Here is a 112,464-nt window from a genome sequence, read left to right as displayed (position 1 = left end):
CGTTGCGGTCAAGACCGGCGCAAACCCAACGACCATCGGTCATCGCTAGGGCAGCGGGGCCGTCCCACGGCTCCATCACCGAGTTGCAATAGGAATACATGTCGCGCCATGCTTCGGGCAGCTCAACCGCCTGCTTGGACCATGATTCAGGTACCAGCATGGTTTTCGCCATCGGAGCGTTGCGGCCCGCGCGGACCAGAACCTCGAACACCGCGTCCAAGGCCGCAGAGTCAGACGACCCCGCAGCGACGATTGGTTTGATGTCTTCGGCCATGTCGCCGAATGTACCCGACGCCATGCGGATTTCGTGCGACTTCATCCAGTTCAGGTTGCCCTTAAGGGTGTTGATCTCGCCGTTATGGGCCAACATGCGGAAGGGCTGCGCCAGCCACCACTGCGGGAAGGTGTTGGTAGAATAACGCTGGTGATAGATCGCAAAGGCGGATTCGAACCGGTCATCCATCAGATCGGGATAGAAGTTGGCCACGTCCTGGGCCAGCATCATGCCTTTGTAGATGATCGACCGGCAGGACATCGACGCGATATAAAGCGTTGGCACTTGCGCGGCGAGCGCGGCCTTTTCGATCCGGCGGCGGATCACATACAATTCGCGCTCGAATGTTTCCTCATCCACGCCTTTGGCGTTCGAGATCAGGATTTGTTCAATCTCGGGGCGGGTGGCGTTCGCCTTTTCACCCAGCACAGAGATATCAACCGGCACGTGGCGCCAGCCATAGATGTAGTACCCCATGCGCAGCACTTCGGTTTCAACGATGGTCCGGCAGGTTTCTTGCGCGGCAAAGTTGGTGCGCGGCAGGAACACCTGACCCACGGCGATCAGTTCCCCCTCGCGCGGGCTGTGACCTGTGCGCCGCACCTGATCATAGAAAAAGTTGACCGGAATTTGTACGTGAATGCCCGCGCCATCGCCGGTTTTACCGTCGGCATCAACAGCACCACGGTGCCAGATCGCCTTGAGCGCTTTGATGCCCGACAAAACCACATCGCGGCTGCACGAACCGTCAATGTTCACCACAAGGCCAACACCACAGGAAGAATGCTCTTCTTCCTCGGAATATAGACCGTTCTCGGCCATATACGCGCGTTTCGCTTCTTCGCGGGCCACCCAGGCGTCATCATACTTGGTCATTGGGCTTCTCCTTCATCGGGCGCAAACAGCGCAAAAGTTTGTTTTCTAGTCAGTTTCTGATGATCACCAGCAAGGGCATATCCCTGCGGACACTCATCAGTGAAATATTCTATGGCCAAGGCGGCACCGCCTGCGTTTTCAAACAGGCCAGCGGCCAGATTGCGCGAATTATCGTGGATCAACCCGTACCAAAGCGTCGATCCGCATTCCTCGCAAAAGGCGCGCTGCGCCCAATCCGAGGATTTGAAGACTTTGACAGGGCCGTTTATGGCAATGCTGTCCTGATCCGCGCGGATGTTCACAAAAACCGAAGACGTATGTTGCTGACACATGGTGCAATGACAGGCTCGCAAAATGGGGTCAGACGCGGTCGCTGTGACCGTGACTGCACCGCACATGCAGCGGCCTGACAATTCCAGTGGTGTCTTAACTTCGTTCAATCTTTGCTTCCCAGTCTGGTGGCTATTGGCCGCTTATTCGGCAGCGATGGCAGTTGACGCGCCTATTTTTTCAAGGATCGCCTGTGCGCAATCGCGCCCGTCCTTGATCGCCCAAACAACCAACGACGCGCCGCGCACGATGTCACCCACGGCATAGACGCCATCAAGGTCGGTCGCACCCGTGATGTAATCGGCCTTGATCGTGCCCCAGCGGTTCACGGGCAATTCTGGTGTGTTCCACAGGGTTGGCAGATCTTCGGGCTCAAAACCAAGCGCCATGATGACCAGATCGGCCTCTTCGACGTAGTCAGCCCCTTCGATCACTTCGGGTGCCTGACGGCCCGAGACATCCGGCGCGCCAAGACGCATCTTTTGCACCATAACACCTGTGACCGGATCGCCGACAAACCCTTTGGGCGCGGACAGCCATTCGAATACTACGCCTTCTTCCTCGGCGTTTTGTACTTCGCGCTGGCTGCCGGGCATGTTGGCGCGGTCGCGGCGGTACAGACATTTGACCGATGTGGCACCCTGACGGATCGACGTCCGCACACAGTCCATCGCGGTATCGCCACCGCCGATGACAACGACCTTTTTGCCATGGGCGTTCAGACGGCCGGATTCAAATTCCGCGACCGTGTCACCAAAGCTTTTGCGGTTGCTGACGGTCAGGAAATCAATCGCACGCTCAAGACCAACACCACCCACGCCGGGGGCCTGAATCTCGCGGGTTTTGTACACACCAGTCGCGATGATCACCGCGTCATGCTTGGCCCGAATATCGGCAAAGCTGATGTCGACACCCACATCGCAGTTCAGCTCAAACTTGACCCCACCTTGGGCAAGCTGGTCATTGCGGCGCATCACCACGTCTTTTTCCAGTTTGAAACCGGGGATGCCGTAGGTCAGCAAACCACCCGCGCGGTCATAGCGGTCATAGATGGTGACCTGCACGCCCTGACGGCGCAATACGTCCGCAGCGGCCAGACCACCGGGGCCAGCACCGATGATACCAACGGATTCGGCACGCTCAGCATGCGGCTTGATCGGCTGAACCCAGCCGTTTTCCCACGCGGTATCGGTAATGTATTTTTCGACCGACCCAATTGTCACAGTGCCATGGCCGGATTGTTCAATCACGCAATTGCCTTCGCACAGGCGATCCTGCGGACAGATACGGCCGCAAATCTCGGGGAATGTATTGGTCGCTTGCGACACTTCATACGCTTCCTTCAGGCGGCCTTCGGCGGTCAAGCGCAACCAATCGGGGATGTTATTGTGCAACGGGCAGTGGGTCTGACAATAGGGAACACCACATTGGCTGCAGCGGCTGGACTGCTCTTTTGCTTTCTCATCCGCGTATTCCGCATAAATCTCATTGAAATCTTCACGGCGCAGATTCGGGAGCCGTTTTTCAGGCATGTCCCTTGAAACCGATATAAACTTGAGCATTGGCTGCTTTGCCATGATTGAAAACTCCGCCAGAAAAACTGTGTTAACTTCCCTTACACAGGTGCAGAAAGATAATAAAGGCAGCATTGCTGACCTTTATACAAATATTTTCAGGGCGCAGAAATGAATGTTGCTGTTATTATCGAATATTAGGTCCGATCCGGAATAAATATTGCACTTTGCATTCTTTACGGTGGGTTTATACCTCGCGTTAACCTCAAAACCCGCAGGCCCAGATTAATGACCTTGTTTCAAATTTTACTCGTCGCGATCATCCAAGGCCTGACGGAATTCCTGCCGGTATCCTCATCCGGCCACCTTATCCTGCTGCCCTTTGTAACAGGTGGCCCCGATCAAGGGCTGGCTATTGATGTTGCCGTTCATGTGGGCACCTTGCTGGCTGTTATCTTGTATTTCCGGGCCGAGGTCGCCGAGGCTACCATTGGCATTGGCCGCCTGCTGCGCGGCAAGATCGATACGCCGGGCGCGCGCACCGCGCTTTTGCTGATTATCGCGACACTCCCGGTTTTGGCGGTTGGGCTGCTTTTCAAACTGCTGGGCATCGATGAAATGCTGCGGTCTGTCGCCGTGATCGGCTGGACCATGCTGATCTTTGGCATTGTTCTGTATTGGGCCGACAAAACCGGCGGCACATCACGCAGCGCCGCCAGCTGGCGTATGAAGGATGCGATCTGGATGGGCCTTGCCCAAGCGGTGGCGCTGATCCCCGGCACGTCCCGTTCAGGCATCACCATTACGGCAGCGCGCAAGCTGGGCTATGACCGGACAAGTGCTGCAACCCTGTCGATGCTCATGTCGATCCCGACGATCCTGGCCTCCGGCGCATTGCTATCGCTTGACGTGATCGGAGAGGCGGACTGGCAATTGGCCAAAGACGCATCAATCGCTGCGGCATTCGCCTTTGTCGCCGCAATGTTGGCGCTGGTGCTTATGATGCGTCTGCTGCGCAGCGTCAGCTTTACACCTTACGTGATCTACCGCGTCATCTTGGGCATCGCGCTATTGGCCTACGCCTATTCGTAAACGCAAAAAGGCCCCGCCGGTTTGGCAGGGCCTTTTGCAATAAAACGAGGCTGATTAGCTGCGCAAATCCTTGGCCGAAGCCATGATGTCGTCATACTGACCAGATGGGCGGAAGCGCCACAGATAATCCGGCAGAACCGAGGACATCGACACCGGCGCAATGCCAAGCGTATCAAAACCCTTGGCACCCTCTGCAACCACATTATCGTTGCCCAGGTTTTTGACCTGATCACGGGTGACCACGCCATTTTTGACCAAGCCCAAGGTGACGGACTGCAGAATATCAAAGGCAAACGCCATAATCTTGGCTGCAAACATCGGCACAGCCAATACCAAGCGACGGCGATGCACGACGTCCAACATCCGCTTCATCAAGGCGCGAAAGCTTTCCACATCCGGGCCGCCAAGCTCGTAAACGCCTGCCGGCGCATCGCCGACCACGGCCATCTCGGCCGCGTGGGCGACATCATCCACATACACCGGCTGGAACAACGTATCCGCCCCGATCACTGGCACAACCGGGCTAAGCCGCGTCATGCCCGCAAACCGGTTAAAGAATTCATCCTCAGGCCCGAACACGATCGAGGGGCGCAAAATGACGGCATTCGGCACGTGCTTTAACACAGCCGCCTCGCCCATCGCCTTGGTCTGCGCATATTCGCTGGCCGATTCACTATCCGCACCGATGGCCGAGATATGGACCATCCGGCTGATGCCTTCAGCCGCAGCAATCCGGGCAATCCGCTCAGCCCCATCCGACTGAATAGCCTCGAACGTGCTTTTGCCAGTTTCCGCCAGAATACCCACGCAATTCACAACAGCATCTGCGCCCTGCATCGCGGCCCGCACAGACGCGTCATCGCGGATGTTGCAGAAAACCGGTTCAACCTGACCGACGGCACCATAAGGGCGCACAAAAATCGCCTCGTTCGGGCGGCGCACCGCAACACGAACACGCCATCCTGCTTTGGCCATACGGCGCACAATGTAGCGCCCCACAAACCCCGAGCCGCCATAGATCGTCACCAGCTTTGACATGATGATGCTCCTGTCCAGAAAATCTGATCGATAGATACAGTTTTGCCAGTTTGGGAACAAGCTTCAAATCAGACCAGTTTGATCCAACTGGCTAAGACGCCGCTGCGTCGTTTGCGCGGCATGGCAACAAGATGAAAGAATGTCGGCGAATCCAATTGACACCCCCGCCGCGCACTATTAGAGCAGCCCTCACAACCCCCCTGTGCCCAGGTGGCGGAATGGTAGACGCGCTAGCTTCAGGTGCTAGTACTGGCAACGGTGTGGAGGTTCGAGTCCTCTTCTGGGCACCATTTTATCTATGAAAATCATTACGATTCAATTAGATAGAGGCTTGTTAATCCGGCTGGCCCCATTGATAGCCCCATCAAACTGGTTTGGTGTCCTCAAGCATTGAATCTATTGGAATCGGGTCTCGCTGCTTAACTCATTTGTACATGCGTTAGTGTTGGCGTATTCATCCTAGAGTTCAGTTATACCCAATTGGGAGAGCTTTAGCTCAGCTAAACGTAAGGAACGTAAGGAACGTAAGGAACGTAAGGAACGTAAGGAACGTAAGGAACGTAAGGAACGTAAGGAATTACAGAGCCGATTTTGAGAGAAGTTCAATGTTTACAAAAGATTTTCAGCTCAAGTACCTCCAAGAAGTTGGCCTACAAGCAACGGACCGCAATGGCATTCGAGAGGCATATGAAACCGCGCACCGGATCCGAGAGTTCGAGATTGAGTTGTACTGGAAAAGGACTGCCTACGTCTGGGCTATGCAGGCCGCACTGATAGGTATCGCGATGTTCCTACGTACTGGCGGCGAGACTACGGTAACTATTAGTTATTTCAGCTTGGCCTCCAGCACTACGCCAACAACTTCGTCTCTAATTTCAATCCTACTCGTCTCAACCCTAGCTTTTGTAGTTGCTGGCCTGTGGTTATTGCTGATTGAAGGTGCAAAGTTCTGGCACGATAACTGGGAGAGACACGTTGATATTCTAGGAGAGAAATTGGGAGAGAATCTTTACCAAGTATACCCAGTAATCAATCGGGGACAGGTTTCATTTAATGGCGAGGTTGATGCCCCATTCAGCGTAACCAAAATCAACAATTATGTCGTTTGTGCATTTATCTGGTTTTGGGTCTTCAATCTGGTCTGGGCACTTTGGGATCTCTCGGTGATCTGCGCGAGTTCGGGAGGAACTCAACTTATGCTAGTGTTTTTGGGATGGGCCCTACTTTATGTACTCGTTGCCTTCCTCTTTTGTATTCAGTTCAAACATTCCAAAGCATATACTGGCTTTCGAATGAGTAACTTGGGAAATCCAATTCAAGGGCTTCCTAGGGGAAAAACAGATCATGCTCTATATAGCCGTAGGAAATCCAATTCTTAGGATCCATTACACCCTCGGCCCACTCTGACCCCTCAGGTCAGTCTGCCCTGCCCCCAATAACTCTCTCATTCGGGACAAGGGTTCGCGGGCTGAACTGGCTGTCTGGATTTTTCAGGGGAGCAGGTCAGCTTCATGAGCAGTTTAATCTATTGTTGACCCTCAAGACTCTAAGCTGACTAGGCTTTCGCAGCCGGATAGTCCTCAACGCTCGCAATCAGGTAGGCCCCGCCGAGTTCAATCAACTTGCTACGTGCAGCGAGTGAATAAGCACTATCTGGCATTGTCATTGCAGTTATTGCACCTGCCTGGGTCGGCACCGGCAAGAGGTCAGCTGCAGGAGGCACTGCATTGGCGGCCTCAACAGTCTGCATCAGTGTTTCATACTGAATCTGAACATCCCTCATCACTTTGAGCCGAGCCCCAGTAAGAGGTGGAAGATCTAGTCCGTAAGATTTTATTGACCGCTCCACTCGCAAGCGGTTGGTGCCCACACAAATATTACTTGGTTCAATTTTCCCTACTGAACCAACTTTGATCAGTCGCATATCCGCCGCACTTATTGGGTCCAACAACATTGGTTGTTCAAGCCCGATATCCCGCTGCTCCCAGCAAGCGACAGCGCTCCCTTCACATAGTGGAAACCAACTCCCCTTACCGACGGTTTTGTCCGTTTGCTCGTCTTTGCTCAGGCGGTTAGACCTGCCTGCGGAGTACCGGAAGTTCTCCCATGAAAATGCTAGCCAGGGGTAGCCATCATCAGGTGCGGTATCTTTGCTCCGCTTTGCTTCTGATTTTGGCCGAAAGTGATCAACGTCGAAAAATGATTGTGGATCAGGGCTCTCAGAATACCAGCATTTTCCGTACGACATTTTCGCCAGATATCGTTTGAATCCACTCCAAACGTGAGACTTTTTCTTGATGAATGCCACACGTTCCTCCGGTGGAAGCGCCTCAAGAGCTAGTTGGGCTCTTTCTGCAACTTTCAACACCTTCTCTGGGATTAGAGTGGGATCACGTCGAACGAAAATCAATGTTTAGGCCCCGATTTCGCTGACAGCTGCTTTATCAGATCAACCATCGCTTGGTGCCGCTTTTCGATGGCTTCAGGGGTCAGGGGAGGACGGTCTGCATAACGCACATCCTGCCATGCCTTGAGAAATTCGTGGTAAAGGGGTTCACGGCTTTCATTCATAAAGCCCAGACGGTTAAGTGTGTCATTGATCGCGATAAGCTGCTTTTCCTGAGCCTCCGATCTCTCTTCAATTCTGGCAAGCGCATTTCGATCGTCTATCTGTCTTTGCGTTGCCAAGTCCAAAGTTGTCGGCAGGCCGAATATCTCTGTGAGCGTCGCTGTAAAGCCCATTCCACGCGGATCGGCATACGGCTCAGCGACCTGAATTCCTTCTTCGCCGCCATTCTGCATCACGCGCACCTCCTTCTTTGTGAGGGACGCAATCGTTAGCGGATTGTGCGACGTCATGATGATCTGACAGCGATCTTTGTCGGCAGCGACTTCGGTCCACTCCTTTATCAGTTCCAGATAGCTAAGTTGCCATGCAGGATTGAGGTGAGTGTCGGGTTCGTCCAGCAAGAACAGCGCCTCCTTACCCCGCGACACGCGGATCAGTCCGAGGACCATCAGCAGTTGACGTTCACCATCCGACAGGTCACTGAAGCTGACATCACCGCTAACGTTGTCAACACGCGTGACCCAGACAAGCATTTCACGAAACAGGTCGGAAATGTCGGCAGCTTCGAGGGCTGCGAACATTTCCCGATCGGTATCATAGTTCGACGCGAATTTCTGCAAAGCGGGCATGTCGCGAATAAAACACGCCAGCTGCGACTCGTTCCTAGGTTTGTCACGGTAGTCATCAATAACTTTTCCGGTAAGCGCCATAGGATGAAACGAAGACGCCAACAGAACACGAGCGCAATCGCCCGCGGGCCCCCTTGCACCCCAAAGGTCAAGCGGCTCTGAAACAACTTCAGAGCTTCGATGCTCTTCAATGAACGTTCGCTTCATCTTTCCGCTCGCGAACACTTCGTCGAGACGCAAGCGCTTCCATCTGCTCAAATCAAACCACGAAGGCTGCTTAAAGTGCGCCAATGCCGAGTGAAAGCCGGTGATCCCCAACTTCTCTCTCAGCAGGTGCGATGACTCTGACTTGCCGCCGGGTTTCGCGAAGTGTGACAGCAAGGCGAACACGCCGTGCACCGGGCGGCAATAGAACATGCGGCGGGCGGTTCGGGCGGCGTCATAGTCGCCGTCGTCTTTGTTGATGACGTTGTAATATCGGGCCTGATGGTCATCGAACAGCTTTTCCAGCCGACGGCCCGTGCCGGAATAGTAGCCGAAGATCAGATCAGGAAAGAGAGCGGCCTTGTCGGCCTGAAACCGGCTCATCGGCATCGGATCGCCGTCAACTATCACCTTGGTTGACCCATCGCGGTTACTGATCCGCACGTTGCGTCCACGGATGACGTATTCAATCTCAAAGGAGAACCGCAGCTTGCCGATCGATCTGCTGGATGGCTGATCAACATGACGGAAAATCTCGGTAATCGCTTCGATCAGGTTCGATTTGCCCGCGCCGTTCTGCCCGATGATGACCGTCGTCAGACATCCTTCATCGAAATCAGCCTCGACTTCTTTCAGGTTTCGAAACCCGTCAATGTATACTCGGTCAATCCGCATCAGAGCGCTTCCAGCTTTTCGTCATCGTCCCGAATGTGCTTGTGCTCAATCTCCCAGGCAAGTTGCTTGTAGAAGTCTGCAACCGGCAGATCAGAGGCTTTGAACAAATCCTGCGCCGTTCCGACGCTTCCTTTCTTGAGGAGCCCTGCAAGATAAGGTTGGCCCATCACATCATCATCTTGGCGGCTCTTAGTCATTGCCTGCCCCCCTCGTGTTTCTATAATTGTAACAGGGCCTACAGATACATTCACTTGAACTGGCGGCAGTTGAATTTCGACAACCTCCGAGACCGCGACGGATCGTTGACCACGGGTTTTCTTTGGTGCAGTGGCCCGCTCGGCTTGAATACGCTCCAGCAACACGCTTGCAGGTTCGTCGTTCGGGTCTTGCGGCACGAGTTCGCCGCGGAAGGCTTTGGCGAGAATGGCGGCGTCGAGTTTGGGGAGGAGTTTGCTCGCTGCCCCGTGATCGGCGGCCATGCGGTCCAGCCAATTGAAGGCAGACTGGATCCGGCGAACGATTTCGACTTGTTCATCGATTGGCGGCAGAGGAACCCGCGTGGTTAGAATATCATTGCCACTAATGTGCGGAAGGTCTGAACCGGTCGCATGGCTCTCAATCTGTGAAATGAATCCCTGACCATTGAAAACATAGAACATAAAGAGAGGGTGGAGCCATGCAGTAGGTCTAGGGTTTGCAACGCGCTGAACTAACAGCGAGCCCGCATCTTCTTCCTGGACAATTGCAATTTTCAGGCCCGTCGATATCAAGGGACGATCCATTGCGATCACGACATCGCCCGTTTCGAGGCGGTAGTCAGCATAGGACGATACGTGTTCTGGAGAAAGGCGTCTTTCATCGAACCAGTCGATCCGACCTGGTGCTACGTTCGCGCCGCGAACGAGCCGAGCCCCCGTTGATGAAAACCACTGACTTTTGAAAGCATAACCTACGCGAAGATCAGCAACATCAGCCACACAGCATGAGATCCACGAATTCGGCAGATCGGCGGCACCCCCAGTCTCAAGCGGTGGAGCAGCGCGCAGACGTGAACCGCGCTTAGACTTTTCGTAAGTTGCGCGTCGTTCGGCAAGTTGTCGCAACCCTTGCTTTAGCCAATCGTCCGAACCAAGCGGTTGTCGCCAATCAACTGTTAGGCCGCCGGACAGCGCCATTGCGATGATGCGCTGTTTGTGGCGGGCGATGAGGGTGGGGATGCGGCCAAGGTCGGTGCGGGCGCGGGCAGTGCGGGCGGTCAACCCATCCACCTTTGCCACTATTCTTTTTTGTTCGGGGAGCGGTGGGAGAGAAATTGTAAATTCCGATATCTCCCGGTAATTCACCCGCGGACGATCACCCTTATCGAGCATCGCCGCGAAATCTAAAAACTCTGGGGTCATAATCCGCCGCCGAACAAATTCTCCCTCAGTTGCATCAGTCGGCTGCAATACCAGAATTTCGGCAGAAGCAATGCCATCGAACTCGGCGAGAGTGACTTTGTTCAGATACGGACGTAGCCGACTATATAGCACGTCGCCTTTGCCAAATTTGGCAACCGAACTTTTGACGTCCGAACCCTTTCCGACTTTCAAAATCTTAGACGTATTCGGCTCAATATTCTCCAACCCAATGAATGGAGCATCCGGCACCAAAGCGGGTGATACCTTCTCTCCGCGTAGGGAAGCAATTTCGCCTAGCGTGGTTTCGGCCCAGCCATTTGGTAGCTCTTTCATTCGCTACCTCCATCGGCGGCAATCCGGGTCTGCTGCCAGTCATGATAGCTCTGCTTTGACCCCTGTACCTTCCATTCCGTCCGACCATTGCTGTTCCGGTCCAGCACGACGGCCGCTGCGGCAGAGGGACTGCTGAATGCGTGGGGCTTGGCGAAGACCAATAGATTTTCAGTGGATGGCACCAATACGCCCTGCTCGATCAGCTTTTTCTTCAGCCCGCCATAGCTTTGCTGGACATGGCCTGTGTTGATCAGCGCCTGAGATCCCTCAAGCACGATGAACTCGCCCTCTTCCTCAACCGCCTGGGCCTGAACGCCGGTCTTGTGGCGCATCTCGAATTTCACCTCACCCGAGGTGCGCTGTTCCACCGGTGTGCTAACCAAGGTTGCGGCGCGCGGCTGGGGCTTCAGCAAATCCAGCCCGATCACCGGCAACATGATTTTCAGATTGGCGAGGAACTGTTCCATATTGGCCTGATCGGCCTCGGGCAGTCGACGACGCTGGCTGGCAGGGTTGTTGCCATTGTCCAAAGCCACGCGCTTGGCCTGTGTCGCAAGTTCGATCAGCCGAGCCTCAAGGTATTCGACATGGCCTTTCGACAGGTCATCATCGCTGGTCGTGACGGCAATGGCGATCTCCCAGAAATCACGCTGCACGGCGCTTTGCTTGATCCGCTCCTGGACACTGTTCGCCGACCCAATATAGGCACGGGTGCCGCCCTCCTGATCCGGGTCGGGCCCCGAAAGAAGGTAGATGCCAGTGCGATCCAGTTCCTTACGCGACGTGAGCGCGCCAAAGGTGGACGTGGTCGCGACAAAGATCAGGCCGGTCCAGCCATGGATCGTCGCCTTGCGCAGGCCGTTCGGCGTGCCGTCGACGAGGAAAAGCTGAATCGTGCGGCCAAAGGTTTCGGCAGTTGTCATTCTTCGGCCTCGATCACTTCGGCTAGCTCGTCGGCGACAGCTTCGATTTCTTCCAATGCGGCGCGCAGGTGGCCCAAAATGGCCGCGGCGATATCATCGGGTTCGGTCAGACCTTCTTCGACGACTTCGACATCGTCACGCAGCCACGTGATATCGAGGTTGTCGTTGCGTTTGGCTATCTCCGCCCGCGTAAACTTGCGGAAGCGCCCTGTTTCACCCTCATCCTTACGTTTGGCGTGGCCCAGCGGATCGTCACCGAAAGCTTCAATGAAGGGCTCAAAATCGACCGTGGTTAGCGTTCGGGTTTTGCCGAAGTTCGGCATCTGAGCGCGCATATCATAGAACCAGACGGCTTTTGTGGCACCGACCCGTTCCTCTGATTTCTTGGTCAGGAAGATTACGTTGGTTTTCACGCCCTGGGCATAGAAGATGCCAGTAGGCAGTCGCAGGACGGTGTGCAGATCGCAAAGGTCCATCAGCCAGTTGCGCAACTCGCGACCCATGTTGTCTTCGAACAGTGTGTTGTCTGGCACGACAATCGCTGCCCTGCCGCCGTCTTTTAGCCCACGCACCACATGTTCGACAAAGGGCAATGGTCCTTTTGCGGCGCTTGCAGTGGTAACGAGATCGCTCCGCGAGACGCGCTCGGGGAACTTGTTGAAGGGTGGATTGGTTAAGATCAGATCTGCGGGGTCGAACCTCTCGGCATCCGAAGTCAGCGCATCGATGCACTCAATCGGCTGGTCAATACCATGAAGTAGCAGATTCATTGTGTTCAGGCGGTGAGTGCCGGTGATCAGCTCCGCGCCTTGATACTTGCTGTTGCGCTGGGCGAAGGCGACGTCTTTTGAGACCTTGGTGAGATCATCAGTTTCGCGCATGATGGCCCGATGTGCAGCGATCAAGAACCCGCCTGTTCCAGCAGCCGGGTCTTGAATCACCTCGCCGACTTTGGGTTTGGTCAGTGTGATAATGGTTTCGATCAGCGGTCGAGGGGTGAAGTATTGGCCTGCTTTTGATTTCCGTTCAGAAGTCGTGCGCTCCAGCAGACCTTCGTAAAGATCGCCTAAGCCATCTTCCTCGGCCGCGTACCAATCGACGTTGTCGATCGTAGTTATCAACGTGGTTAGGGCAGTAGCCTTGGTAAGCGAGGTCTTTGCGTCCGTGAAGACCTGCTTGACGAGGGGGAAATTGAATTCGTCTGATGTTCCGAGTTCCAGCAGCATTGCGCGGTAGCGGATCAGCCGCTGTTCACCCTCAAGCCGTTTGAGTTCGCCCCAGCGAAGATTGCTTGGCAAACGCTCTTCAAGCTTGACGCCATCTCGCTTGACCTCTTCCAGCATCTTCAGAAGCAGGAGATAGGTCAGTTCTGTGACGTATTCGTAGTAACTTACGCCGCCGCCTTGCAGGCTCTTGCTCGCGTTCCAAAGTTTCTGAACGGTTTCCCGTGCTCGTGTCCCGTTCATTAGCTTGCGTCTTTCCAAATGTTGTCGTTAAGGTCTCGTACGACCTGTGCCAATTCGCCATTAAACACACGGTCGATCCGCGACCAACCCCCTAGAGAGGCGAATGGTTCAGCATCAAAGGCGTCGCGGTCTACGACGGTTTCTATTTCAAGTTGTCGCCCTATCCGGTCGATCCATTTTCGCTGAACTTCCGTCCAAGGTCGTTTGCGCAATATAGCATCCACGGCATGCCGAACGCGGTTCGCATAGGGGACCAGCGGGTCACCCAATGCGGCCTGCCGGATGTAGCCGATGATTGAAGCTGCAATTTCCTCATTCCGGGCATCGGCCCAGGCGCGTTTGATCTTCGTGTCTGTGAACCCGGCGGCGTCGAGTTCTAGGCGAAGTTTCCGCAGCTCTTCGCGAGTCAATTCCTGTGGTCGCTGAACGACGATCTTGAGTGCGGCAATAGTGTTGAGGTTAGAGCGGACGAAACTTGCAAACGCATCGAGGAAATCCTCTGGCTTGTCGGCCGAACCATAACCTCGTGAGACGCTTGTAACTTCATCGGGATGCTCGGAAATCGGTATATAGCGGGGCGTACCATCCTCCGAGGTCCAATCCAAAATTGGACCGAGAGTGGACCGTTCTGCTGCCCATTGCCCGAGGGCACTTCCGTCGCCTTCGATAAATCTTTGAAGACTTGCCTCAGGCGTTTCGCCCGCTGCTCTTTCAAACTTTGCGCGCGCCTCCGGGGTCAGACGCCGCAACCTCCTGCGCAAGCGTACAATGATCTGCTCACGAACACGGTCCTTGTGCTCGGCATCGCCCCTTTGGCTGAGTTCCTCAAAGAGTTTGGTCAGGGTGAAACTCGGGTCCGCCGCAACTGGCCGCATATCCGTCAGGTTCTGCAGGTGGGCGTAAAGGTCAACCGCGTCAAATATGCGGAAGGTTTCCTTTTCGATTTCGGGGCAAAGGCGAGTGGCACGGCCGAGCATCTGCTCATAAAGTATGCGGCTGTTCACTCGACGCATGAAAACCAGGTTATTGATCCGCGGAACGTCTATCCCAGTGGTGAGAAGGTCTACGGTGACGGCGACCCTAGGCTGAGGATCATTCCGAAAGGAACGTATCAATTTCCCGACCTTATCAACTTTGCCGGTGATTTTTTGAACAATCGCATCCGGTAAGGGGCCGAAGGCCTTACGAAAGGCCAACCGCAACTCGTTGACGAGGATGTCCGCATGCGCATCCGACACCGCAAATACGAGCGTTTTGTCGGGCAGGCTCGGGTCTATGAATTTGGTCAATTCCTCCGCGATGGCACGGTTGAACGGGACCGTGATGACGCCTTTGTTGAACTGTTCAACTTCAAAATCGATATCGTCCGGCAATGTTGCTGGTTGAACTGCGCCACTGGTCGGGTGGATGAAGTCGACCTGATCATCGCGAGAAAAGTGGATGCCGCCCTCTGACAGCATCGTGCCTATCCGTACAGGTGGATCATGATCGACCAAGAACCCGTCGATCACGGCTTCTCTGTAGGAATACGTAAAGACGGGTAGTCCGAAAATTTCAGTGGTGTGCAGTGCCGGTGTGGCGGTGAGGCCTATTTTGACCGCATCAAAATATTCAAGGACGCGGCGGTATTTTGAGACATAGTCGTCTTGGCTGCGAAACGTGATGTCCCCATCGGACATTTCGCGATCAAGCAGGTAGCCACGATGACATTCGTCTACGACGATCAAGTCATATTGATCGACGTTCGGTACTTTAGCCTCATCCGACGCGTACAAGACACGGCGAACAAGGCCCTGGATCGTGCAAATATGAATGCGGGTTTCGTCATCGGGTACAGCGTCCTGAAGACCCTTCAATCCAAATATATCGGCAAATGCCTTGCCGTTGACGACCTTGGTGGTGGAAAATTCATTTTCGGTCTGCTCACCAAGAGCGCTACGGTCGACGACAAAACATACACGTCTGAAGCGTTTGGCTGCGATCAAGCGGTATAGCATTGCGATGGCTAGCTTCGTCTTGCCGGTCCCAGTCGCCATAGCGACCAGCATAGCGCGCTGATTTTCTACAAGCCCTGCTTCAACAGCTTCAATGGCTTGGCGCTGATAAGGGCGCAATGGAAAACCAAAATCGAATGACTGTGCGGCCAGATCGCGATACGCGGCCTTTTTGTCCACGGAGAGACGTTCTAGCAACCCACGCGGTGAAGGCCACCCCGCTAACACTTCAGCAGGATTGTTGTTGTCACGCAGGTCACGACGCCAGATGCCAGATAAGGTTTCGACCTGCTTCAGGTAGGGGCGTCCATTTGTTGAAAAGGCAAACGGCGCTTTGAATTCGGCCCAAGGTGCCCCATCAGCAAGCTCCGCTTCAATCATCTTGATGCCACCAGAATAACGCTCGGCCTGCCTCAGAACTTCCATCACATTCCGGTTCTGGCGCTTTGCCTCGACTGTTCCGACGAGAACCATTCCGCAAAACAGGGCATAGTCAGTTGGGCCAGTTGCAGTCGGCCATTCACTAATCGCTCTGTTCCGACCCTTCATTGGGCGACTGCCCGCTGCGAACCGGAGTGTCTTGGTGTCGACCTCCCAACCGGCATCGCGCAACTGCTGATCGATCAGCACACGTGTATCAGCTTCGTCCAGATTGATTTGGTTCGCCGCGTCACGCGCAAGTTCACTGACCACTGCCATTGAGGGCGCATCCGTCGCTGTTGCTAGCTGCTGCACCGATTGCAATTGTCTAGCCAGTTCATGTCGGTCGTTTTCCGCCTCTTCTGCAAGCCGCTCCCACGTCTCGCGGTCTGAGCGCTCTCTTTCAGCACGTTCAGCCGCACTCTGCCTTTCACTTTCAGCGCGCTCGGCGACTTCCCTCTGCATGTCAGCTTCAGTGAGAGAAGTCGCTAATTCTGCTTTAAGCCGGTCAAGCTCTGCCAAAAGCGTTTCAGTCACATCTCTGGGGTTACATGGCGGCATGAATGGACCGAATTTCTGTCCAGCATCATGGAAGGTTCGGGAATACCAGATGGCTAGTTGTCGACCAAGCTTCAACCCACTCAAGGCGCTGGAGAAGTCATCGGAATTCTGATGCGCAGCATGATTTCCAGAAATGCGGAGAGCATGAAAAAGATCGCCCACTTCCTTTGGCAGGTTGCACTCATACCTGAGGTGCCGAAGTATCTCAGCCAGACTATCCGTTGATCCAATAGTGAGACCGAAACGACTTGCTGTTAATTGGGCGGTCAATTCTGAAAACTGTCGAAGCTTGATGTTGCAGGTGTTTGGGTCTTCAGAAAAATAGCGTTCAGCCAGAACACCCAATCGGTACAATTGTGGCTCTGATGACTCCAGAAATGAAAAATTCGACGAACTAGCTACCAAAATTCGCCCTCACCTAAAGAATTGAAGTGTGAAATTATAAACTCTAATGGTGTATCCCCTACACCCTTTTCCCCAAACCTTCGCTAAAAACGCGGTTTAATATTCAAGAATAACCGCAATCGATTGCCTTCACTTTGTACATTGTGCGTGAAGTAAATCACAGACAGAAGCGCTTCGCCACCTCCAGTTGATCTCGAAATCTTCAGCAGCCCGGCAGATCACTTCCCAACAGCCCGCAACTGCGGCTTCAGCACTCCACCACAGCGGTAACCCTGCCCCGAATTGGCTAGTAAATCCGATAGGTATAGCGCAGATTGGGGGTGCGGACATCAGGAATACCGGCTTTCACGCGTTTCCGTTCCAAAAACTGTTATAGGTCGACAACCGGATGCCCGAGGGCTTTGCTAAAACCTCCCATAGGGCGCATGGCTGAGTTAGCATTAGTAAGAATCACGCGGCCATTTGAGGTTGCCACTGGATATGTCTCATAAACCATTGGCAACACCAGCCGTCAGAGCCCCCCATATTTTTTTAAGAACTCTCTCAAAACTGCCATACGCCGGGCATCCGCCTCTTCTATTTGCCTACGCCGCGCAAAATACGTATGCCAGCGCATCCACTTTGGTTTTGACAGTATGGGCAAGGTGACGTCATCTGAAGCGCGGCCCAGACGCTTCCGCAAACGTCTGGTCCGAAGAACGGCTCGGTCGCTCAAGCCCAACCGCTCCGAACGATAATGCAACCCCATACATTTGCGACAATAGACCGGATATAAGATTGCGCAACGTCGTGCGCACAGTGGGCATAGAAACCAAGCTCGCGTGCCACCGAGCCGCTGGGGTGTTCTTTCTATCTGAACTACTTCGCCGCAAAAGTGAACCATGCCCTCTATGTCTTTGGGCATGTGCTTGATGTGTGTTGTTTTAGATTGCTCACAAATCATGTGGCTAACTTTTAGCCTCTTCTTGTTGCAACTCAAAAATCCGGCGTGCGATAGGGGGCCATGTTGCCAGGTCCATAGTGGCACGATCTATGTCGTAGCTACCCTGCCCTAAACGGTAATGCCCAAGCAAAGCGTTCGGCAAGTCTTTGTGATTACGCAGTACTGAGACGTCAAACCCAATATGCTTAAAGTAATTGAATAGATTGTCTACATCGTCGGCCATATCCAACATGATGCCCAAAATGATGCTCTTTTGCGCCTCAGTGGTTAATGGTGCAAAAGTAGTTTGCTGCTCTGATGGAATCCGTTCGGTTTTTTCGAGTTTCATTTTTATGTCTCCAAGTTTGTGTTTGTGGAAATCTGTTTGCAGGAGGATTGACCATGATCCTCAGACCCAAGAAGCCTTCGCCATGCATCGAGAGAAACGATGTTCCAGCTATCAGCCTGATGTTGGCATTCGCTGGTGATGCCGGACACAGTTTCAGCTTCCATGGCACCTAAGTGTTTTTGCCGGTGCTCTGCTACATCCGCTACAGCGAGGTCGTCACACTTTAAAATTGTAGCGGAAGTAGCGGAAGTAGCAGGGCTAGAAGCCTGCTTCTCAATTTCATCAAGCGCCGCGTAGGGATCAAAAAGTATCATTGAGATGCTACAATTCGATAGGCCAATTGACGCGATTGACCGTCTACAACTGCGCCAGGCTCCAAAGGTACCAACCACCCATGATTGGCTAAAATACCCATTAACTTCTTGACCGTTGCAGTTTCCCTGAGCGAGTTTGGTCCCATCATTACAACATCACGCGGAACTATAGTCTTTGGGTCACGACTCTGACCGAGTGCGATGGTTTGCCAGCGATCCAAAACCCAACGCCGTAGCTGTTCTGCCTTCTCAATTTCGCGTGAGATCGTTGCAGACTCTGTAAGCCGCTTGGCCTCAAGCAAGTAGAACTGGGCCAATGCAATAGCGTCAGTCATTACGGTTGGCTCTATCAGCCGCGCGTTTAGGTCGCCCCAAAGCGTCAGAACCCCCGCGATACGGGCAGCTTGCTCAGGCGATTTTGATGCAAAAGACTTTACTTGTTCAAGCTCTCCTCCGGGGGCCTGAGCTTTTTCAGTTACTTGATAGTACTCAAACAAAAGGGCTTTTGCATCCGAAGACAGGCCCAGCGCGCGGGGTTCAAGTTCCTGCGGGTTAGTCTCATGCGTTGGCAAGGGATGCGTCAAAATTTCATTTAGACGCTTAGACGCTGCTACAATTGCTACATTCGCTACATTGGCTTCGTTGCTGCCTGTCTGGCTCAAGCGAGTGCCAATCGCGCTGGGCGGCTCCGTGATCAGGAAGCGGGCCAAGAAGCCCTGACCCGTTGCCACTGGGTCAGATAGCAATGGGCGGGCAGCAACGGGCTGTACCATCAGGTGGGCTGCTAACCGTCTGCCGTAAAACGTAGTAGCGCCATCGCCAGCGCGAACGCGATCCAGCGCTTCGCCGCCCCAAAGACCAGAAAGACCAGCCACAGTTTTCAATCGGTTGTCGCTATTCATGGCATGACCGCCCAAGAACCCGCCCCCCTCGTCCGAGAACAGACCAAGGCTCGGTCTGCCCGTCTGGAATAACTTGACGAGCCCTTCCAAAGTCGGTTCTGAGGTTGTGAGCTTTGGAGATTGCGGAACTGGCGGAGCCGCGCCAAGGCTATGCAGATCTGCCTCTGCAGCGCGTGCCTTTAGCAAATTGCCACCGGCTGCTTCTTTCATCATCCGATCACGCTTAGCAGACCATAATTTATTACGTGTTTCCCATTCCACCATTTCGTCACGGAACTCAGCGGCACGTCTCTTCTCAATTTCTCGAAGACCCGCCAACACGAGCTTGTCGCATGCACTTTTACGTTCACCTGACTGCGCCACCGTAAGGCAGAACAGTGATATTGGGGAGTGACCCGAAAGGGTCTCAACGTCGGCGTGAGGCTGAACTGCAAGCGATGCAATAGAAAGGGCGGACTGAGCCGCAATGGCGGCTGGTGCCTGTGTAAGGGTCTGTACAGCCTCAACTATGGCCCGGAGGGCTCCTAGAGCGTAAACGGGGTAAGCATCGCCGCGCGGTATGTCGCGGACCAAGGGCTGCGGACCTTCTTCGATATAGGGTATGATTTGGAAAGCTTTCATAGCGATACCTCGCCTTGCAAAACGTCGTTCCAATCAAAGCCGTTTGGTGCGGGCATCAAAGAAACCTTCCAGCCTCGCTGCGTAGCATTATGAGCAAGGACGGTGCCTGCTGCACGCCCAGCGGCATCACCATCGGTAGCGATAATTAATGCGCGCGGCTGGCTAGGCAGTATCAAACCTTTTAAGCCACTGGTTGATAGAGCAGCCCATACGGTATGAGGACCGGTCAGCAGGCCGCTAAGAAGGCTCAGGCCCGTTTCAATACCTTCGCAGACGACAAGCGGGCCGTCCGCCTCAGATAGGTGAACGGCACCGCCGGCGCAGGGCCCCAACATCATCTTTGCTGACTTTTCCAAACGATGACCGTTCTTTGTAAAGAAAGTCCGGTGCACACCGCCTGTAGGATGCACATCTGCAATCAATGCGGCGCAATAGCGACCGCTTGGCCCGTGATAGGTGTCAGGTAACCAGCGCAAACTATCAGGAAGTGCGCATGTGATGCCGCGCGCCTTCAAGTATGCCGCACCTTTGGTTCCCTGAATTGGCTGCCCGTGCCCCCAAAGAGACCGTGCTCGCGCTTTCAGTTTAGCAGCTTGTGCAACACGGAAATAATCAGAGGCTGCCATGGCCATTTGATCAAACTCAACTGTGCCAGACTTAAGCCCAGCTCCGGTCAAAATGTCCGTAAACGCGCAATCATTCTTTTTGCAGTGGAGAAGAAGCTTGCCACCCTCCGCCGTTATTGTCAGAGCATTTTGATCTTTGCGACGTGTGCTTTGGCAGACTGGGCATGGTGCAACGCCATAGCTGCGATACCAAGCGCCGCCGAGGTTCTTAGTTAGTACTGCGGGGTCAATTGCCTGGGACATTACACGACCTCCGCATGCAGCAGGGCTGACTGAAGAAGCGTTTGGCTCGATTGCAAGTTCATGAGATTGCTCGAGGAGTTACTAGGGAAGGCGCTAGTCGCCCATCTGCCAGTGATAATTGATATCAGGTTCATCTTTTGCATTCCTTTCAAGGATTGAAAGGCCGTGGCAAATACGCTATTTACTTGGTGTCTTAATTCCAATGTTAAAATAAGCCTCTGCCCATGCCTTATGGGTGGAGGTTTTCTTTAGGCGGACTTGCGGCTCTCCAGCCAATTCGCGATTGCGCTTTCTGGCCAGGCAACAGCTTTCTTTGTGAGGCGTACAGGGCGAGGAAATTCACGGCGGTTCATAAGATTGTAAATTGTGCTGCGACTTAGACCAGTCATCGCTTCTACAGCAGGACGGCGTAGGTATTTTTCAGGCATTTAAAACTCCATGGCATTGGGTGGAACACTTCCTGAAATGTGCCAGAGTCATGGATGGAGATCTGCAACAACAAATTGCCATTTTAGAGTTATTTAAAATTGCAGATTGGAACCCACATGAGCTTGGTTGACCCCTGCCGACAACGTCATGCCGGTGATCAAGCCAATCAGGGCCGGGGGCGTATCACTTCATAAGTTCGCAGCGGAATTGAACGCGCGGAGGATCAAAAACTGCACGGGGGGCAGATGGTATGCAGCAACCGTGTGGAATATTTTGGCGACAGAAAATAGAGTTGAGTTGCAGGTAGGCCATGCGCCTGAGAGCCTTCTCTGCTGCATCAGTAACAGTTGAGGCAGATGCGTTTCCCACAACCTTCCCATCCACGCCAGGTCGCTTCCAGCTCCCGAGCACCCAGGTGAAGCTGTGCGCGTCGATCAGTCTTGCTGCCTTGGAACTGGGCACCAGCGGATGCCGAGAACAGTCAAGCTGCATAAGCTGCAGTATCAATGGTGCGGTTACGCCATTGTCAGCGGCCACAAGCAAAGCCAGATCAACGATCTGCTACCGTGGAATTACGACAAATAGGTGAGGGCGGCGCACCGCTTACGCTAGAGGATGTTCGAAAAGATCGGGATGAGTGGCGCAAGCAAGCCCAAAGGTAATCCCCCCTAAAATTAGTGGTGTTCAAAAGTAGAATTTTCTCGGCAAGATATCTGAGGAGATTTACGATGAAGAACGGACGATTTAGTGACGCACAGATCATGGCTGTCTTGAAGCAGGCGGAGGGCGGCGTGCCGGTCTCTGAGCTATGTCGGGAGCATGGCATGTTTTATAAATGGCGGGCCAAGTTTGGCGGTATGGACGCATCTTTGGTTGCAGAGATGAAGGACATGGCCGAGCAGAACCGTCGCCTAAAAAAGATGTATGCCGAGATGAGTATGCAGAATGAGCTGTTGAAGGAGGCCTTGGGAAAAAAGTCTTAAGGCCGTCTCAGAGGCGAGAGATGGCCATGAAGGTGGTGGCATTGCATGGCGTCAGTGTCGCGCTGGCCTGCCGCACATTTCAGATCAGCGAGACCTGCTATCGGTACAGTCCCATCTTGAGCGATGAGAACGAAGAGATCGCTGATTGGTTGGAACGTTTGACGGCCAACAAACGCAACTGGGGCTTTGGCCTTTGCTTTCTGTATCTGCGCAACGTGCAGGGCTATGGCTGGAACCACAAACGCGTCTACCGCATTTACTGTGAACTGGAGCTGAACCTGCGGATCAAACCCAAGAAACGGTTGAAGCGGGACAAGCCGGAGCCGCTGGCCGTACCTGACAGGCCTAATGAGACTTGGTCGATGGACTTTATGGCGGATCAACTCGCGGATGGCCGGTCGATCAGGACGTTGAACGTACTTGATGACTTCAACCGCGAGGGTTTGTGCATCGAGGTAGACTTCTCACTGCCCGCTGAACGCGTCGTGCGGAGCCTAAACCAGATCATTGAATGGCGTGAAAAACCCAATGCCATTCGTATTGATAATGGCCCCGAATATGTCAGTGGAAAGCTCATGGAATGGGCTGAAAAACAAGGTGTTAGGTTGGAATATATCCAACCCGGAAAGCCCCAACAAAATGCCTATATCGAGCGCTATAACCGCACGGTTCGAGGCGAATGGCTCAGCCAATACATCTTTGAAACTATCGAGTAGGCACAAGACCAGGCGACTGAATGGCTCTGGACTTACAACAACGAGCGACCCAACATGGGTATCGGCGGCATCACCCCCGCCATGAAACTGAAAACAGCCGCGTGAATTCTACGGCTGAGCCCCATTAAAAATGGGGGGATTACCCAAACACTGGCTCTAGCACCGCCTTCCAAAGAGGACAAAGGACGCGTCCTAGGTTTCCTGTGGAAGAGGTAAACCACACACTCTGATCAATCATCCTTGGAAAAATCTATTCGCCCAAAATCTCTGCGAGAAATTGCATCATTGTGGTATTCGGCCATCGAAAAAGATTTTAAAACTGAGCGTGTATCTAGATCCACCAGGTCAGGAATGTTGCTTTCAGTCACAGAGCATTCCAACGCAAAATCAAAGGTTTTTATTCCACGGATGTTTGCCGCCGTTATTTCAACCGTTACTGAGAACGGGCTTTCTTTATGAGGATCAAACGTGCCGACTCCATCAAATGACCATGTACGCCCATGCCTAAAGTCAGAGCATTGAAACTGGATTTCCTCGCTCTGATGATCAGGTTTTTGTATGAAGGCAACTTCATGTCGATCCCTTTGAGGTCGGAGACTTTTTTGAAGGTCAAAATGAGGTGAATTTAATCTGTGTGGGTCAGGCTGTGGCGCAAAAGGTGGGAAAACCCCACTTATCACAAGTTTATCATAAATTGATCCACCTGAAGACTTAATAGAAATTATCAGCTCCTCAGCTTGCACGTTCCCTAAATTTTTAACTTCAAGATAGAATGGAAATTGGGCGTACAGGTTTTCCACTGCTTTGTGTAATCTAGCCACATACGTTGGAATGGTAATCCTGATATACTTAGTATGTTTGCCACTATATTGATCATCATAGTTGGGGAGCCCAATATTATACGCATTTCTAGCTTGCTCCTGTCTAGGACTACGGCTCACTAACTGATGAGTCAGTGCACGTTTTTCATCGTCATCAAGAGGCGTCACACGGTAGGCGTTGAATGGACTTTCGACACCGAAAGACAACGACACATCCATCTTGGGTTCATTATCTTCTAGCTCTCTCACTCTTTGCGTAAGCCGAGTTACATCTTTATCTTTGGGGTGTGGTTCAGGATCAAGAAGCCAGCCTTTGGGTAACTTCCGACAGGATAGACCATGACTTGACGCTAAAAATATTGGATTGGTATCCTCACTTAGTAGTGTTTTTCTTTCGTTTGGAATCCCAACCGCATGAAGAATTTGAGCAACCACTTTATGGTCGCCTTCTTGAGGGTCGAGGTCATCTAAAGCGGTCCAATCTATACGACTGCATCGAGCAATACATATTGATACTTGAGGAGAACCTTCGATTATAACCTCAGGGATACCACTTTCGGCAGCAGGTGCGATTATTCTGTTGAACTCGCGCGCTCGCTTACCCAGCCTGCCATCTCTCTTTCGTTTATCAATCTCTGTATTAATTTGTGGCACAACCATCACAAGTATGCGCCCCATGTTGTCGAGATCTGACCATGGAAGTTTTTCAAGCGGTTTGCACTCAAGTGCAACCATGCTGTCGATAAAAATTATCGTGGAATAATCATTGTGATCAAATACTTCTGCCATGTCTAAATATGCGGTAGCTCTAATCCATGCTCACTAAGAGCAACCTGTATAAATTTGCTCAAAACATCAGGCTCCATCCATGTCTTTTCTAGCAGTTGTTCAACCCATGAGAGGATTTTCTCATGGCTGTCACATCGGCTCAGTTCTATATCGTACTCGTGGATTTGATCGCCATCCGGACCAATATTCACACTTATGACAATGTATCCTTTGTCGATAAAAACGGCCTTGTCCATGCGCTCTCTATGCAGTCTTGCCAGTTCTCTAATCTCATCGAGATTGCCTTCACTCATGTCATTCTCTCAACTTATGATTGCTTTGTAATGTTATATAAGACAAGCGATGCGCCGCCGTCACCTTCCTTGTGATCGCCTGATCTGAGATTCAGCCCTAATGGATGGATTATCAGGGAGTTTCTCCATGGAGCGCTCAACGGAGTTTCTCAGTAACATTGATATGATTGTGGGGCCACGCGGTCACCGCCGGTGGCCGGATGCGGTGAAGGCGCAAATTGTGGCCGAGACGCTGGCGGAGGGTGCCTCGGTGGGCGCAGTTGCGCGGCGGTATGACATGCGGGCCAATCATTTGTCGGAATGGCGGCGCATGGCGCGTGAGGGCAAGCTGGTTCTGCCCGCTGTTCCTGAGGGGCCAAGCTTTGCAGCATTGGTTGTGCGCGACGATGTTGAGACGGCACCTGAACCTGCACCACCGCCATTGGATCTGATCTGTGGCAGCGTCCATGTGCGATTGGTCGCAAACACATCAGCAACGCGCATTGCCGAGATTGTCCGTGCCTTGAATGCGCCCTCATGATGTTCCCTTCGAACCGAGTGCGGATCGTTGTGGCCACCAAGCCTGTCGACTTCCAAAAAGGTCATGACGGGCTGGCAGCGCTGGTTAAGAACGAGTTGCGCAAGGATCCCTTCACTGGGATTGTATTTGTGTTCCGCTCGAAACGCGCAGATCGGCTGAAGCTGCTGTATTGGGACGGCACCGGGTTGGTCATGGCTTATAAGCGGCTCGAAGAACACACCTTCATTTGGCCTGCCATCAAGGATGGCCTGATGGCCCTAAACCACGCCCAGTTTGAAGCGCTGTTCTCGGGATTGGACTGGCGCAAAGTAAGGGCTTTGTCAGTGCGTCCGCCGACTGCGGCAGAGTGAATCAGGCCGTCTTTTGCAGGGGTGCTGAGGTGCAGGAAATGGTAGTCATTCCCCATGTCAAAACCTGCCGATCTCCCTAATGATATTGAGGCCCTCAAGGCGCTGCTTGCCGCCTCAGAGGACCGCAATCTGCGCAAACAGGATCGTATCGATCAGTTGGAGAAACTGGTTGCTGACTTCAAGCGGGCCCTGTTTGGCGCTCGGTCCGAGAAGGCCGATCCCGAGCAGTTTGAGCTGGCGCTGGAAGACATCGAAACGGCGATGGCGGCGGTCCACGCTGAAGATGACGCGGTGGATCCACCTGCATCGCGCCCGACAAATCCGCGCAATACCAACCGTGGCTTACTCCCCAAACATTTACTGCGTATTGAAGAAGTGATTACGCCCGATAGCATGACCTGCGGCTGCGGTGCTGAACGCCATATGATTGGTGAGGATACGTCTGAACGATTGGACATCGTCCCCGCCCAGTTCCGTGTGATCGTTACCCGCCGACAGCCGGAATACACTGTTGCGACGGGGCGCGTCGCGAACTGATCAGTGTGGTAGTAAGGAAAATCTAGGCTACTGCGCGAAGGACCTCAGAACTTGAAGTCCCTCCCATCAAGCCAACGCCTAAATTCGGCAGCATCATCCGATGCGATATCTGGTAGTTTTGGGAGTGGATGACCATTTCGAACCGCATTTTCCAATGCGTTTGGATCAATGTTGTGACTGGCGGCGATGGCTTCAATCAAATCTCTTGTCTTCCCATAAAGTTTGCCACTCTCTCGCATCTCTTGTGCCTGAACTTTAAAGTCCCTCACTGCCATGCCAAGTTTTGAGTACATATGTCTAGCGATAGCAATGTCTGGAAACGCTTCAGCGATAGGTCGCCCGCGCTTTTTTTTGGCAGGAACGAGTTTCCCCTCAATTAGAAGTGCAAGCTCTTGCCTGACACCGGAGGGTAATGGTTGATTACTCCGCAGCAGAGCAAGCAAATCAGTTTTGTCGCCTACAGCGGCTTTCCAAACGGCTCTCTTTGAAATCTCTTCTTGCCATAATTTGTAAAGAGGCGTCATTTTAAAGCACCGCCGGATACCATATCACTGAGCAATCCCAACACCATCATTTGTGTAAGTTGAAAGAAACTCAGCCCAGCGCTGCATGATGATCCTGCGTTGATCTAGATAGTCCGTTCGGCGATACGCGCGCTCCACGCTGCCGCCAACCTTGTGGCCGATAGCCATTTCAGCAATTTCGTAGGGGGTGTCGGTCATTTCTTCTATCCAATCCCTGAAGCTGGAGCGAAAGCCATGGGGCCGTGCCGTCATGCCTCGCCGCTCCATAAGTCGCGACATTGTCGCATCTGATATGACGCCCTTTCGGATGCTCGGAAAAAGAAAGCCGTCTCGTCGATTGGTACGCGCTAACAAGGCTAGCGCCTCCTTTGACAGAGGAACTCTGAAGTCAACGGTTGCGCCTTTGCGGCCCTTTATCAAATCAGCGGGGATAGTCCAAATATCGCCAGCAATTTCATCTTCATGCATGAAGCGTAGAGACTTAGACCGAACCCCGGTTAGCATTAGCAACTTCAGTGCTAAATGCGTGCTCGTGCCCTCATTCAAGCTGGCGTAAAACTCTGGAACGTCCCGCCACATCATTGCGGGGATATTTTTCGCTACGTGCCGCTGCTTGCCCAGAAGGGCACGCGCCTTTTCGACTGCCTGAAGGTCCACATCCAAGCCCAGCGCGGCAGCATGCTTCAAACATATTCCAAGACGATTGATAGCCTTCCTAGCGGTATCAGCTTTTTCTTGCCAGATTGGCGCTAGAGTATCTCGAATATCTAACTGCCCTATCTCCGATACTTGCATCTTGCCTAAGCGGGGCAACACATGCAGCTCAAGTGGCGAAAACCAACGCCCCGCTATGCCATCGCCCTTCAGTTCAGCCTTGCGGCTTTCAAAGGCGTCAAGGGCAACGTCGCGTAGAAGGTGCAATTGCCGCTCTTTAGCCCGCCTTTCCGCTTCACGCTCTTTGATTGGATCCAGACCAGATCGCACAACTTCCCGCCATTTTCGGGCGTCATCGCGTGCGCGTTTTAGAGTGACTTCTGGATAGGGACCAAGTCCCATTTCCCGCCGTCGGCCAAACAATTTGAAATAGAGGAGCCACTTGCCCGCGGAAGCACTTCGTTTGTGAAGCCAAAGATTGTCACCATCACCATATTTTCCCGCAGGGAGGCCGGGCAACCTTGCTGCTATAATCTTATTAGACTCTCGCATTTTTCGTTAACTCCCCCTTTCAGCCCCATCGCCAGCCCCATCGATGATATTGTATACTGGGGCATATAAGGGCACAAGCAGGAAGAATAACTAGAATATAACATATTGATTAATTACAATTATGGAACGAGACGGAACATCATGGATCGACCGTTCAATGCCTCTTCTGGGCACCATTTTATCTTACAATCCAATGATAGCCGTCAGCATTCTTTAGGAAGCTTCGGACGCGTACAGCGGATCGACACCGTTCTCATTTATCCAAGCACGGCATCTACCGTATTGAGCGACGTTCTAACGCGCCATTCCACCCCAGACGAACAATCAGAAACCGGTTTCCCCTATGGCTTTTGAAGCAACCGCTTTGCCACACTGGGCAGGATTCCACCTTCCCGGAGATAGCGGAGCTCCTCTGCGGTATCCACGCGGCATTGAGCGTTAAACACCATGCGCACGGCCCCATCCGGATTGATAACAGAGACCGAAACCTGCTGCATTGGGCCTAGCGTGTCGCATCCTGCCTCGATGGTAAAACGGTCTTCGGTTAAGAGGCCGAGCGATTTTCGACCCTCCCCTTCCGAGAACTGCAACGGCAGCACCCCCATCCGGACAAGGTTCGATCGGTGTATCCGCTCAAAGCTTTCTGCAATCACCACACGAACGCCAAGAAGCCGGGTGCCTTTGGCCGCCCAATCCCGTGCAGAGCCTGCACCGTAAAGCTCACCCGCGATGACCACGACCTGTTCGTCGCGCGCCGCATAGGCTTGCGCGGCATCGAATACCGTGGTTTCGCAGCCCTCTGGCATCACCAGCGTACGGGGGCCGATGCCATCGACCATCTCGTTCCGTATCCGCAAATTCGCGAATGTCCCGCGCGCCATCACATCGTGATTGCCCCGCCGGCCGCCGTAGTTGTTAAAGCTCCCTTGCTCTACTGATCGGTCCAAAAGATACGCCGCGGCTTCGCTGTCGCTGGCGATGGTCCCAACCGGAGAGATATGGTCGGTTGTCACCGCATCCCCGAGGATCAGCAGCGGGCGGGCACCCTCCAGGATCTTGCCCGTCCCCGCGAAATGCGCAGGTAGATCAAAGAACGGCGGGCGCTGAATATAGGTGCTTTCGTCCAACCAGCCAAAGGTGTCACCGCCGACGACATCCAGTGCTTCCCAGTTGTCATCGCCCCGTGTCACATCACTATAGGACGCGGTGAAACCCTCCTGTACGACCACTGTGCGAAGTAGGTTGTCGATCTCTTCGGCGGAGGGCCAAAGATCGGCAAGGCTGACCGGTTTCCCATTGGGGTCGATGCCGACAACGGATAGATCGGTTCGCATCGTCCCTGCGATGGCATAGGCGACAACCAGCGGCGGCGAGGCAAGGAAATTAGCCTTTACCAACGGATGGATACGCGCCTCGAAATTGCGGTTCCCGGACAGGACGGCCGATACGCATAAATCGCCATCGGTCACCGCCTTTGCCACGTCCACATCGATTTCGCCCGAGTTGCCGACGCAAGTAGTGCAGCCGAAGGCCGTCAGGTTGAACCCAAGTGCGGAAAGCTCAGCATCAAGGCCAGCGGCGCGAAGGTAATGCATCACAGCGCGCGAACCCGGCGCGAGCGAGGATTTGATCCGGGGGTTTACCGTCAGCCCGCGTTGCCGCGCACTCCGCGCCAACAAACCGGCAGCAATCATCGCCTCGGGATTTGAGGTATTGGTGCAGGAGGTGATCGCAGCGATGACAATGTCGCCGTCTGAAACGCCGATTTCCGTCCTGACTTTGCGGCCAATGGCCTCGTCCACGACGGCCGGGATCGCATCAATATCCCGACCCTGTTCCGGGCGTGAGGGACCAGAGACAGTGCGCCGAACAGTGGACAGATCAAAATCCATCACATCGTCAAAGCGGGGACGCGCCAAGGGATCAAACCACAGACCGGTGCGGTGGCAATAGTCTTCTACCGCTGTGACCCGGCCGCTATCCCGCCCGGTGAGGCGCAGATAGTCGATGGTTGATTGATCGATGGGGAATAGCGCGGAGGTGGACCCGAATTCAGGGCTCATGTTCGCAATCGTCGCGCGGTCCGCCACAGAAAGCGCAGCAACCCCGGGGCCAAAGAACTCAACGATGCTGCCCACCACACCAAAACGCCTGAGCGCGGCAGTCAGTGTCAGGGCAAGATCCGTGGCAAGCACACCCGGTGGCAGCGTTCCCGTCAGGTGCACCCCGATCACCGGCGGGACCAACATGGAAATCGCCTCGCCCAGCATGACCGCTTCGGCCTCGATACCGCCGACACCCCAGCCCAGTACGCCAATGCCGTTGACCATTGTGGTATGACTGTCGGTGCCGATCACGGTGTCGGGAAATCGCCACCGCACACCATCTATATCGCGCGAGGATACAACGTCGGCGAGGTGTTCGATGTTAATCTGATGGATAATCCCGCGTCCCGGCGGAATCACTGTCAGGTTATCCATCTTCTTTTGCGCCCATTTCAAAAAGGCAAAACGTTCCTCGTTCTCGGCGAATTCTCGTGCTTGATTGCGCAGCAGCGCATCCGTTCCACGCGAATGGTGGGCCATGATGGAATGGTCGATGATCAGATCGGCGGGCACCTGCGGGTTCAGCGTGCCGGGGTCTATGCCCTGCTCTCGGGCCTTGTCGCGCAGCATTGCCATGTCGATCAACGCAGGCATGCCGGCGCTGTCCTGCATGATAACCCGCGACGGATGAAAGTTTATTTCGACGCCGTGGGCGTTACCGCAAGCGAGCCTTTCAAGCTGGTCTTGGGTGATGCTTTCGCCATTCTCGTGACGGGCAAGGTTTTCAAAGAGAAGCTTGATGCTAAGGGGCATATCGCCCAGCGACGGGAAAAGCGTTACGGCCTTTGGTAAATCGATGAACCGTGTACCTGCTGTTTCGGAGATCAGATCAAAGCTGTTCATTCTCATCCCTTGGGGTCCTGCTTGAACGGTAAAACGGGGCGATCCGCGCAGATCAAATCAAAATACAACCCGCGCGGATCGGAGTGAAATTCAGGGTTCTTTACCAAGAAAATCAATAAATCGCCCCGGACGCGAGGTCCGGAGCAATCTGTTACTTCTTCTTACGTGAGAGGAAGATATCTTTGTATTGCGAATTGAACTCAAATTCGTTGTTCAGATACTCCACCGTGTCCTCGGCAGAGAGGAACTGCGGCGTGATCTGGACCTTGGCGTATTCAGTTGCCAGCTCGTCACTTTCACCAAGTTCCGCCAGCGCCGCTTGCAGCGTCTCGACGACATTCGCGGGCGCTTCTGGTGGCAACGCTACCCAGAACAAGCGGTCAGGCATCGCAACGTCGATCCCTTGTTCTTGGAAAGTCGCCACATCCGGCAAGCCGCTGAACCGCTGCCCGGCAGGGGTGCCAAGCGCGCGCATATCACCGCTTTCAAGATAGCTTTGCACCGCGCCGACTTGCACTTCGGACACATCGACGTGCTGGCCAAGGATGCTCACGATCTTCTCGCCGATCCCGCCAACATCAACGTTATGCATCTCGACGCCTGCCGCCTCTTCAAACGCAGCGGCGTGGACATGGGTTTGGCTCCCAAAGTTGATACCGTTTTTGACCGTGCCTGGGTTGGCCTTTGCGGCTGCGACCAGTTCTTCCATATTTTGGTAGGGTGAACTGCCCGAGGTCACCCAGATCGACCCTTCGGACAGGCCGACAGAGCCAAGCACCGTCAAGTCGTCAAAGGCAAAGTCGATGGCACCGGTCAGCATGCTTCCCAACACGCCGGAGTGGTGGAACAGCATGGTGTAGCCATCCGGATCGGCCTGATAAACCTTGGTCGTGGCAATGCTGCCAGACGCACCTGCCACGTTCACCGGCACGACTGTGCTGCCCAGAACCCGCTCAAGCTGGCCTGCAAAAAGACGGCCCACAAGGTCGCTGTCACCGCCGGGGTTGTAAGGGATCACAAGCTGGATCGGCTCGGACGGGTATTCTTGCGCTGTCGCCGATCCGGCGGCAACAAGGCCAAGTGCCGGAATGGCCGCTGCGGCGAGTATCTTTAGTGTCTTCAGTTTCATGGTTCTCTCCTCCTGTTAATTTGGTTCAGTCAGCTTTGGACAGCCGGACGAAATCGTGTGTAGAGCGCGCTAAACAAAGGCAGCGCGATAAAGATCATCGACAGCACCAGAAAGGTGCCGCTGATCGGACGTGCCAGAAATTCGGTGTAGTCGCCCTTGGATGCGGTCAGGGCGCGGTAGAAGTTAGTTTCGACGATAGGCCCAAGGATGAACCCCAGAACCGCCGGTTGCAGCGGGAACCCAAAGGTCCGCAGGGCAAAACCCAGCCCGCCGAACATCACCATCGACCACACATCAAACGCCCGGTTATTAAGCCCGAAGGCACCAACAAAGCACATCACCACAACAAGCGGCATCAGCACGTTCTTGGGGGTTCGCACAATGCGGATGAACACCGGCATCAGCGCAAACATGAAGGCGGCCATGGCGACCGAGGCGACAATAAGCGAGGTGAAGATGCCGTATACCAACTCTCCCTGCGTCAGAAAAAGCAGTGGACCGGGCTGGACATTGTTCATGATGAACGCACCCAGCAGGATCGAGGCCACGGTGTCACCCGGGATACCCAAGGCCAGCAATGGTACCAGCGCGCCGCCAATGCAGGCGTTATTCGCGCTTTCCGATGCCACGACCCCATCAACGATACCGGTGCCGTATTGATCGCCCCGGCGCGACGTCTTCTTGGCGGCAAGATAACCGGTAAGGCTGGCGGTGCTGACACCAATCCCGGGCAGAATACCGATGCCGGTGCCAACTGTGGCGGCGACGAAAAAGGTGCGGATGTTCCCGACCACGTCAGCAAGCTTGAGCCCGACCTCCTTGATCGCCTTGCCCTGCTTGCGCAGGGTGGCGCGCGCCGGTCCGTTGCCCGCGTCGTGTAGCAGTTCCGAGATTGCAAATAGCCCCACCAGGAACGGCACCATGGCAAAGCCGCTTTGGAGGTCCACCTGCCCGGCGGTCAGGCGTTCGATCCCGCCGACGGGGCTCATCCCCACCATGGCCAAGGCAATCCCGATTACGCCACTGATGAACCCCTTGACCATCGACCCGGCACTGAGACTGGCAATCAGGGACAGCGCAAAGAACGAGACGGCGAAATATTCGAACGGTGTAAACCGCAGTGCGAAACGGGCAAGCATCGGCGCAAAGACGGCCAGCACAATGATGCCAAACACGGTCCCAAGAAACGAGAACAACACCGCCGCGCTCAGGGCCTTTTTCGCCTCGCCCTTCATCGCCATCGGATAGCCGTCAAACAGGGTCGCGACCGAACCGGGTGTACCGGGCAGGTTCATCAGGATCGCTGGTATCAGCCCGCCCGAAATGCCGCCAATGAAAAGCCCGCATAATAGCGACAGTCCGTGCAAGGCTGGCATGGTGAAGGTCAGCGGCAAGCACAGGATCAGGCCCATCGATGCCGTCAGACCGGGCACAGACCCAAAGACGATGCCCAAAGCAACCCCGCCAAAAACCAGAAGGATACAGTAAATATCGAGTGCGGCTGAAGCGCCCTGAAGGAATACGTCAAACATTACATGCTCCTCACAGGATGCCTTGGGGCAGCGGCATAGACAGCCAGTGCCAGAACATCAGATAGACAGCCACGGGAAAGGCTATGGCGATGATCACTGTGCGGATGGGTTTGAAAGCCCCCGCGTCATAGGTAAGGATGTAGCACTGCACAAAGATGTAGATCACCGAGGTCAGCACAAATCCGAGCCATTCGAACACAGCGGCCGCCGCGATGATAAGAGCCGCCGTAGCGATCAGACGGCCCGGATAGGCGAACCGCCGTTTGTGCAGCAATTCATCGTCATCGGTGCCGCCCGCAATTGCAGCCAGACCTTTGAGCGGCACGAAGGTCATGATCAGCAACACGACGCTTAGCCCGCCCAAGATCAAGGCGACCAGTCGCGGCGCAAGGCTCATATCAAGACCGGCAACCACGGTCTCTCCGGGACCGGGTAAACTCGTATACATCGCAATCGCGAAAAGCAGGATGACTGCACCGCTGATCCCGTCGGTCATTTTCTTTGTCATTTCAGGCTCCTCCCAAAAGCACTGCCAAACGTCTACGCATGTCCTGTCTCACCGGCATCATACAGCCGCCGTCGTCCCTAACATCTTGTAAATCGGTCTGAAAAGTATTGGTTCATCTCATGCCACCCGATAGCTTTCCGTCGCTGTCCCGAACAACGCCTGCGCTGTCTCCCGCGCGATGGAACAGGCCACGCGCCGCAGGCTTTCCTCGGTTGCTCCGCCATAGTGGGGCGTCGCGATAAACGTCGGTAAGGACAGCAGCGGGTGTGTAGGCGCCGGTGGTTCCTGTTCGAAAACATCCATCCCCGCCGCACCTATCTGACCAGTTTCAAGGGCTGTGGCCAGCGCCACCTCGTCCACGATTCCACCTCGCGACGTGTTTACCAAAATCAAGCCGGGCTTGGCCTGCCCCAGCACCGCCTCAGAGATCAGGCCGGTGGTTTCAGGCGTGCGCGGCAGGTTGATGCTCACGAAATCACAGGCTGCGAAAAGATCGCCCAGCGTGTCCGCGCGAACGACATCGTCCCTTTCCTGCCAGAACTCGGCGGGAATTTTCGGGTCGTAGGCGACGACCTCCATCTCGAATGCGTTGCGCAAGATATCTGCGGTCATTCGCGCGATCCGGCCATAGCCGACAAAGCCCACGCGGTTCCGGAAAAGTTCACGACAGCCCTTGCCCTTGCGCCCCTCTGCCCAGCCATCATTGCGGACAAGGTGATCTGCATAGACCACCCGACGGGCCGCCGACAGCATCAGGGTGACCGATAGTTCAGCAACCGATTGGGAATTCTCGAACGGCGTGTTGAGAACCACAATCCCGCGCTCGCGGGCGGCAGCTACATCAACAGAATCGACCCCGGCCCCGTGTCGCCCAATAACCTTAAGCCGTTTGGCGGCGCGGATATCTTCGCCCGGCAAATCCATACCGCGCAGGATCACCGCGTCCGCCTCTTCGCGCCAGTTGTCCATCCGTGCGTTGTCCCACGTGACCACGTCCAGCCGCGCGTCGGCCTTCAGAAACGCGACCGCATCGTCATGGATGGGCGAGCGTAGGAACACTGTTTTGCGCGCGTCATTCATGGGCAGCATCGATGATCTCGCAGCCCGCTTTGGCCAACGCAGCATCAACCCAGCTTCGGTCGAGGGTCCCATCATTGGCCGCGGCCACCTTGGCCTGATCCTTTTCGGACAAGGCCTGACCGGCGGCCAGCACGGCCTCGGCGTCCGCGCGCGGAACGATCACAACGCCATCGTTATCGGCAAGGACAACATCGCCCGGGCTGACCACGCATCCCTCGAACGAGATCGGAACGTTGATCTGCCCCGGTCCCTGCTTCATCGGGCCACCCGGACGGGTACCCGTGGCATAGACCGGCAAATCAAGATGATCGAGGGAGTCCAGATCGCGGATCGGTCCGTCAAAGACAATCGCGGCGACCTTTTTAAACTTGGCATAGCTGAACATGACCTCGCCCATAAGAGCCTGAGTCTGGGCACCACCATTAGAGACAATGATTACATCGCCCTCTTGCGCCATATTAAGCGCCTTGTGAATGGCGAGGTTGTCGCCCGCGCTTACTTGCACCGTCAGTGCCACGCCAGATACGGGACCGGCAAGACGGGGGCCTTGTAGGCGCGTGCTTGCCGGCAAGGAATTCAAACGGTTCATAACGTCCGCGACGTTCGCCGATGGCAGTTCGCCCAAGGCTTTGACGACCTCAGGGGTGGGAAGCTTGCGTTTATTGAACACGCGGAAGCCGACGCTCATCGTGAATTCCTCCAGTTTATTATGCCCGGTCTTTTCGACGCGGGTGCCGATGTTGAAAGAAACATTGCAAAAGGCTTTAATAATTACAATTTCATAATTATCATGAATTGATAACTTGGAGGCATCATTGGATTTTCGTGATCTCGTTTACTTTCGAACCATTGCCGAGCTGGGGCATATGGGTCAGGCAGCCGAACGGCTATTTCTAACCCAACCCGCCCTGACCAAGGCAATGCAACGGCTTGAAGAATCTATCGAGGGAAAGATTTTCCTTCGGGAGGGGCGTGGCATCGCGTTAACCGAGCTCGGGCGCGTTCTGCTTGAGAGAAGCAAAGTAATCGAGCAGATGATGAACGCCACCCACGGCGAGTTGCGCGGTTTTGCACGGGGGGAAGCGGGCCATATCCGTTTTGGATGCGCCCCGACACTGGCCAAATATTACCTGCCCGAGATCATGCGCCAGCTGCTGGACCAAAGCCCCGGCGTGACAATCGACCTTGAAACGAATGTCAGCGGCCCCCTGCTCAAGGCGCTGCGGGAACACCGACTGGACGCTGTGCTGACCCATGTTACGGGTCCGATCGACGGGTTTCACGTGACCCCGGTGATGGATGACGAGGTTGCAATCGTCGCCAGTTGGTCACATCCCCTCGCGGCCCGCGAGGTGCAGGTGCCGGACCTCACACATTACAACTGGGTCCTGCCAACGAAATCAGCCATTTTGCCTTGGCTACAGGACCTGTTTCAACGGCACGGCTGCCCAGCCCCAAAAGCCCAGGTAAAGGCGACATCGATTCTGTATCTCCCCTCACTTATCGGGGGCACGCAGCTGCTAAGCCTTCTGTCCACAAAGAACCTAAAGGACGATGTCACGGGGCAGCATCTTACCGAAATCAACGTCGCAGGTGAGCGGCTTCGCAGGTCCTTCGCGTTTGTCTGTCGTGACCCTGCAAGTCTCTCTCCGGCCACGCGGTTGCTGTTCGACATCATCCGCGATTCCACAGCTCCACGTGTGGACGGGTTGGATCAGATTAACTTGTGAACTGTATCTCTAGTCGGAATTTATAGTTTCTTTTCGCCAGTTGTTTTGGGGCCTTTGAAAAGCGTCTTGCCCGTTTGACCGCCGCGATGGCGGCGGCGTCTAGTTCTGGCTGGCCAGAGCTGCGGGCCAGACCTACGTTCAACAGCGCGCCATCGTGCCCCACCGATACCACCACAGTAACGACCCCGGTTTCGCCGCCACGGGGGCGCCGCTTTGCACGGTCGATTTTGGCGCGAATGGACGCGCCCCATGCCGCGACCAAAGACTGCTTTTCAGACTTTGACAGGTTCGAATGGGCCGAGGTCTGGCGGTTTCCTGCATTGGATGTGCCGCCCGTCCCCGCCGCAGTCGCCGCTTTGGACGGTGTCGAGGTCGCCTGCGCCGGCTGCTTTTTGACAGGTGCCGGCTTGGCAGGCTTCTTGACCGGCGGCTTGGGCCTTTGCGGGGGCTTTATCTCGGACAGGGGATGAACAGGGGGGTCGGGCGGCGGCGGCGCGGCTTGAACAACGGGCACGTCATCCAGCGCGCTTGGGTTTTGCAGCATCTGCGGCAGTGCGATTGGCGTGGCGACAGTCGCCTCCAAAACCGGCGCAACGGGGTCAGCCAAAACGGGTTCGGGCGGTGTCAGTTCAACGCTTACCTCGGCGACCTCCGGGGGCGTTTCCCATGCTGTGATCAGATCACCATAGCTTTCGGGGGCGGCGACCATCGTCATCAACCCGCTCCCCCCAGCACCCGCCGACGCTGCAGCCCCATCGCTGGGTTTCGCCCAAAAGGCGGCGACGTGCAGGCCGACAGCAATCAGCAGAAAAATGGCACCGTTGATGAACACACGTATCATGGCTGGGCCGTTTCAACGCGTGTCGTCAAAAAGACATTGGTGATCTCGCGCGCGGCAAGTGTCTTTAGCAAGGTGGGGATCAGCAGGGCATCTGCCCCCCCGTCGGCCCGGATGGTAAGGGGTGGGCGGGCATCTGATCCGGTGCAGATGACATCGGCACAAAGATCGATATACGCCAGCTCAAGCGCGTCAATCGCTGCGGCCTCGCCAATGGCGTCGCGAAAGGCAATATCGCCCGTGGCGTTGATATAAAGCGTTAAGGCGCTGTCATCAGGCGCGTCAGAGGACGCAGTGGGGGGGATAACCTCGAACGGGTCAGGCGGGGCGATTTGCGCGGTCATCAAAAAGAAGATGAGCAACAGAAAAACCACGTTAATCATCGGAATAACGTTTTCTTCACGCGGCTTACGCTGGCTATGCTCGCTGAAATCCATGGGTTAATCCACCACCACAACCTGCGTGAAACCTGCATCCCCCAGATCGCCAAGAATTTGCACCATGGTTTGTAGCTTTGCACCGCTCTTGGGGCGCAAAATGATTGTGTCGGAGGGTTTCGAGGTGAGCTCGCTTAGCTGAGCAGGCAGCGCCTCTCGCGCGACTGTATTGCCGTTTAACATCAGCCCATCCGCCGTGATATCGATCAACCGTGGCGGGCCTTCGTAGGCAGATCCGGAAGACCCACCCGCAAGGCTCAGCGGGAATTGCATATCCATGCCAAAGCGCGAGGCCAGCATAAAAAAGACCAGCAACAGGAAAACCACGTCAATCATGGGGGTCAGCGATGGGGTGCGACGCTTGCGTGCTTCAGCAATTTGCATGGGTTCACTCTGCCGCCAGCCCGGTTGACGCCTGCGATATTTCCTGTGCGCGCGTGGTTTGGAAAATGCGCGTTCCGATGTCTTCCATCTCAAGCCGCAGCCGGTCCGTGATGCTTTCAAACCACGTCAATGCGACGGACGCCGGAATGGCGACAGCCATGCCCGCCGCTGTGGTCAGCAATGCCTCCCAAATGCCACCGGCCAACATCGACGGGTCGGCCCGCGCGCCAGCCTCTTGCAGCGCTTGAAATGCGGAAATCATACCCAAAACGGTGCCCAGCAACCCCAGCAGCGGGGCAATGTTCGCGATCAATTCCAACGGGCGCAACCCCGCACGGGCACGGGCCAGACACAGTTTTGCGACCCGAAGTGTTTCGTCTTGCGCTGTTTCACGGTCAAATTCAGGGTTGGAAGACGCTTGAAATGCGGTGCGGGCAAATCGGGCGCGAATGGTTCGGCGGTTACGAAGGTCAGCCAATACAATGTCTGAATTGCCATCTTGCCATGTGGTAATTGCCCCCTCGACCCGGCGGCCACCTGTCCACGCACCCAGCCAGATAAGATCCCAAATCTTCCAAAAAATAAGGGCGACCGTTATTACTGACAAAGCGGCGATAGCCCAAATCGAAGGGCCGCCAGCCTTTAAGAACGCAATCGCGGATAGAGTAGCATCGGATAATGGCGCGAAATCCAACATCAGTAAGCATCCTTAACTTGATGGCTGGCTGATGTGGCTTGCCTCTACCTGTGGTTTATAATCTTGATTGTTTTTGTCAAGTAACTCACGGCGCGCTGGCAAAAACCCTCTCAGACGCGCGCCAACATACGTTTCCGCGACTCGCACAAAAAAACCGGGCCCATAAGGCCCGGCTTGGTCGCGGTTGCGATATTAATCAGAATTCGCGGCTGAGTGTCAGGGAAATAACCCGTCCCTGACCTTTGGTGCAGCCGTAGCTGTCATAGCAAAGGCCCTCGTAATCCTTGTCGAACAGGTTGTTCACATCAAGGTTCACCGTCATTTCCGGCATCTCGTAGCTTAGGCTCAGGTCAGCCAGCGCATATCCGTCGGTTTTGCGACCATTGCTTTGGGTTGCATAGAACGAGGACACATAGCGCACCCCTGCCCCGACCGTCAGACCTTGCACAAAACTGGCCGCGTCATAATCGAACCACAGGGCAAGCTGATGGGGCGGTGCCATCGAATTATGGTTACCGATCAGCGCGGTGTTCGAGGATTTGCTAACCTTCGAGTCCAGATAGGCATAGCTAAACACGCCTTCTACGGCTTCGTTCAGGCGCCCGCGTGCCTCAAGCTCAAGGCCGCGCGAACGTACCTCGCCGGTTTGGGTAAAGCTGGACCATGTCGTGTCTCTTGTATCGTATTCCTTCACATTGGTCTTGCTTAGGTCGAACACAGCCGCGCTTAGCATCAGATCGGCAGACGGTTGATAGCGCAGGCCCGCCTCCCACTGGGTGCTCTCGGAGGGGTCAAGCACATCACCGGCAAGCGTGTTACCAACGTTCTGGGTGAACCCTTCGGTATAGCTCAGGTACGGGGTCAGACCGTTGGCAAATTCATGGGTGACTCCGATCATGCCTGTTGTCGCCTCGTTCTTTTGACTGCTTTGGGTCGAGGCGACCAGATCGTCGATGGTGGTATCAAACCGGCTGTGGCGCAGACCCATGGTGATCTTGGTGCCCGTGCCCAGATCCAGATGATCTTGCAGGTAGAAACCTGTTTCGCCGTACTCCGTGCTTTTTCTGGAACCAAGGGCGGGGTCAGCAACTGCGAAATCCAGATTTGGATCGCTGTAGGGCACCGTGTACATCGTGTAATCAAGGTACTGTGTCACATCATAGCGCGATGTTTGGTGATCCAAACCAACGGTCAGCGTGTTCTTGGCAGCACCAAAGGACGTCGTCCATTTCAGGTGGTTGTCGATACCAAAGGTTTCCGCATCTTCATCATTCGAGAATGCGTAATAGCTTAGCCCGCTCGCGGACGCCGAAGAATAGTCCAACTGCGCATAGTCGGTCGTTTGATGCGCATAGCGGAAGCTTTGGTTAAAGGTCAGGTTCGGTGCAAAGCTGTGCGTGAACTCCCAGCCAATCGTCTCTTGCTCTGTATCAAAGTGGTTATAGGCCGACTGCTTGAGGTTATAGCCCTCGGGCAACGTGCCCCATGCGCTGTCAACGTCTTCGCCGTTCACCGGTGAAAAGATCAGCGGTGTCAGCGAATCCTTTTGGATGTGGCCCAGAATCGTCAGCGATGTGTTGTCAGTCGGTGCCCATGTCAGGCCCCCAGCAAGGAAACTGCGGTCGTCGGCAGAGCGATCAACCTCGGTTTCACCGTCCCGTACCAGCCCCGTGATGCGCGCGGCGACTGTGCCTTCCTCATTGATCACGTTCGACCAGTCGAAACCGACCAAGGCCGACCCGTTGCTGTCAAAGCCGATTTTACCCTTGGCCAGTCGCCCAAACACCGGACGTTTGGTGACTAGGTTCACCATACCGCCCGCATCGTTCGAACCATAGAGCACGCCCGCTGGACCGCGCAGAACGTCAACACGTTCGATCATGTAAGGGTCAGTCGTAAAGCCGGAAAAGTTCAGCACTTTTTGCGGAAGCCCGTCGCGGTACAGCGAAGAAGACCCCATATCAAAGCCACGGATGGCGAATTGGTCGAACCGGTTGTCCATACCCCATGTCGACGGCAACACACCGGGGACATAGGCAATACTGTCTTCGACCTGACGCGGCGCGCGGGATGCAAGCTCTGTCGAGGTCACGACCGAAATGGATTGCGGCACTTCGGCAAGAGGCACACCGGATTTCACGCCGGTTTCGGTCGCAAGCGCGAGGTAGCCGTCGATTTCGCCCGAATAGGCAAGTTCGTTTTCAACAACAATTGGCAGCAGGTCGATGACATCTTCTTGCGCGTGGGCAGGAAATGTGGCGGCCAAACTGACCAGTGCGGTTTGGCACAGCAGTTTGGGTCTCGTTGGCAAACGCAACGATTGACGGATATCAAAATAGGTCATGTAGCTCCCCAGGAAATGGCGCGAAAACGCACCCGGATGACGAGCAAAGAGGCTCGGGTCTCACCTGGGTCTGTCCTGGGATTTGGGCAAAATACCGCGAAGTTTGCCGCTGTCAATCGCTAGAGGGTGCCTTTGGCGAATTACCTTGGTTCCCGCCGTGGTTGCCGACCGCCTTGGCCAATCGGGGCATCAACCGCCCGGCGACCCACGAAATAGACAGCGGGGTTTGAAAACTCATCGCACCGATTTCCTCGGCATCGGCCCAGACGGATCGGACGTTCTTGGACAACGCGCTTGCGCGGTAGGCAGGCAACCCTTCGATCAGCGCGCGCCCAGCCTCGTCAGACAGCCACAGGGCGACGTCTTTCTCAAAAAGATCAAGGCGTTCAAGGCTGACCGAGAAATTGCCAGACCCGGCTGCAAGGCCGTCGTATTCGGCCGGTATTTTCATCCCAAGTGCGGCCATCAACCGGTTAGAACCGTCACCTGAGCTATACCCGATCAGCTCGGTCCCGGAAACATATGCAACAGCGACTTCGGTGCCGGACAGCTGGGGATAAGCTGCGGCAAGATCGGCCAGTTCCTGTTCAACCTTGGCGGTTACGGCATCCCCTTGATCCTGTCGGCCCGTGGCCTGCGCGATAAGCTGCATTTCCGCCTGCCAAGGGGCGGTCCATGCCTCGTAGCCCAGTGGCGGGCCAACCACGGGCGCGATCTGTGACAGCCGGTCATAGGTTCGCTGGTCAAGGGGCGCAAAGGTCGCGACGATCAAATCGGGCTTTTGCTGCCAGACCCACTCAAGATCAATCTCGAACCCCCGCTGGACATCCGGCTTTGCGCCCAACGCCGCGCGTGCGTCTTCTGCCCAGCTCCACGTGGCATAGGAGCGCGCGCCGAACCATTCGTGAACACCCACCGGCGCGATGCCGAGCGCATATAGAAAGTCCTGCTCGTGATAGCCAACCGATACAATGCGTTGCGGCGTGTCTTGGATGCGGGTTTCGCCAAAACCGTGCGTGATGATTATTGGCTCGGCGCTTAGCCTGACAGGCGCAAACAGAAATGAAGCACAGCATATAAGGGCGGCAAGACGCATCAGACTCTCCAACAGGTCGGGCCTGGCGTCTGGCTTGGCGGTTTTGTCAGTGCTCTCGCAATCCCTGCCGGGTGTCAAGATGGCTGTGCGACCTCTTGCAGCGCCTTGCGAATATGAATACCCGTTAAGGGCAAGCGTCATGCCAGCCGGAACCAACGGGAATGTCATGTCACGCGCATCTTTCGCCATTAGCCTTGTTTTGCTGTGTTTGGTTTTATGCCTAAGCGCAGCACTGTCTTTGCGGTTCGGTGCCGCCCCGGTGACACTGGACGCGTTGTTCAACGACACAATTGGCCTGCTGGAAAGCCGCGCGTTTAGAACGGTGTGCGCGATATGTGTCGGGGCAGCATTGGCCATTTCAGGATTAATGCTTCAGGCGTTAACGGGCAATCCGCTGGCCGATCCGGGGATCACGGGGATCAACGCAGGGGCCGCGCTGGCGGCCATCGCCTTGGCCTATTTTACCCCCTTCAACAGCGGCATGGCTATTCTGTTGGCCGCAAGCGTCGGTGCGGGTCTTGCCGGGTATACGTTGTGGCATCTGGCGGGAACTGACCCCGTGGCAGGGGTCGGCGGCATTGCCTTGCGCTTGCCCCTTGCCGGTCTTGCCATTGAAACCTTGTGCCTTGCGCTCGCCTCAACCCTCATCTTGGCCGATGCGGAAATGCAGGCGCGGTATTTACGTTGGATTTCCGGCGCTATTCCCGCAGTTGCCCGAACTGAGATTGCCCCTTTGGCGGTGATCTCTGTTTTGTTGGTCGCAGGGTATTTCACCTGTGAACGGCTTGAGCTGCTAAGCCTTGGGGCAGAGCAAAGCGATAGCCTTGGGCGCAATCCCAACCGCACCGTCGCGCTGGTGTTGGCCTGCGTTACCATGCTCAGCGGCGCAAGCGTCGCGATTGCCGGACCGCTTGCGTTTCTGGGTCTGCTCGTTCCCTTTGTCGCCCGCAGCTTGGCGGCTGGATCGTTGCGGCGGGCCTATCTGCTTGCGTTACCGCTTGGCGGTTCCGCCCTCGTGCTAGCCGACACAATCGGCCGTCTGATTGCCCGCCCCGGAGAGGTCCATGCCGGTATTATCGCTGCTCTTTTAGGGGGGCCTGCGCTGATTATGGTATTGCGCCGCGTCCTGCGCCCAACACGGTGGCGCGCGGAATGAAACCCGTGATTACCCTGTTGCTTGCGTTGGCCTGGCTTGTGTTCCTTGCCCTATCGGGCGGGCGTGACTGGCTGTCGCCAGCCGAGGTCTGGCGCGGGCTTTGGGACGCCGATGATTTCATTATCCAAGTGCTGCGCCTGCCGCGCACTGCGCTGGCTGTTGCCGCCGGTCTGGCGCTTGGTCTTGCAGGGGCCCTGATGCAGGGGCTGACCCGCAATCCCTTGGCCACACCTGATGTGATCGGTCTGGTGCAGGGCGCCAGCCTTGGCCACATCGTGGCGCTTGGGCTTGGTGCATCCGTCTTTCTGGGGGAAACCGTGGGCACGGCCCTAGCCCTGTTTGCCGTGATCACCTTGGCCCGACAACAGGGACCAATCGCATTTGTTCTTTATGGCATTGGCGTCGGCGCGACGGCGTCCGCCGCGACGACGGTGATCCTCTTGCGCGCGCCAGATGCGACGATCAGCCAGATGATGTTGTGGCTGTCCGGCTCGCTTGCCCGTGCCGATTTGGCAACCGCCAGCATGCTGCTTGGCGGCGTTGGCTGCGCCATGTTTGTGGTGCTGTGGCGCGCGCGCGATCTGCGTACGCTTTGGCTAGGTGACGACGTGATGACGGGGCTTGGCGTCAACTTGACCCTATTGCGTTTCACCGTGCTTGGGCTCGTCACCTTGCTGACAGCAGCGGCCACTTTGGCGGTAGGGCCGATCGGGTTTCTGGCCTTTACCGCCGCCCCCCTTGCCCGCGCGGTCACGGGGGCCGAACCACCCGCGCTGTTCCCCGCTGCCTTGATGGGGGCCTGCCTGCTAACAGCGGCTGATCTGGCCGCGCGTTTAATCGCGCCGCTTGTCACACTGCCGACGGGCTTGATCATGACCCTGATCGGCGCGCCCTATCTTATCTTTTTCCTATGGTCAGAGAAGCGAAAGACCGCGTGATGAAACAGCCCCTTTTTGACATCCATGACTTGACCGTAAGCTTAGGCCATCAGACGATTTACTCCCAGTTCAGCGCAAGCCTTCCTGACGTGGGGATCACGGGTATCATCGGCCCCAACGGCTGCGGAAAATCAACTCTATTACGCTGCCTTGGTGGTTTGAAAATACCCGACAATGGCTGCGTCAAACTACGGGGGGCGGATATTGCTCAGATGCCCTCAATCGCGCGGGCGCGTCAAATCGCGTTCTTGCCGCAAGAGCCGCCAATGCTGGCCGATATGACCGTTGAGGGATTGGTCGCCAAGGGCCGTACACCGTGGCGAAAGGCCTTTCTGCCGCCTTCGCGCGCCGACCGTGATGCGGTTACGCAGGCACTTGAGGCCACGCAGCTGAGCGCATTGCGTCAGCGGCGGCTGACAGCCCTTTCAGGGGGGCAGCGACAGCGGGCGTGGATTGCCATGGCGCTGGCCCAGCAAACCGACGTCATCCTGCTGGATGAACCGACGTCCTACCTAGACCTGCCGCACCAAATCCGGTTGATGCAGCTGCTTCGGCATCTTGTGGATCAACAGGGGCAGTCCCGCCGCGTCGTGGTTGTGTTGCACGATCTGACCATTGCCGCGCGGTTCTGCGACACGCTTGTGGGCCTGTCCGAGGGTAAGTTGGTCTGCGCCGGAACACCCGCCGAAGCCTTAACCCCTCAAACGGTCATGCAGCTTTATGGCCTGCGCGCGCAGGTGCGGCCCGATCCGGTTTTCGCACGCCCAATTGTGTATCCCGAGGAATAAAGGACAGCGATTTTTCACCGCCCTGTTCGGCTATTCAGGCTTGGTATGCTCAATCAGGAAACGCGCAATGCCCGGCACAAGCGCCTCATGAAGCGGTAAACTTGGATCTGTATATGTGGCAACGAGGTTTCCAGCGACCGCCGCCTTCAGCATATGTGTACCGCCGGCAAGGTCTATGTACTGCGCCTGCGGCAGCGCGCCTTGAAGCAGACCGGCGTCACGGGCGTTTACCTGAATATCTTCATCCCCTTGGATGATCAGCGCAGGCCCCGGCCAATCTTTGGCTATCATCGCGGGGTCATAAGAAAATCCATCAACCATGAAACGTTGGATGCCTTCCGAAAAGAGTGGTCGCAAAATTGGCGTCAGCGCGGCGGGGTCGCGGGTCTGGCCAGCCTCAAGACCTTCGACGATCTCTCTAAGCTCGGGCATTAGCGGGGCGTTGGCGGGGTTGGCCTCGAACTGTTCAATCAGCAGCTGCCCCATGGGCCGCCCCGGCGTTGCCATCAGGATCAGGCCACACAGGTTTTCGGGTTGATCCTGCGCCGCGACCAGCGCCACCAACCCGCCCTCGGAATGCCCCGCGATCCAGACACAAGGCGCAAGGGCGGACGCGTGATCCACCCAATCGCGGGTATCTTGGGCATAGGCGGCGATGGTTACATTATTCGGGTCTACGATGGCCTTGGAACTGCCGTAAAAGCCCCTTTTGTCGACGCGCAGTGATGCTACCCCTTGTTCGGCCAACGCCTCGGCCAACTGCTTGTACGCATCCGTCTTGATCCCCATTACCGACGCGTTTCCGTCCCTGTCTGTCGGCCCCGATCCGGGGATAATAACCACCGCATGATCGGCACCCTCGACGGTGATCTGCTCGGCCTCTAATGGCCCCTGAGGTCCGGGAATTTGCACAGGTTCGGCCACCGCCAATGCGGGGAAAAGCAGCGGGACAAGACAGGTCAGGCGCATGGTGTTCTCCGATAGTTTATAAATTAACTTAGGTATTTCAGGCAGGCCGCGCAACGCGCTTTGCCGCAAAATGGCATTTAGGTTTCGAGGGGACGCTAAGGTTAAGTAGGGGCATTTTCTCCACCCGCCTGCCGACCCCGTTTAACAGCGCCGGTATTCGGCGCGCATCGTGGGTCTTTCCAAAAACCGCCTTGACTCGATGTTGCGAATATACCCAGTAATATCCAACATTATTTGAAATGGTGGGCAAATTGCTTTTTGGTGGTCGTAAATCGGAAGACGATACAGTTGTCGAAATGCTCGCCTCTGCGATCCGGCGCGATATCTCCTTTGGCGTGCTGCGCCCCGATCAGAAACTAAAGCTCGCTGATCTGCGCCAGTCCTATGGCGGCTCGAACCATTCCATGCGCGAGACGCTGCGGATTTTGTCGTCCGAAGGAATGGTCGAGGCGGTCAGCCAGCGCGGGTTCCGCGTGACCTCAGCGACCGAGGATGATCTGCGTGATATTCTGCTGGTGCGGCTCGAGGTTGAAAAGCTGGGCCTCAAACGCTCGATTGAGCGTGGGGATATAGCTTGGGAAGGCCGTGTGATTGCCGCACTGCATGCGGTGAGCCGCGCCGACACGGTCGTTCAAAACAATCCTGATGATGTCACCGCGCTGGAGTGGGACGAGGCCTGCCGCGATCTAAGCATGGCACTGATTTCGGCCAGCGGGTCCCCCAGATTAACGGACATGGCCGCGCAGTTTTATGGCCAGTCCCGTCGCTTTCGTTTGGCGCTTTTACGCGAAGGGCGCATTGATTTTGCCGCCCGCGCAGCGCGTCGGACTTTGCTACAAAACGCTGTGATCGCGCGCGAGGAACAGCGCGCTTTGCAGGTTTTAGAAGACGAAATCGGTGCCGACTTGGGCGCCTAAAAAAACGAAAAGATCATTTAGGGAGGAAACAATGGTCACTTTTAACAGACGTCAGACACTGGGTCTGATCGGGGCCGCGGCGGCATCAGGCCTCGCAGCGCCAGCGCTTGCGCAAAACAAAAAGATTGTTGTGGGCGCGCTGCGCTTCACATCGCATTCCGCAAGTTTTATCGCCGCTGAACGCGCCTATTTCGCCGATGCGGGCCTTGATGTCGAACTGCGCTTTTTCCAAGCGGCGCAACCGATGGCGGTCGCGATTGCGTCGGGTGACGTAGACTATGCCGTGACGGCGATCTCGGGTGGCTTGATTTCGCTGGCAGACAAAGGCGCGATCAAGGTTATCGGCGGCGCGCTAAGCGAAGAGCCGGGCATTGACGGCCAGAAAATCCTTGCCTCGGACGCAGCTTTCCAAGCGGGCCTGACATCGCCTGCAGGCCTTGGCGGCAAGAAATTCGGCATCTCAACGGCTGGTTCCTCGTTCCACTATATGGGTTCGAAAATCGCCCAAGCCGAGGGCGTCGATGTGTCCTTTACGCCGCTACAAAAAGTGGGTGCTATCATCGGCGCGCTGAAATCTGGCCAGATCGATGCGTGGTCCATCGTACCCCATATCGCCAAGCCACTGGCGGGGTCCGGCGCGGTGCATATCATCGGCAATGTGTCCGATTATCTGCCGAACTATCAGGTCACGACCGTGTTCACATCGGCCAAGAACGCCAATGACGAACGTCAGCAGACATCTGATTTCCTCAAGGCGTTCAGCATGGGGGCTTCTGACTATAACTCGACCATGATCGACAAATCCGGCGGCGAAGACGGCGTGAACGAGATGGTCGATCTGATCCATAAATACGTCTACACGGACCGCGAGCGGGCCAAAGCGGCCCCGTCGATCATCAACGGCACCATGCGCATCAACGAAGGCGCGCGCCTGAACATCGCCTCGGTTCAGGATCAGCTGATCTGGTTCCAGTCCGAAGGGTTGATCGACGGTGACATCACGCTGGATACGTTTGTCGACACCAGCTTTGTCGAGACGTTTGAGGCTTAAGACCAAACCCAAGACTGGCCGCCATGCGCGCGGCCAGTCGTTTCATTTCTAAGGGCAGTTTCATGGACATTCGCTTGGATGCGATCAGCCATTCCTATGGCGACACTGAGGTATTGCGCGACATCTCGCTGGATATTCCAACGGGCAAGATCGTCTGCTTTGTCGGGCCGTCCGGCTGCGGCAAATCCACCCTGTTGCGCCTGATTGGCGGGCTGGAACGCGCAACCAAAGGCCGTGTTCTGCAACTTGGTACGCCGCCTGCCGGATGTCTTAACCCGCTGACCTATGTGTTTCAGGATTTCGCGCTGCTGCCTTGGCGCACCGTGCACGGGAACATTTCCCTCGTGCTAGAAGACCACGGCATCAAAGGGGCCGCTGCTAATGCGATTATTTCAGACGTTCTGGCCCGTACCAAGCTCAGCGATTTCAGCAATGCCCTGCCGCGCCAATTGTCGGGCGGCATGAAGCAACGCGTGGCGATTGCCCGCGCGCTGGCCGTCAAACCCGCGGTGATGCTGATGGACGAACCCCTGTCCGCCCTAGACAGCCAGACGCGCGAATTGCTGATGGATGATCTTGTCGCCCTGTGGACCCGCCAGCCCTTTACCGCCGCGTACGTGACCCACAATCTGGCCGAGGCTGTCCGTCTGGGCCACCGCATTGTTGTGCTGTCACGCCGCCCCGGTGAAATCCGCGAAATGGTCGAGATTGATATGCCCCTTGCCGAACGCAGCCACGGCAACCCCGAGCTTGAGCAGATCCAGAAACACCTGTGGGATATGATGCGCGACGAGGCCCGCGCAGCTGATGAGGAATTGCTAGATGTCTGATGCAACGATCAAAGCCCAACCTATCGAGGTCCGGTTTCGCGGCGGCGGCTTTGCCCCGAAGGCGCGGCGTTGGGTCGGATTGGCCGTGTTTGTTGTGCTCATCGCGATCATGGAGATCGGCACACGCAGCGGCTGGATTTCTGCGCTGACACTGCCCAAACCATCCGACGTTTTGGCAACGTTTAAAGAGCTGTGGGACAGTGGGATGTTGTTCAAGCATCTGCTGCCGTCGCTTAGCCGCTTGGCTGTTGGGGCGGCAATCGGGGCCTCGGTCGGTATCTGCGTCGGCGTGATGATCGGCCTCTTTTCCTATGTCCGCGCGGGTCTGGTCCCGCTGGTGGCCGCCATTTTCCCGATCCCCAAAATCGCGCTGCTGCCGTTGTTTGTGATCTGGTTCGGCATCGACGAGGCCAGCAAATATGCGTTGATCGCTTTTGGCACGTTCACCCCCACCGTGGTGGCCACCTATGGTGCCGTCGACAACGTGGACCGTTCTTTGATCCGCATGGGCCAAAGCTTTGGCTTGTCGTGGTTTTCCATCGTCCGAAAGATCGTGCTGCCCGGTGCCATGCCCGGTATCCTGTCCGGCCTGCGCATCTCGCTTGCCATCGCGATCATCTTGTTGGTCGCCGCTGAAATGCTGGGGGCCGAATACGGCATCGGTGCTTATATCCTCGAAGCTGGATCGCTTTATGATCTGGAGCGGCTGTTTGCAGGCGTTGTTATTCTGTCCCTGCTCGGGGTTATCCTAAGCACGGTCATCGGGTTCATTGAACGTCGCCTGCTGGGCTGGCGGGAGTAAGCCGCAGCACCAGCCAAGAGCATTCGGGCTGGTGCTGCGCGTATTTGACATCGCGCGGCACCGTCATGTTTCGTCAGGTCATAACCCCGATCTAAACGTCCCCACCAAAGGCCGCGTCAAGCCGCGCCTTGAAGCGTTCGTGAAACCGCGTGTCGCCAATGATGCGCAGATGGTTGGTGCCAGTGACCGTATCTGCCGCCGTGGCGCGCGGTGACAGCTTGCGCCAATCGACCAGATTCAGCCCACGGCTTAGACTGTCACCGGCACTGAACGAGGCTACAGGCACATCCAGCGCGCCCATTTTGTGACGCCGGAACACCAGCGCGTTGTCGATCAAAACCCAGAACGTATGTTCCCGGCTCGAGATGTCAGGCCCGTCGAATGGCAGGGGTTCCGCCTCGTTGCCGATGAACCGCAGAAACTGATCAAAGCATTCTGCGTCCATGGTGCCAATCAGTCGGTCCCATTGCGCCCGCATCTTGGTTTTTTCAAGCCAGACCAACAGATCCTGTTCTAGCTGCGCGCGTTCACCCGGTTCGAATTTCGGGGTGGCGTTGGGTGTGAAATCTGTCCCCAAATCACACACGTCAACCATACCGACCAACTGCACATCCACGTCACCTTGCAGTTGCCGCGCGGCCTCCCACGCTAGCAAGCCGCCCCAAGACCAACCAAGGAATGCGACAGGCTGCCCCGCGCTTTCGGCGCGGATATGCGCGACGTATTCGCCCACGACGTCCTCCACCGATACGTTCAACTGCTTTTCTTCGTTCAGCGAATGACACAAGAAACCCGTCACCGGTTGATCCGGCCCCAAATGATCTGTCAGGTGCAGATATTCACGCGTTGAAACCAACAATCCGGGGAAACAATACAGCCGCGGCTTGGTGCCACTGGCGCGCAATGCAATCGCGCTGCGCCCGGTTTGGCCCCCTGCTGCAATCCGTTCCGCGATGCCACGCACCGTTGGCGCGTCAAACAAATCTGCAATGGTCAGGGCGGTTTCGGGCCAATGTTTGCGCATGGCGGCAAGCGCCTTAAGCGCGACCAGCGATTTCCCCCCCATGGCGAAAAAGTCATCCGTGACACCCATCTGCGGTGCCCCGATCAGGTCGCGCCAAATGTCCAAGATCGTGCTTTCGGCCGTGGTTGTGGGCGCTATACCTTCCCCGCCCTGCCGTTTCACAGGGGCCATTGGCATGGCGGCACGGTCCAGCTTTGCATTCGGGTTGGTTGGCATTTTCGCCAGCACGATAACCGCATCGGGCAGCATGTGCTTGGGTAGCTTCGTGCCAAGACCATTCAACAGCGCATCGCCTGCGTTCAGGTCAGGCCCAACCACATAGGCCAAAAGCCGTTTGTCGGCCCCATCCTCGCGCAACAAAACCAAGGCTTCGCTCACGGTTGGATCGGTCAAAAGGGCGGCTTCAATCTCTCCCGGCTCGATCCGGTAGCCGTTGATCTTGATCTGCAGATCAACCCGCCCGACAAATTCAATTGTGCCGTCTTCACGCCAGCGCCCCAGATCGCCCGTGCGGTACAACCGCGCGCCCGACGTGCCGTCCAACACAGGACCAAAGGGGTCAGGGATAAACCGGTCGGCAGTCACGTCTGGTTTCCCGACATAGCCGCGCGCGACACCGGTCCCCCCCAGATAGATTTCCCCCACAACACCCTGCGGGCAGGGCATCATTTCGACATCCAGCACATAGGCCCGGCGATCACCGACCGCGCGCCCCAGCGGCGCATAGGTGCCTTCAAACCGTGTGCCAGCATCCACTTTCCAGACCATCGGCGTCATGATCGTTTCCGTCGGCCCATAGCCATTGATCAGGGTTTTCGCCTTTAGCGCACGCGACAATAGATCGAATGTCGATTGCGCCAGACCTTCTCCGCCAAAGGAATACAACCGCATGGGCGGGGCGCTGTCGGTATCCTCGGCCCATTCAGCAAGCTGTTGCAGGTAGGTCGTCGGGATAGACGCGTTATTGCACCCATGTTCGCGCATCGCTGTCAGCGTCTGTTCAGGCGTCCAAAGCGGGCCGTCCGGGATCACCACTGAACCACCCATCATCAACGGGACCATCCAACGTTCGTGCCCGCCGTCTGACGAAAACGGCAAGAACGGCAATTCGCGGCTTTCGGCGCTCATCTCGTACACGCGGGCGGTGGTCTGGTTGTGATGGCTAAGCGGCCCGTGCTCAACGGCCACGCCTTTGGGTTTGCCCGTCGATCCCGATGTGTACATCACATAGGCCAGCTGTTCCGGATGGATGGTCACATCTGGCGCATCCACGCGCGGAGCATCGGTAAAGTCCTCAAGACATAGAACCCGCGCCTCTAGCCCCTTTGGCAAGCGATCCAGAAACCCGCGACGCGTTAACACCACACGCACACCAGCGTCTGTTAGAATGTGGTGGTTGCGACTGGTCGGGTGATCCGGTTCAACCGGGATATAGGCCCCGCCGGCCTTCAATGCGGCAAGGATCGCCATCACTGCGTCGGCACCCCGCTCGATCAGAATGGCAACTGACACATCAGGGCCGACACCCATTTCCACCAACCGATGGGCAAGCGCATTCGCCTGTGCGTCTAGCCTGCCGTGGGTTATCTGATCCTGCCCACAGATCACGGCCACCTTGTCAGGCGTGAGCTGCGCATGTTCCGCGATGATTTCATGGGTCGGCCGTGGATCAACGGGCGTGTCGTCAGGATAGGGTGCGGAAAGCGCGTCAAGCTCGGCGTCGCTCACCATCGGTAATAGCGCGACCGGCTTGGTTGGTCCCTCTAGCCCGCCCTGCAACACACGTTCGAAATGGGTCAAAAGCCGCGTAATCTGCGGTGCCGTAAACAACCCTGCATCCGCGTCAGCCGTCAGAACCAGCCCTGCATCGGTTTCCTCGGCGACGATCACGATCTCTTCGGCCAGCGGCGGCATCGGACGGGCCAGCCGCGTCACACCATCGGGCAAGGCGCGCGTGGGCAAGACATGCAAAGACACCGCGCCAAGGGGGTGGGGATCAGCATCCGCGCGGGCCAGCCGATCCTGCACCAGCGTTTCGCTGGGCAGTTGATGGGCACGCCCTTCGCCGATGACCTGTTCGATCTTGGTTCGCACCGCACCAAAGCCCCGTTCGGGGATCACACTGATGCAGACCGGCAAGACCCCTGCCGTGCGTTGGGTGCTTTCCACAATCTGACCGCAAGCAAACCGAAACGCGTTCATGCCGCTGTATCGGCACAGCACGACAGCAGTCGCTGCGGCAAGGGTGTTCTCTAACCCGCGTTGACCATCGATTTCGGTACGCGACACCTGCGGCAAAATCCGGATTTCACGCAACCGTTGTTGCCCTTCCTGCGCGTCAAACCGATGCGGCACACGCACAACGCCATAGCTGTCCATCAACGATTGCCATGTATTCAGACGTTGCGCGCGGGTTTTACGGTCGATCTGGGGTTCCTCGACCTCAACGGCGGGCAGCGTCGGCTGACCTGCATCAAGCGCATTCCAAAGCGCCCGCTCGATCGAGGCATAGACCCCATCACCCCCCAAGATCGGGTGCAACGTAAGCGCCAGAATATACCCCCCATCAGCAGCCGACCAGAAATCGGCAAAGGCGCTGGTACCCTCAAGCGACGGGCGGCGCGCCTGCGCGGCACCTTGCGCCAACGCCACGTCGCCAAACCCGCAAAGCACCAGTTTTGTTTCGCGGTCGGAATGGCGCAGCGCCACTCCGCCGGGTTGGATTTCAAAACGCGCGGTAAAGGCTGGATGCTCGGTCAGAACCCGTTCAACGGCATCGGTCAGGTGTTCTTCGTCCCAGCGGCGTTCAAACTTCAGCACCAGAATTTCAGGGGTAAAGGGGGCCAGATCGCCCACCTGCTCATGGGCAAAGATACGTTTCTCGTGGCTGTTTAGCGTGCGGGCGGGCGTCGGGAAATCAAGGTCTTTGCTCATAACATTGCCTCCTTCAGCGCATCGGGTCGCATATCAGTCCAGCGCGCGGCAATCGTTTTCAGGCACGCCTCACGCGTTCCTGGTTCGCCAACAACATCCCAGCCATCCGGTGCGGGCCGAGTGGCGGGATAAACCGAATAGCGCCCCTCGTGATTGCGCAAAATGCGCCATTGAGCATGGGCCAGTGTGGAATGTGTCATGCGCCTGTCCTTTGAGTACAGTTCGTGGATCCTGTCACCCAGACGTATGAGCCGGTTCGAAATTCACCCGGCAGGCAGATTATTTTGCGATTTTGAAAAATATGTCGCGGAAAGGTGAATTTCCTCCATGCTCTCCCGTCCTGTCATTGAAGCACGCGTGTTCCGCATCATTCAGGACAAACTATGCCCGACGTCGACCTTTCGGATAAAAAGCTGCCGCAGCTCATGTTGCGTCTTGGGCTGCCTGCAATGGTGGGCCTGTCCCTGAACGCGAGCCATCAAATCGTCGATGCCGCGTTTGTGGGGCAACTTGGCGCATCCCCCCTTGCTGTTTTGGCGCTGATGGCATCGCTTGCGGGGTTTGCAGTGGCCGTCGGGATCGGGATCGGCATTGGTGCCGCCAGCAGCGTGGCGCGGGCCTTGGGCGCAGGCGAGACCGAGCGCGCACGCAAGATATCCGGCCTGTCCTTTGCGACCTCCGCAGCGCTGGCCGCCGTGTTATGGGCCGCCCTTCAACTGGGCATGATGCCGGTGCTCAATCTGCTGTCGATGCCGCAGGAAACGCTGCCGATGGCCCGGGCGTATTACCCCATTCAAACGCTGACCGTCGCCTTTGGGATCATTCAAATCGTCTGTGATTTTACCGCGATCGGACGCGGACACGCCCGGATGAGCATGCGCACATTGGCGCTGTGCTTTGGCCTGAATATGGTGCTGGACCCCTTGTACATCTTTGGTTTCGGTCTTGGGCTGGACGGTGCGGCGTGGGCGACGGTCACGGCGCAGCTCGTAACACTATCGGTCTGGGCCGTCTGGTTTCACACCCCAGCGCGCCGCCCCTCGCTTGGGTCTATCCGGTTGCTTGCCCCGGTACTGCGCGTGGGGATGCCCGAAGCCGCAAGTTTTGCGGTCACCACCTTTGGTTTGCTGGCCGTGCTGCGCCTCGCGGCAGAACATGGTGGATTGGAATCTGTAGCGGCCCTTGGTGTGGCGCTGCGGTTGATCTTGTTCGTGACATTGCCGCTTGAAGGTTTCGCAATCGGCGTTCAGCCGATCCTTTCCTATGCCTATGGCGCGGGGGATGGCCAGCGGGTGGCGCGCGCGCAATCCCTGTTGCTGCGGTTCGCGCCAATGATTTGCCTGATGTGCGCGGCCTTGCTGTGGATCGGTGCCACGCCCCTTGCCGCCGTGATGAGCGATGTACCCGCTGTCGTCGCAGAAACAGCGACACATTTGCGCTGGCTTGCACTGTCTATTCCCGCATTTGCCATCCGCCTTATCGGTCAGATCAGCCTTCAAGCGGCGATCCGCCCCCGTCTGGCCATGCTCTTGGGGCTGGCCCCGATGGGTTGGCTACTTTGGCCCACGCTGGCGTTCCTGCTGCCGACATATGGTGTGTCTGCCCTGCCGATGGCCATCACGCTATCCGCTTACCTGTCCGCCTGCGTCGCCCTTGTTTTGCTGAAAATTACCAGCGCTTCACCACACCCAATCGGAGTATCCGCATGACCCATCACACCTTCGTGCCTGACCTGATCACCCCGGCCCGCGAGACGCCGCTTGCTGCCAGTGCCCCGCCGATTTTCCAAGCGTCTTCGTTCTTGTTCGACACCTATGCCCAGATCGAGGCTGTGTTCTCGGGGCGGTCCGATCAGCTGGTCTATTCACGCGGCGACAACCCAACTGTCAGCGAGCTTGAAGCGCTGATTGCACGGCTTGAGGGGACCGAAGCCGCGCGCGGCTTTTCCTCGGGCATGGCGGCGATTTGCGGTGCTGTATTGCCCTTTGTTAAATCGGGTGACCGGATCGTGGCCATCGAGCATGTGTATTCTGACGCCTACCGCCTATTCGAGACTGTTCTGCGTCGGTTCGGCGTGGAAACGGTTTATGTCGATGGCACCGACACAGCGGCGGTCATTGCGGCCCTTCCAGGCGCGCGGATGGTGTATCTGGAAAGCCCGACAAGCTGGACCTTTCGGCTGCAGGATCTTGGGGCCATCGCCACGGCTGCACAGCACCACGGCGTTATTTCAGTAATCGACAACAGCTGGGCGACACCGATTTTTCAGAACCCCGCAGCGCTTGGCGTTGACCTCATCGTGCATGCGGCATCGAAATACCTGTCGGGGCACAGCGATACATTGGGCGGACTGGTCACAGGGCCAGCGGCGATGATCAAACAGATCGATCACGAGGCCACACATCTGTTTGGCGGACGCATGTCGCCGATGGATGCGTTTTTGGTGCTGCGTGGTATGCGCACCCTCGAACTGCGCATGCATGCCCATATGCAAACCGGTCTGACGCTGGCGGGGGCCTTGAACGCGCATCCAATGGTGACAAAGGTGCATCATCCCGGCCTGCTGTCAGAGCACCCCGCCGGGCTGCGCGGCTATGGCGGTTTGTTCGCCTTTGATCTGGCTGATGGCGTGAACGTCGAACAGTTCTGCAATGCCCTGCAAGTGATCCGGCTGGGCGTAAGCTGGGGCGGACCGGAAAGCCTGATCGTGCCGGGACAAGCCGCCTGCGGACTGGCCGGTGCGGCCAATTCATTCCAACGTTTCAATGTCAGCCCCCGCACCATCCGGCTGGCGGCAGGTCTGGAGCCTGCGCCCGTGCTTTTGGCCGATCTGACCCAAGCCATCGATCAAGCACTGGCCATCGCAGCATGAGCAACTTTCTTGTCGATCAGGGGCTATGGAGCGTTGGCGGCATCCGCTGGTTTGACCTGCGCGATAGCGTCACGGGGGCCGTGCGGCGGGTGTTTTTGTGGACTCCGCCCGCGCCAGAGCCCGAAGCAGGCTGGCCCGCGCTGTGGTTGATGGACGGCAATGCTGTGATCGGCACGGCGGTTGATGCCATGCGGGCGCAGGCCTTTTGGCCAAGTGGTACGAACCTTGGCTGGGGCGCGCTGATCGCCGTGGGCTACCCAAGCGATGATGCCTATGACAGTTTCCGGCGCAGTTGGGATTTGGGGCCACCGCCGGGTCGCAGCTATCCGCCGTTCTATGAGGGCGGACCAGAGGTTAAAACCGGCGGCGGTGCCGAGATGGCGCGGTTTCTGCTTGAGGATGCCCGCGAATTTCTGGCGGATCACGTCCGCCTCGATCCGCAGAACCAATCATTGTTTGGCCATTCCTTTGGCGGGCTTTTTGCTCTTTGGATGCTGTTCAACCACCCCGGCGGCTTTCGCAACTTGATTGCTGCCAGCCCCGCGATCACGTGGGAAGGCAGCGCGCTGCTGGATCACCTTGAGGCATTCACCCCGCCTGAAAACACCCCGCGCGTTCATCTGTCTGCCGGAGAATGGGAAGGGGCCGACCTTGCCCCGTTTCAACGCACCGGGGACGAGATCAAAGCGCGCATGGCTGAAAAAGCCGTCACACGCACTGTTGCGGCCGCGCAGGAAATGGCCAGCGAGCTTAGCGCGCGCGGGCTGGACGTCGCTTATGAAACCTACGCTGGCGAGACCCACATGTCTGTTCTGCCGGTCGCCGTGAACCGCGCACTCAGTTGGGCCTTTGCGATTGATCGGTCTCATTTCGATCTTTGGGAAACAGCTGCGCAGACGCCCCATCCCCCTCAAATATTGGAAAAGGACATTTGATGCCCCGCGACCTCACACCCTCCCCGATCCGTGCGCAGCGCGATGGCAGTTTTGTGCGTGTGGCAAACCACGGGGCGTTGGCACTGGCCGACCTTGGCGGCGGGCGGCTTGAGCTTTCTGCCCCGCAAGAAGAAGATGCTGTTGGCCTAGACATCGCGTTTGCCGCCTTTGAGGCGCTAACCAGCCACGGCGATGAATGCGCGATCCGTTTGACGGGTTCGGATTGGGCGCCGCTTTTGCCAGACCTCTTGGCCAAGGGTATTGCCCTTGAGACGGAGATAGGGCCGGTGGTTTTGCCTGCTGCCTTCTGGCAGGTTCCAGACCGCTGGTTCCCGCAACCTGCCCCAAATTACCCGACACTTTGGCAACAAGGGCCACAGGGGCGCCACCCTATCCGCCCGCCCAAACCGACGGGTCTGTTGTATCAGCGTCATATCCCCTGGCTTGATCAGGTACTTACCCTGCGGGCATTAAACCAAAGTGACCTAGAGACGTTTCACCGCTGGCAAAATGATCCGCGCATCGCCGAGTTTTTCGAAGAAACCGGTACAATCGAACAACACCGTGCCTATCTGGAAACCCTTATGGCCGATCCGCATATGCTGCCCGTGATTGGCGCGCTTGACGGACAGGATTTTGGATATTTCGAACTGTATTGGGCGCGTGAGAACCGGATCGGGGCACAATATGACGCCGCCCCATGGGATCGGGGGTGGCATGTGCTGATTGGCGAAGAAAACGTGCGCGGTGCCGACTATGTCACCGCATGGCTACCGTCATTGATGCATTACATGTTTTTGTCTGAACCCCGCACGCAATCCCTGATGGGCGAACCCAAAGCGAGCCACGCCCAACAGCTGAAAAACCTGTCACGCGGTGGCTTTGCCCATATCCGCGAATTCGACTTTTCCCATAAACGCGCAAGCCTTGTTCAACTCGAACGCCAGCATTTCTTTGAAGCCCGCCTTTGGGCGCGGCCCGAAACCGGGCGCGGGACACCGCTTTGCTTTTCCCCCGCGCGCCTTCCCACCACAGGAGACTGGACATGACGACATCTGATCAAGAGATATACGATCTTATCGGTGTGGGCTTTGGCCCCTCGAACCTCTCGCTTGCTGTCGCATTGGACGAAGCACAAACGCCGATCCGTGCAAAATTCCTTGAGGCGCAGCCGCGTTTTGCGTGGCATCCCGGTATGATGATCCCCGGCGCGGACATGCAGATTTCGTTCCTCAAGGATCTGGTCGGCCAACGCAATCCGCAAAGCCCCTATACCTTTGTAAGCTATCTGCACCACAAGGGGCGGTTGAACCGGTTCATCAATCGCAAGACATTCTTTCCCAGCCGTGTGGAGTTCAATGATTACCTGTCGTGGGTGGCCGCGCAATTTCCGGTCTGCGACTATGACCGCCGGGTCGTCGAGATCGAAGCGGTGGATCATCACGGCGCGATTAATGCCGTCGATGTCGTCACACGCGACACCAATGGTAACGAAACCCGATATCGGGCGCGCAACCTTGTGATCGCCCCGGGCGGGGCACCCAAATTTCCCGCGTTTTGCAATAATCATGCCGATGACCCCCGCGTCATACACTCCAAGGATTATATGACATCCGTCGTCCCCAGCCTGCGCCCCGGTGAACGGATTGCCATCATTGGTGCGGGGCAAAGCGCCGCCGAGATTTTCGCCGATCTGGCCGACCGACCCGAGGCCCCTCAGCTTGACCTGATCATGCGCGGCAGAACCATCAAACCGTCTGATGACAGCCCATTTGTGAACGAGATTTTTGACCCCAGCCAGACCGATGCATTCTATGCTTTGCCCGACGGCGCACGCCATGCCGCGCTGGATGAACTGGCGGCAACAAACTATTCGGTCGTGGATGAGGACCTGATTTGCGCCATCTACGAAATGGTTTACGAGCAATCAGTGGTTGCGGAAAAACGTCTTTCGATTCAGCCGGATACGCTGGTGACCCGGTTAGAGGCTGCAGGCGATACACTGGCGTTAACGCTGTCACATGCCGGGGAAATGCGGACGGAACGGTATGACCGGATCATCTGTGCAACCGGGTACACCCGCGCGCTTGACCAGCAGGTTTTGCATGGGATTGCGCAATACTGCCTCAAGACTGTTCCCGGCCGCGACTATCGCCTGCCGATGACGGATGGGTTTGCGCCGTCGATCTATGTCCAAGGATATAGTGAGCCGACCCACGGGCTAAGCGATACGCTGCTATCCGTGCTTGCGCAAAGGTCCGAAGAGATCGTCGCGACCCTTGCCGCAGCGCCCGTACAGGCCCGGGAAATCGCTGCGGAATAATCGTCTTAAATTTCAACTATCGCGGGAAATTCTTCTTATCGCGCGGGGGCCATATTGGCGGCCGCGCGGATTCCATGTTACCGAAGCCCCGCATCCACTCAGCACCCCGCCCGGTAGATTCGTGCCCAAGTCTACATCGGGATACGTCATGTCTGAGATACGGAATTATGCGCCTTTAACCGCAAGTTTGTCTCCGAATGCACCTGCTTGCATTGCCACGCGTCACAAGCTGATCGACCATCTCATGCAAGAGCGAGAGCTTTTCTTATGTGATGCGGTCAGAATTCTTGGGTCGCGTGACCGCGCAGAGGATGTGCTGCAAGACGCCGCTCTGCGCTGTTTATCCAGCCGCGCCATCACAGCCCACCCCACCAGTCCGCGCGGATTGCTGCGCAGGATGGTGCGTAATCTGGCCTTGGACCATTGGCGTCGCGGTGGCCATGAAACATCCATGGATGACACCACACCAGAACCCGTCGCGAACGGCCCAACGGCAGAGCAGTCGCTGGTGGCATGCGAAATATTTGGCGCAATGGCCCGCGCAATTCTTTCGCTGCCTGAAACCCAGAAACACGCCTTTACAGAGCATCGGCTTAAATCACGCCGCCAGAATGAGATCGCGTCGGAAATGGGGTTATCGCCAGCCCGCGTGCACGCGCTTATTCACGCCGCGCAGACCTATCTGGCCAACGAATTATGCGAAAAGGCCTGAAGCACCGTCCAGGTGATGACCGCGCGCTGAATATCAACGAAGTTGACCGTGACCTTTGTGCCGCGCGGCAGGCTCGGTGCCAGCGGGAGAGTGGTGACAAACTGCATCTGACCAGAGCGAGGGGGCGATACAAGTCTCAGCGCTTCGAACCCGAACACACGGCCAACGCGGGGGAACGCCACTTTAAAAAAACTCTCTTTGCCCGAAAAAGCCAAGGCGCAGAAACGGCCCTTGTCATCGGTCTCTCCCAGAATGCTGCACTCGCTCGCGTCCATTGCCTCATCCGAAATGGCCTGAACCGCCTCGGCATCCGCGTGCCCTTCTATATCAACGCCCCAATCCCATGCGTTTCCCTTGGCCAGCAAACAGACGGTTTTGCTGCGCCAATAGCTCAAACTGCCGTGGTGCGTGTGCGGCCAAACGGGCGCGCCGTCTGGTCCTGAAGGGATGGGTATTTCGGGCACCCCAAGACGCCGCTGGGTCGCATGTATTATATCCGCGCGTGTGGGCGCGTCGGCACCCCGATCATACAGGGCCAACACCGCGTCGACCGGGGCATCTTGCAGCTCAAAGTACTCAGGAGCGTGATTTTCCATCGTGTTTGATCCGCCCCCAATTGCACCCGCATTCACCCATCAGGATAGAGACTACAGTCAGTAGTCTCCAGCCCGTAAGACCCAAATGCCCACTCAGGTGAAGGCCACCCCAGGTTTACCCGTCCGGGCTGATACCCGCGTTGTCCAGCAACGTCGCAACGGATGAAAACGAGACGTCGGGGGTGGTCTGCTCTGACTTGCGCTGTGTCAGGAAGGCCTCGCACGGGCCAGCAAAGGCAATGGCACGGTCCAGCTCGAGGTTGCTACCGCTGCGGTATGCGCCGATGCGGATCAACTCCTCCATATCGGCATGGGCCGCCAAAGCGCGGTGCGCTGCGGTGAGCAACGTATATTCCAACTCGCTATGGCAGTCAGGCAGGGTCCGCGACACGCTCGACAACAGATCAATCGCCGGATAGCGCCCCTTTTCCGCGATGCGCCGATCCAGCACGATATGCCCGTCGGTGATCCCGCGCACGGCATCAGCAATCGGGTCATTCATATCGTCGCCATCCACCAGCACCGTAAAGATTGCTGTGATATCGCCCTTGCCCTCGGGGCCCGGCCCCGCGCGTTCCAACATCTGGGGCAGTTCGGAAAAAACAGTCGGCGGATAGCCCTTTGCCGTCGGCGGTTCCCGCGAGGCAAGGCCGATTTCGCGTTGCGCCATGGCGAAGCGCGTGACGCTATCCATAAGCAGCAGCACATGTTGTCCCTGATCGCGATAATATTCGGCCACCGCCATCGCCGTCCACGCTGCCTGACGCCGTGTGAGGGGCGGCTCGTCCCCCGTTGCCACGACCAGAACAGCCTTTTTCATGCCCTCCGGCCCCAGATCAGAGGCGATGAAATCCTGCACCTCGCGGCCCCGTTCACCGACCAAGGCCATCACCACCACATCGCATTCGGTGTGGCGGGCAAGCATCGCCATCAAGGTTGATTTACCAACACCTGACCCGGCAAAAATGCCCAACCGCTGACCCCGACACAGCGGCGTAAAAATATCAAGCGCACGCACATGCGTCGCCAACTTTGGCCCGATCCGCTTGCGGTCAAAGGCACCGGGCGGTGACCCACGCAACGGATATGCTACATTGCCCTCAGGCAGATGGCCCTTGCGATCAAGTGGCTTGGCTGACGCATTGATCACCCGGCCTTTCCAGCTTTCGTCGGGGCGGATCACATCGCCGCTGGTTTCAACCTCTACACGGTCGCCCGCCGCCACACCGCGCCATGACCCAAAGGGCAACAGCTCGGTCCCTTGCGCGCTTAGGCCCACGACTTCGGCGTGAACGGGCCGATCCGCGCCATAAACAATGCAACGATCCCCGATCCCAAGCACCCGTTCCAGCCCGACCGCCGTCAGCGTAATGCCGGTGATCGCCCGCACTTCGCCGGTGATTTGGGCGTCACCCGCGTTCCGCGCAAAGCTTGTTAGCTCGGAAAAGATGGTTTGCATGGATAATTTCCTCTATGAGAGAAGGTTATTATTTACTATACAAGAATTAACTAGGGGGTAGTATAAAAATGAACTTGTCTAATCTTTCTATCTTTGGCCTAGCTTCTGACCGGATGACATGGCTTGCTGCACGGCAACAGGTAACATCGGAAAATATCGCAAATTCGGCGACGCCCAACTTTCAGGCGCGCGATGTGACGTCCTTTCAATCGATGTTGGAAAACCGCACATCCACCGATGCCGGGCTTGTCACAACCCACGCCAACCACATTTCCGGTCGATCCGTGAGCACCTCGGGCATCCGCGAGGTCACCGACGCCTCGGCAACGGCCGCAACGCTGGATGGCAATACTGTAAGCCTCGAAGATCAGGCAATCCGTTCGGCGGATATCAGTGACCAGTACAGAATGGCCGCACAGCTCTACCGCAAGAGCTATGACCTTCTGACAATGGCAGTCACCGGCAGCAGGTAAGGAAAAATCAATGGATCCTCTTCAATCTATCGCCCGTATCGCCGCCAGCGGCATGACCGCGCAAACCGCGCGCCTGCGGGTTATTTCGGAAAACGTCGCCAACGCTGAATCCACCGGCACGACACCCGGGGCGGACCCGTTCCGCCGCAAGACCATCAGCTTTTCAGAGCTGGTGGACCGCAACAATGGCGCGTCCATGGTCGAAGTGGGCCGCATCGGGCGCGACCAATCTGATTTTAGGCTCGATTTCGATCCGTCGCACCCCGCAGCGGATGAGACCGGCTATGTGAAGCGGTCGAATGTCGACCCGATCATCGAGATGGCAAACATGCGCGAAGCATCGCGCAACTATGAGGCCAACATGAACATGTTCGAAGCCGGTCGCCGGATGCGCGGCCAAATGCTCGACCTGCTGAAGTGATATCAAAATGAGCGATCCCGCCTCCCTTATCTCCTCTGCCGCGGTTCGCGGTGCCTATCGGTCCTCGCAATCGCTGACGGGCCAAAAGGGTGAAGGTGCAGCCGAAGAGGTCAGCGCCAACAGCTTTTCCAACATGGTGCGCAGCGCCTCGGAAGCCGCGCTTGAAACCGTGCGCACAGGCGAGGCAACAGCACAGGCCGGATTGCGCGGCGAGGCGGACACGCAAAACGTAGTCGAAGCAATGCTGGCCATGGAATCCACAGTCAAAGTGGCCGTTTCTGTGCGCGACCGCTTTGTCGAAGCGTATCAGGAAATCTTGCGGATGCCGATCTAGGGTATGACAGAAGTCCAAGCCTATGAGGTAATCTCAGACACTGTGTTGGCCGTGCTTCTGGCATCCGCCCCGGTGCTGGGTGTCGCGCTGGTCATCGGGCTTGTGATCGCATTCTTTCAGGCATTGACGCAGATTCAGGAAATGACGCTGACGTTCGTGCCCAAAATCTTGATGATCTTTGTAACCCTGCTGGCCGCGACCCCGTTCATGTATGCCACGTTAAAAGCACTGGCAGACACGGTTTTCGATCTTATCGGAAGCGGCGGACTATGAGGGGCCTGCGGTCGTTCATCTGCACTGCTGTGCTGGGTCTGTCGCTGTGCAATGCGGCGGGGGCAGAAGGCTGGGCGCGGTTCTATGTGCCCACGCAAAAACCCGTGACCGAACCAGCCATCACCAGTGATCTTGCGCGCGGCGACGACATGGGCATTTGCGTTCGCGAGATTCTGGCCGCGCAAATCCGTCACGGTATTCCCGACAACCTGCTGTTGGCCATCGGCCTGCAAGAGGCCGGCACCCGCAGGGACGGGCATTTCACGGTCTGGCCCTTTGCCGTCAACGCCGCTGGCATGGGGCGTCTTTTTGACACCCGCGCCGCTGCTCTTGAATGGGTAACATCGCGGCAGCGTGCGGGCGTGGAATCAATCGACGTGGGCTGTATGCAGATTAACCTGCGCTGGCATCCCGACGCCTTTGCCACTGCGGACCAAGGGTTCGATCCGCGGACTAATGTCGATTATGCAGCACGGTTTTTGAAACGGTTGCGCAAGCGTACCGGCGATTGGATGCAGGCCGCAGGGGCCTATCATTCTTTTGAACCCGAATACCGCGATGCCTACCTTGGTCGACTGAAAAAGAACATTTCGGCTGCAAACGCTGGTTTGCCCGCCTTCCTCGCGCTCGCCAACGACACGATCCCAGATCGCGAAATGCCCCGTGCGACGCCTGAGAATACCACACGCAACGCCACTGTAGCGCGGGGCACATGGGGCGCGCAGTTGGGCGGGGATGCAACGGCGCGGACGTCGCTTTACTCGGCGCAGGAAATCCAACCGATCTTGCCGCAGTTCACGATCATTACCGCAGAGACAACCGGATGAGCGACACTCCTCCTTCCACGTTGCCGCGCCTCGCGATGCTGCGCGCCAACAAAGACATCGGCTTTGCCCTTGGGATGGCGCTGGTGTTGGCCGTCCTGTTCCTGCCGCTTCCCCCGATCCTGCTGGATTTAGGGTTGGCGCTGTCGCTCTCGCTGAGCGTGCTGATCTTTATGGTCGCGCTCTGGATTCCGTCGCCGTTGCAGTTCAACTCCTTTCCCACATTGCTGCTGGTCACGACCATGTTGCGGCTGTCGCTTAACGTGGCCTCGACGCGGTTGATCCTTAGTCAGGGTCATACCGGTTTGCATGCTGCGGGCGATGTCATCCAAGGGTTTTCCAAATTCATCGTGGCGAATAATTTCGTCATCGGCGTGGTGATTTTTGCGATCCTTATCGTAATCAACTTTGTCGTCATCACCAAAGGTTCGGGCCGTATCGCCGAGGTCGCGGCGCGGTTCTCGCTTGATGCGATGCCCGGCAAACAGATGGCTATTGATGCCGACATGGGCGCAGGCCTGATCGACGAAGACGAGGCGCGCAAACGCCGTAAAGAACTGGAAGACGAAAGCGCCTTTTTCGGTGCGATGGATGGTGCGTCAAAGTTCGTGCGCGGCGATGCGGTGGCGGGGCTTATCATTACGTTGATCAACGTCATCGGCGGTATTCTGATCGGCGTTTTGCAACGCGGCATGTCAGTAAGCGATGCGGCCAGCGTCTTTACCTCGCTTACCATTGGCGACGGGCTGGTCAGCCAAATTCCGGCACTTGTCGTGTCTCTTGCCGCGGGCCTGATCGTCACCAAGGGCGGGACACGCGGTGCTGCCAACGAAGTGGTTCTTGATCAGCTTTCGAACTTTCCCAAGGCGCTATACATGGCGGCAATGCTGCTGTTTGGCATCGGCCTATTGCCCGGTTTTCCGCTGTTGGTTTTTGCCGTTCTTGCCGCCGCGATGAGCGTTCTGGGCTATTTCATCCAACGCACCGCCGCAGAAGCCGCCATTGAACAAAGCCGCGTCGAAGCGCTGGAACAGCACCAAAAAGCGACCCCAGACGTCGATGCCAACCCGATGCGGCTGGATGAATTGCGTCTGGTCATGGGCGAAGGATTGGTGGGGCTGGCCAACCGGCCTGATGCGGTGCTGCCAAGCAAGATCAAATCGCTTCGCAAACATTTCGCCGAAGAATACGGATTTCCAATGCCATCGGTCAGGATCAAAGATGACCCTGCCCTGCCCATCAACAGCTACACGTTTCAGGTTCACGGCGTCGACGCGGCCCGCGGCGATATCCGTGCCAATCAGATGATGGTGATCAATCCCGACGGGGCCGCGTTGCACCTGCCTGGCGAACAGACCCGCGAGCCGACTTTCGGGCTTGAGGCGCTTTGGGTTGATCACAATGTCGCCGGTCAAGCCGAGGCCAACGGCTTTACCGTGGTAGACCCCGAAAGCGTTATCACCACCCACCTGACCGAAGTGGTCAAGGAAAACATGGCCGAGCTGCTGACCTATGGCTGCGCGAAAGAAGCCATTGACGGGTTGGACCGCAGCTATCAAAAACTGGTGACAGACCTGCCTGTGCCGTCACCCGCGATCATGGTTCAACAGGTCTTGCAGGCGTTGCTGTTGGAACGGGTATCGATCCGGAACTTGCCGCTGATCGTCGAAGCCATGGCCGAAGCCACGCGCCAAACCAGCAAACCTGCCTTGATCCTTGAAACCGTACGCCGCCGCCTGTCGAGCCAGATTTGCCAGGGGCTGTCCGACGACCAAGGCTTTGTGCCGGTGATCACCCTATCCCCCGCGTGGGAGACCGAGTTTATCGAGGCGGTGAAAGTCGTCGGCGACGACCGCACCTTTGTGATGTCCCCAAAACGCGTGCAGGAATTCGTGCTGCAAGCCCGCCAACAAATCCAACGCTTTGCCAGCGATGACGCGTGGCCCGCGTTGATGGTCAACCCCGAGGCACGTACCTATGTGCGGTCGATGCTGGAACGGGTCAGCCCGATGACACCGGTTATTTCCAACGCCGAAATACACCGCAAGGTGTCGTTGCGGACGGTCGCCACCATCGGAGCTTGAGCAGTGGACCTCTCTGCCTTTCTCACCGACGCGCTGATGGGGTACTTTGTGGTTTTTGCACGGCTGGGGGCGGCTTTGCTGTTTATGCCGGGCTTTGCCGAACAAACGGTGCCCGTACGGCAGCGGCTGTTGTTCGGGCTTATCCTAAGCGCCGCATTATATCCCGCCACCGGCGTGGGCCCCATCAGCGAAGATCGCCCGGCGGCGCTGCTGCTGATCTTTGGCGCAGAGATAACAATCGGATTGTGGATTGGTCTGGTCGCACGCACTTTGATGTCAGCACTGCAATTCGCGGGTTACCAGATTGCGTTGATGTCGGGGCTTGCCAATGCCCTTGCCCCCAATATCGGCGCGTTTGAGGGGGCAACCAGCATGGCGGCGATGCTGTTGGTCGGGGCCACCGCATTGATCTTTGCCACCGATCTGCACCATCTCATCATTGAATCGCTGCTGATGTCCTATCAGGTGTTCAAGCCGGGCAGCTTTATGCTGGCCGACCTGATGGATCAATACGCGCGGGCGGTTCAGTACAGCCTGTACCTTGGCCTGTCGATTGCCGGGCCGTTTTATGTGGCAGGGCTGGTGCTGAACGTTGGCATGGGTCTGGCCAACCGCATGATGGCAAGCCTTCAGGTCTTCTTTATCGCGCAACCGTTGTTGATTGCCGCGGGGCTGGCGTTGATGGTGTTGGCAATTCCAACCATGATGCGCGGGTTCCTTGAACCCTTTGCGGAATGGCTGGCAACCTACGGATTTAGATAGATGTCGGAAGAAGACAAAAGTTCAAATACCGAAGAGCCAACGGAAAAGAAATTACGCGACGCGCGCAAAAAAGGTGACGTGCCGCATTCGCGTGAAACCGGCACCGCCATGGTGGTTTTTGCGCTGCTGATGATCCTGACCTTTGTATTACCGGGGGCGACCGGCCGTCTGGTTGAGGCATTGCAAAGCCCCCTGTTGGGTGCTGGTGTTACCGTCATCGGCACTGGCGACACAGGCGTGGCCGAGGCGGGTAATGTTATGAAAACGCTGGGCTTCACCCTGGGCATGGCGATGATCCCCATCGCAGCGATCATGGTCATGGCGGCACTTTTTGGGGTCATGGTGCAAGGCGACACCGTTGTCGCGGTCGAACGGATCAAACCAAAGCTGTCAAAACTGAACCCGTTGTCGGGGTTTAAACGGCTGTTCTCAATCGATGCTTTCGTGGAGTTCCTCAAGAATACGGCCAAGGTTCTTGTCATTGGGGCGCTCACCATCTGGGCGGTGATCGACGTGGCGCAACAGCTGGGACAGGCCCAAGGGCTGTTGCCCGAAAGCCTTGCCGAAACAACCCTGAACAAGGTGCGTTGGATTTTCATCGCTACGACAGTGTTTCTGGTCCCGATTGCGTTGGCTGACATCATTTGGAAACGCGCCCAGTGGAAGAAAAAGCAGATGATGAGCCTCAAGCAAGTCCGCGACGAGCATAAAGACAGCGAAGGCGACCCGCATATTCGTGCAAGACGTGCCGATCTGCGCCGCGCACGGGCCCGCCAGCGAATTGCGCAAGCTGTCCCTACCGCCAGCGTTATTCTGACCAACCCGACCCATTTCGCCGTCGCGCTGAAATACGAGCAGGGCCAAGATGACGTACCGGTCTGTGTTGCGAAAGGTGCCGATGTGATGGCGCACCGTATCCGCGAACTGGCGCGCGAACATGACATCCCGATGATCGAAAACCGCGCCCTCGCGCGGGCATTGCACAGCACCGTCGAGGTCGATCAACGCATCCCTATGGAACATTGGCAGGCCGTGGCAGAAATCATTGGCTTTGTGATGGACATGCGCCGGAACGTGCGGCGCAAGCCGCCAGAGGGGTCAAGCCTGCGCGAGGACTAGCATTTAGCGCAGGCGCAGCCCTTCAAGGTTTCTGTCGGCAGGCAGCTTGGAACGCTCAAGGATGATCTTGGTAATCAACCGCGCACGGACCAGACTAACGGCCCCCATGATCTGCGCCGCATCGCGTTCCGGCATGGCACTAATTACCTGCACTGCGGTCTCGGCGTCAATTTCATCCATGATGCCCGCCGCCACCTGCGGCTTCATGTTGCGGTAAAGCTCGACCAGTTTGGTCATGTCCTGCGCGTTGGCGTCTTGTATCACCTGCAACTGGACACCGATTTCGTCCCGCACTTTGGCCAGACGCACCTGCTCGGCCTTCAGGCTTTCCTGCGCAAGGGCCAGACGCGCCTCGCTATCTGCAACGGCCTGACGCTGATCATTCAGAAGGGCGCGTTCTTCGGCGATGGCTTCGGCAATCACATGGCTGGGTTCGCACATCCCGTTGGCACCCGGTGCAGTCACATCATAGGGTTCAGCAGCCAAGGTCGGGTCAATGTCGAGCGATAAGGGCGCGTTGCTGGCCGATGTTTCGGCAGTGGCCGCCATCGGAACCAGACCGACTGTCAGCTTCAAGACTGCGGTAACGCCCAATCCCAAAACGATCATTTTTGGCGCTGAAAGCCAGCTCATTCCTTGCGTTCCTTGGTAATGTCAAAAAACGTGCGCACCAGATCGGATTTCCCCGGGACCGAGGTTTGACCCCGCACCTGTTTTCTCACCTTAACCGGTTCTGGCATTGCGGGTTCTTTAACCTGCTCCCGATCAACCATGGCTTGGCGCGTCTTTTTCACCGGCGGCTCTACGCGGCGGGCGACGGTACTCAGGCTTCGCAGGTCCTCGACCGATTTGGTGGATTGCTCTACCGCGTTGGAAAATTCACCAACCATCGGCCCCATTTCGCGCAGGGTCAGCATCAGATTGCGCACGCGCCGATCCAATATATAGGCATAAACCAGCGTGCCGATCAGCAGCACGACGATAATGACGTCAATCAAAGCTGGAAGCATCCGCGATCCCCTCTTCCTTATTCTTTGGCAGCAAAGAATGAATAACCCGCAGCGCCAATGCGCCATTGCTGCGCTGGCCGAACGATGCCTCGAACATCGGCTTTGCGTTCACCATCCCTACCACCGGTGTATCCTGTGTCATGCCCAGATCAATGATATCGCCCGGTGCCCAGTTCAGCACCTCGTGCAACGGAACAGTTAGTTCACGCAGCACACCGGTAACCGTTACATTGGTGCCGGATATTTGCGTGTTCATTTCGCGGCGCGAACTGCTGTCCGCCCCAGAGCGGCCCCCAAGAAACGGCTGGGCCAACTGTGCGCTTACCTCGTCCAGCGCGCCATAGGGCAGGATCAGGGTCATATGCCCGTTGCGATCTTCAAAGTTCAGGCATAGCCGGACGCGCAGCGTTGCCGTGGATGGCGGTGCCAGCAGTACTGACCTTGGGTTAGATTCCAGCGTATGCGTGTTGAAGGTGACCGGGCTGATCTCGGCAAAACAACTGCTAAGTCCGTTCAAGCACAATTCGGCCAGACGGCGCCCCAGCTTTTGCTCAATCGCGGTCAACCCGCGTGGCTTCCATTCGTTTGGCGACGCCCTGCGCCCGCCCAGCATGATCTCGAGCACCGAAAACAACAGATCCGGTTCGATCACACAGGCCACCTGACTGTCCCAAGGATCAGCCGCTGCGATGGCAATCAGCGACGGTGTCGTCACCGTTTCCATCGCGTCCTCATAGGGCATGTAATCAAGCGAGATCAGATCGATTTCGGGGGCGATGGTGCAATAGGATTTCAAATCAGGCACCAGCGCCAAAAGCAGCCGGTCGATGATGATCTCTAATGTGGGCAGCCGCTCAAAACTTTCTCGGGCCTCGCGGATCATCGTTTCTTCAAGGGTTTCGTCGGGTCGGGTTGCTGTCATGGTCATTGAACCACCATATCTGCAATGAGAATTTCAACCGGGGCTTCGGTATGCCCGACAGCCCGCGCGCGGCGCAGCAGTTCGGTTTTAATCAAGGCCAACCCCTGGCTGCCCTTCAAGTCGCTGACGTGCAGCTGGCGCAGGAAATCCTGAAACGTATCGCGCAAATAAATCTCGCGGGCGACCAGCCGGTCAGCACCCTCGCGGGTGTCATCATACACCATCAGCATGTTCAGCTTTAGAAACCGGCTCGAATGCCGTCCGTTTATGCTGGTATCGGTCACGTTAACGATGATTTCGGGAAACGGCATTACCGGCATATCGCCTGCGTCTGCCTCTTTCGCCTCGCCGTGCTCATCGTCCCCGTGGCCGTCATCCTCATGACCTGCTTCCGCATGATCGTCGCCGTGGTCATCATGTTGTTCTTCCAATGCTTCATCCTGGCCCAAACCCACCATCGCCAGCACCTTGTCCGACCCGAGCGCAAGCGTGACCCCGCCGACCCCGGCAAGGATGCAAAGAAGAATTACAGCGACAATGACAAGAGTCTTTTTCACTTTCATAGCTCTGATAAAGACCTGTACATTACATGGAGAACAAGAATAGATAGACCTCAAAACAAGTTTTAATGCAACAGAAACATGTTTATTTATTCGATAATCAAGTATAAATCTATATGTACTTGCCTCCTACGGGTCACCCGAGGACTTTGGAGGCCTTACTGCCAAGCGAGGACATGTGCGTCAGATTGTCGACAACCTTAGAGATCTAGGCCCACGGAGACTGGCCTTGTTGGGCGGTATCGGCTTGGCCATCGTCGCGGCCGTGTTCATCGGTGCCCGCACCATATTCGCACCGGCCTTTGTTCCGCTATACAGCCAGCTTAGCCCCGGCACCGCGTCGCAGATGATGCAAACGCTTGAACAAGCCGGGCTTTCTGTCGATCTGTCGCGCAATGGCGATACGATTTCGGTCGCGGAAACCGAAATCGCCCGTGCGCGCATGGCCCTTGCCGATGCGGGCTTGCCCGGCGAAGGCGTGCCGGGCTGGGAAATCTTCGACAACATGTCCGGCATGGGGATGAACTCCTTTATGCAAAAGGTGAACCGCCTGCGCGCGCTTGAGGGCGAATTGGCCCGGTCCATTCAAACCATCAACGGCATTACGGCCGCGCGGGTGCATCTGGTGCTGCCGGAACGTGCCGCATTCTCGCGGTCGCGGCCCGAGGCCAGCGGCTCCGTTATTGTACGGTCGCAGGCCAACACCACCATGACCCGCAGGCAGGCGCAGGCCATTCAGGCGCTGGTGGCCTCGGCTGTGGCCGATCTCGATGCCCAGGACGTAACCGTGCTGTCCGCCTCGGGCGAGACGATCCTTGCCAAGGAGGACGGGGGCAGTTCGGATTTCTCGTTGCAAAGCCAACGGGGCATGATCGAAGAACAGCTGGCCCAAAAGGTAGAGGCGATCCTGAACGCCCGCGTCGGCCCCGGCAATACCCGCGTGCGGGTCAGCGTGGACCTGACCACCGAACGCGAAGTCCGCGTATCGCGCAGCTTTGACCCCAATCAGCAGGTCGCGCGTTCGATTGAAACCCGTGTTCGCAATTCAAGCGAAACGGACCCTGCCGCGGGCACCGTAGACGTGGCCAACAACATCCCCGACGAGCTGCGCGAAGATGGGGCCGGCGCTGGCGGGCAATCAACCCGCAGTGAAAACGACGAAGTCATCAACTATGAAATCGGTTCGGTCCAAAGCGAAGTGGTCCGTGAACCCGGTGATATTGAACGGGTGTCTGTCGCCGTCTTGGTGAATGGCAGCTACGGAACCCTGCCCGACGGCACCGAGGGGTATATCGCACGTTCCGAAGAAGAAATGCAGCTTTTGCGGCAATTGGTCAGCACCGCCATTGGCTTTGACGACACGCGCGGCGATCAGGTCCAAGTGGACAGCCTGCAGTTTTTGGATTTCGATGCTGACTTCAACAGCCCCATCGGGCGGGGTTTCATGGCCATTCTGGCCGATAACACCATGTCGATCCTGCGCGCTGTATTCGGGTTGGCGCTGGTCGCCATCATCATGGTGCTGGGGGCCAAACCCCTGCGCATGATCCTAGATGCCACGACGCTGACCCCGTCGTTGGCGGGCGTTGGCCCGAATGCCGCGCTGCTGACCGGACCAGAGCCTAAACAGCGCGCACTGCCAAACCAAACCGCCGCACCGCAACTGGCAACACCGCCTACCGGACAAACCGGAACGCTGCTTGGCCCCGACGACGAAGTGCCCCGCGAAATGGTGCAGCTCGCGTCGGTTCAAGGCGCGGTACGTCACAGCCAGATCAAGGCCGTCGCCGCCTTGGCCGAGAACAACTCGGAAGACGCTTTGCGTGTACTGGGCGAATGGCTGGCGGAAAGGGACGATAAATGATTACCAGACTGAACCTGCGCAATTTTGACGACGATGGCACCACATCGCCCGATGATCATCACGCAGCCACCAACGAAGAGATCGAGGCGCGGATCGCAAAGGCCCATAAGCAGGGTCATATCGAGGGCTACCTGACCGGTGCCGACGCAGGGCGCGCCGAAATGGCCAAGACAATGGAGAAGGCGCAGACCGAGATGGTCGAAACGCTGGGCCAAGAGCTGGCCCGCCTTGCCATCGCCGCCGAACAACGGCACGAGGCGCTGGTCGCACAGGTGGTCGGGTTCACGCTTCAGACCTGCGAGATTATCTTTCCCGAGATCATCGAACGCATGTCTGCCGAACGGGTTCGAAAAACGGCAACGCAGTCATTGAAAATGGCCATCGGATCAAGCCGCATTCGGGTGCGCCTGTCGCCCGCCACCCTGGCCGAGATCGGCCCCGATCTGCGGATGCAGGCCGCGCAACATCACTGCGATCATGCGCTTGAGCTTCAGGCCGATCCGGAACTGCACGCTGGTGATGCGCGGATGGAATGGGATCACGGCAACCTTGATTACGGCTTTCAGAAAATCTGCGATCGGCTTTTGGTCGAACTGCGCGACACTCATCAACGGGCGATAAACGCTCAAAAGGAAAAGGACGGACATGGACAAGCCTGACTTGCAAAACCCTAAAACCAACGCGGACGCCGATGCGCAATCCCAAGCGTCGTCGCCGCTTGCCGATGCGCTTGGCCAGCCGGTTGACCCGGATCAAGACAAGAGAACCGTGTTCCCGAACCTAGATCAAGACGATCCGACACAAGACGGTCTTGACGCTGCGCGCCTTGAAAAAGGCGGGGCGGGTATCAACGCAATGCTGAACGTCGGGCTTGACGTGCAGGTCGTGCTGGGACAAGCACGCATGCCGATTTCGCGGCTGTTGGAACTGACACGCGGGTCGATTGTGGAACTGAACCGCAAGATCGGCGCGCCCGTCGATTTGATGGTCAGTGACCGGTTGGTCGCACGCGGTGACCTTGTCAAAGTCGGAGAAGACCGTCTGGGCGTGTCTTTGACCCAGATCGTCAAGGACTATGTCCCTGACTGATAACCATCATCTGCGACGCTATGTGCCGGGCCAGCTTTTGCTGGCCGGGCTGTTTCTGTTTGCCACGACGGGAATAGCAGCAGCGCAGGATGGAGGATTCTTGGGCACATTGTCCGATGTGGTTGGCAATGCGGCCCCCGGCAGTGACGACAATGCCAATCTGTCCGGTCGTATTGTACAATTCATCGCCCTCATTACGGTGCTTAGCATCGCGCCGGGCCTGTTGGTGGTGATGACCAGCTTCACCCGCTTTGTTATTGTTCTGTCGATGCTCCGCTCGGCCCTGGGGTTGAACCAAACGCCGCCCAATATCGTGCTAACCTCGCTTGCGTTGTTTATGACCTTTTTTGTTATGCAGCCGGTGTTCGAGGACGCATATGAAGGCGGGGTTGTTCCGCTGTTGAACAACACATTGGCCGAAGAACAGGCGATCGAGCGGATCGCGGACCCGTTCCGCGCGTTTATGTTCGTCAACACACGGCCCGAGGATTACGCCCTGTTTCTGAACGTCTCGAAGACAGATGAAGAGGCCGCACAAACACCGCTGCCCGCCAGCGCCGACGAAGCCACCTTTCGCCATCTGGTCCCGGCCTTCATGATATCCGAACTGCGCCGGGCGTTTACCATCGGATTTCTGATTTACCTGCCTTTCGTCGCGATTGATCTGATCGTCGCCTCGGTCCTGATGAGCGCGGGTATGATGATGCTGCCCCCCGTTCTGATCTCATTGCCGTTCAAGGTGATTTTCTTTGTGCTGATCGATGGTTGGTACATGCTTGCCGGGTCATTGATCGAAAGCTACGTACCGTTGGCCAGCGGATGACCTGCGCTTGAGAAGGAGTGTTTCATGTCCACCAATACGCTTACCGAAGACCGCACCGCTACGGTCATGCTTAAAAAGATGAAGGGGCCAACCAAGGCCGCCATTACCTTTTTATGCTTGGGCGAACAGGCCGGATCAAAACTGATGCAGCAGCTTGGCAGTGCCGAGATTGAACGCATTACAGCCGCGATGAGCCAGCTGGGGCCGATACCGTCCGAGGTGGTCGAGGCCGTGCTTGGCGAATTTACGCAGAAGGTGGTGAGCGGCACGGGTGCAGTGGTGGGGTCCATGTCGACGGCTGAAGCGATGCTGCGCAAATTCCTGCCAGAGGATCAGGTCGCCGATATTCTGAACAACGTCCGCACCAGCAAACGCGAAGACGCCATGTGGCGCGGGTTTGGGGCGCTGAATGAAACGGTGATTGCGAACTACCTGAAGGGTGAACATGATCAGACGGCAGCGGCGATCCTGAACAACGTCGATACCGCAGTTGCCGCCAAGGTTTTGCCGCTGCTTGGGGCCGAACGCATGCATGACGTAGCCGAGCGGATGATCACGATGGAGGCCGTCCCCCTGCACATGATGCAACAGATCGAAGAAACGTTGAAACTGGACATCATGTCGGACGCGATCCACACCAGTTCCGCCGAAACACATCAGCGCATGGCGGATCTGTTCAACAAACTTGATGCGCAGGCCTTTGAACAACTGTCCGGTGCGCTGAACACACGGGTGCCCGAGGCGTTTCAATCCATCAAACAGCGCATGTTTGTCTTTGACGATCTGATCAAACTAAACATGCAGGACATCGCACAAGTCATGCGCGGGCTAGAGGGTGAAACCCTGCCCCTTGCCATGCGCGGTGCCAAGAAAGAACTGCGCGACCACCTGATGGAATGCCTGCCGCAGCGGTCTCGCCAGATGCTCATGGACGAGATGGAGGCCACCGGCCCCGTGCGCGGACGCGATGTGCGTGCCGCTCAAGCTGAAATGGTTAACTATGCGAAAAGCCTTGCCGATGAAGGCACGATTGAGCTGCCTTCCAGTGCCGACGATGATGACGACGAGCTGTTCGAATAGCCCAACCGGTCAGCTGTAGTTGCCGTAGCCATTTCGAACGATCGCGGGGATATCAATCGTGATGATATTAAAATTGTCGCCTTGCGAGGCGGAAACCGCGTTTGCCATCAAGGTCAACGCCCCGTTCGTTTGGGTGTTGATCCCTTCGATGGCGTCATAAACCGCAGAAAAACGCGACACGAGCCTGTCGACCTCTGCCGGGTCTTTCAGTTTCTCGATGTCAAATTTCTGCGCAAACAGCTCTGCCTGACGGTCGATATCAACCTGAACAACCGCATCTGGCAGGCCAAGTGCGCGGCGCATGAATATGCCTAGGTCTTCGTCCTTCAACACATCGAACCAGGTATTGATCTCAGACGCTTTGGCCTTGAATTCAAGCGCGATACCAGCCCCGACGTTATCTTCGGCGGCGTTGTTGATCACCAGACGTTCCTTGAACCGGTCGATCATCTCGGCCTGCCAGTCGGGGTCGTCAAAATTCGCGCTTGGCCCACCATCGGGGGCGAAGCCAAGGGCGTCGTACATCTCGCGGATTTTGGGATCGGTCAGGCGGTTGACCAAGGATGTGCGGTCCGAAACATCGCTTTCCAGTGCTTTACGGACCAAGGCCTTGCCGAAAATCTGATCTTCAAGATCAAATGCGCGCATCACAAAGGTATAGACCTCGGTATCCGCGACCAGTTCTTTGGCAGATCCGATGGACGCGATACGTTCGCTGAATGCGGCAACCTGCCGGGCGTTCAAGGCATTGTTCGCAACCATATCAAGCTGCTTGTCGCGCGTGGCGTCAAACAGTTTGACAGCGAGCTGCGTGCCCATTCCGCCTAGCGATATCACACGTGCACCATTTCCTGAGGGGGCGGACGCTTGATCGGGCTGATTTGCATCAACTCTGCCTCATATTTCAGCACGCCGCGCAGCTCGCTCATCGCTTTGTAGTAATCCGACATGCTCACGTAGTTGGCGGCTTCCATGATGCGGATTCGCATTTCGGGGCCAAAGCAGCAGGCCAGTTCAGCAAGGCCTTGCTGGATCATTGTAATCACCTGATCGCGGGTTTCTGGCCGGATCAGGGCGGTCTGCAACAGGAAATAAACCTTGGATACCGGGGTCGATTGCGCCTCGGGTTTTAGCAGATCGGATTCACGCACGATATCGGCGCGGTTTTCGACCGTCAGCGCCTGACGGCGGTCGCCGTTCCGGATCACGCAGCCGTTTACCACGACCCGTTCGCGCGGCTTCAGTGTTAGTTTCAGCATGTTAAACCTCCTGCACCGCAGTTGTGGCCGCCTGACCCGCAAGTCCGGCCACAATATTTGTATTGATTTCAACCAGCCCGGCGACGTTCCCCTGGCCGGCCATCAAACCCGAGGTTTGACGATCAACCCAAAGCGCCAACGAGATCAGCGAAGCCTTGAGTGCAGCAGGCATCGCGTTGTCGGGCTCGGCCAGATCATGGCGCAGAGCAGCCCAAAAGCGCTGGTTTTCATAAAGACTGTCACGCAACCCTTGGGAAAGGATCGCCAGACGTTCCGCCGGGCTCTCGCTCGCGTCAAATTCCTTGCCCATTTCGGCAAGGTCATGCGTCACGCGCGACAGGATCCGACGTTCGATCTGGCGGGGTGTTTCGCTTTCCCGGATTGTCTTTTTATATGCGGCCAAGCTCATGTAGTTGCCTCTTTTACTGTATTTCCTGCTCGTCTTGCCCCCATTCGGAGACTTTTCTTACCTGTTGTGGCTACGGCCATATCTATCGCCTTACTTGAACAGGCTTAGAATGTTCTGCGGTGCTTGGTTCGCAATCGACAAGGATTGTGTGGAAAGCTGCTGCTGTACTTGGAGGGACTGCAAACGTGCCGCTTCTTCTTCCATGTCGGCATCGATCATAGAACCAACACCTGCGTCCAAGCGGTCGGTCAATTCATTCAGAAAGTTCTGCTGCGTTTCGATGGATTTTTCGACGATACCCAAATCAGTCGCCGCATCGATCACGGATGCCAGAAAGCCTTCGGAGTTTGTCAGGGCAAGTTCCAGATCGGCAGCGGTCGTTGCGTTAGTGATCGTGATCCCGGCAAAGCTGCCTTGCAAACCTTCAAGGTCCCCTGCGGTGAAATCAATGGTGGTGGTCGACAGCGTGCCGCCGTTACGGCTCACACCGGAAACGACCTCTTTGGCGCCAGAGCCAGCTGTCGAAATCAGGTTTTCCCCGTTAAAGGAAGACTGTTCGATGGCCGTCTTCATTTGTGCAGCCAAGGATGTAAGTTCTTTTTGGACATCAGTTTGATCGACGCCTTCGGTCTGCGCAAAAGCCAGACGGTCCACGAACTCTTGGGCCAGATCGACCACGGTTTCGGCACCAAGGCGGGCAGTAGAGACGGAGTTTTTCGCCAGCGTCAGGCCCTCGTTCACGGCTTTGTTCATGCCGCTTTCGGAATCCATTGTGGTCGAAATCGAGAAATAGGAAGCGTTATCCTTAGCGGAGTTAACTTTCATCCCGGTGGAAATCCGGTTTTGAGTTTCGCCAAGCTGATCGTTAATGCCGCGCAAAGTCGATAGCGCGTTCATCGCCGATGTGTTCGTGAGGATTGAGGACATGTGGTCTCCGTACTGTTCTAGTTTCTTTCAAGTCGTCTTCTGACAACCGCAACCCATCGTCCGTCCTAGTCTGGTAGAGTTCCGGCCCCGAACAAATATCCGGGGCCGAAGGAGTTTTTAGTGCCTAGGTTGGCATTAACGGAACAAGCTCAGGATGTTTTGTGGAGCTTGGTTTGCGATCGACAAAGATTGTGTGGAAAGCTGCTGCTGCACTTGGAGGGACTGCAAGCGTGCGGCTTCCTTTTCCATATCGGCGTCAACCATCGAGCCGACACCGGAGTCGAGACGGTCACCCAGCTCGCTCAGGAAGTTTTGTTGAGTTTCGACCTGCTTCTCGGCGATACCAAGATCAGTCGCAGCATCTGTCACGGACGAAAGAAACCCTTCGGCGTTGGTCAGCGCTGTTTCCAGATCGGCTGCGGTCGTTGTGTTATCGATCGCAATCGTTGCAAAAGAGGTCTGTACGGCTTCAAGATCGGTCGAAGTGAACGAGATCTTGGTTGTCGACAAAGTGGCACCTGAACGGCTTACACCAGAAACGACTTCTTTAGCACCAGCGCCAGCGGCCGAAATCAGGTTCTCACCGTTAAAGGAAGACTGATTGATCGCGGTCGCCATCTGCGCTGCCAATGATGTAAGTTCTTTTTGAACATCAGCTTGGTCAACGCCTTCAGTCTGAGCAAATGCCAGACGGTCGACGAACTGCTGCGACAAATCAACCATTGTTTCAGCGCCAAGACGGGCGGTGGAGATCGAGTTTTTGGTCAGTGTAAGACCTTCGTTTACGGCTTTGTTCATGCCGCCTTCTGATTTCATCGTTGTAGAGATCGAGAAATAAGAAGCGTTATCCTTGGCGGAGTTAACCTTCATACCGGTAGAGATACGGTTTTGGGTTTCGCTAAGGTTGCTGTTCACGTTCCGCAAAGTGGAAAGTGCGTTCATTGCGGAGTTGTTTGTGAGGATTGAGGACATGTGTATTCCTGACTATTCTTAGTACGTCATGTCGTCATTCTGACAACTGCGGGGGTTGCCCGCGTAAACTGTTTTATCCGAAAATCTGTCAACATTGAGGCAAATCAAAAGCTTTTGTCCACAGATTGGGAAGGTGTTGCGCGGTTGACACGCTTGGCGCCTCCGCGTCCGTAAAGCCCTGCGATACTATGGCGTTCCCGCGTGTCAGTGACTTCCTGGATTATCTCGGCTGTTGCGCGCTGTGCCTGCTGCAAATGCTGCTGGTCGCGCAAAATTAATTCTTTCAGGCCGCTTAGCTGCTCCTTGCTTACCGCTTGGGGGTTCTCTTGCAATTGCTTTTCCAGAACCGCGCTTAAACGTGCTTTTTCCCCGGCGTATTCAACCAGTTGCGAAAACTCTCCGCCCTCGACCGCTGCGATTTCCTTGCGCAGCAGATTGCCCAATGCATCGACGGCTGCCAGCGCTTTGCGTTGATTGTTCATAGGTCTTGCCCCGTCTGATAACGCTGGATCGCGGTATCGATCCGGCCGGCAATTCCCGTCGTATTCTGCTCTGCAATACTGCGGCCGATGGCGTCAGACAGAAAGCTGCGCCAGGTCTCTTCGGCATGGCCGCCACCAAAATCTCCGAGGTTCACGGTCGACAACATTTCATCAACCATCTGACCCAAAAACATGGCTTCGAAATCCACCGCCGATTGCGACGGCGCTTGCTGGCTTGGTGTCGCAGCCAAGCCAGTAGACGTGGAAAGCGGCGCGGCGGATAGGGGAGGGAGTTCCATGCAAATACCTCCTAAATAATCTCAAGGTCGGCGTGCAAAGCACCTGCCGCCTTGATCGCCTGCAAAATCGAAATCGTCTCGGTCGCGCCCACGCCTATGGCGTTCAACCCGTCGACCAGACGCTGCAAACTTACTGACCCGTCGATCACAGCAAACTTCGCATCGCGTTTTTCGACTTCGACTGTTGAATTGGGAACAACCACTGTGGTCCCGCCAATAGACAGCTGTTCAGGCTGACTGACATCGAAATCATCCCGCACGGTGACGGTCAGGCCGCCCTGGCTGACCGCGACGCGATCAATGCGGACATTGGCCCCGATAACGATGGTCCCGGATCGTGCGTCGATCACCACCTTGGCAACCTGATCCGGCTCCACCAGCAGCGGCTCAATATCGGCCATCAATTCGAACAACGACATCTTGCCGCCTTCTTCGATGGCGATTGTACGGGGATCAAGCGCGGTGGCGATGGGGCCAATCGCGTTGTTAATGGCCTCTTCCACCCGTTTGGCCGTGACGAAATCGGGGTTGCGCAGCGCCAAAAGAACGCGGTCCATATCGTTAAAGGCGAAAGGCACCTCGCGTTCGACAATGGCACCGTTTTCGATCCGCGCGCCGGTTGGGACACCTTCAACGATGGACGCATTCAGCCCCTGCGCCGCATAGCCTGCAACCGCAATCGGGCCCTGTGCCACGGCATAGGTCTCTCCGTCTGCGGCGGAAAGCGGGGTCACAATCAACGTACCGCCCCGCAATGATGATGAATCACCCAAGGAAGACACGACCACATCAATGGTGCTGCCTGCACGCGCAAAAGCTGGCAGAGAAGCGGTAACCATAACGGCCGCGGTGTTTGCGGTACGCATCTGGTCTTCGCTCAGATTGCCGATGCCCAGCCGTTCAAGCATGCCTTCGATAGCACTTTGGGTAAACGGCGCGTTGCGCAGTGAATCGCCAGTGCCGTTCAAACCCACGACCAAGCCATAGCCAACCAGTTGGTTCGAACGAACCCCCTCAACCGTAACGATATCCTTGATCCGCACCTGCGCGCTGGCGGGCGCGCAAAGCCCGACCATCAGGCCGACCAACAGGAATTTGACTATGATATTCATGGTCTGCGTTACCGGCCTACATAAAGTTCAAAAATGACATGCTTGAGAGCCGCGCCGTCACGGCGTAGCTCGATTCAAGCTGTGTTTGCAATTGGGTCAGGCGGGTTGCGGCGTCATATTGGTCGGCCCCTTCCAACAGCAACCGTTCGCCATCCAGAAAACCGGCCCGGCTTTCTTGGGCGGCGACCGTGTCGGCCAGACGGGTGCGTTTCAATCCGGTGTCGGTCTCAAGCTCTGTCAGCCCGCTTAACCCGCTGGTGATTGCGTTGCGCGCGGCAGTCGCCCACACCTCGCGGGCGTCGGGATCGCTGATCTGGTTAACGTCAACGGCGCTTAGCATCGCCAACCCACGCATAAGATCGCGCATGGCAGGGTCGTTTGCTTGAGCGGTTTGGGAAATGGTTTCAGATTCGGAAATCCGTGCCGTCAGCGGTGCATTCGGTTGCCCGCCCCCGTCCATCGCCGGGGTGCCGTTGTAAAAACTGGCCTCAAAGTTGCGCGCAGGGTCGCCCGTGTTCTGATCGTTGAACATATCGGTCAGGGCGTCGATAGCCGCCTGTACATCCGCCAGCGAATTCAGCCCGCCACTTACCACGTCACCCACAATACCTGAGGGTGACAGCCCCGTATCAGGGTGCGGCGTGTCCCACCCCTGCAAGGGTTTCGTATCACTTGCCGTGCCAGACATCAGATACCCCGAACTGTCGCTGACCGCACTCCGTTCGATCAATGTGTCGAGCGCCGCACGTGCCGCCTGCGACAACTGCGCCGATGTTTGCCCGGCAGAGGATTGCGCAAGAAACGATTGTTCCAGAACCTCTTGCCCGGCCTCGCGCATCGCACCAAGAGATGTCTCAACCGCAAGAAACCTGCGATCCAACAGCGCATTCGATGCAAGAAAACCATCGTTGCGCACGATCTGCATGCGGATGGCAATGGCGTCAGCGGACTTATGGCCAAGCGCATCATAGGGCTTGGCTTTCAAGCCTGTCGTCACCTCGTATGACGCATCCGAGATTTGCGCGGCAATACGGCTGGAGGTCTCGCGCTGGCGCAAGCTTTGCAGGGCCGTCGATACTGTGCGGGATATTTCAGTCATTTACCGTCTCACACCGTATTCAAAAGGGTATCGATCATGTCGCTCAAACTGCTGAGAACCTGAGAATTCGCGCCATAGGCTTGTTCGATTTCCAGCAGTTTTTGCAACTCGGTGTCCACGTTCACACCCTCAATATTGCTGCGGCCATCTTCATATGACACCAGCCGGATTGTGGCGGTTTCCGCGCGGGTATCCGCGCTGACGCGGATATTGTGCTGATGGCCAACCAGTTCAGCGGCATAGTCACCCAGCCGCGCAGTCGCGCCCAGCCCTGCCGCCGGATCCATCGCCTGGGTTTGATCAAAGATGTCGATCAAGGCATTGATTTGGTCTGTGGCACCGGGGTCTCCGGCGGTGGTGGCACCAACGCCGTCACGCAACCGCCACAGCGCACCACCTTTTTCGGGCTGCACGCTGTCGTTAACCGCCAAGCGGCCCGCCAGCCCCTCAACATTGGTCGGATCAAAGGCCGCACCGGCGTCGGTAAACAGCCCCGGATCACCCGGTGCGACAGAGGCATCCGCCGCCTCAAAGCTTTGGACCAAGCCGCGCGCAAGTTCATCTAGCTGAAGGTTCATTTGCGGAATAACCGACGACAACATATCGCTTAGCCCCGCAAGCCGCCCTGACGAGAAGCCCCGACCGCCTGCTTGGCCCGGCGTGATATCGACACCATCCGCGAACAGCGCGCCGGTTTGCCCGTCTGCCGTGAGCATCGCAGCATCACCGCGATGCACCAGTTCGGTGCCGCCCGACGTGTGCAGCGACAACGTGCCGTCTGCCTCCCATCGGGTTTGAAAATCCATGTGTTCGCCCAACGCATCAAGCCGTCGGTTAATTTCATCCATCAAACCGCCAGCGGCTGATGTGCCAGAGTTTGTACCGCTCAACTGTTCGTTCAGCGCAGCGATCCCCGACAGGGCATCATTCACCTGCGCCACGCTTGTTTCAAAGCTGTCTGCTGCCTGCGCACGACTGCGGTCAAGCGCGCTGGCTGCGCTGTTCAGGCTGGTCACAAGGCTATTGGCGCGCTTCAACAGGTCATTTTGCACCGAGGCATCCGACGGGTTGTTGGCCAAAAGATCCAACCCGACCTGAAATTCTGCCATACGGGCGGCCGGCGAGACCTCGTCCCCCGGCTGACCCAAGGTGAGCAGGTAGCCACCCAAGATCTCTCCGGTCACATTGGCGCTGCCCAGCTCGGCACCGGCAACCCGCGTCATACCGGCAAGCCGTTCGTCGATTTGCCGCACAATACGCAATTCGACCGTGCTGCCCTGCACACCGCCCCCGCTGACCTGCAAGCCGTCGCGGCGGGCATAGCCTGCCGTCTGCGCATTCGCGATATTGCCCGCAACCAGATTGGCCCGCCCGCTGGTGGCTTGCAAACCGCTGCGCGCGATATTGTATGCGGACGAGATGCTCATTCAGCGTTCCAGATTAGCGCTTGATACGAAGGGTTTCGTCCAGCATCTCATCACTGGTCGTGATGATCTTGGCGCTAGAGGCATAGGCCCGCTGGGTTTGGATCAGGTCCGTCAGCTCCTGGGCGATGTCCACATTGGACCCCTCCAGCACACCGCTCACCACCGCACCCACACCATTGGTCAGTGCCGAACTCATGCTAACCGCACCTGAATCGCGCGTGGCGATATAGGCGTTACCCGCGACCGACCGCAGCTGATCGGGGTTGGTAACGTTCGCTAATGGAACCTCGTAAATTGCGCGGCGCTCGCCATTGCTAAACACGCCATACAGCACACCCGTGTCGCTCATCTCGGCTCGCACCAGACTGCCGGTTTCGGTACCGTCACCTGAATAGCTTGGTGGCGTATAATCACCGGCGAATTGCGTCATGCCATCAAAGCTGCCCGGCGCACCAAGCGAGATATCAAGCGCCTGCGGCGTTGTTCCGTTGTTGATGGTCAGGCTGATAACACCTGTTGCTGGGTCAATCGGTAGACCGCCCGAAACATAGCTGGCCGGGCTGCCCGCATTGGGGCCGCTGTCATTAAACGCCACCGTAGCACTGCCATAGCTCGTGCCGTCGGAATCGGTGATGCTGACCGTCCATTCGCTGCCTGTGGAACTGGGCTGCCATGAAAGCGTCAGCTCCTCTGCCCCGCCAAGCTGGTTCACGTAGCGCACGCTTGACGTGAAAGGATCACCCGGGGTGGCAAGACCGGTTTCCTGCGCTGGAACATTGCCAGACATGGTGATTTGCGAACTTGGCGATCCTTCCATCTGGTAGGACGACACATTGACCGTGCTCAAATCACCGTAATCACCGCCAGATACCGCACCAGTTGTCCCGGTCTCATCCACCGGAAAACCGCTTAGGTAATACCCGGCCGTGTTCCGCAGGTTGCCGTCTTGGTCAGGCGTGAAAGAACCCGCGCGGGTCAGGTAGTAATTCGATTCAACCGGATCATTCGGGGTGCGCGACACAACAAAGAAACCCGCGCCTTCAACCGCAAGGTCAGCGGCCCGACCGGTATTTTGCAGATTGCCATTTGTACTGATGCTGGCGCGTACTTCGGTCAGCACACCGGCCTGCGAACTGCCTGTATTTTGGGTCACAAACTCGGAAAACGTACGGCGATAACCGACCGTACTGGCGTTTGCGATATTGCTCGAGATATTTTCAACGCGGTTGGAATTGGCCTGCAATCCACTAACCCCGATTTGAAGGGCGCTGGTAATGCTCATGAACTTATCCTGCTTCCGTTGTAATTTATTCTTGATTTTCGCATGATTAATGCAAATTATTAAACATAAAGCAAGAATAAAATTGATGCTTTATCTAGGGTATTATTTATCCATGGCATCGTTGACCTCATTTACCGCATCAAGAACACGGTTGGCACTTTCCACGCTGGAACGGATCGAGTCCGAGTTCAGATCGTCGGTTGTAGGTGCCTGCGTCTCAAGCCGCGTTGCGATCTCGGTCCAGCTGGGCATATCCGACAGGGATGGAAATGCAGTCGCGGCCCGGCTGACGGTCGCCCCGTCGCCAAGCTCATAGGCCGCAAGGGTCAGACGGGTGGCATCGGAAAAGCTGAACTGCGCCGGGTAGGCATCCCACAGGTCAAGCAATGCGTGACGCGCCGCCCGCCAGTTGCCGGTCTCATATAGTGCGACAGCCCTGCCCCGCCGCGAGTCTATGTCGAGCGCGCGACCACGCCACGCAGCCAATTCATCCGATCTGCCAGCTTGGCTAAGCGCCCGAACCAACAACCGCTCCGCCTCCGCATCATCGCCCTGCCCCTGCGCAAGACCGCCCAACAGATCAACAGCCGCATCGGCCTGCCCGCCCGCAAGCAGGGCGCTTGCCTCGTCGCGCAGCAGGTGCCGGATCAGGTCAGGGTCAGGCGTAAACAGCTCTAACTCTTCGGCGGCCTCGGCAATGGTGCGCAAGTTGCGAAACTCCCGCGCGGCAAGCGCCGTCATGCCAGAACCAAGCAATGTTTGCGGCAGGGCAACGGCGCTTCCAACGAATTCATCGTCATAACGCCACCGCGCGGATATCGCCGCATGGCCGTTTATGAACGCCGCCAGATCAAGATCACCGGCGGCCCCCGCCTGATAGAAACCATCGATCGCATCGCGGGCGCGCTGGCGCACCGCTTCAGCCTCTTTCAGCGATGCCGCGTCGGTCAGTAACTGCCCCAAGGCCCACAACGCCGTTTGATAATCGCCAAGCTCCAACGCATAGTCAGCCAGCAGTGCAACGCCTTCCTTCGCGAAGGCATCACCGCTCCACGCCCATCTGGTGGTTTTCAAAAGTGCCACAGCATCGTCGAGGGGGAGCGTTCCGGTGCGTCGCCCCAATTGCACAAGGGCCAACCGCGCCCGATGCGCATAGGCGTCGCGCCCCCGTGCGGCATGGGCATAGCCATCATAGGCCATCAGCAGATCACCGGAAATTTCCGAGGCGCGAGCCAGCAAAAACCGATACGCAGCAGCATCGCGCAGCTCTGCATGATCGGCAAAGCGGGCGGCGAGCCCTTCGGCCACTGCCCAGTTTTCCGCGATAAGGGCGGCCTCGAACAGATCGGGCAGGATTGCCGCGGTCATGGCCGATGATAGCCCGGATAACGCGTCGAGGGTGACGGGAAGCAACCTTGCGGCCTCGTCATCTTCACCCAAGCGGGCAAAGGCCGCAGCACGTAACGCTTGCCCCTGCGTCCACCCAACAGAGCGTGACACCGCCTGCCCCAAGACCGCGGGCTCCGCCGTTAAATCAAGGGCGATCTTCAAGGTCCGGTGCCGACGCTGCGCTTGCGGTGATGCGGTGTCTACATCAACCGCTGCCAGATAATTCGCCGCTTCGGGCCGCATCATCTTGGCCAGATGAAGCTCCGCCAGATCTAGATACACCCGCGTCTCTGCCTCTGATGACGGGGCAGCACCGCCTTGCGACGCTGGCGTGACCATCTCAAGCAGCAGCGCCCTGCGTTCCTGCAGAAAATCGCGCTCGCCAAAATCCGCCAGCGCCAAAGGCGCAAAGACGTCGCCCTCTTGACCCCAAACAGGCGGCGCAAGAACCAAGAAAAAAGCAAGGATAATGTTAATCAAACGCATCATTTCTATGAATAGATGCAGTTTATTCTTGTAAAGGTCCATTCTTTATTTCACAGTGCCGGCTAAAGTCGCCACATTTTCCGCGCTAACCTTGAGGCCACTGATGACAGAAACAAGCCATATCAGCATGTCCCTAGCATCGTCCTTGCAGCGGCAACTGGACATGACAGCGAATAACATCGCCAACGCCAGCACCGCTGGTTTCAAAGGCGAACACGTTGTTTTCGAAAGTCTCTTGCAGAACAATCCGGGCGCAGACCAAGACCCCGCGGCCTTTGTCAGCGATACAGGATCGTATATCGACACCCGTCCCGGTGCCTTGTCACAGACAGGTAATCCGCTGGATGTGGCCCTGCACGGCGAAGGTTGGTTTAGCTATGAAACACCCGAAGGACAGGAAGCTTTTGGTCGCGACGGCAGCTTTAGACTGGACCCACAAGGCAATCTGACTCTGCTTTCCGGTGCCAAGGTGCTGGACGAAGGTGGCGGGCCGATCACACTGCCGACCGAAGGCCTCGGCGCGCTAAGCATTTCCGAAGACGGTACGATCTCGGGCGAGGGCACCGGGCCGCTGGCCAAGATCGGCGTTTTCGACATCCCTGACATCCAAGGCTACAAGCGCGCCGGATTTGGCATGTTAACCGCACCCGAAGGTGCCGAGGCACCAAAGCCGGCTGAAGCAACCCAAGTCATGCAAGGCGCGTTGGAACTGAGCAACGTCAACCCGATCCGCGAAATGACGCGGCTGATCGACGTGCAGCGCGCTTACGAGCGCACCAACGCCCTGATGGGCAATGCAGACACACTGCGCCGCGACGCGCTGAAGCGTATCGGGCAAAACGTCTGATCCCCCAAACGGAAGGAGTGAAACGATGAAGGCACTTAGCATCGCCGCAACCGGCATGATGGCACAGCAGACCAATGTTGATGTCATCTCCAACAACATCGCGAACGCCAATACCACGGGCTTCAAATCCAGCCGCGCGGCCTTTCAGGATCTGATCTATCAATCCATGCAACGCGAAGGTGCTTTAACGTCCGAGGCCGGATCGACCCGGCCCGTCGGTATCGACATCGGCTTGGGCGTGCAAACCGCCGGCACAGTACGGCTGAACACCCAAGGCGGCATGGTATCTACAGAGAACTCCCTGAATGTTGCCATTGACGGGCGGGGCTATTTCTCGGTTCTGATGCCGGATGGCAGCCAAGCGTACACGCGCGACGGGTCTTTCCAACTGTCGGCCGAGGGCGAGATCGTGACAATGCAAGGCTATCAAGTAGACCCCGGTATTGTGGTGCCTGAGAATACCACCTCGATCGATATCAACGAACAAGGTCTCGTGATGGCCTATATCGAGAGCGACCCCGAACCCGTGGAACTGGGGCAGCTGAGCATCGCGACCTTTATCAATGAACCCGGCATGCGTCCGGTCGGCAACAACTTCTTGCTAGCCACCGAAGCATCCGGCGACGCACAGACCGTAAACCCCGGTGATCCTGGCACCGGATTGATCCGGCAAGGCTATCTTGAGGCGTCCAACGTCAACGTTATTCAGCAAATCACCGATCTGATCTCGGCGCAGCGCGCGTACGAGATGAATTCAAAGTCCATCGAAACAGCTGACCAGATGCTGTCTTCGGCGAACCAAATCCGCTAATGCGATACCTCGCTGCGATCCTTACGGCGCTGGTGATGTTGGCAGGCCCCGCCCTGTCCGCATCCGTCAACGTGCTGATCGAGGAACGCGCGCGCGCCGATTACGGCAGTGACCTGCCGGACGCGGGCGACTTTGACATCACGGTTAAGGATACGTTGCAGGGCGAGGTTGCAGCGCTGGCAGAATTCTGGATGGACCCGCGCACCGGCAAGTTTTTGGCCAATGCTGTGCTGAACACTGGTGATGTCCAACGGATTTCGGGGCTGGCACAAATCACAATCCCCGTACCGGTGCCAAACCAGCGGCTGTTGCCCGGTGAAATCGTAGACGAGGCTGATCTGGTCATTGCACACCTGCCCATTGGCCGGATCGGCAGCTATGCCATTACCAACCCGGCCGAAGTGATTGGTAAACAGGTCCGCCGCGTTCTCTCGCAAGGGCGGCCCATTCAAGCGCAATCCATCATTCAGCCCCTCGTCATCGACCGCGGTGACCGGGTCGACATCCATTTCAGCGACGGGCTTTTGGCTTTGTCCTCTCCCGGGCGCGCGCTTAGTGATGCGCACCGTGGTCAAGAAATCCGTATCGTAAACCTAATCAGCAACAAGACGGTCATTGCTGTCGCCACCGGCGACGGCACCGTGGAGATTAAACGATGACTTCCCTACGCAGCCATACAAATGCTCTCATTCTTGGTTCGGCCTTGGTGCTGGCTGGCTGTGATGCCTCCCAGCATTTTGACCGTGAACCCAGAACCTCTGATCTCGTGGTAGATGGCCAGACCATCCCAGAAGTCGCGCGGGTGCAGGTGCCGATGCCAGCACAGACCACAGCCGCGCCGCGGTCCGGCAGCGCAAGGGCGTCGCTTTTCTCGAGCATGCGCGAGCCGCTGTTTGCGGACCAACGTGCGGACAATGTGGGCGATATTGTCACCGTCATCATTTCGATCGACGATAGCGCCCAACTTAGCAATTCGACCGACCGCCAACGCGATGGCGGCAGTTCGATCGGATTCCCGACATTCTTTGGTTATGGTGCGAAAATCGCCTCAATTCTGCCCGGAATCAGCCGCGATGATCTACCGACTGGCGACATTGTTGACATCAATTCGCAAACTCAGGCCAGCGGTTCGGGTGCCATCAACCGCAACGAACAGATCGACCTGAAAGTTGCCGCGCTGGTAATTGATAAATTGCCGAACGGCGCATTGGTCGTTGCCGGGCGTCAAGAAATTAAGGTGAATCACGAGCTAAGAGAGCTGCGGATGGCTGGTATTGTGCGCCCCGCAGACATCCGAAACGACAACACAATCTCTTATGACAAGATCGCCGAGGCCCGTATCGCCTATGGTGGTCGGGGCAGTTTGTCGCGTACACAACAGCGTAGTTATGGCGAAGATGCGCTGGATGTGATCCTTCCGTATTAACCATAACTAAGTCACAAAGTTACACCAAAACTGTCTAATTCGACCTGTATCAATTGCTCAAGCATTTGTTGAAAGGTCGATCATGAACAAACTTGCAATCGCTATTGTTGCGCTGCCTCTGGCCTGTTTGGGTGGTGGCTATGCAACAGGGATGGTGCTGGCTCCGCCCGCCACCGACAGCCTTGCTGTTTCTGACAGCGTGACTGACGAACCGGCTCAGCGCGCCGCAGACGATACCCCGCACGTCCAAGAAGACGTAAGCGTTGGGCATCTGCTGGCAGAGGACCGGACAATCATCCGCCTTGGGCAGATGACAATCCCGGTCGAAAAAGCCAACAGCGTTTCCTATGTCGTGGCAGATTTCGCGCTTAAGCTGGAAAGCCTAGAAGTTGCAGAGCGTTACAAGCGCGTAGAAGAGGCGACAAGGCTTCGCGACTCCCTTTTGACAGCGATGAACCTGGCCGCAGAAGGCACGGTGCTACGCGGCGTGGCGATTGACAGTGATGAACTGTCGGCTTTGATCCGTGATTTGCTGAGCAAGGATTATGAAGGCGTCGAGGACGTGCTGTTTGTATCGCTTTACAAGCAAGACGTCGCCCGGCTGTAACCTAATTTCGCGTCAGAGAACCGATTGAACGACCTGAGACAGTACCGTTTCACCATTGCCTAGCAGCAACTGAGGTCCCTGTGCCGTAAAGTCGACGCGTTCGACCTTGGCTGTGGTCAGGCCTGCAACGGCGACAGCATCACCATTATCATCAGCGGCAGTAAGCTCTACCCGGAAGGTGCCGGGTGGCACAGGTATGCCGTCTGCATCCAGACCATCCCATGTGACATCAACCAGCTCGCCCTCAGCAGTTGAGGGGCCGTCGATCTCGCGGATAAGGTCTTCGCCCGCATAAATCTTGATCTTCACCTCGGACGCACCCGCGCCAACCTGATAGCTCAGCGGGAAGTCGGTTTCTGTGAGGCGAATTTGGTCGGATGGCACAAGAACATCGCGACCAATCAGCTGCAGATCGGACATGGCCGCCACGGCGGATAGCATGCTGCCGATCGATTCCAGATTGGCATTGGTTGTCACGCTTTGCTCGACCTGTGTCAGCTGCGCCAACTGCGAAACAAACTGTGTTGAATCAACGGGTTCAAGCGGGTCCTGATTGGAAATCTGCGCGGTTAGCAGGGTCAAGAAACTGTTGTAGGTTTCCTCAAGCTCGGACGCGGCGGTCGACGACGCTGTGGTCGATGTAACAAGGCCGCTCGTGGTGGTCGCATCAATCATGTTCGTTTCCCTTTATGTGAGGATATCCAGCGACCCTGAACCCGTTATGGGGCCCGTCACCTGCACGGTTTCGTTGCTATCGCTCTGCGCCTCGGCCTGATCTGCGGCGGTCAGGCCACCCTCGGGCTGTTGTTGATCATTGCGCCCCCGTTCGCCAAAGGTTTGAAAGTCCAGATCTGAACTCTCGGCCGTAATGCCACGCGATTGAAGCGCGTCTAGCAACTGCTCGCGATCATGGCGCAGGACGTTCAGCACCGATGCGGTTTCCGTAACCAGCGAGATTTGCACCCGTCCGGTTTCAGAACGGCCAATTTCGACTTCGATCTCGCCCATGCCGTAGGGCGACAGCGAAAAGCGGAACTTTGAATCGCTTGTGTCGACGGCCCGAATTTGCGTCGCGACATGCTGGCGTAATTGGTCATCGGCAGCAGTCGTCGGGGCCTGCACCCGTTCCGGCGTCGGCACGCTGCGTTGGATTTCTGACGACAGCTGAACAGTACCCGTTGGCTGCGGCAGATCCCGCGCGCCCTCGGCTGTCGGCACCGATTGACCCGGCACAGCAACAGTGGCTTCCTTGCCAACGAGCGTTTCAGCAGGATTAACGGCTAACGTGACCGCTGGGGCTTTGTTTTCAATGGACAAATCGCGCAGTAGCGTGGGTGCTGCTGCTACGCTCACCTGTTTCGGCGCGGTCTCTGTCACGGCTGCTTCGGCAACCAAGGGCGTCGCCTGTGTTTCCGTACGATCGACCGCCGGAACACCAGCCGAAGCAATGCTTAGCTGGCTGATCGGCGTCGCGGTTTGCACCGCATTCGCAATACGTTGGGTCAACACCACCTCAAGCGCAGGATCATCAAGATGCGCCACCGCAGCGAATTCGACGATGGTTGGGGCGGGTTCCACACCCAACGCTTTGGCAACCTCTGCCAACACCTTGGTTGGTGTCGGCTGTTCGCCGCTATTTTCAAGCCCAGCAATGACATGATCAAGCAGCGCCGTCAGCCCCTCGGGCGTTTCGGGGTCGATCCCTTCGGGCAGCGTCATTTCGGGCATGGTCTCGGCCAGCGCGCCTTTGGTCGGTGCTGGCTGAAGCGCCGTCGTTAACCCTTCGGGAGACTGCAACGCCGTGGTTTGCTGCATCAGCAATGCAAAGGCAGAGGCCGCTTTACCGCCCTGCTGCATCGTATCGGTTTTGGCCGCGTTTTGCGGCGCATTAGCGGGCAGTCCTTGGGGTATCATATGTGCCCTCCGTAACAGTGATCAGCGTGTCAGGTGTTCTTTCAAGCGATCCCAACATTGCCATGCAGCGGCGGCTGCGTGATACGCCCCGGATTACCGCCGACCAGCATTTTCAATTTCATCGTCCACTGGTTTAGCGTCGGAATAGCATCAAAATCATTCAGCGCCGCCAATGACGGTGCCGCCAAATTACGCTCGATAAAGTCACGGCGCTGAGCGGGTATATTTCTTGGCGACAGGCTCGGAGAGAACAAGCCGATATCCTCGCAAGGGCGCGCCCAATATTTGGTAAGAACGGCGCTTAGCCCCGACCGGAACGCAGTCGGCTCGACGCCCAGCTTTGACAGCTCATCGCAAGATGCAGCGCGATAATAGGCCAAACCCAACGCGTAAAGCAGGCTGTCTTCGTCGATCAGCGGGAACAATCCCCGCCCGACAACACGAAGCAGAATTTCCCCAACCAAGGTCCCAGCAGCTTTGGACAGGTTCGGGAATGCATTCGGGTTTCGGATGATGACAAGCGACCCATAAGGCACAACTGCGTCCAGCTCTTCGGCCAAGATATCGCCAAGGGAAATCCCCGGAAACGGCTCAACATCTTCGGGCATGGCAGCGGGGTCAAGCGACCACCCCTGCATCTCGAAAATAGACGTTTGAACCGGAACCAGCGCCCGCACCCACGTCCTTAAAAGCTGATTATCTGCAGCATCACTTAAGCAGCAGGCACCTTTCCAGATGCCCCCAATAACAAATTTCTCGTGCACCTCGGCCCCCACCTTGGTTATTTCGATCTCAAACTAACCAATGCCAGCGTTATTTTCGCATTTGGCTGCCGTTAGATCGTCAGTTCTCGTGACAAGTGTAGAACGTTCCCTGCCATTAGCATAGTCCGAATTAGTAGTTATTGAAAATTTTTTAGCCTATCTAGTTACGACTAAAGCATTAATGCTCAATATCTATGCGCGTCGTCTATCACGCATCGTTATTCCGCTTGGTAAAACAACTTGATCGATATGCGACGGTTTTCTGGGGCAAATAGGTCCATCGTGTTGATCGGTTGGGTATCTGCCACACCCGAAATACGCATAAATCGGGCCGCAGAGATACCCGCATCCATAAGCGTTCGTCTGGTGGCATTCGCACGATCCGCCGACAATTCCCAGTTCGAATATCCGGTTGTGCCGTCATACGTGGCGGCATCCGTATGGCCGACGATCTCGACCGGCTCTGACTGGGTTGCAATGACCCCGCCGATGGCCTGCAACAGCTTGCGCGTTTTGGGGCTGATCTCGGAACTACCTGTCTCAAACAGCGACCGTTCGTCCTGATCCAACACCTGGACGGTCAGCGCCCCGTCGGACTTTTCCAACCGGACATTGCGCGCCAAATCGCGCAGGCCTGCGTCCGATGTAATACGCTCGGCGATGTCTTCGACCATGCGATCAATCTCGCGGCGGCGCTTGTCGGCTTCTTGGGCTGCCAAAACATCCGCGGGGTTTGTCGGGTCCTGTACATCCGCCGGATCTGGCGCGTCAGACGGCTCCGGCGCGTCGGCATATTCTACGACAACTTCCGCAGGTCTGTCGCGCAGGCGGCTATCGAACACCATCATCGGATTGTCGCGGCCAAAACTAGGGGCCTGCACCGTGCCGGTATTATCAACGCCGCCGGTCATCACACCGGGTGCCGTCAACGGCCGCAGATCCGCAGCGCTATCAGACCGGGCACCGCTGTCTGACAAAGTAGGCGTAAAGTAATTCGCCAACCCTCGCAGTTTTTCTTCGTCCGACGCGGCAAGAATCCACAGCAACAAGAAAAAGGCCATCATGGCGGTCATGAAGTCGGCATAAGCCACCTTCCAACCACCACCATGATGCGCGTGACCGCCCCCATCATCGTAACGCTTGATGATGACTGTCACGTTTTTTTTGTTACTCACAAGGATATCTCCGGACGTGTCATGGACAGGTAGACCGCCGGATTAAGAAATCTCTGCGTTCTTGCCGAATTTATCACGGTTGTATTTTCCCAAACCGGAGTTTTTGGCGTACTCTGCTTTGCGCTTGCTATAGCTTGGCGCAACCAGCGGCGTGTCGGCTGACAGGTCGAACATGACGCGGTATTCTGCTTCGGTTAAGCCATGCTCGGCACCAAGATGACGCTTGAGCATCTTAAAGCCCTTGCCGCAGCATAGGCAAAAGATCGTGTCTTCCGTCATTTTCTGCTGGGCAGGCGCGGATGGAATGGCCTTGGATTTTTGCACGTTGCGTGCGCCGGCTTCAGGCGTAATTGCCATTAACCGTTCAACAAGTGCCACAATATCGTCGATAGAAACATCAGAGCGGCTTGCAAAACCCGCCGCGATAGACGCAACCGCGGTATCGCTCAGGTTATTCTTTGTGATCAGGGTAGGCATGAGGAAACTTTCGTTAGATGAGTTAGTTTTGCCTTCTGCAAGTTCAATAAAAGCTCAATTTCGAGCTCTACTTAATATACCTCAAAGATAAATACATCTTCGCGATCTATTCTTAACACGATTCGAACTGTTTTTGTAACTTTATCAAGCTACGGCAAGCATATTTTTGCTCAAACAGCTCTTTCACGTCATGGTTGTGACTGGAGTACGGTTCCGTAAATCGCCGATTTTGGAAACTTTGTCGCGACTTCTGTCGCGGTCGTCTGCGCAATAATTGTGCTAAATAAACCCGTTACACCCAAGCCCGCGACCGCAATCAACGGAATGTACAGGTTTCTTAGCGGCTGCCTGCGCCAACCTTGCTTGGGCAAGGGGGCAACGACATCATCTTCAACCGCAGCTTTCTCGGCTACAATTGACGCATGAACAGGTGCGCCAAATTCAACAAACACGCCGCGGGGCATTACAGCGACCTGCACCTTGCGGTGTACACAGTTGTCGGAAAAGCCCGCAGGAAACAGTTCGGCTGGAATGTCGATGACCATCTGATCTTCGGGCGACCAATGCCCCGGCAAGATGTTACGCGGTATATAGACAGAAGAGAAATCATCGCGAAACGCCACCTCGCGCACGAAAATCGGCACCATTGGCAGCGGCAAATCGGGGCGGGCCGCGATGCGGACGCGGCCACCGGTCAACCACATCTCAAGACCTAGATAGAAACACTCTTCCGGTGCGGTCTCTTCAACAGAAGCATAACCTTCTGGCGGGCCCGATCTGACCTTGCGTTTCTTGCGCGTTTTCCTTGAGGTCAGCGGGAATATCTTATCCGTCGTCACACGGGATACCTGATCTTCTTCGGCGCTGGCACTTGGCCGCGGACGCATAAGCGCGTCGAAATCCAACCCCTCTTCGAGGGCGAAGTCATAGTTAATCAAATAGTCAGCTGCGATCTCTTTCAGGTTCTCGCTGTCCTGAATGGCCTTGAGCAGCGCGTTTTCCTCAGAGAACAACAAGCGTCGCTGCGGGTGACCTGCGACATCCGGGCTAACAGCAAAAGACCCAACGGGACGGTCCAAAATTTCCGCAACACGCTCGAAAACCGCATCTTCTTCATCATCATGAAAGACCACGAACTCGCACAGCTCTGCCGCGTCCATGCAAACCAGCAGCCGCATCTCAACGGGCCAACCCGGCACAAGAAGCGACAGCTCCGCCGGGTCCACGAAATACGCGAACGCATCGACGTCAGAGGGCGCTTTTGCGATCCTCGGGGCACGTTTCTTGATCAAAAGACTACTATTCATTGAATAAATCCAAGTTCTTTCCGATATAATACTTGTGAAAGCGCTACTACTCAAGGATAAACTAAGAATAGTTTTATTCTTTGGAGGCACGACCTCAATGACACTCTTACTTGGCCTTGCTATGGTCTTTGGTTTGGTTTTTGGCGGCTTTATGCTGTCAGGCGGCAATATGGACATCGTTCTTCACGCTCTTCCCTACGAAGGCATGATGATCGGCGGTGCCTCTTTGGGCGCGTTTGTCATTGCCAATTCATTTGGCGTGGTAAAATCGTCCTGTGTCGGAGTGATGCGGGTGTTCAAAGGGCCGCGCTGGAAATCCGAAGATTACAATGACCTGCTGAACCTGATGTTCGAACTGGCACGGCTGTTCCGGACCAAAGGTATCGTGGCGATGGACGAGCATATCGAGAACCCCGAAAATAGTGCGATCTTTCAACGCTATCCGCGGCTGATGAAGGATCATTTTATTACCGATCTGATCGGCGACAGCTTTCGCATCATGTCGATGCAGTTTGATGACCACTTTCAAATGGAAGACGTGATCAACCGGAAGATCAAAAAACATCACCACGAAACGTTGGTATCTGCCCGCGCCATCCAAAGCATGGCCGACGGCCTGCCCGCGATCGGGATCGTCGCCGCTGTGCTTGGGGTGATCAAAACCATGTCATCTATCGACAAGCCGCCGGAAATCCTTGGCGCGATGATCGGTGGCGCGCTTGTTGGTACGTTCCTTGGGGTTTTCCTTGCGTATTGTATGGTTCAACCCATTGCAGGGCGCCTGGAGCAGATCGAAGAGGAAGACGGTGCGATCTATACCGTGATCCGCGATATCATCGTGGCAATCGTCGCAGGCCACCCGCCTAGTGTCTGCATCGAATTGGGCCGCGGCAACATTCCAACGACCAAACAGCCCGGTTTCTCAAGCGTTGAGGCATCGCAGCGGGAACTGCCCGCCGTATGAGGGGCTGCTTGCTTTTGGCGCTGGTTGCCCTTTGGGCAGTGCCCGACATGGGTCAGGCAGCAGGCGCACCAAAAGCCGAAGAAGAACCCGAAGCGGAGGCTGGCCCGATCGAGCCCCCCTTGCCCGCATCAATGCGACGTCATGGTGTCATCGGACGGGTTCCTCTGCCTGATGGAATGGACATCCTTGATCCGGATATCCTTGCTCGCATGCGTGAACGGCTCGTCCTGATATCGCCGAACGTCCAGGAATGACGTCTCGGCGCACGGATGGGTTGGCGGTGTTGGCCCGGCTGAAACGCCACGAGACTGAAAACGTGGCGTTAGAGATGGCAGAGGTGAACCGCGCCCTGAACCAGATCGAAGCCGAACGACAGGCACTGATGGAACAGTTGAATGATCGCGGCGATCCCGACGCTGTCGAAGCAACCCGCGTTCTGTCCGACTTTATCCGAAATGTGTCTGCAACGATCCACCACAAGCAAACGCAGGCGAACCGTTTGCGGGAAAACAGCGCCGATATGCACAGGCAACTTAACGATCTCTTTGCTGAGGCCAAGCGCATCGACCTGATCAGGCACCGCCGTGCAGAGGCGCGCAAACGCGCAGCCGACGACGCCGCAACCGCCGCCCAAGACGAGGGGTTTCTCTCGATCTGGCTGCAAAACGGTGCGAATGCCTGACACGGTAAAACCGTGGGCTGCTCAAACGGCTTTGCGTCGGGTGAAAGACTGACCTATCATCTGACCGAACCCACCAAAAAGGCCCCAAAATGCTTATCAGAGTCGGCGATGAGCGTACTGCAAATATCGATCTCGCGCTGGCCGGGCTGCTGTCATCGGTTGCGGGAGCGCTAAATGCTGTCGGGTTCCTGATCGCGGGGTCATTCACCGCTAATATGACCGGCAATATCTCGGCCTTTGCGGATACGCTTGCCGATGGCGCTGTTCTTATCTCGCTTTCATTTGCAGGGCTGGTGGTCGCCTTTATATTTGGCGCTGGTATGGCTGCGCTGGTGATACAGGCAGGGGAACGCAAGAAAATTCGTTCTATCTATGCTTTGGCGATCGCTGCCGAAGCTGTGGTCCTGCTGCTGCTTAGCGCCGCACTGGTATTGGCCCCCTTGGGTATGCACGAGACGTTTTTGGTTGTGATCCTTAGCTTTGTGATGGGGCTGCAGAATGCCGTCACCACGATGATATCACGGGCACGGGTGCGCACGACCCACGTATCCGGCATGGCCACAGACATCGGGATCGAACTGGCCGCATTAGTCGGCGGGGATGCATCGCGGCAAGATGCGCTGCCCAAGCTGAGCCTGCACAGCCTGACCCTTGCCTGTTTTGCGGTGGGTGGCGTCTGCGGTGCCGTGTTGTTCGGGTTTGTCGGCTATTGGCTGTTTGTAATTGCCGCCGCGATCCTACTGCTGATCGCCGCGCCCGAAGCCCTTCGTGCGCATCGCAGCTAGCACCGCGTTACACCAATACTGCGCCCTGCGGCCCTGCTTGTAGCCTAAGAACCCGGTCCGCCAACACATCCGCCTCTTGGCTGTCATGTGTCACAAACAGCGTCGCGGGGCGGGTTTCGGCGATCAGCTCTTGTGTCAGGGTCAGCATGGTTTGCGCCGTCTTGGGGTCCAGCGAAACGAACGGTTCATCCATGATCAACATCTCAGGTGCCCCGACAAAGGCGCGCGCCAGCGACAGACGACGTTGTTGGCCCAGTGACAACTGACCGGGGAACAGTGTGGCCATCCCGCCCAGCCCCACACGTTCTAGCATTTCCAATGCACGGTTTCTGGACAGCTCAGGGTGGAAGATGCACAGGTTTTCAAGGCACGACCGCCATGGCAGCAACGTTGGCTCTTGGAACACCACCGCCTGATTTTCAGGCCGGATGACGGCCCCCTTAAAATCAGTATCAATACCCGAAACGATGCGCAGCAGCGTCGATTTACCAATGCCCGACGGCCCCACCAGCGCGACCGTCTGGCTTTGGGGAACATCAAAACGGATTGGCCCCAGAACCGGGGTCGCGCCGAAGAATTTCGACTGGATATCAACCTTGATCATGCGCGCCGCCATCTGCTGACGTGCCGTTCAAGCGGCTGCAAGATCAGCCATTCGACCATCAGCATCACGCCAATGAAAGACAGCGCATAGACCAGCACCATCGCGACATCGAACAGCTGGAAATACAGATGAATCTGGAAGCCTACACCCGAGGAACGGCCCAGAAATTCGACCACAAGCACGATCTTCCAGATCACCGCCACACCCGACCGCGCAGCAGCGGCAATAAACGGAGCCAACTGCGGCAATAAAATGTGGCGCATGCGGGCCCGCCACGGCATGCGATACACTTGGCCCAAGGCATCAAGCGCCGGATCACAGGCGCGCGCGCCCTCGCGCAATACCACGGCGACGTTGGGCACTTTGTTCAGGGTGACGGCAATGATTGCGGCCGCTTCGGTCAGGCCAATCCACAGATAGCACAGCACGATCAGCACCAGCGCAGGTAGGTTCAGAAAGATCACCAGCCACGGGTCCAGCCATGCATTCAGCCGTGCAGAACGCCCCATCGCAAGGCCCAGCGAAACACCCAAAATCATCGCAAGACAAAACGCCCAGATCACGCGGGACAACGTCGCGCCCAAATGTCTGATCAACTCACCCGAGGCGAATTCCTGCTGCAAAGGCCCCAGTAAACCCCAAGGCGGCGGTAAGACCTGCGCATCATTGGTCACAAGCGCGGCCACGCTCCACAAGGCCAACAAACCAAGGATCGAGAAGACCGGCGTGAGGCGCGAGTGAGGGGTTTGCATCGTTGGTCAGTTTACGTCGGCGAACAGGCCGCTCGGCACCGATGTTGCCTTGCCCACCAGCTCGGTGCCGCCAAGGGTGCTCATCAGCGTTAACATTTTGTCGACAGCCGCTTGGTTCACCGGCGCGCGTTCGGGAATGCCCGCAATCCAATCGGCCCTTAGCTGATCAAACTGCGCGTCAGAACTGGCGTTCATAATGGGCCGGATCGCCTCCCACGCGGCATCAGAGCTGGCCAACAAATCCTTGGCGTCGCGGCTGGCGTTGAAAAAAGACTGGGCCAGCCCGGGATGCAGCGCCAGAAAGCTCTCCTTCATATAATACCCCAACAGCGGGGTATTGGCATCCAGACCAAGCGCGCCACCAGCCTCCCGAACGGAAATAAGCTCTCTCATCCCCGCCGCTTTGCTTTTGGCAAGGAAGTGCCAAAAATTGATCGCACCCGCATATTCACCCCCCATTGCCGTCTTAAAAATCAGCGGCGGCGCGCCAAAGGCCTGCTTTGTCTCCGCCTTAAGGTCGATGCCGTACGCCTGCTGGGCATAGGCGCGCAGAATAAGCCATGATTTATCAAGCGGACCTCCCGCGATGCCGATCTTGCCGCCCACCAGATCCTTCAGCGATGTGGCGCTGCTGTTTTGCGGCACCACAATCCCGCCCACCGCTTTTGAATAGGGGACAAAGACATAATCCTTGCCCGCCGCCCGTTGCCGGGCGACCCAAATCCAATCGGCCACGGCCATATCCGCCGCGTCGCCCTCGACCGCGATGCGCGTCGCGCCATTGTCGGCAAAGGGCTGAACCTCAAGAATAAACCCGTGCTTTCTGTCGAACCCGTTGGCGGAAATCGTTGCCAGTTCCCAGTTCACGGTCCCGATCTTAAGAACCGCAGCGCGGAGGGTTGGCAGGTTTTGCGCAAAAGCGGGCAATGACAGCAAGGCCACAAAGGCGCAGACAAAACGGATCAGTCGCATGGGGTTATCCTTTTCAATAGCGGGGCCTATTCTGCGCGGCGCGATACCTCGTTCAGGTCTTTGTCCAACATGATATCGAACTGAAGACCACCTTTGCAGATCACGTCATCCAATTCATAACCGCTGTCCTCGACCTCGATATCATCGGGGTCCATCTGGCATTCAATCGACGCAAGGTACGCTTCGATCTTTGCCACGGTTGCGGCGTCAACCTCATCGCTGGCCAATGCTGGCCCCGCGCCACACATGGCGATCATCAAAACAAGTTTTTTCATCATATCCTCCGATGGTTTTTATTGAATCGAAATGGTCACGGATTGGCTGTCACCCGTGCTGCCGGGAATGCGCAGAACGTGGTTTCCTGGCTTGATCGCAATAAAGGACAGCTCGACCGTGCCTGCCTTGTCGAACTCGATACTGTCGATGGCCATCGGGCGAATTTCGATCTTGTTGATTACGATTTCGTTCATCCAGATCGCGCGGAAAAAGCTGGGGCCTTCAACGGCAAGCTCAGCAGACCCATCTGCCGTGATCTGTAGCTTGTAATAGGCCCCCGATTGCAGCTGAACGTCCTCCCCCAGCGGTTGGCCAGAGGCGAGCAACAGATTGATCGTTTCGCCCCGATTGCATTTCGCCAAAAGCCCGGCAAATCCCATATCATCACATAACGGCGCAGATATCGCCGGCCCGGCCAATGCGGCGAAAACCGCAGCCATCATTGTCTTTCTCATCGTTACTCTCCCCATTTTTTCAGCATCTGCATCCGTTCGTCAGGTCATTTCACGACCACAACGCCCCACGGTTGCTGACCCACTTGAACGGATTTGATCGCTTTTTCCTTGGCCACATCGATCACGGTAATGTCGTTGGAATTGCCGTTGGTGGTCAGCAGGTATTTTTCATCAGACGTGAACCCAAGCTGCCACACCCGTTGGCCGACCAGAATATAATCCAGCACCTTCAGCGTTTCGACATCGACCACCGCCACCCGGTTTGCAGGCCCCAACGCCACGAACAAGCGCCGCCCGTCTGACGTCACCCGCGCGCCAACGGGTTGCAGCCACTCGTCCTGAACGCCTGCAACTTCAAAGGTGATCTTGCCCTTAACGGTTGGCGTCCCGTCCGCGGCGATATCCATCACCGTGACGGTGCCGCCGATTTCAGAGGTGACGAAAAGCAGTTTGCCGTCCGCAGAATACTGCGCATAGCGGGGCCGCTGATCGACCAGAACGTTATGCTTGATCTTATAGTCATCCGTCGAAATGAAATGCGCCATATTGGTGGTCTCGGATGTGTTCACCACAAACTTGCCATCCGGGCTTAGCCCCATGCCCTCGGGCTCCACTCCAACAGGAACTTCGGCGATCACCGTTCGGGTATCAGTGTCTGTCACCGTCACCAGATTGTCGTCTTCATTCGCGATGTATAACCGCTTGCCGCTTTGCTCGAGAACGAACAATTCAGGGTCAGGGCCGGACGGCAGGCTTGGCAGTTCCTCATAGGTATTTGCATCAAACACCCGCACCAAACTGTCGTCCGAGGCACAGACATAAATCTTGGTCCCGTCCGGGCTGGCCGTGATCCCGCGCGGCCTGTTTCCGGCGAAAAACTCGTGGATGACTTCCCATGTGGTTGTATCCACAACGCTGATCGTATTGCTACGTTCGTTCGACACAAAAGCCTTTTCTGCCATTGCAGGAAGGGCGGGAAGAAGGGCCAATACCGTGGCTAGAAAATGGTGTCTCAAAGCAACCTCCAATTAATTAAATGCGGTGCAGGCAGATTCAGGCCGGTCCAAACCCAGCGTATCAAGCGGGGAGGTCTGGTGCAGGAAGCCTTCTTGCGGGCTAACGCTGACGGTGATGGACCCATCATACAAAAGGATCGGTTGGCGCAATTGACCGTTCCAATCGCGAAAGGTCACTTTTTGCCCCTTGAAGGCGGCCAGCTCGAATTCATCCGAAATCACGTAGTCGCGTATGGCGCTCGGGTCGGCACTTGAGGTGCGGGTTACCGCCTCTCCGATGATCCGCAGGGCCAGCCAGACGTTGTAATCCTCGGGTTTGATATAACGCCCGGTCAGTTCCTCGAAACGGGTGTGAAACTGCGTGGCACCCCACGCCTCATGCGCGCCATGAAAGGTGACGGGGACCAACCCAGCCGACCCCAAAACCGGGCGCGGTGTCCACAAATGGTAGCTAAGGTAGCGCGCGAAGTAATCCGTTTCGTCAGCGGCAATCACAACGTCATGTTCTGCAGCACCTTGGGTGAACGCAGGCAATTGCCGCTGTACTAGCACATGGCCGGAATCCGTGCGCCGCGACCCGCCGGTATCCTCAAAGGAACGCTCTTCGGTGATTTTGGCCCCGAACTTGCGGGCGGCTTTGCGGTAAGCATCTGCCAGCGCGATATCCTGCGGGTTTGAGCCCGAAATCAGGAACCAGTTGCGCCATTTTTTCCAGACGGCGAACTGCGCCACCGTATCCGCCATCATGCCATGCGACGGTGCCACGTGCAGCAGATTGGCGCGGCACCCCTCGCTGCGCAAATCATTGTCGGGGGTGATCGCGTTGAACACCAGCGCCCCGTTTTGCGCGGCCCTATCTGTAAGCCGCAGCAGGTCATCCTTGCGGGCCGAGATGACGATCAGCCCGATGCCCTCGGCCAGTATATCATCCAATGCGCGATCGGCGTCCTCAGGCGGCACAGCGCGGGTCGTTGTTTCATATTTATGGCCCAGAAAGCTGCCCGTCGTGCCGTTATCCTCGTCCGCCAAGGCGGCCCCTGCAAACCCGATATCTGCGGGGCGCAAATCATAGCGGCTGATGGGCAGCAAGCTGGGGTAATCGACGCGCAGCACCGCCGCTTTCACGTCAACGGCGCTGGCCGTTTGGGTCGATAGAAATAGGGTAACTGCAGCTGCAAACAGCGTGTGAAGTTTCAAGACTAAGACCTCCCTCCCCGATCAATCCGTTTCGGGTTCTCGCACTACGCACTGATTGCACTGGCGCGTGAACCGATACTTTTGGCCGGGTTGTGACAATCAGCCTAACAGGGCCACGATAGACCTCGACTCTTATTTTTTAAGAACGGTGTTATGCGGCTGACCTTATGTTTTCATCCCCGTTGGGCGACGATGGTGGCAACAACAGGTGCGCGGCATGCCCCACCGCCTGACGACCAGCTTTTAGTGGAGGAGCAGTAATGCAAAAGCGGAAATTCCTTATGATTTTGGCGGCGGCATCCCTGCTGCCTGCTGTGGTCCAAGCCCACGGCCCGACACGGCAAAAGGTCACCATAACCGCAGAGGTCGCCGCTGATCCCGCCACGGTTTGGGCCACCGTTGGGAATTTTCAGGACATGTCCTGGCATCCGGCTGTTCGGTCGTCGGTCGGGGAAAACGGCAATGACGTTGATGCGACACGCGTGCTGACATTAGCCGCAGACGGCGACCCGACGATTTCCGAAATTCTGTACAAATATAGCGGTGAGAAGATGAGCTATTCCTACCGGATCACCGATGTACTGGTCGAGGTTTTGCCGGTGACGAATTATTCATCGCACCTGACGGTCAAACCCCGGGACGGGGGCGGGTCGCTGGTGGAATGGCGCGGTGCCTTTTATCGCGGGTACCCCAACAATGATCCGCCGGAAAATCTGAACGACGCGGCAGCAATCGCAGCGGTGACCGGGGTCTATCAAACCGGCCTTGATGCACTGGTCGAGAAATTCGGTGCGCCAGCCAGTTAGATTGGTCGCTGCGGCGGGTTTCGCCCTTGCTGCAGCGCCTGCCATCGCGGGGGATCTGGCCTTTGTCACCTGCCAAAATGGCGATGGTGTCAGCGTGCTTGATCTGGACGCAGGCACGCAGATTGCACAGTGGTCGGTGCCTGGGAAACCGGCGGGCGTCGCGGTGGCGGACGCGGTTGTTTTCACCGTTGCACCCGACAGTAAAATCGTGCGCCGTCATGCGGCGGCAACGGGCAAGGTCACGGCAGAAATCCAGCTGGAGGGTGGGCCAATTGGTGTCGCACATGATCCCGCCCGCGGGCGGGTGTTCGTGTCGGATTGGTACAACGCACGGATTTGGGTTCTGGCGGCAAGCGATTTGACCCATGTGGCTGACTTGCCCACTGGTGCGGCCCCCGCAGGGCTGGCCCTTTCAGACGATGGTCGCTTTCTTGCATCGGCAGACCGGGATGCGGATCAGGTCTCGATCTTTGATGCGGATACCCTGATCCTACATCGGCGCATTGATGTGGGCAGCCGCCCCTTCGGCCTACGCTTTGCGCCGGATGGTCGGCTGTTTGTGGCGAATGTTGGCAGCAATGATGTAACGGTGATTGGCCCGCAGATGGACAAAACAGTCGCCAGTTTTTCCGTGGGGGAACGGCCCTATGGCCTCGCCTTTGCCCAAGATCGGGCCTTTGTCACCAATCAATATGCCGACACGGTCAGTGCGGTTGACACCGGCACGTATCAGACGCTCGCCACCCTGCCATCTGGCGAATACCCCGAAGGGATCGACACAAGCACCGACGGCCAATCCATCATTGTCGCCAATTGGTTCGACAATTCCGTCACAATAATCGACGCAGTTACGCTTTCTGTGATAAAAGAGATTGAGACCTGCGATGGTCCCCGCGCGTTCGGGGAGTTTGTTCAGAGGGATTTCAGATGAAACGAATTGCTTTAACCGCTGCGTTGATATGTGCGACCGCGATGCCGGTCTTGGCAAGCAGTGAGTCCTGGGATGCCATCAAAACCGAGCTATACGGCGAACGCGCGATATTAGACGGCGCGCAGTTCATCGCGATCGATGCGCCCTACCGCACACCTGACGATACACGCACCAACTTGGCCGCGCAGATCGTGGCACCGCGGGGCGTGAACCTTGGCAAAGTCACCGTAGTTCTGGATGAAAATCCCATGCCGGTATCGGCCATCTTTGCGCTGAATACGCCACAGCCAAGTTTCTATTTTGACATCACCATGCGGGTAAACGGGCCGACCCCGCTGCGCGTGATTGTGGAAACCACCGACGGTCGGCTGTTTGTCAAAGAAACCTTTGTTAAGACATCTGGCACGGGGGCCTGCGCGGCCCCACCCGGCACTGATCCTGAACTTGCGCTTGCCACGCTGGGGCAGATGAACATCAGCGTCTCGAATAAGAAACCGGCTTTGGGCAGTGGTGCGCTGACCAGTCTGGCGTCGCGGTTGAACCGGATGGACGTGGATATTTCGCACCCGTCCCTGTCTGGCATGCAGATGGATCAAATATCGCTTTTGTTCATCCCCATGCGCTATGTCGAAAAGGTCGAGATTGATTTGGATGGCGCGGGTTTTGTGGACATGACCGGGTCTATTTCATTGTCTGAAAATCCGCGCGTTGGCCTTGCTGTGCCGCAAAGCACCCAGTCGGTTGATGTGACCATGACCGATACGGATGGCACCGTCAGTACCGCGCATAAGGACCTTGCCGGGTTCTAGATTACTGCGTTTGCGGCTGACCTGGTGCAGGTTCGACCAGTTCAAGCGGATACCCCCACAATGCCCAGCCATCGGTGCCTTCGGGCAGCCAATAAACCGATGTGTATCCCCACTCGATGGCACGTTTGGCGGCATTCCAGCTCATCCAGCAATCTTCGAGGCAAAAGAAAACGACCGGATGCGCCGTGTCACGCTGTACTGCGCTCTCCAATCCCGTGCGAAAGTATTCCTCTGTCACATCAGCGATGGCACCGTAGCCAACATTGGGCAGCCAGATCGCACCGGGGATCGAATGGCGCGGTTTGTCGCGCCAGATCGTACCTTTGGGCAGATTGCTGGGTTTGGGCGGTTGCGGCAGCACATCGACAAACGCGGCTTTGCCCGCGCGCCATATGTCATAGGCCTCTTCCGGGCCCACGACCGTCCCGCCGGTCAGCACGCTGGGCACCGGGCTGCGATAGTGGTCCATGCGGTAGTCTGAAGGTTCCGGCACCGGCTGCGCCACCACGCCGGTCTGAGGCAAAATTGAAAGCATCGCGATTGCTAAAAATCGTTTCAATTCGAAACCTCCATAACCTCCGTCCCAAGATCGCTCACCAATGGTACCCCGGCGTCATGAAGCAACGCATTGATTTCGTCCTGATTGCGCCGGATCAGTGAATTCAGCTTGCGCTGCCAGACTTTCTCGCCCTGACGCACACCCATGGTAATCCGGTAAAACAGGCGCGGCGGAAGTTGCTCTTTTATCAGGGGGATCACCTTGAAATCGGGATGATCCGAATGAACAAGCGGCCCGCCCAATGGCCCCCAAAGGATCGCCGCATCAATATCGCCGCTCGCCAGATCCGACAGCATGTCCTCGGCCGGGCTTTCGTGACGGCGGTCGACCACCAAGTTGTACGGCTTGGCTTTGCCGATCAAACCGTTGCGCGCCATATGTGCCGATGGTGGCGTACCCGCAATGACACCAATGCGGCGGCCGTTAAGCGCTGGATCGGACAGCGTTTCCACCCTCGCCAGATCACTGTCTTTGGGGACAATCAAAACATAGACAGATGTGAAATAATGGTTGGTATTCAGGACCAGCTCGTGACCCTGTGCATAGGCAATCACCAGATCGCATTTCTTGGCCCCAAGTGAATTTCGGATGAACCCCGTTGCCATCGGGTACCACGTGTATTGCAGCGGCAGGTCCAGCTTGCTGGCGACAAGTTTCGCCAGATCATTCTCAAACCCTGTCTCATCCTTTGATGACATGGGATAGTTCGCAGGGTCCGCACAGACCCGCAACGCATTGCCGGACACCAGATCAGATGTTTGTGCCTGCGCGGCACCAATATTGGTGACCCCCAAAAGAAGGATCACCCAAAGGGCTAAAAACCTATGACCCCAAGCAAGCATTTTCGGCTTCGCGAATGGCTTCATGTTTGGATTCTTTCTTGCGGGGTCTGCCGCGTGGTACAACCTCGGCACCGCGCGCCTTGAGGTAGACATAGATGTCATCAAGATAGCACATCACGTTGGGGTTGTTACCAAAAGACGGCATCACCGAATTTTCCGCAGCGCCAACGCGCTTGCGTCCATTCACGACGACATCCACAAAATCATAGTAATCCATGTCGATGGCCGACGTCTTCAGCGCCGGGGCATAGGAAGACCCTTCGCCCTCGGGCCCGTGGCAGACATGGCATTCGGAATGATAGCGGCGAAAGCCCGAATAGGTGGGCCAGTCAATGGTCCCATCTTCCTGAACGTTATACGTCGGCACATCATCTTCGGTAAAATACTTGCCGTCCTCGTTATAGACGGCGGTCAGGTTATCTATGTCCTGAGCAATGGCAGTTTGCGATATGCCCGCTGCAAGGAACAAGGCCAACAATCTTCCTGTGGTGTTCATTCGTCTCGCCTTTTTCATTTTGATGCAGGCGCGACCGCAAGGCCGCGCCCATCTAGTGTTTTGCTGTATCAGTCAGGCAGTGCGAACACTGTCAGCTGACCACCCAAGGCGGTGTAGTCGCTAAGAGCGGCATAACCACCCACAGCACCCAGACCGTCGTTGGGGTTGGTCAGACCAGCCGCCAGACCGATGCCGGCCCAGCCACCAACACCTGACAAGATGCCGATATACTGCTTACCACCATGCTCGTATGTCATCACGTTACCGATGATGCCCGACGGGGTTTTGAACTTGTACAGTTCCTCGCCGGTTTCCGCATGCACGGCCTTCAGATACCCTTCGAGGGTCCCGTAGAACACGATGTCACCAGCTGTTGCCATGGCACCAGACCATACCGAGAACTGCTCGGGCAGGGACCATTTGATCTCACCGTTTGTGTTGTCCCACGCGATGAAGTTACCCATGCCGCCGTGGCTGTCAGGGGCAGGATACATCGCCAATGTGGCACCCACATAAGGTTGACCAGCGGTATAGCTGACGCGGAATGGTTCATAATCCATACACACGTGGTTGGTCGGCACATACATCAGCTCGGTCTTTGGCGAATAGGCCGCAGGTTGCTGATCCTTGGACCCAAGGGCCGCAGGACAGATACCGGTGGAGTTGACGTCTTCGCCGTTCTGTTCGGTAGAATATTGAGCAACAACCGCAGGACGGCCATAGGTATCCGAGCTTGGATCCATATCAACGCCTGTGGTCCAGTTGACAGCTGGGTCAAACTTCTCGGCTACCAGCAGCTCGCCTGATACGCGGTCCATGGTATAGCCCAGACCGTTGCGGTCAAAGTGGGTCAAGAGCTTGCGCTCCACGCCATCAATTTCCTGTTCCGAAAGGATCATTTCGTTGATGCCGTCAAAGTCCCATTCATCATGCGGGGTCATCTGATAGAACCACTTGGCCACACCTGTATCGATATCGCGGGCCATGATTGTCATCGACCAGCGGTTATCGCCAGGACGTTGGGCAGGGTTCCATGTCGACGGGTTACCGGTGCCATAATAGAACAGGTTCTCGTCCATATCAGCCGAGTACCAGCCCCATGTGGTGCCGCCACCGATCATCCATTGATCGCCTTCCCAGGTGTTTGTGCCCGAGTTTTCGCCAATCGGCTGACCCAGATGCGTGGTATTGACCGGATCAACAAGGATGTCGCTGTCTGGTCCCATCGAATAGGCACGCCATTCTTGTGCGCCTGTTTCCATGTTATACGCTGTCACCGACCCGCGCACACCGAACTCACCACCCGAAATGCCGACAATGATTTTGTCTTTGACCGGCAGAACCGTGGCAGTGTTGGTTTCGCCAATCGCCGCGTCACCGTTTTGAACTTCCCAAACGACATCGCCGTTATTGGCATCAAGTGCCACAACCTTGGTGTCCGCCTGATGCAAGAAGATCTTGCCGTTCGCATATGCCACACCGCGGTTCACGGTATCACAACACATGACCGGGATAACATCCGGATCCTGCTTGGGTTCGTATTTCCAAACGATCTTGCCTTCGTCGGCAAGGTTCAGTGCGTAAACGATATTCGGAAACGGCGTGTGGACATACATCATATCCCCGATCACCAGCGGCGAACCTTCGTGTCCGCGCAAAACACCGGTGGAGAACGTCCACGCAACCTGCAGATCGTCAACGTTGTCAGCGTTGATTTCATCCAGTTCCGAGTAGCGTTGGTTTTTATAGTCGCCGGTTTGAATAGCCCACTGAGCAGAGTTGCTCATCTGGGTCATCAGATCGTCGTTTGCAGATGCCATACCGGCAACACAAACGGCAAACCCGGCCGTTAAAAGCGATAGCCTTTTCATCAAAGTACCTCCCTAGTATGCGGCGGTATTGCCGCTAAATGACGTCCGGTCCCAACACAGGGAAAGACATCAGTTCTTCTCCGTTCGCCCTAATTGAGCCTGGGCAATACGAGGAAATTCTGTCCTCACGATCCTCCGTCTTCAAAGGTCGCGAGATACGCAATTATGTTCAATCGGTCGGCTTCCTTGCGCAGCCCTGCAAAGGACATCTTGGTCCCTTTGGCGTAGGTGCGCGGTTTTTCAAGAAATGCCGCCAGTTCTTCGGCGGACCAGGTTTTCCCGGCTTCGCCCATGTCGGTCAGAACAGAAGAATATTTAAAGTCCGGCACAGCCGCGACGCTGCGGTCCACGATCCCGTTCAGGACCGGACCCACCTTATTCTCGGCCTCTGCCCCCACGGCGTGGCAGGCCTTGCATTTGCGGAAAACCTTTTCACCGGCTTTCGCGTCACCAGAAACGTCGGCAAATGCCCCAAAGGGGAGCATCGTCAAAAGGGTAACAGCAACAATTCTTTTCAACATATCAAGCCTTTCTGGGCCTTTCATTTTTTAACTAGTTCAGTCGTCCGGCGTGCCATGCCACATGGTCACCGGCAAAACTGTTCACAAAGAAATACGAATGATCGTACCCTTGCTGTATGCGGACCTGTCCGGGTTGCCTGCGGCGGGCCATCATGTTTGCCAATGCCTCGGGTTTCAGCAGGTCCAGAAACTGATCCCGCGATCCTTGGTCCACCAACATGTCGCCCTTCCAACCATGCTCCTCCAGCAGCAGGGTCGCATCGTATTCTGCCCATGTGCTTTCATCATCGCCCAGATACGCGCTCAGCTGCTTGCGGCCCCAATCGGATTGGGTCGGGTGCGCGATCGGCGCAAAGGCCGACAGGGACTCAAACAGATCGGCGTTGCGAATGGCGATTGTGATCGCGCCAAGGCCACCCATCGAATGACCTGTAATGCCATGGCGGTCCTGCAACGGAAGGTTCGACATCACGACCGACCGCAGCTCGCTCACGATATAGTCGTACATCCTATAGTGGCTTTTCCACGGATCGCGGGTGGCGTTGACGTAAAACCCCGCGCCTTGCCCCAGATCATAGGATTCATCGTCGCTGACGCCGGCCCCGCGTGGCGATGTGTCGGGAAAGATCACCGCCAACCCATGTTTTGCAGCGTGCTCCTGAAAACCCGCCTTGGTCATCGCGTTTTCATGGGTGCAGGACAGGCCACTAAGATACCATAAAACCGGCACGGGGCCAAATTCGGCCTGCGGCGGCAGATAGGCCGCAAAGGTCATCTCGCATCCGCAGGTGTTCGACGGGTGCTTGAACACTTTCTGACGCCCCCCAAAACTCCGGTTTTCCGAGATCAGCTCCATCGTCTTCAAAACTCCACGACGGCGCGGATTGATTTGCCTTGGTGCATCAGCTCGAAGCCGTGGTTGATTTCGTCCAGCGTTAGT

At 56.7% G+C, this 112,464-nt stretch carries 114 protein-coding genes, 1 tRNA gene and 2 pseudogenes (1 of these 117 only partly in view); 46 read left to right on the top strand and 71 right to left on the bottom strand.

All coding sequences use genetic code 11. From position 1 onward, the window contains the following. The 3 genes in view from gltB to WNY39_RS10620 are tightly spaced (at most 33 nt apart) and all read right to left on the bottom strand, a layout consistent with a single transcriptional unit that may run on beyond the window. Positions 1-1,150, bottom strand: partial view of a glutamate synthase large subunit gene (gene gltB, locus WNY39_RS10630; protein WP_342845540.1) — the start only. It extends 3,383 nt beyond the left edge of the window; 1,150 of the gene's 4,533 nt are visible here — the first part of the coding sequence; its start codon is at positions 1,148-1,150; its stop codon lies beyond the left edge, outside the window. Further along, the gene (locus tag WNY39_RS10625) at positions 1,147-1,590 is read right to left on the bottom strand and encodes a GFA family protein (RefSeq protein WP_342845539.1); all 444 of its coding nucleotides are present in this window, start codon (positions 1,588-1,590) and stop codon (positions 1,147-1,149) included. The genes gltB and WNY39_RS10625 overlap by 4 nt, the downstream gene beginning before the upstream one ends. 33 nt (positions 1,591-1,623) lie before the next feature. After that, complete coding sequence (locus WNY39_RS10620; RefSeq protein WP_342845538.1) at positions 1,624-3,057, bottom strand: NAD(P)-dependent oxidoreductase; 1,434 nt, start codon at positions 3,055-3,057, stop codon at positions 1,624-1,626. A gap of 225 nt (positions 3,058-3,282) precedes the next feature. On the opposite strand from WNY39_RS10620, the gene WNY39_RS10615 reads away from it, so the two are divergent. Further along, positions 3,283-4,086, top strand: a complete 804-nt coding sequence (locus WNY39_RS10615) for an undecaprenyl-diphosphate phosphatase (protein WP_342845537.1) — start codon at positions 3,283-3,285, stop codon at positions 4,084-4,086. Positions 4,087-4,140: 54 nt separating this feature from the next. Here WNY39_RS10615 and WNY39_RS10610 read toward each other — a convergent pair whose 3' ends face one another. Beyond that, on the bottom strand, positions 4,141-5,124 hold the full coding sequence (locus tag WNY39_RS10610) for a complex I NDUFA9 subunit family protein (RefSeq protein ID WP_342845536.1): 984 nt from the start codon (positions 5,122-5,124) through the stop codon (positions 4,141-4,143). 204 nt (positions 5,125-5,328) lie between these two features. On the opposite strand from WNY39_RS10610, the gene WNY39_RS10605 reads away from it, so the two are divergent. Both WNY39_RS10605 and WNY39_RS10600 read left to right on the top strand, forming a co-directional pair. Then, positions 5,329-5,414: transfer RNA gene (locus WNY39_RS10605), tRNA-Leu, on the top strand. 315 nt (positions 5,415-5,729) lie between these two features. Next, positions 5,730-6,503: a hypothetical protein gene (locus WNY39_RS10600; RefSeq protein WP_342845535.1), complete on the top strand. Its 774-nt coding sequence runs from the start codon at positions 5,730-5,732 to the stop codon at positions 6,501-6,503. A 176-nt stretch (positions 6,504-6,679) separates the two neighbouring features. Here the strand turns inward: WNY39_RS10600 and WNY39_RS10595 are convergent, their stop codons facing one another. From WNY39_RS10595 to WNY39_RS10545, 11 genes are all read right to left on the bottom strand, one after another. Next, positions 6,680-7,492: a hypothetical protein gene (locus WNY39_RS10595; protein ID WP_342845534.1), complete on the bottom strand. Its 813-nt coding sequence runs from the start codon at positions 7,490-7,492 to the stop codon at positions 6,680-6,682. A 38-nt stretch (positions 7,493-7,530) separates the two neighbouring features. Next, a complete protein-coding gene (locus WNY39_RS10590) occupies positions 7,531-9,201 on the bottom strand; it encodes an AAA family ATPase (protein ID WP_342845533.1) in 1,671 nt (556 codons plus the stop codon). After that, a complete protein-coding gene (locus WNY39_RS10585; RefSeq protein ID WP_342845532.1) occupies positions 9,201-10,934 on the bottom strand; it encodes a restriction endonuclease subunit S in 1,734 nt (577 codons plus the stop codon). Before WNY39_RS10585 ends, WNY39_RS10590 begins: the two co-directional genes overlap by 1 nt. Further along, on the bottom strand, positions 10,931-11,857 hold the full coding sequence (locus WNY39_RS10580) for a GIY-YIG nuclease family protein (protein ID WP_342845531.1): 927 nt from the start codon (positions 11,855-11,857) through the stop codon (positions 10,931-10,933). The genes WNY39_RS10585 and WNY39_RS10580 overlap by 4 nt, the downstream gene beginning before the upstream one ends. After that, positions 11,854-13,323 (bottom strand): N-6 DNA methylase, encoded by a 1,470-nt coding sequence (locus WNY39_RS10575; RefSeq protein WP_342845529.1) that lies wholly within the window; start codon positions 13,321-13,323, stop codon positions 11,854-11,856. The genes WNY39_RS10580 and WNY39_RS10575 overlap by 4 nt, the downstream gene beginning before the upstream one ends. Beyond that, the gene (hsdR, locus tag WNY39_RS10570; RefSeq protein WP_342845527.1) at positions 13,323-16,703 is read right to left on the bottom strand and encodes a type I restriction-modification system endonuclease; all 3,381 of its coding nucleotides are present in this window, start codon (positions 16,701-16,703) and stop codon (positions 13,323-13,325) included. The genes WNY39_RS10575 and hsdR overlap by 1 nt, the downstream gene beginning before the upstream one ends. Positions 16,704-17,650: 947 nt before the next feature. Beyond that, the gene (locus WNY39_RS10565) at positions 17,651-17,974 is read right to left on the bottom strand and encodes a hypothetical protein (RefSeq protein WP_342845525.1); all 324 of its coding nucleotides are present in this window, start codon (positions 17,972-17,974) and stop codon (positions 17,651-17,653) included. Between the two features lie 2 nt (positions 17,975-17,976). Then, positions 17,977-18,288, bottom strand: coding sequence for a hypothetical protein (locus WNY39_RS10560; RefSeq protein WP_342845523.1), 312 nt, complete (start codon positions 18,286-18,288; stop codon positions 17,977-17,979). Next, entirely contained in the window at positions 18,285-19,811 is a 1,527-nt protein-coding gene (locus WNY39_RS10555) for a YfjI family protein (protein ID WP_342845521.1), read from the bottom strand. Before WNY39_RS10555 ends, WNY39_RS10560 begins: the two co-directional genes overlap by 4 nt. Then, complete coding sequence (locus WNY39_RS10550) at positions 19,808-20,680, bottom strand: toprim domain-containing protein (protein WP_342845519.1); 873 nt, start codon at positions 20,678-20,680, stop codon at positions 19,808-19,810. Before WNY39_RS10550 ends, WNY39_RS10555 begins: the two co-directional genes overlap by 4 nt. Before the next feature lie 248 nt (positions 20,681-20,928). Next, positions 20,929-21,108: an AlpA family transcriptional regulator gene (locus tag WNY39_RS10545; protein WP_342845517.1), complete on the bottom strand. Its 180-nt coding sequence runs from the start codon at positions 21,106-21,108 to the stop codon at positions 20,929-20,931. 729 nt (positions 21,109-21,837) lie between these two features. On the opposite strand from WNY39_RS10545, the pseudogene WNY39_RS10540 reads away from it, so the two are divergent. Further along, positions 21,838-22,913, top strand: a pseudogene (locus WNY39_RS10540) (IS3 family transposase). 125 nt (positions 22,914-23,038) lie between these two features. Here the strand turns inward: WNY39_RS10540 and WNY39_RS10535 are convergent. Both WNY39_RS10535 and WNY39_RS10530 read right to left on the bottom strand, forming a co-directional pair. Further along, positions 23,039-24,418: a hypothetical protein gene (locus tag WNY39_RS10535; protein WP_342845515.1), complete on the bottom strand. Its 1,380-nt coding sequence runs from the start codon at positions 24,416-24,418 to the stop codon at positions 23,039-23,041. Between the two features lie 2 nt (positions 24,419-24,420). Beyond that, positions 24,421-24,711 carry a hypothetical protein gene (locus WNY39_RS10530; protein ID WP_342845513.1) on the bottom strand — a complete coding sequence of 97 codons (291 nt, stop codon included), beginning with the start codon at positions 24,709-24,711 and terminating at the stop codon, positions 24,421-24,423. Between the two features lie 127 nt (positions 24,712-24,838). Between WNY39_RS10530 and WNY39_RS10525 the strand changes: the two genes are divergently transcribed. The 3 genes and pseudogenes from WNY39_RS10525 to WNY39_RS10515 form a co-directional block, all read left to right on the top strand. Further along, positions 24,839-25,231: a transposase gene (locus WNY39_RS10525; protein WP_342845511.1), complete on the top strand. Its 393-nt coding sequence runs from the start codon at positions 24,839-24,841 to the stop codon at positions 25,229-25,231. Next, on the top strand, positions 25,228-25,581 hold the full coding sequence (gene tnpB / locus WNY39_RS10520) for an IS66 family insertion sequence element accessory protein TnpB (RefSeq protein ID WP_342845509.1): 354 nt from the start codon (positions 25,228-25,230) through the stop codon (positions 25,579-25,581). Before WNY39_RS10525 ends, tnpB begins: the two co-directional genes overlap by 4 nt. A 54-nt stretch (positions 25,582-25,635) precedes the next feature. Next, positions 25,636-26,088 (top strand): annotated as a pseudogene (locus tag WNY39_RS10515) (IS66 family transposase zinc-finger binding domain-containing protein); the annotation flags it as partial. A gap of 74 nt (positions 26,089-26,162) precedes the next feature. Here WNY39_RS10515 and WNY39_RS10510 read toward each other — a convergent pair. From WNY39_RS10510 to WNY39_RS10475, 8 genes are all read right to left on the bottom strand, one after another. After that, positions 26,163-26,642, bottom strand: coding sequence for a hypothetical protein (locus WNY39_RS10510; protein WP_342845507.1), 480 nt, complete (start codon positions 26,640-26,642; stop codon positions 26,163-26,165). Positions 26,643-26,666: 24 nt separating this feature from the next. Beyond that, a complete protein-coding gene (locus WNY39_RS10505; RefSeq protein WP_342845505.1) occupies positions 26,667-27,848 on the bottom strand; it encodes an integrase arm-type DNA-binding domain-containing protein in 1,182 nt (393 codons plus the stop codon). Between the two features lie 341 nt (positions 27,849-28,189). After that, on the bottom strand, positions 28,190-30,796 hold the full coding sequence (acnA, locus tag WNY39_RS10500) for an aconitate hydratase AcnA (protein WP_342845503.1): 2,607 nt from the start codon (positions 30,794-30,796) through the stop codon (positions 28,190-28,192). A gap of 151 nt (positions 30,797-30,947) precedes the next feature. Beyond that, on the bottom strand, positions 30,948-31,925 hold the full coding sequence (locus tag WNY39_RS10495) for a tripartite tricarboxylate transporter substrate binding protein (RefSeq protein ID WP_342845501.1): 978 nt from the start codon (positions 31,923-31,925) through the stop codon (positions 30,948-30,950). Positions 31,926-31,954: 29 nt separating this feature from the next. Then, positions 31,955-33,457 (bottom strand): tripartite tricarboxylate transporter permease, encoded by a 1,503-nt coding sequence (locus WNY39_RS10490; protein ID WP_342845499.1) that lies wholly within the window; start codon positions 33,455-33,457, stop codon positions 31,955-31,957. Between the two features lie 10 nt (positions 33,458-33,467). Continuing rightward, positions 33,468-33,965 carry a tripartite tricarboxylate transporter TctB family protein gene (locus WNY39_RS10485; RefSeq protein WP_342845497.1) on the bottom strand — a complete coding sequence of 166 codons (498 nt, stop codon included), beginning with the start codon at positions 33,963-33,965 and terminating at the stop codon, positions 33,468-33,470. A 117-nt stretch (positions 33,966-34,082) separates the two neighbouring features. Beyond that, positions 34,083-35,054, bottom strand: a complete 972-nt coding sequence (locus WNY39_RS10480; protein WP_342845495.1) for a hydroxyacid dehydrogenase — start codon at positions 35,052-35,054, stop codon at positions 34,083-34,085. Next, complete coding sequence (locus tag WNY39_RS10475) at positions 35,038-35,733, bottom strand: RraA family protein (RefSeq protein WP_342845493.1); 696 nt, start codon at positions 35,731-35,733, stop codon at positions 35,038-35,040. The genes WNY39_RS10480 and WNY39_RS10475 overlap by 17 nt, the downstream gene beginning before the upstream one ends. A gap of 127 nt (positions 35,734-35,860) precedes the next feature. On the opposite strand from WNY39_RS10475, the gene WNY39_RS10470 reads away from it, so the two are divergent. Then, positions 35,861-36,775, top strand: coding sequence for a LysR family transcriptional regulator (locus WNY39_RS10470; RefSeq protein WP_342845491.1), 915 nt, complete (start codon positions 35,861-35,863; stop codon positions 36,773-36,775). Here WNY39_RS10470 and WNY39_RS10465 read toward each other — a convergent pair. From WNY39_RS10465 to WNY39_RS10440, 6 genes are all read right to left on the bottom strand, one after another. Continuing rightward, positions 36,765-37,616, bottom strand: coding sequence for a TonB family protein (locus WNY39_RS10465; protein WP_342845489.1), 852 nt, complete (start codon positions 37,614-37,616; stop codon positions 36,765-36,767). The genes WNY39_RS10470 and WNY39_RS10465 overlap by 11 nt on opposite strands. Next, positions 37,613-38,050: a biopolymer transporter ExbD gene (locus tag WNY39_RS10460; protein WP_342845487.1), complete on the bottom strand. Its 438-nt coding sequence runs from the start codon at positions 38,048-38,050 to the stop codon at positions 37,613-37,615. Before WNY39_RS10460 ends, WNY39_RS10465 begins: the two co-directional genes overlap by 4 nt. A gap of 3 nt (positions 38,051-38,053) precedes the next feature. Continuing rightward, positions 38,054-38,434, bottom strand: a complete 381-nt coding sequence (locus tag WNY39_RS10455) for a biopolymer transporter ExbD (protein WP_342845485.1) — start codon at positions 38,432-38,434, stop codon at positions 38,054-38,056. A 4-nt stretch (positions 38,435-38,438) separates the two neighbouring features. Beyond that, on the bottom strand, positions 38,439-39,131 hold the full coding sequence (locus WNY39_RS10450; RefSeq protein ID WP_342845483.1) for a MotA/TolQ/ExbB proton channel family protein: 693 nt from the start codon (positions 39,129-39,131) through the stop codon (positions 38,439-38,441). Between the two features lie 196 nt (positions 39,132-39,327). After that, positions 39,328-41,475 (bottom strand): TonB-dependent siderophore receptor, encoded by a 2,148-nt coding sequence (locus WNY39_RS10445; protein WP_342845481.1) that lies wholly within the window; start codon positions 41,473-41,475, stop codon positions 39,328-39,330. A gap of 112 nt (positions 41,476-41,587) precedes the next feature. Further along, a complete protein-coding gene (locus WNY39_RS10440; protein WP_342845479.1) occupies positions 41,588-42,571 on the bottom strand; it encodes an ABC transporter substrate-binding protein in 984 nt (327 codons plus the stop codon). A gap of 139 nt (positions 42,572-42,710) precedes the next feature. Here WNY39_RS10440 and WNY39_RS10435 point away from each other — a divergent pair, with 139 nt between their 5' ends. The 3 genes from WNY39_RS10435 to WNY39_RS10425 are packed head-to-tail and all read left to right on the top strand — an operon-like array spanning position 42,711 to position 45,453. Further along, positions 42,711-43,727, top strand: coding sequence for an iron ABC transporter permease (locus tag WNY39_RS10435; RefSeq protein ID WP_342845477.1), 1,017 nt, complete (start codon positions 42,711-42,713; stop codon positions 43,725-43,727). Continuing rightward, on the top strand, positions 43,724-44,665 hold the full coding sequence (locus tag WNY39_RS10430; protein ID WP_342845475.1) for an iron ABC transporter permease: 942 nt from the start codon (positions 43,724-43,726) through the stop codon (positions 44,663-44,665). The genes WNY39_RS10435 and WNY39_RS10430 overlap by 4 nt, the downstream gene beginning before the upstream one ends. Beyond that, positions 44,665-45,453, top strand: coding sequence for an ABC transporter ATP-binding protein (locus tag WNY39_RS10425; RefSeq protein WP_342845474.1), 789 nt, complete (start codon positions 44,665-44,667; stop codon positions 45,451-45,453). Before WNY39_RS10430 ends, WNY39_RS10425 begins: the two co-directional genes overlap by 1 nt. 30 nt (positions 45,454-45,483) lie before the next feature. Here WNY39_RS10425 and WNY39_RS10420 read toward each other — a convergent pair whose 3' ends face one another. After that, positions 45,484-46,422, bottom strand: a complete 939-nt coding sequence (locus tag WNY39_RS10420; RefSeq protein WP_342845472.1) for an alpha/beta fold hydrolase — start codon at positions 46,420-46,422, stop codon at positions 45,484-45,486. Between the two features lie 239 nt (positions 46,423-46,661). On the opposite strand from WNY39_RS10420, the gene WNY39_RS10415 reads away from it, so the two are divergent. The 4 genes from WNY39_RS10415 to WNY39_RS10400 all read left to right on the top strand — a co-directional run bounded on the left by WNY39_RS10415 (position 46,662) and on the right by WNY39_RS10400 (position 50,022). Next, positions 46,662-47,339, top strand: coding sequence for a GntR family transcriptional regulator (locus WNY39_RS10415; protein ID WP_342845470.1), 678 nt, complete (start codon positions 46,662-46,664; stop codon positions 47,337-47,339). 31 nt (positions 47,340-47,370) lie between these two features. Then, entirely contained in the window at positions 47,371-48,390 is a 1,020-nt protein-coding gene (locus WNY39_RS10410) for an ABC transporter substrate-binding protein (protein ID WP_342845469.1), read from the top strand. A gap of 62 nt (positions 48,391-48,452) precedes the next feature. Continuing rightward, a complete protein-coding gene (locus WNY39_RS10405) occupies positions 48,453-49,220 on the top strand; it encodes an ABC transporter ATP-binding protein (RefSeq protein ID WP_341233036.1) in 768 nt (255 codons plus the stop codon). Then, entirely contained in the window at positions 49,213-50,022 is an 810-nt protein-coding gene (locus tag WNY39_RS10400) for an ABC transporter permease (protein ID WP_341233035.1), read from the top strand. The genes WNY39_RS10405 and WNY39_RS10400 overlap by 8 nt, the downstream gene beginning before the upstream one ends. A 91-nt stretch (positions 50,023-50,113) precedes the next feature. Here WNY39_RS10400 and WNY39_RS10395 read toward each other — a convergent pair whose 3' ends face one another. Together WNY39_RS10395 and WNY39_RS10390 are read right to left on the bottom strand one after the other, a co-directional pair. Then, positions 50,114-53,980 carry an amino acid adenylation domain-containing protein gene (locus WNY39_RS10395; RefSeq protein ID WP_342845468.1) on the bottom strand — a complete coding sequence of 1,289 codons (3,867 nt, stop codon included), beginning with the start codon at positions 53,978-53,980 and terminating at the stop codon, positions 50,114-50,116. After that, on the bottom strand, positions 53,977-54,180 hold the full coding sequence (locus WNY39_RS10390; RefSeq protein ID WP_342845467.1) for an MbtH family NRPS accessory protein: 204 nt from the start codon (positions 54,178-54,180) through the stop codon (positions 53,977-53,979). The genes WNY39_RS10395 and WNY39_RS10390 overlap by 4 nt, the downstream gene beginning before the upstream one ends. A 183-nt stretch (positions 54,181-54,363) precedes the next feature. On the opposite strand from WNY39_RS10390, the gene WNY39_RS10385 reads away from it, so the two are divergent. The 6 genes from WNY39_RS10385 to WNY39_RS10360 all read left to right on the top strand — a co-directional run bounded on the left by WNY39_RS10385 (position 54,364) and on the right by WNY39_RS10360 (position 60,822). Continuing rightward, positions 54,364-55,689, top strand: coding sequence for an MATE family efflux transporter (locus WNY39_RS10385; protein ID WP_342845466.1), 1,326 nt, complete (start codon positions 54,364-54,366; stop codon positions 55,687-55,689). Then, positions 55,686-56,852 (top strand): PLP-dependent transferase, encoded by a 1,167-nt coding sequence (locus WNY39_RS10380; protein WP_342845465.1) that lies wholly within the window; start codon positions 55,686-55,688, stop codon positions 56,850-56,852. The genes WNY39_RS10385 and WNY39_RS10380 overlap by 4 nt, the downstream gene beginning before the upstream one ends. After that, positions 56,849-57,787, top strand: a complete 939-nt coding sequence (locus WNY39_RS10375) for an alpha/beta hydrolase-fold protein (RefSeq protein ID WP_342845464.1) — start codon at positions 56,849-56,851, stop codon at positions 57,785-57,787. The genes WNY39_RS10380 and WNY39_RS10375 overlap by 4 nt, the downstream gene beginning before the upstream one ends. Further along, a complete protein-coding gene (locus tag WNY39_RS10370) occupies positions 57,787-58,836 on the top strand; it encodes a GNAT family N-acetyltransferase (protein WP_342845463.1) in 1,050 nt (349 codons plus the stop codon). The genes WNY39_RS10375 and WNY39_RS10370 overlap by 1 nt, the downstream gene beginning before the upstream one ends. Beyond that, positions 58,833-60,110, top strand: coding sequence for a lysine N(6)-hydroxylase/L-ornithine N(5)-oxygenase family protein (locus WNY39_RS10365; protein WP_342845462.1), 1,278 nt, complete (start codon positions 58,833-58,835; stop codon positions 60,108-60,110). Before WNY39_RS10370 ends, WNY39_RS10365 begins: the two co-directional genes overlap by 4 nt. 148 nt (positions 60,111-60,258) lie before the next feature. Further along, positions 60,259-60,822, top strand: a complete 564-nt coding sequence (locus WNY39_RS10360) for a sigma-70 family RNA polymerase sigma factor (RefSeq protein WP_342845461.1) — start codon at positions 60,259-60,261, stop codon at positions 60,820-60,822. On the opposite strand, the gene WNY39_RS10355 is transcribed toward WNY39_RS10360, so the two are convergent. Together WNY39_RS10355 and WNY39_RS10350 are read right to left on the bottom strand one after the other, a co-directional pair. Continuing rightward, positions 60,789-61,418, bottom strand: coding sequence for a 4'-phosphopantetheinyl transferase superfamily protein (locus WNY39_RS10355; protein WP_342845460.1), 630 nt, complete (start codon positions 61,416-61,418; stop codon positions 60,789-60,791). The two genes, WNY39_RS10360 and WNY39_RS10355, sit on opposite strands and share 34 nt — an antisense overlap. A 115-nt stretch (positions 61,419-61,533) precedes the next feature. Further along, complete coding sequence (locus WNY39_RS10350; protein ID WP_342845458.1) at positions 61,534-62,877, bottom strand: FliI/YscN family ATPase; 1,344 nt, start codon at positions 62,875-62,877, stop codon at positions 61,534-61,536. 68 nt (positions 62,878-62,945) lie between these two features. Here WNY39_RS10350 and flgB point away from each other — a divergent pair, with 68 nt between their 5' ends. Genes flgB through WNY39_RS10310 form a run of 8 tightly spaced genes read left to right on the top strand, consistent with a single transcriptional unit; the run spans position 62,946 to position 69,167 of the window. Then, on the top strand, positions 62,946-63,350 hold the full coding sequence (gene flgB / locus WNY39_RS10345) for a flagellar basal body rod protein FlgB (RefSeq protein ID WP_341233024.1): 405 nt from the start codon (positions 62,946-62,948) through the stop codon (positions 63,348-63,350). Between the two features lie 10 nt (positions 63,351-63,360). Next, positions 63,361-63,771, top strand: a complete 411-nt coding sequence (gene flgC / locus WNY39_RS10340; RefSeq protein ID WP_341233023.1) for a flagellar basal body rod protein FlgC — start codon at positions 63,361-63,363, stop codon at positions 63,769-63,771. Positions 63,772-63,778: 7 nt separating this feature from the next. Continuing rightward, on the top strand, positions 63,779-64,105 hold the full coding sequence (locus WNY39_RS10335; RefSeq protein WP_342845457.1) for a flagellar hook-basal body complex protein FliE: 327 nt from the start codon (positions 63,779-63,781) through the stop codon (positions 64,103-64,105). A 3-nt stretch (positions 64,106-64,108) separates the two neighbouring features. Further along, complete coding sequence (locus tag WNY39_RS10330) at positions 64,109-64,378, top strand: flagellar biosynthetic protein FliQ (RefSeq protein WP_341233021.1); 270 nt, start codon at positions 64,109-64,111, stop codon at positions 64,376-64,378. Then, on the top strand, positions 64,375-65,205 hold the full coding sequence (locus WNY39_RS10325; RefSeq protein WP_342845456.1) for a lytic transglycosylase domain-containing protein: 831 nt from the start codon (positions 64,375-64,377) through the stop codon (positions 65,203-65,205). The genes WNY39_RS10330 and WNY39_RS10325 overlap by 4 nt, the downstream gene beginning before the upstream one ends. Continuing rightward, positions 65,202-67,286, top strand: coding sequence for a flagellar biosynthesis protein FlhA (flhA, locus tag WNY39_RS10320; RefSeq protein WP_342845455.1), 2,085 nt, complete (start codon positions 65,202-65,204; stop codon positions 67,284-67,286). Before WNY39_RS10325 ends, flhA begins: the two co-directional genes overlap by 4 nt. 3 nt (positions 67,287-67,289) lie before the next feature. Then, the gene (locus WNY39_RS10315) at positions 67,290-68,048 is read left to right on the top strand and encodes a flagellar biosynthetic protein FliR (RefSeq protein ID WP_341233018.1); all 759 of its coding nucleotides are present in this window, start codon (positions 67,290-67,292) and stop codon (positions 68,046-68,048) included. Next, a complete protein-coding gene (locus tag WNY39_RS10310; RefSeq protein ID WP_342845454.1) occupies positions 68,049-69,167 on the top strand; it encodes a flagellar type III secretion system protein FlhB in 1,119 nt (372 codons plus the stop codon). A 3-nt stretch (positions 69,168-69,170) separates the two neighbouring features. On the opposite strand, the gene WNY39_RS10305 is transcribed toward WNY39_RS10310, so the two are convergent. Genes WNY39_RS10305 through WNY39_RS10290 form a run of 4 tightly spaced genes read right to left on the bottom strand, consistent with a single transcriptional unit; the run spans position 69,171 to position 71,656 of the window. Then, entirely contained in the window at positions 69,171-69,800 is a 630-nt protein-coding gene (locus WNY39_RS10305) for a hypothetical protein (protein ID WP_342845453.1), read from the bottom strand. Further along, on the bottom strand, positions 69,797-70,177 hold the full coding sequence (locus WNY39_RS10300) for a flagellar motor switch protein (protein ID WP_342845452.1): 381 nt from the start codon (positions 70,175-70,177) through the stop codon (positions 69,797-69,799). The genes WNY39_RS10305 and WNY39_RS10300 overlap by 4 nt, the downstream gene beginning before the upstream one ends. Further along, a complete protein-coding gene (locus tag WNY39_RS10295; protein ID WP_342845451.1) occupies positions 70,158-71,105 on the bottom strand; it encodes a FliM/FliN family flagellar motor switch protein in 948 nt (315 codons plus the stop codon). The genes WNY39_RS10300 and WNY39_RS10295 overlap by 20 nt, the downstream gene beginning before the upstream one ends. Continuing rightward, positions 71,102-71,656: a flagellar basal body-associated FliL family protein gene (locus WNY39_RS10290; protein ID WP_342845450.1), complete on the bottom strand. Its 555-nt coding sequence runs from the start codon at positions 71,654-71,656 to the stop codon at positions 71,102-71,104. Before WNY39_RS10290 ends, WNY39_RS10295 begins: the two co-directional genes overlap by 4 nt. 232 nt (positions 71,657-71,888) lie before the next feature. Here WNY39_RS10290 and fliF point away from each other — a divergent pair, with 232 nt between their 5' ends. The 5 genes from fliF to WNY39_RS10265 are packed head-to-tail and all read left to right on the top strand — an operon-like array spanning position 71,889 to position 76,515. Then, a complete protein-coding gene (gene fliF, locus WNY39_RS10285) occupies positions 71,889-73,523 on the top strand; it encodes a flagellar basal-body MS-ring/collar protein FliF (RefSeq protein WP_342845449.1) in 1,635 nt (544 codons plus the stop codon). Continuing rightward, a complete protein-coding gene (locus tag WNY39_RS10280; RefSeq protein WP_342845448.1) occupies positions 73,520-74,182 on the top strand; it encodes a FliH/SctL family protein in 663 nt (220 codons plus the stop codon). The genes fliF and WNY39_RS10280 overlap by 4 nt, the downstream gene beginning before the upstream one ends. Then, a complete protein-coding gene (locus WNY39_RS10275; RefSeq protein ID WP_342845447.1) occupies positions 74,169-74,612 on the top strand; it encodes a FliM/FliN family flagellar motor switch protein in 444 nt (147 codons plus the stop codon). The genes WNY39_RS10280 and WNY39_RS10275 overlap by 14 nt, the downstream gene beginning before the upstream one ends. Beyond that, positions 74,599-75,435, top strand: coding sequence for a flagellar type III secretion system pore protein FliP (gene fliP, locus WNY39_RS10270; RefSeq protein ID WP_342845446.1), 837 nt, complete (start codon positions 74,599-74,601; stop codon positions 75,433-75,435). The genes WNY39_RS10275 and fliP overlap by 14 nt, the downstream gene beginning before the upstream one ends. 24 nt (positions 75,436-75,459) lie before the next feature. Beyond that, positions 75,460-76,515: a flagellar motor switch protein FliG gene (locus WNY39_RS10265; protein ID WP_342845444.1), complete on the top strand. Its 1,056-nt coding sequence runs from the start codon at positions 75,460-75,462 to the stop codon at positions 76,513-76,515. A 9-nt stretch (positions 76,516-76,524) separates the two neighbouring features. On the opposite strand, the gene WNY39_RS10260 is transcribed toward WNY39_RS10265, so the two are convergent. From WNY39_RS10260 to WNY39_RS10205, 12 genes are all read right to left on the bottom strand, one after another. Further along, positions 76,525-77,334, bottom strand: coding sequence for a DUF1217 domain-containing protein (locus WNY39_RS10260; protein WP_342845443.1), 810 nt, complete (start codon positions 77,332-77,334; stop codon positions 76,525-76,527). A 14-nt stretch (positions 77,335-77,348) separates the two neighbouring features. Beyond that, entirely contained in the window at positions 77,349-77,774 is a 426-nt protein-coding gene (locus WNY39_RS10255) for a flagellar biosynthesis repressor FlbT (RefSeq protein WP_341233007.1), read from the bottom strand. A 1-nt stretch (position 77,775) separates the two neighbouring features. Beyond that, positions 77,776-78,183: a flagellar biosynthesis regulator FlaF gene (flaF, locus tag WNY39_RS10250; RefSeq protein WP_342845442.1), complete on the bottom strand. Its 408-nt coding sequence runs from the start codon at positions 78,181-78,183 to the stop codon at positions 77,776-77,778. Between the two features lie 90 nt (positions 78,184-78,273). Then, on the bottom strand, positions 78,274-79,110 hold the full coding sequence (locus WNY39_RS10245; protein WP_342845441.1) for a flagellin: 837 nt from the start codon (positions 79,108-79,110) through the stop codon (positions 78,274-78,276). A gap of 135 nt (positions 79,111-79,245) precedes the next feature. After that, positions 79,246-80,082 (bottom strand): flagellin, encoded by an 837-nt coding sequence (locus WNY39_RS10240; protein ID WP_342845440.1) that lies wholly within the window; start codon positions 80,080-80,082, stop codon positions 79,246-79,248. Between the two features lie 104 nt (positions 80,083-80,186). Then, a complete protein-coding gene (locus WNY39_RS10235; RefSeq protein ID WP_342845439.1) occupies positions 80,187-80,564 on the bottom strand; it encodes a hypothetical protein in 378 nt (125 codons plus the stop codon). Next, positions 80,561-80,863: a hypothetical protein gene (locus WNY39_RS10230; protein WP_342845438.1), complete on the bottom strand. Its 303-nt coding sequence runs from the start codon at positions 80,861-80,863 to the stop codon at positions 80,561-80,563. Before WNY39_RS10230 ends, WNY39_RS10235 begins: the two co-directional genes overlap by 4 nt. An 11-nt stretch (positions 80,864-80,874) precedes the next feature. Beyond that, positions 80,875-81,975: a flagellar basal body P-ring protein FlgI gene (locus WNY39_RS10225; protein ID WP_342845437.1), complete on the bottom strand. Its 1,101-nt coding sequence runs from the start codon at positions 81,973-81,975 to the stop codon at positions 80,875-80,877. Between the two features lie 16 nt (positions 81,976-81,991). Then, positions 81,992-83,074: a flagellin gene (locus tag WNY39_RS10220; protein ID WP_342845436.1), complete on the bottom strand. Its 1,083-nt coding sequence runs from the start codon at positions 83,072-83,074 to the stop codon at positions 81,992-81,994. An 8-nt stretch (positions 83,075-83,082) separates the two neighbouring features. Next, entirely contained in the window at positions 83,083-84,501 is a 1,419-nt protein-coding gene (gene flgK / locus WNY39_RS10215) for a flagellar hook-associated protein FlgK (protein WP_342845435.1), read from the bottom strand. 13 nt (positions 84,502-84,514) lie between these two features. Then, on the bottom strand, positions 84,515-85,783 hold the full coding sequence (locus WNY39_RS10210; protein WP_342845434.1) for a flagellar hook protein FlgE: 1,269 nt from the start codon (positions 85,781-85,783) through the stop codon (positions 84,515-84,517). Between the two features lie 102 nt (positions 85,784-85,885). Then, on the bottom strand, positions 85,886-87,661 hold the full coding sequence (locus WNY39_RS10205; RefSeq protein ID WP_342845433.1) for a hypothetical protein: 1,776 nt from the start codon (positions 87,659-87,661) through the stop codon (positions 85,886-85,888). A 100-nt stretch (positions 87,662-87,761) separates the two neighbouring features. Between WNY39_RS10205 and flgF the strand changes: the two genes are divergently transcribed. The 5 genes from flgF to WNY39_RS10180 all read left to right on the top strand — a co-directional run bounded on the left by flgF (position 87,762) and on the right by WNY39_RS10180 (position 91,349). After that, positions 87,762-88,505, top strand: a complete 744-nt coding sequence (gene flgF / locus WNY39_RS10200; protein WP_342845432.1) for a flagellar basal-body rod protein FlgF — start codon at positions 87,762-87,764, stop codon at positions 88,503-88,505. A 25-nt stretch (positions 88,506-88,530) separates the two neighbouring features. Further along, positions 88,531-89,316, top strand: a complete 786-nt coding sequence (gene flgG, locus WNY39_RS10195; protein ID WP_341232995.1) for a flagellar basal-body rod protein FlgG — start codon at positions 88,531-88,533, stop codon at positions 89,314-89,316. Continuing rightward, positions 89,316-89,975 (top strand): flagellar basal body P-ring formation chaperone FlgA, encoded by a 660-nt coding sequence (gene flgA / locus WNY39_RS10190; RefSeq protein ID WP_342845431.1) that lies wholly within the window; start codon positions 89,316-89,318, stop codon positions 89,973-89,975. Before flgG ends, flgA begins: the two co-directional genes overlap by 1 nt. Continuing rightward, a complete protein-coding gene (locus tag WNY39_RS10185; protein WP_341232993.1) occupies positions 89,972-90,742 on the top strand; it encodes a flagellar basal body L-ring protein FlgH in 771 nt (256 codons plus the stop codon). The genes flgA and WNY39_RS10185 overlap by 4 nt, the downstream gene beginning before the upstream one ends. Positions 90,743-90,824: 82 nt before the next feature. Next, positions 90,825-91,349, top strand: a complete 525-nt coding sequence (locus WNY39_RS10180) for a hypothetical protein (protein ID WP_342845430.1) — start codon at positions 90,825-90,827, stop codon at positions 91,347-91,349. A gap of 12 nt (positions 91,350-91,361) precedes the next feature. On the opposite strand, the gene WNY39_RS10175 is transcribed toward WNY39_RS10180, so the two are convergent. The 6 genes from WNY39_RS10175 to WNY39_RS10150 form a co-directional block, all read right to left on the bottom strand. Beyond that, entirely contained in the window at positions 91,362-92,024 is a 663-nt protein-coding gene (locus WNY39_RS10175; protein WP_342845429.1) for a flagellar hook capping FlgD N-terminal domain-containing protein, read from the bottom strand. 12 nt (positions 92,025-92,036) lie between these two features. Continuing rightward, complete coding sequence (locus WNY39_RS10170; protein WP_342845428.1) at positions 92,037-93,263, bottom strand: flagellar hook-length control protein FliK; 1,227 nt, start codon at positions 93,261-93,263, stop codon at positions 92,037-92,039. Between the two features lie 41 nt (positions 93,264-93,304). Beyond that, on the bottom strand, positions 93,305-93,940 hold the full coding sequence (locus WNY39_RS10165) for a hypothetical protein (RefSeq protein ID WP_342845427.1): 636 nt from the start codon (positions 93,938-93,940) through the stop codon (positions 93,305-93,307). 305 nt (positions 93,941-94,245) lie between these two features. Then, positions 94,246-95,202, bottom strand: a complete 957-nt coding sequence (locus WNY39_RS10160) for a flagellar motor protein MotB (RefSeq protein ID WP_342845426.1) — start codon at positions 95,200-95,202, stop codon at positions 94,246-94,248. A 42-nt stretch (positions 95,203-95,244) separates the two neighbouring features. Next, positions 95,245-95,679 carry a MucR family transcriptional regulator gene (locus WNY39_RS10155; protein ID WP_341232987.1) on the bottom strand — a complete coding sequence of 145 codons (435 nt, stop codon included), beginning with the start codon at positions 95,677-95,679 and terminating at the stop codon, positions 95,245-95,247. Positions 95,680-95,867: 188 nt separating this feature from the next. Further along, complete coding sequence (locus WNY39_RS10150; protein ID WP_342845425.1) at positions 95,868-96,986, bottom strand: hypothetical protein; 1,119 nt, start codon at positions 96,984-96,986, stop codon at positions 95,868-95,870. 97 nt (positions 96,987-97,083) lie between these two features. Here WNY39_RS10150 and motA point away from each other — a divergent pair, with 97 nt between their 5' ends. The 4 genes from motA to WNY39_RS10130 all read left to right on the top strand — a co-directional run bounded on the left by motA (position 97,084) and on the right by WNY39_RS10130 (position 99,417). Next, positions 97,084-97,950 carry a flagellar motor stator protein MotA gene (gene motA, locus WNY39_RS10145; protein ID WP_341232985.1) on the top strand — a complete coding sequence of 289 codons (867 nt, stop codon included), beginning with the start codon at positions 97,084-97,086 and terminating at the stop codon, positions 97,948-97,950. Continuing rightward, positions 97,947-98,204, top strand: a complete 258-nt coding sequence (locus WNY39_RS10140; RefSeq protein ID WP_342845424.1) for a hypothetical protein — start codon at positions 97,947-97,949, stop codon at positions 98,202-98,204. Before motA ends, WNY39_RS10140 begins: the two co-directional genes overlap by 4 nt. Next, the gene (locus tag WNY39_RS10135; RefSeq protein WP_342845423.1) at positions 98,201-98,632 is read left to right on the top strand and encodes a hypothetical protein; all 432 of its coding nucleotides are present in this window, start codon (positions 98,201-98,203) and stop codon (positions 98,630-98,632) included. The genes WNY39_RS10140 and WNY39_RS10135 overlap by 4 nt, the downstream gene beginning before the upstream one ends. An 89-nt stretch (positions 98,633-98,721) precedes the next feature. After that, complete coding sequence (locus tag WNY39_RS10130; RefSeq protein ID WP_342845422.1) at positions 98,722-99,417, top strand: YoaK family protein; 696 nt, start codon at positions 98,722-98,724, stop codon at positions 99,415-99,417. Between the two features lie 7 nt (positions 99,418-99,424). Here WNY39_RS10130 and WNY39_RS10125 read toward each other — a convergent pair whose 3' ends face one another. Genes WNY39_RS10125 through WNY39_RS10095 form a run of 7 tightly spaced genes read right to left on the bottom strand, consistent with a single transcriptional unit; the run spans position 99,425 to position 104,689 of the window. Further along, complete coding sequence (locus WNY39_RS10125) at positions 99,425-100,021, bottom strand: ABC transporter ATP-binding protein (protein WP_342845421.1); 597 nt, start codon at positions 100,019-100,021, stop codon at positions 99,425-99,427. After that, a complete protein-coding gene (locus WNY39_RS10120; RefSeq protein WP_342845420.1) occupies positions 100,018-100,773 on the bottom strand; it encodes an ABC transporter permease in 756 nt (251 codons plus the stop codon). The genes WNY39_RS10125 and WNY39_RS10120 overlap by 4 nt, the downstream gene beginning before the upstream one ends. 6 nt (positions 100,774-100,779) lie before the next feature. Next, on the bottom strand, positions 100,780-101,745 hold the full coding sequence (locus tag WNY39_RS10115) for an ABC transporter substrate-binding protein (protein WP_342845419.1): 966 nt from the start codon (positions 101,743-101,745) through the stop codon (positions 100,780-100,782). Between the two features lie 26 nt (positions 101,746-101,771). Then, complete coding sequence (locus WNY39_RS10110; RefSeq protein ID WP_342845418.1) at positions 101,772-102,020, bottom strand: PepSY domain-containing protein; 249 nt, start codon at positions 102,018-102,020, stop codon at positions 101,772-101,774. An 18-nt stretch (positions 102,021-102,038) separates the two neighbouring features. Next, a complete protein-coding gene (locus WNY39_RS10105; protein ID WP_342845417.1) occupies positions 102,039-102,476 on the bottom strand; it encodes a hypothetical protein in 438 nt (145 codons plus the stop codon). 44 nt (positions 102,477-102,520) lie between these two features. Continuing rightward, positions 102,521-103,492, bottom strand: a complete 972-nt coding sequence (locus WNY39_RS10100) for a PQQ-dependent catabolism-associated beta-propeller protein (protein WP_342845416.1) — start codon at positions 103,490-103,492, stop codon at positions 102,521-102,523. Positions 103,493-103,504: 12 nt separating this feature from the next. Beyond that, positions 103,505-104,689, bottom strand: a complete 1,185-nt coding sequence (locus WNY39_RS10095; protein ID WP_342845415.1) for an ABC transporter substrate-binding protein — start codon at positions 104,687-104,689, stop codon at positions 103,505-103,507. Positions 104,690-104,949: 260 nt separating this feature from the next. Here WNY39_RS10095 and WNY39_RS10090 point away from each other — a divergent pair, with 260 nt between their 5' ends. Genes WNY39_RS10090 through WNY39_RS10080 form a run of 3 tightly spaced genes read left to right on the top strand, consistent with a single transcriptional unit; the run spans position 104,950 to position 107,235 of the window. Next, a complete protein-coding gene (locus tag WNY39_RS10090) occupies positions 104,950-105,495 on the top strand; it encodes an SRPBCC family protein (RefSeq protein WP_342845414.1) in 546 nt (181 codons plus the stop codon). Next, entirely contained in the window at positions 105,479-106,426 is a 948-nt protein-coding gene (locus WNY39_RS10085; RefSeq protein WP_342845413.1) for a YncE family protein, read from the top strand. The genes WNY39_RS10090 and WNY39_RS10085 overlap by 17 nt, the downstream gene beginning before the upstream one ends. Beyond that, positions 106,423-107,235, top strand: coding sequence for a quinoprotein dehydrogenase-associated SoxYZ-like carrier (locus WNY39_RS10080; protein ID WP_342845412.1), 813 nt, complete (start codon positions 106,423-106,425; stop codon positions 107,233-107,235). Before WNY39_RS10085 ends, WNY39_RS10080 begins: the two co-directional genes overlap by 4 nt. 1 nt (position 107,236) lies before the next feature. Here WNY39_RS10080 and WNY39_RS10075 read toward each other — a convergent pair whose 3' ends face one another. The 6 genes from WNY39_RS10075 to fghA all read right to left on the bottom strand — a co-directional run bounded on the left by WNY39_RS10075 (position 107,237) and on the right by fghA (position 112,380). Further along, positions 107,237-107,770, bottom strand: coding sequence for a PQQ-dependent catabolism-associated CXXCW motif protein (locus tag WNY39_RS10075; RefSeq protein WP_342845836.1), 534 nt, complete (start codon positions 107,768-107,770; stop codon positions 107,237-107,239). Between the two features lie 20 nt (positions 107,771-107,790). Further along, positions 107,791-108,636 carry a substrate-binding domain-containing protein gene (locus tag WNY39_RS10070; protein ID WP_342845835.1) on the bottom strand — a complete coding sequence of 282 codons (846 nt, stop codon included), beginning with the start codon at positions 108,634-108,636 and terminating at the stop codon, positions 107,791-107,793. After that, on the bottom strand, positions 108,617-109,132 hold the full coding sequence (locus WNY39_RS10065; RefSeq protein WP_342845411.1) for a c-type cytochrome, methanol metabolism-related: 516 nt from the start codon (positions 109,130-109,132) through the stop codon (positions 108,617-108,619). The genes WNY39_RS10070 and WNY39_RS10065 overlap by 20 nt, the downstream gene beginning before the upstream one ends. Positions 109,133-109,200: 68 nt before the next feature. Continuing rightward, positions 109,201-111,003: a methanol/ethanol family PQQ-dependent dehydrogenase gene (locus WNY39_RS10060; protein ID WP_342845410.1), complete on the bottom strand. Its 1,803-nt coding sequence runs from the start codon at positions 111,001-111,003 to the stop codon at positions 109,201-109,203. Positions 111,004-111,128: 125 nt separating this feature from the next. After that, positions 111,129-111,524: a cytochrome c family protein gene (locus WNY39_RS10055; RefSeq protein ID WP_342845409.1), complete on the bottom strand. Its 396-nt coding sequence runs from the start codon at positions 111,522-111,524 to the stop codon at positions 111,129-111,131. Positions 111,525-111,555: 31 nt separating this feature from the next. Next, complete coding sequence (fghA, locus tag WNY39_RS10050; RefSeq protein ID WP_341232968.1) at positions 111,556-112,380, bottom strand: S-formylglutathione hydrolase; 825 nt, start codon at positions 112,378-112,380, stop codon at positions 111,556-111,558. Positions 112,381-112,464: the final 84 nt, after the last annotated feature.

It is taken from the genome of Sulfitobacter sp. AS59, assembly GCF_038899995.1.
Lineage (GTDB): Bacteria > Pseudomonadota > Alphaproteobacteria > Rhodobacterales > Rhodobacteraceae > Sulfitobacter.
Note: the sequence above shows the minus strand (reverse complement) of the source record. Positions and strands in the feature narration are given on the sequence as shown.

What these genes read in the sequence shown, in the direction of transcription:
- WNY39_RS10230 (WP_342845438.1), bottom strand. Translation starts at nt 80,863, where the DNA reads ATGGAACTCCCTCCCCTATCCGCCGCGCCGCTTTCCACGTCTACTGGC.
- WNY39_RS10075 (WP_342845836.1), bottom strand. Translation starts at nt 107,770, where the DNA reads ATGCTTTCAATTTTGCCTCAGACCGGCGTGGTGGCGCAGCCGGTGCCG.
- WNY39_RS10295 (WP_342845451.1), bottom strand. Translation starts at nt 71,105, where the DNA reads ATGACCATGACAGCAACCCGACCCGACGAAACCCTTGAAGAAACGATG.
- WNY39_RS10065 (WP_342845411.1), bottom strand. Translation starts at nt 109,132, where the DNA reads ATGAACACCACAGGAAGATTGTTGGCCTTGTTCCTTGCAGCGGGCATA.
- WNY39_RS10105 (WP_342845417.1), bottom strand. Translation starts at nt 102,476, where the DNA reads ATGAGAAAGACAATGATGGCTGCGGTTTTCGCCGCATTGGCCGGGCCG.
- WNY39_RS10355 (WP_342845460.1), bottom strand. Translation starts at nt 61,418, where the DNA reads ATGGAAAATCACGCTCCTGAGTACTTTGAGCTGCAAGATGCCCCGGTC.
- WNY39_RS10525 (WP_342845511.1), top strand. Translation starts at nt 24,839, where the DNA reads ATGGAGCGCTCAACGGAGTTTCTCAGTAACATTGATATGATTGTGGGG.
- WNY39_RS10565 (WP_342845525.1), bottom strand. Translation starts at nt 17,974, where the DNA reads ATGAAACTCGAAAAAACCGAACGGATTCCATCAGAGCAGCAAACTACT.
- WNY39_RS10070 (WP_342845835.1), bottom strand. Translation starts at nt 108,636, where the DNA reads ATGCTTGCTTGGGGTCATAGGTTTTTAGCCCTTTGGGTGATCCTTCTT.
- WNY39_RS10150 (WP_342845425.1), bottom strand. Translation starts at nt 96,986, where the DNA reads ATGAATAGTAGTCTTTTGATCAAGAAACGTGCCCCGAGGATCGCAAAA.
- WNY39_RS10255 (WP_341233007.1), bottom strand. Translation starts at nt 77,774, where the DNA reads ATGCTGAAACTAACACTGAAGCCGCGCGAACGGGTCGTGGTAAACGGC.
- WNY39_RS10310 (WP_342845454.1), top strand. Translation starts at nt 68,049, where the DNA reads ATGTCGGAAGAAGACAAAAGTTCAAATACCGAAGAGCCAACGGAAAAG.
- WNY39_RS10110 (WP_342845418.1), bottom strand. Translation starts at nt 102,020, where the DNA reads ATGAAAAAACTTGTTTTGATGATCGCCATGTGTGGCGCGGGGCCAGCA.
- acnA (WP_342845503.1), bottom strand. Translation starts at nt 30,796, where the DNA reads ATGAACAGCTTTGATCTGATCTCCGAAACAGCAGGTACACGGTTCATC.
- WNY39_RS10550 (WP_342845519.1), bottom strand. Translation starts at nt 20,680, where the DNA reads ATGTCCCAGGCAATTGACCCCGCAGTACTAACTAAGAACCTCGGCGGC.
- flgA (WP_342845431.1), top strand. Translation starts at nt 89,316, where the DNA reads ATGCGATACCTCGCTGCGATCCTTACGGCGCTGGTGATGTTGGCAGGC.
- WNY39_RS10445 (WP_342845481.1), bottom strand. Translation starts at nt 41,475, where the DNA reads ATGACCTATTTTGATATCCGTCAATCGTTGCGTTTGCCAACGAGACCC.
- flgF (WP_342845432.1), top strand. Translation starts at nt 87,762, where the DNA reads ATGACAGAAACAAGCCATATCAGCATGTCCCTAGCATCGTCCTTGCAG.
- WNY39_RS10535 (WP_342845515.1), bottom strand. Translation starts at nt 24,418, where the DNA reads ATGGCAGAAGTATTTGATCACAATGATTATTCCACGATAATTTTTATC.
- flgK (WP_342845435.1), bottom strand. Translation starts at nt 84,501, where the DNA reads ATGAGCATCTCGTCCGCATACAATATCGCGCGCAGCGGTTTGCAAGCC.
- tnpB (WP_342845509.1), top strand. Translation starts at nt 25,228, where the DNA reads ATGATGTTCCCTTCGAACCGAGTGCGGATCGTTGTGGCCACCAAGCCT.
- flhA (WP_342845455.1), top strand. Translation starts at nt 65,202, where the DNA reads ATGAGCGACACTCCTCCTTCCACGTTGCCGCGCCTCGCGATGCTGCGC.
- WNY39_RS10590 (WP_342845533.1), bottom strand. Translation starts at nt 9,201, where the DNA reads ATGCGGATTGACCGAGTATACATTGACGGGTTTCGAAACCTGAAAGAA.
- WNY39_RS10155 (WP_341232987.1), bottom strand. Translation starts at nt 95,679, where the DNA reads ATGCCTACCCTGATCACAAAGAATAACCTGAGCGATACCGCGGTTGCG.
- WNY39_RS10335 (WP_342845457.1), top strand. Translation starts at nt 63,779, where the DNA reads ATGAGCGATCCCGCCTCCCTTATCTCCTCTGCCGCGGTTCGCGGTGCC.
- WNY39_RS10205 (WP_342845433.1), bottom strand. Translation starts at nt 87,661, where the DNA reads ATGATGCGTTTGATTAACATTATCCTTGCTTTTTTCTTGGTTCTTGCG.
- WNY39_RS10450 (WP_342845483.1), bottom strand. Translation starts at nt 39,131, where the DNA reads ATGTTGGATTTCGCGCCATTATCCGATGCTACTCTATCCGCGATTGCG.
- WNY39_RS10435 (WP_342845477.1), top strand. Translation starts at nt 42,711, where the DNA reads ATGCCAGCCGGAACCAACGGGAATGTCATGTCACGCGCATCTTTCGCC.
- WNY39_RS10610 (WP_342845536.1), bottom strand. Translation starts at nt 5,124, where the DNA reads ATGTCAAAGCTGGTGACGATCTATGGCGGCTCGGGGTTTGTGGGGCGC.
- WNY39_RS10475 (WP_342845493.1), bottom strand. Translation starts at nt 35,733, where the DNA reads ATGAGCGTCGGCTTCCGCGTGTTCAATAAACGCAAGCTTCCCACCCCT.
- WNY39_RS10330 (WP_341233021.1), top strand. Translation starts at nt 64,109, where the DNA reads ATGACAGAAGTCCAAGCCTATGAGGTAATCTCAGACACTGTGTTGGCC.
- WNY39_RS10180 (WP_342845430.1), top strand. Translation starts at nt 90,825, where the DNA reads ATGAACAAACTTGCAATCGCTATTGTTGCGCTGCCTCTGGCCTGTTTG.
- WNY39_RS10510 (WP_342845507.1), bottom strand. Translation starts at nt 26,642, where the DNA reads ATGACGCCTCTTTACAAATTATGGCAAGAAGAGATTTCAAAGAGAGCC.
- WNY39_RS10465 (WP_342845489.1), bottom strand. Translation starts at nt 37,616, where the DNA reads ATGATACGTGTGTTCATCAACGGTGCCATTTTTCTGCTGATTGCTGTC.
- WNY39_RS10220 (WP_342845436.1), bottom strand. Translation starts at nt 83,074, where the DNA reads ATGACTGAAATATCCCGCACAGTATCGACGGCCCTGCAAAGCTTGCGC.
- WNY39_RS10080 (WP_342845412.1), top strand. Translation starts at nt 106,423, where the DNA reads ATGAAACGAATTGCTTTAACCGCTGCGTTGATATGTGCGACCGCGATG.
- WNY39_RS10185 (WP_341232993.1), top strand. Translation starts at nt 89,972, where the DNA reads ATGACTTCCCTACGCAGCCATACAAATGCTCTCATTCTTGGTTCGGCC.
- WNY39_RS10175 (WP_342845429.1), bottom strand. Translation starts at nt 92,024, where the DNA reads ATGATTGATGCGACCACCACGAGCGGCCTTGTTACATCGACCACAGCG.
- WNY39_RS10400 (WP_341233035.1), top strand. Translation starts at nt 49,213, where the DNA reads ATGTCTGATGCAACGATCAAAGCCCAACCTATCGAGGTCCGGTTTCGC.
- WNY39_RS10385 (WP_342845466.1), top strand. Translation starts at nt 54,364, where the DNA reads ATGCCCGACGTCGACCTTTCGGATAAAAAGCTGCCGCAGCTCATGTTG.
- motA (WP_341232985.1), top strand. Translation starts at nt 97,084, where the DNA reads ATGACACTCTTACTTGGCCTTGCTATGGTCTTTGGTTTGGTTTTTGGC.
- WNY39_RS10090 (WP_342845414.1), top strand. Translation starts at nt 104,950, where the DNA reads ATGCAAAAGCGGAAATTCCTTATGATTTTGGCGGCGGCATCCCTGCTG.
- WNY39_RS10395 (WP_342845468.1), bottom strand. Translation starts at nt 53,980, where the DNA reads ATGAGCAAAGACCTTGATTTCCCGACGCCCGCCCGCACGCTAAACAGC.
- WNY39_RS10305 (WP_342845453.1), bottom strand. Translation starts at nt 69,800, where the DNA reads ATGAGCTGGCTTTCAGCGCCAAAAATGATCGTTTTGGGATTGGGCGTT.
- WNY39_RS10615 (WP_342845537.1), top strand. Translation starts at nt 3,283, where the DNA reads ATGACCTTGTTTCAAATTTTACTCGTCGCGATCATCCAAGGCCTGACG.
- flgC (WP_341233023.1), top strand. Translation starts at nt 63,361, where the DNA reads ATGGATCCTCTTCAATCTATCGCCCGTATCGCCGCCAGCGGCATGACC.
- WNY39_RS10170 (WP_342845428.1), bottom strand. Translation starts at nt 93,263, where the DNA reads ATGATACCCCAAGGACTGCCCGCTAATGCGCCGCAAAACGCGGCCAAA.
- WNY39_RS10140 (WP_342845424.1), top strand. Translation starts at nt 97,947, where the DNA reads ATGAGGGGCTGCTTGCTTTTGGCGCTGGTTGCCCTTTGGGCAGTGCCC.
- WNY39_RS10455 (WP_342845485.1), bottom strand. Translation starts at nt 38,434, where the DNA reads ATGCAAATTGCTGAAGCACGCAAGCGTCGCACCCCATCGCTGACCCCC.
- WNY39_RS10485 (WP_342845497.1), bottom strand. Translation starts at nt 33,965, where the DNA reads ATGACAAAGAAAATGACCGACGGGATCAGCGGTGCAGTCATCCTGCTT.
- WNY39_RS10380 (WP_342845465.1), top strand. Translation starts at nt 55,686, where the DNA reads ATGACCCATCACACCTTCGTGCCTGACCTGATCACCCCGGCCCGCGAG.
- WNY39_RS10280 (WP_342845448.1), top strand. Translation starts at nt 73,520, where the DNA reads ATGATTACCAGACTGAACCTGCGCAATTTTGACGACGATGGCACCACA.
- WNY39_RS10325 (WP_342845456.1), top strand. Translation starts at nt 64,375, where the DNA reads ATGAGGGGCCTGCGGTCGTTCATCTGCACTGCTGTGCTGGGTCTGTCG.
- WNY39_RS10600 (WP_342845535.1), top strand. Translation starts at nt 5,730, where the DNA reads ATGTTTACAAAAGATTTTCAGCTCAAGTACCTCCAAGAAGTTGGCCTA.
- WNY39_RS10360 (WP_342845461.1), top strand. Translation starts at nt 60,259, where the DNA reads ATGTCTGAGATACGGAATTATGCGCCTTTAACCGCAAGTTTGTCTCCG.
- WNY39_RS10130 (WP_342845422.1), top strand. Translation starts at nt 98,722, where the DNA reads ATGCTTATCAGAGTCGGCGATGAGCGTACTGCAAATATCGATCTCGCG.
- WNY39_RS10575 (WP_342845529.1), bottom strand. Translation starts at nt 13,323, where the DNA reads ATGAACGGGACACGAGCACGGGAAACCGTTCAGAAACTTTGGAACGCG.
- WNY39_RS10545 (WP_342845517.1), bottom strand. Translation starts at nt 21,108, where the DNA reads ATGCCTGAAAAATACCTACGCCGTCCTGCTGTAGAAGCGATGACTGGT.
- flgG (WP_341232995.1), top strand. Translation starts at nt 88,531, where the DNA reads ATGAAGGCACTTAGCATCGCCGCAACCGGCATGATGGCACAGCAGACC.
- WNY39_RS10415 (WP_342845470.1), top strand. Translation starts at nt 46,662, where the DNA reads ATGGTGGGCAAATTGCTTTTTGGTGGTCGTAAATCGGAAGACGATACA.
- WNY39_RS10135 (WP_342845423.1), top strand. Translation starts at nt 98,201, where the DNA reads ATGACGTCTCGGCGCACGGATGGGTTGGCGGTGTTGGCCCGGCTGAAA.
- WNY39_RS10060 (WP_342845410.1), bottom strand. Translation starts at nt 111,003, where the DNA reads ATGAAAAGGCTATCGCTTTTAACGGCCGGGTTTGCCGTTTGTGTTGCC.
- WNY39_RS10055 (WP_342845409.1), bottom strand. Translation starts at nt 111,524, where the DNA reads ATGTTGAAAAGAATTGTTGCTGTTACCCTTTTGACGATGCTCCCCTTT.
- WNY39_RS10405 (WP_341233036.1), top strand. Translation starts at nt 48,453, where the DNA reads ATGGACATTCGCTTGGATGCGATCAGCCATTCCTATGGCGACACTGAG.
- WNY39_RS10260 (WP_342845443.1), bottom strand. Translation starts at nt 77,334, where the DNA reads ATGGGCACGCAGCTCGCTGTCAAACTGTTTGACGCCACGCGCGACAAG.
- WNY39_RS10480 (WP_342845495.1), bottom strand. Translation starts at nt 35,054, where the DNA reads ATGCTGCCCATGAATGACGCGCGCAAAACAGTGTTCCTACGCTCGCCC.
- flaF (WP_342845442.1), bottom strand. Translation starts at nt 78,183, where the DNA reads ATGAGCTTGGCCGCATATAAAAAGACAATCCGGGAAAGCGAAACACCC.
- WNY39_RS10125 (WP_342845421.1), bottom strand. Translation starts at nt 100,021, where the DNA reads ATGATCAAGGTTGATATCCAGTCGAAATTCTTCGGCGCGACCCCGGTT.
- WNY39_RS10430 (WP_342845475.1), top strand. Translation starts at nt 43,724, where the DNA reads ATGAAACCCGTGATTACCCTGTTGCTTGCGTTGGCCTGGCTTGTGTTC.
- WNY39_RS10275 (WP_342845447.1), top strand. Translation starts at nt 74,169, where the DNA reads ATGGACAAGCCTGACTTGCAAAACCCTAAAACCAACGCGGACGCCGAT.
- WNY39_RS10350 (WP_342845458.1), bottom strand. Translation starts at nt 62,877, where the DNA reads ATGCAAACCATCTTTTCCGAGCTAACAAGCTTTGCGCGGAACGCGGGT.
- WNY39_RS10425 (WP_342845474.1), top strand. Translation starts at nt 44,665, where the DNA reads ATGAAACAGCCCCTTTTTGACATCCATGACTTGACCGTAAGCTTAGGC.
- WNY39_RS10420 (WP_342845472.1), bottom strand. Translation starts at nt 46,422, where the DNA reads ATGCGCCTGACCTGTCTTGTCCCGCTGCTTTTCCCCGCATTGGCGGTG.
- fghA (WP_341232968.1), bottom strand. Translation starts at nt 112,380, where the DNA reads ATGGAGCTGATCTCGGAAAACCGGAGTTTTGGGGGGCGTCAGAAAGTG.
- WNY39_RS10120 (WP_342845420.1), bottom strand. Translation starts at nt 100,773, where the DNA reads ATGCAAACCCCTCACTCGCGCCTCACGCCGGTCTTCTCGATCCTTGGT.
- WNY39_RS10620 (WP_342845538.1), bottom strand. Translation starts at nt 3,057, where the DNA reads ATGGCAAAGCAGCCAATGCTCAAGTTTATATCGGTTTCAAGGGACATG.
- WNY39_RS10410 (WP_342845469.1), top strand. Translation starts at nt 47,371, where the DNA reads ATGGTCACTTTTAACAGACGTCAGACACTGGGTCTGATCGGGGCCGCG.
- WNY39_RS10555 (WP_342845521.1), bottom strand. Translation starts at nt 19,811, where the DNA reads ATGAAAGCTTTCCAAATCATACCCTATATCGAAGAAGGTCCGCAGCCC.
- WNY39_RS10300 (WP_342845452.1), bottom strand. Translation starts at nt 70,177, where the DNA reads ATGCTTCCAGCTTTGATTGACGTCATTATCGTCGTGCTGCTGATCGGC.
- WNY39_RS10210 (WP_342845434.1), bottom strand. Translation starts at nt 85,783, where the DNA reads ATGAGCATTACCAGCGCCCTTCAAATCGGGGTTAGTGGATTGCAGGCC.
- WNY39_RS10505 (WP_342845505.1), bottom strand. Translation starts at nt 27,848, where the DNA reads ATGCGAGAGTCTAATAAGATTATAGCAGCAAGGTTGCCCGGCCTCCCT.
- WNY39_RS10375 (WP_342845464.1), top strand. Translation starts at nt 56,849, where the DNA reads ATGAGCAACTTTCTTGTCGATCAGGGGCTATGGAGCGTTGGCGGCATC.
- WNY39_RS10235 (WP_342845439.1), bottom strand. Translation starts at nt 80,564, where the DNA reads ATGAACAATCAACGCAAAGCGCTGGCAGCCGTCGATGCATTGGGCAAT.
- WNY39_RS10460 (WP_342845487.1), bottom strand. Translation starts at nt 38,050, where the DNA reads ATGGATTTCAGCGAGCATAGCCAGCGTAAGCCGCGTGAAGAAAACGTT.
- WNY39_RS10580 (WP_342845531.1), bottom strand. Translation starts at nt 11,857, where the DNA reads ATGACAACTGCCGAAACCTTTGGCCGCACGATTCAGCTTTTCCTCGTC.
- WNY39_RS10370 (WP_342845463.1), top strand. Translation starts at nt 57,787, where the DNA reads ATGCCCCGCGACCTCACACCCTCCCCGATCCGTGCGCAGCGCGATGGC.
- WNY39_RS10365 (WP_342845462.1), top strand. Translation starts at nt 58,833, where the DNA reads ATGACGACATCTGATCAAGAGATATACGATCTTATCGGTGTGGGCTTT.
- WNY39_RS10245 (WP_342845441.1), bottom strand. Translation starts at nt 79,110, where the DNA reads ATGTCCTCAATCCTCACGAACACATCGGCGATGAACGCGCTATCGACT.
- fliP (WP_342845446.1), top strand. Translation starts at nt 74,599, where the DNA reads ATGTCCCTGACTGATAACCATCATCTGCGACGCTATGTGCCGGGCCAG.
- WNY39_RS10265 (WP_342845444.1), top strand. Translation starts at nt 75,460, where the DNA reads ATGTCCACCAATACGCTTACCGAAGACCGCACCGCTACGGTCATGCTT.
- WNY39_RS10585 (WP_342845532.1), bottom strand. Translation starts at nt 10,934, where the DNA reads ATGAAAGAGCTACCAAATGGCTGGGCCGAAACCACGCTAGGCGAAATT.
- WNY39_RS10225 (WP_342845437.1), bottom strand. Translation starts at nt 81,975, where the DNA reads ATGAATATCATAGTCAAATTCCTGTTGGTCGGCCTGATGGTCGGGCTT.
- WNY39_RS10115 (WP_342845419.1), bottom strand. Translation starts at nt 101,745, where the DNA reads ATGCGACTGATCCGTTTTGTCTGCGCCTTTGTGGCCTTGCTGTCATTG.
- WNY39_RS10560 (WP_342845523.1), bottom strand. Translation starts at nt 18,288, where the DNA reads ATGATACTTTTTGATCCCTACGCGGCGCTTGATGAAATTGAGAAGCAG.
- WNY39_RS10390 (WP_342845467.1), bottom strand. Translation starts at nt 54,180, where the DNA reads ATGACACATTCCACACTGGCCCATGCTCAATGGCGCATTTTGCGCAAT.
- WNY39_RS10495 (WP_342845501.1), bottom strand. Translation starts at nt 31,925, where the DNA reads ATGAAACTGAAGACACTAAAGATACTCGCCGCAGCGGCCATTCCGGCA.
- WNY39_RS10240 (WP_342845440.1), bottom strand. Translation starts at nt 80,082, where the DNA reads ATGTCCTCAATCCTCACAAACAACTCCGCAATGAACGCACTTTCCACT.
- WNY39_RS10440 (WP_342845479.1), bottom strand. Translation starts at nt 42,571, where the DNA reads ATGCGTCTTGCCGCCCTTATATGCTGTGCTTCATTTCTGTTTGCGCCT.
- WNY39_RS10530 (WP_342845513.1), bottom strand. Translation starts at nt 24,711, where the DNA reads ATGAGTGAAGGCAATCTCGATGAGATTAGAGAACTGGCAAGACTGCAT.
- flgB (WP_341233024.1), top strand. Translation starts at nt 62,946, where the DNA reads ATGAACTTGTCTAATCTTTCTATCTTTGGCCTAGCTTCTGACCGGATG.
- WNY39_RS10490 (WP_342845499.1), bottom strand. Translation starts at nt 33,457, where the DNA reads ATGTTTGACGTATTCCTTCAGGGCGCTTCAGCCGCACTCGATATTTAC.